At 72.9% G+C, this 115,343-nt stretch carries 86 protein-coding genes and 5 pseudogenes (2 of these 91 cut by a window edge); 37 read left to right on the top strand and 54 right to left on the bottom strand.

From position 1 onward, the window contains the following. The 5 genes from STTU_RS21885 to ctaD all read right to left on the bottom strand — a co-directional run. A protein-coding gene (locus tag STTU_RS21885; RefSeq protein ID WP_007826915.1) for an RNA polymerase sigma factor crosses the window boundary here: on the bottom strand, positions 1-240 show its 5' portion. It extends 465 nt beyond the left edge of the window; the window shows 240 of its 705 coding nt (coding positions 1-240); the start codon lies at positions 238-240; its stop codon lies beyond the left edge, outside the window. Between the two features lie 82 nt (positions 241-322). Beyond that, a complete protein-coding gene (locus STTU_RS21880; RefSeq protein WP_234019293.1) occupies positions 323-1,048 on the bottom strand; it encodes a TetR/AcrR family transcriptional regulator in 726 nt (241 codons plus the stop codon). Positions 1,049-1,192: 144 nt separating this feature from the next. After that, positions 1,193-3,364 carry an ABC transporter permease gene (locus STTU_RS21875; protein ID WP_007826905.1) on the bottom strand — a complete coding sequence of 724 codons (2,172 nt, stop codon included), beginning with the start codon at positions 3,362-3,364 and terminating at the stop codon, positions 1,193-1,195. Between the two features lie 734 nt (positions 3,365-4,098). Continuing rightward, on the bottom strand, positions 4,099-4,665 hold the full coding sequence (locus STTU_RS21870; RefSeq protein WP_234019292.1) for a hypothetical protein: 567 nt from the start codon (positions 4,663-4,665) through the stop codon (positions 4,099-4,101). Beyond that, entirely contained in the window at positions 4,662-6,308 is a 1,647-nt protein-coding gene (ctaD, locus tag STTU_RS21865) for a cytochrome c oxidase subunit I (protein ID WP_052862399.1), read from the bottom strand. The genes STTU_RS21870 and ctaD overlap by 4 nt, the downstream gene beginning before the upstream one ends. A gap of 985 nt (positions 6,309-7,293) precedes the next feature. Between ctaD and STTU_RS21860 the strand changes: the two genes are divergently transcribed. Further along, on the top strand, positions 7,294-8,904 hold the full coding sequence (locus STTU_RS21860) for a GAF domain-containing sensor histidine kinase (RefSeq protein ID WP_043255965.1): 1,611 nt from the start codon (positions 7,294-7,296) through the stop codon (positions 8,902-8,904). A gap of 134 nt (positions 8,905-9,038) precedes the next feature. Here STTU_RS21860 and STTU_RS21855 read toward each other — a convergent pair whose 3' ends face one another. Continuing rightward, positions 9,039-9,530 carry a winged helix-turn-helix transcriptional regulator gene (locus STTU_RS21855; RefSeq protein WP_007826886.1) on the bottom strand — a complete coding sequence of 164 codons (492 nt, stop codon included), beginning with the start codon at positions 9,528-9,530 and terminating at the stop codon, positions 9,039-9,041. Between the two features lie 100 nt (positions 9,531-9,630). Between STTU_RS21855 and STTU_RS21850 the strand changes: the two genes are divergently transcribed. Further along, positions 9,631-10,386, top strand: coding sequence for an SDR family NAD(P)-dependent oxidoreductase (locus STTU_RS21850; protein WP_007826884.1), 756 nt, complete (start codon positions 9,631-9,633; stop codon positions 10,384-10,386). Positions 10,387-10,648: 262 nt separating this feature from the next. Here the strand turns inward: STTU_RS21850 and STTU_RS21845 are convergent, their stop codons facing one another. From STTU_RS21845 to STTU_RS21835, 3 genes are all read right to left on the bottom strand, one after another. Then, positions 10,649-11,356 carry a response regulator gene (locus STTU_RS21845; RefSeq protein WP_052862536.1) on the bottom strand — a complete coding sequence of 236 codons (708 nt, stop codon included), beginning with the start codon at positions 11,354-11,356 and terminating at the stop codon, positions 10,649-10,651. 305 nt (positions 11,357-11,661) lie between these two features. After that, a complete protein-coding gene (locus tag STTU_RS21840) occupies positions 11,662-12,159 on the bottom strand; it encodes a hypothetical protein (protein WP_052862398.1) in 498 nt (165 codons plus the stop codon). After that, positions 12,156-12,383: a hypothetical protein gene (locus STTU_RS21835; RefSeq protein WP_043255960.1), complete on the bottom strand. Its 228-nt coding sequence runs from the start codon at positions 12,381-12,383 to the stop codon at positions 12,156-12,158. Before STTU_RS21835 ends, STTU_RS21840 begins: the two co-directional genes overlap by 4 nt. Positions 12,384-12,577: 194 nt before the next feature. Here STTU_RS21835 and STTU_RS21830 point away from each other — a divergent pair, with 194 nt between their 5' ends. Both STTU_RS21830 and STTU_RS21825 read left to right on the top strand, forming a co-directional pair. Beyond that, positions 12,578-13,420 (top strand): helix-turn-helix domain-containing protein, encoded by an 843-nt coding sequence (locus tag STTU_RS21830; RefSeq protein WP_043255958.1) that lies wholly within the window; start codon positions 12,578-12,580, stop codon positions 13,418-13,420. Further along, a complete protein-coding gene (locus tag STTU_RS21825) occupies positions 13,402-13,602 on the top strand; it encodes a DUF397 domain-containing protein (RefSeq protein ID WP_043255956.1) in 201 nt (66 codons plus the stop codon). Before STTU_RS21830 ends, STTU_RS21825 begins: the two co-directional genes overlap by 19 nt. A gap of 149 nt (positions 13,603-13,751) precedes the next feature. On the opposite strand, the gene STTU_RS21820 is transcribed toward STTU_RS21825, so the two are convergent. After that, positions 13,752-14,291, bottom strand: a complete 540-nt coding sequence (locus STTU_RS21820) for a hypothetical protein (RefSeq protein ID WP_007826874.1) — start codon at positions 14,289-14,291, stop codon at positions 13,752-13,754. A 2-nt stretch (positions 14,292-14,293) separates the two neighbouring features. Next, positions 14,294-14,968 (bottom strand): DUF6313 family protein, encoded by a 675-nt coding sequence (locus tag STTU_RS21815; protein WP_234019291.1) that lies wholly within the window; start codon positions 14,966-14,968, stop codon positions 14,294-14,296. A gap of 148 nt (positions 14,969-15,116) precedes the next feature. On the opposite strand from STTU_RS21815, the gene STTU_RS21810 reads away from it, so the two are divergent. The 3 genes from STTU_RS21810 to STTU_RS35935 all read left to right on the top strand — a co-directional run bounded on the left by STTU_RS21810 (position 15,117) and on the right by STTU_RS35935 (position 17,962). Beyond that, positions 15,117-15,362: a hypothetical protein gene (locus tag STTU_RS21810; RefSeq protein ID WP_009065470.1), complete on the top strand. Its 246-nt coding sequence runs from the start codon at positions 15,117-15,119 to the stop codon at positions 15,360-15,362. 284 nt (positions 15,363-15,646) lie between these two features. After that, complete coding sequence (locus STTU_RS21805) at positions 15,647-15,994, top strand: hypothetical protein (protein ID WP_043255954.1); 348 nt, start codon at positions 15,647-15,649, stop codon at positions 15,992-15,994. A 177-nt stretch (positions 15,995-16,171) separates the two neighbouring features. Further along, positions 16,172-17,962, top strand: a complete 1,791-nt coding sequence (locus STTU_RS35935; RefSeq protein WP_007826868.1) for a helix-turn-helix domain-containing protein — start codon at positions 16,172-16,174, stop codon at positions 17,960-17,962. A gap of 103 nt (positions 17,963-18,065) precedes the next feature. Here STTU_RS35935 and STTU_RS21795 read toward each other — a convergent pair whose 3' ends face one another. After that, entirely contained in the window at positions 18,066-18,737 is a 672-nt protein-coding gene (locus STTU_RS21795) for a peroxiredoxin-like family protein (protein WP_043255950.1), read from the bottom strand. A 133-nt stretch (positions 18,738-18,870) separates the two neighbouring features. Here STTU_RS21795 and STTU_RS21790 point away from each other — a divergent pair, with 133 nt between their 5' ends. From STTU_RS21790 to STTU_RS21780, 3 genes are all read left to right on the top strand, one after another. Further along, positions 18,871-19,500, top strand: coding sequence for a TetR/AcrR family transcriptional regulator (locus STTU_RS21790; RefSeq protein ID WP_010267563.1), 630 nt, complete (start codon positions 18,871-18,873; stop codon positions 19,498-19,500). A 365-nt stretch (positions 19,501-19,865) separates the two neighbouring features. Next, positions 19,866-21,212 carry a diaminopimelate decarboxylase gene (locus tag STTU_RS21785; RefSeq protein WP_043255946.1) on the top strand — a complete coding sequence of 449 codons (1,347 nt, stop codon included), beginning with the start codon at positions 19,866-19,868 and terminating at the stop codon, positions 21,210-21,212. A gap of 391 nt (positions 21,213-21,603) precedes the next feature. Beyond that, positions 21,604-23,103: an amino acid permease gene (locus STTU_RS21780; RefSeq protein WP_007826862.1), complete on the top strand. Its 1,500-nt coding sequence runs from the start codon at positions 21,604-21,606 to the stop codon at positions 23,101-23,103. 163 nt (positions 23,104-23,266) lie between these two features. On the opposite strand, the gene STTU_RS33355 is transcribed toward STTU_RS21780, so the two are convergent. Next, positions 23,267-23,710, bottom strand: a complete 444-nt coding sequence (locus tag STTU_RS33355; RefSeq protein ID WP_078519022.1) for an SMI1/KNR4 family protein — start codon at positions 23,708-23,710, stop codon at positions 23,267-23,269. Next, complete coding sequence (locus STTU_RS36220) at positions 23,710-23,931, bottom strand: deaminase domain-containing protein (RefSeq protein ID WP_078519021.1); 222 nt, start codon at positions 23,929-23,931, stop codon at positions 23,710-23,712. Before STTU_RS36220 ends, STTU_RS33355 begins: the two co-directional genes overlap by 1 nt. Before the next feature lie 142 nt (positions 23,932-24,073). On the opposite strand from STTU_RS36220, the pseudogene STTU_RS36215 reads away from it, so the two are divergent. Further along, positions 24,074-24,250, top strand: a pseudogene (locus tag STTU_RS36215) (tyrosine-type recombinase/integrase); the annotation flags it as partial. A 1,062-nt stretch (positions 24,251-25,312) separates the two neighbouring features. Here the strand turns inward: STTU_RS36215 and STTU_RS21770 are convergent. Both STTU_RS21770 and STTU_RS21765 read right to left on the bottom strand, forming a co-directional pair. Beyond that, positions 25,313-25,760 (bottom strand): annotated as a pseudogene (locus tag STTU_RS21770) (NUDIX hydrolase). Between the two features lie 2 nt (positions 25,761-25,762). Beyond that, positions 25,763-26,507: pseudogene (locus STTU_RS21765) on the bottom strand (XRE family transcriptional regulator). 246 nt (positions 26,508-26,753) lie between these two features. Here STTU_RS21765 and STTU_RS21760 point away from each other — a divergent pair. Continuing rightward, positions 26,754-27,005, top strand: a complete 252-nt coding sequence (locus tag STTU_RS21760) for a hypothetical protein (RefSeq protein WP_043257627.1) — start codon at positions 26,754-26,756, stop codon at positions 27,003-27,005. Next, positions 26,993-27,238 carry a hypothetical protein gene (locus tag STTU_RS21755; RefSeq protein ID WP_043255944.1) on the top strand — a complete coding sequence of 82 codons (246 nt, stop codon included), beginning with the start codon at positions 26,993-26,995 and terminating at the stop codon, positions 27,236-27,238. The genes STTU_RS21760 and STTU_RS21755 overlap by 13 nt, the downstream gene beginning before the upstream one ends. A 558-nt stretch (positions 27,239-27,796) precedes the next feature. Here the strand turns inward: STTU_RS21755 and STTU_RS21750 are convergent. Then, positions 27,797-28,279, bottom strand: a complete 483-nt coding sequence (locus STTU_RS21750; RefSeq protein ID WP_052862397.1) for a GntR family transcriptional regulator — start codon at positions 28,277-28,279, stop codon at positions 27,797-27,799. On the opposite strand from STTU_RS21750, the pseudogene STTU_RS21745 reads away from it, so the two are divergent. Next, a pseudogene (locus STTU_RS21745) lies at positions 28,258-29,085 on the top strand (tyrosine-type recombinase/integrase); the annotation flags it as partial. The gene STTU_RS21750 and the pseudogene STTU_RS21745 overlap by 22 nt on opposite strands. 115 nt (positions 29,086-29,200) lie before the next feature. Here STTU_RS21745 and STTU_RS34715 read toward each other — a convergent pair. From STTU_RS34715 to STTU_RS21730, 5 genes and pseudogenes are all read right to left on the bottom strand, one after another. Further along, positions 29,201-29,563, bottom strand: a complete 363-nt coding sequence (locus STTU_RS34715) for a hypothetical protein (RefSeq protein ID WP_007826846.1) — start codon at positions 29,561-29,563, stop codon at positions 29,201-29,203. A gap of 86 nt (positions 29,564-29,649) precedes the next feature. Beyond that, positions 29,650-36,507 carry a polymorphic toxin-type HINT domain-containing protein gene (locus STTU_RS21740; RefSeq protein WP_007826840.1) on the bottom strand — a complete coding sequence of 2,286 codons (6,858 nt, stop codon included), beginning with the start codon at positions 36,505-36,507 and terminating at the stop codon, positions 29,650-29,652. Between the two features lie 266 nt (positions 36,508-36,773). After that, a complete protein-coding gene (locus STTU_RS21735) occupies positions 36,774-40,820 on the bottom strand; it encodes a LamG-like jellyroll fold domain-containing protein (protein WP_043255942.1) in 4,047 nt (1,348 codons plus the stop codon). A gap of 745 nt (positions 40,821-41,565) precedes the next feature. Continuing rightward, positions 41,566-41,673 (bottom strand): annotated as a pseudogene (locus STTU_RS36210) (Uma2 family endonuclease); the annotation flags it as partial. Positions 41,674-42,219: 546 nt separating this feature from the next. Beyond that, on the bottom strand, positions 42,220-43,023 hold the full coding sequence (locus STTU_RS21730; RefSeq protein ID WP_043255940.1) for an SAM-dependent methyltransferase: 804 nt from the start codon (positions 43,021-43,023) through the stop codon (positions 42,220-42,222). Between the two features lie 403 nt (positions 43,024-43,426). Between STTU_RS21730 and STTU_RS21725 the strand changes: the two genes are divergently transcribed. Genes STTU_RS21725 through STTU_RS21715 form a run of 3 tightly spaced genes read left to right on the top strand, consistent with a single transcriptional unit; the run spans position 43,427 to position 46,122 of the window. Then, on the top strand, positions 43,427-44,032 hold the full coding sequence (locus STTU_RS21725) for a sigma factor-like helix-turn-helix DNA-binding protein (protein WP_043255939.1): 606 nt from the start codon (positions 43,427-43,429) through the stop codon (positions 44,030-44,032). Further along, entirely contained in the window at positions 44,029-44,622 is a 594-nt protein-coding gene (locus STTU_RS21720) for a hypothetical protein (protein WP_043255937.1), read from the top strand. Before STTU_RS21725 ends, STTU_RS21720 begins: the two co-directional genes overlap by 4 nt. A 48-nt stretch (positions 44,623-44,670) precedes the next feature. Continuing rightward, entirely contained in the window at positions 44,671-46,122 is a 1,452-nt protein-coding gene (locus STTU_RS21715; RefSeq protein ID WP_007826834.1) for an FAD-dependent oxidoreductase, read from the top strand. 298 nt (positions 46,123-46,420) lie between these two features. Here STTU_RS21715 and STTU_RS21710 read toward each other — a convergent pair whose 3' ends face one another. Next, positions 46,421-46,657 carry a hypothetical protein gene (locus STTU_RS21710; RefSeq protein ID WP_007826832.1) on the bottom strand — a complete coding sequence of 79 codons (237 nt, stop codon included), beginning with the start codon at positions 46,655-46,657 and terminating at the stop codon, positions 46,421-46,423. A 241-nt stretch (positions 46,658-46,898) separates the two neighbouring features. Between STTU_RS21710 and STTU_RS21705 the strand changes: the two genes are divergently transcribed. Next, complete coding sequence (locus tag STTU_RS21705) at positions 46,899-47,315, top strand: NUDIX domain-containing protein (RefSeq protein ID WP_007826830.1); 417 nt, start codon at positions 46,899-46,901, stop codon at positions 47,313-47,315. Positions 47,316-47,521: 206 nt separating this feature from the next. Here STTU_RS21705 and STTU_RS21700 read toward each other — a convergent pair whose 3' ends face one another. The 7 genes from STTU_RS21700 to iolC form a co-directional block, all read right to left on the bottom strand. After that, positions 47,522-48,142 (bottom strand): histidine phosphatase family protein, encoded by a 621-nt coding sequence (locus STTU_RS21700; protein WP_043255935.1) that lies wholly within the window; start codon positions 48,140-48,142, stop codon positions 47,522-47,524. A gap of 117 nt (positions 48,143-48,259) precedes the next feature. Then, positions 48,260-49,144, bottom strand: coding sequence for an ABC transporter permease (locus tag STTU_RS21695; protein WP_043257620.1), 885 nt, complete (start codon positions 49,142-49,144; stop codon positions 48,260-48,262). A 196-nt stretch (positions 49,145-49,340) separates the two neighbouring features. Further along, positions 49,341-52,169, bottom strand: coding sequence for an alpha/beta fold hydrolase (locus tag STTU_RS21690; RefSeq protein ID WP_234019286.1), 2,829 nt, complete (start codon positions 52,167-52,169; stop codon positions 49,341-49,343). A gap of 359 nt (positions 52,170-52,528) precedes the next feature. Next, complete coding sequence (gene mmsA / locus STTU_RS21685; RefSeq protein WP_007826817.1) at positions 52,529-54,028, bottom strand: CoA-acylating methylmalonate-semialdehyde dehydrogenase; 1,500 nt, start codon at positions 54,026-54,028, stop codon at positions 52,529-52,531. 276 nt (positions 54,029-54,304) lie between these two features. Beyond that, a complete protein-coding gene (iolD, locus tag STTU_RS21680; protein ID WP_043255933.1) occupies positions 54,305-56,281 on the bottom strand; it encodes a 3D-(3,5/4)-trihydroxycyclohexane-1,2-dione acylhydrolase (decyclizing) in 1,977 nt (658 codons plus the stop codon). Then, positions 56,278-57,252 (bottom strand): 5-deoxy-glucuronate isomerase, encoded by a 975-nt coding sequence (iolB, locus tag STTU_RS21675; protein ID WP_007826813.1) that lies wholly within the window; start codon positions 57,250-57,252, stop codon positions 56,278-56,280. The genes iolD and iolB overlap by 4 nt, the downstream gene beginning before the upstream one ends. 162 nt (positions 57,253-57,414) lie before the next feature. Next, positions 57,415-58,470, bottom strand: a complete 1,056-nt coding sequence (iolC, locus tag STTU_RS21670; protein ID WP_007826811.1) for a 5-dehydro-2-deoxygluconokinase — start codon at positions 58,468-58,470, stop codon at positions 57,415-57,417. Positions 58,471-58,598: 128 nt separating this feature from the next. Here iolC and STTU_RS21665 point away from each other — a divergent pair, with 128 nt between their 5' ends. The 5 genes from STTU_RS21665 (at position 58,599) to STTU_RS21645 (ending at position 64,502) form a co-directional block, all read left to right on the top strand. Then, complete coding sequence (locus tag STTU_RS21665; protein WP_043255931.1) at positions 58,599-59,522, top strand: sugar phosphate isomerase/epimerase family protein; 924 nt, start codon at positions 58,599-58,601, stop codon at positions 59,520-59,522. A gap of 3 nt (positions 59,523-59,525) precedes the next feature. Continuing rightward, on the top strand, positions 59,526-60,401 hold the full coding sequence (locus tag STTU_RS21660; protein ID WP_007826804.1) for a helix-turn-helix domain-containing protein: 876 nt from the start codon (positions 59,526-59,528) through the stop codon (positions 60,399-60,401). Between the two features lie 443 nt (positions 60,402-60,844). Beyond that, a complete protein-coding gene (locus STTU_RS21655) occupies positions 60,845-61,738 on the top strand; it encodes a PrsW family intramembrane metalloprotease (RefSeq protein WP_043255929.1) in 894 nt (297 codons plus the stop codon). A 125-nt stretch (positions 61,739-61,863) separates the two neighbouring features. Next, positions 61,864-62,091 carry a heavy-metal-associated domain-containing protein gene (locus STTU_RS21650; RefSeq protein WP_007826800.1) on the top strand — a complete coding sequence of 76 codons (228 nt, stop codon included), beginning with the start codon at positions 61,864-61,866 and terminating at the stop codon, positions 62,089-62,091. Between the two features lie 101 nt (positions 62,092-62,192). After that, the gene (locus STTU_RS21645) at positions 62,193-64,502 is read left to right on the top strand and encodes a heavy metal translocating P-type ATPase (protein ID WP_007826799.1); all 2,310 of its coding nucleotides are present in this window, start codon (positions 62,193-62,195) and stop codon (positions 64,500-64,502) included. Between the two features lie 577 nt (positions 64,503-65,079). On the opposite strand, the gene STTU_RS21640 is transcribed toward STTU_RS21645, so the two are convergent. Next, positions 65,080-66,378 (bottom strand): citrate synthase, encoded by a 1,299-nt coding sequence (locus STTU_RS21640; protein WP_007826798.1) that lies wholly within the window; start codon positions 66,376-66,378, stop codon positions 65,080-65,082. A 339-nt stretch (positions 66,379-66,717) separates the two neighbouring features. Next, positions 66,718-69,051: an ATP-dependent RecD-like DNA helicase gene (locus STTU_RS21635; RefSeq protein WP_007826794.1), complete on the bottom strand. Its 2,334-nt coding sequence runs from the start codon at positions 69,049-69,051 to the stop codon at positions 66,718-66,720. Positions 69,052-69,250: 199 nt separating this feature from the next. Here STTU_RS21635 and STTU_RS21630 point away from each other — a divergent pair, with 199 nt between their 5' ends. Beyond that, complete coding sequence (locus STTU_RS21630; protein WP_007826790.1) at positions 69,251-69,709, top strand: hypothetical protein; 459 nt, start codon at positions 69,251-69,253, stop codon at positions 69,707-69,709. A 267-nt stretch (positions 69,710-69,976) separates the two neighbouring features. Here STTU_RS21630 and STTU_RS21625 read toward each other — a convergent pair whose 3' ends face one another. From STTU_RS21625 to STTU_RS21615, 3 genes are read right to left on the bottom strand one after another with little or no spacing between them, the layout of a single operon-like run. Next, positions 69,977-70,804, bottom strand: coding sequence for a sugar phosphate isomerase/epimerase family protein (locus STTU_RS21625; protein WP_043255927.1), 828 nt, complete (start codon positions 70,802-70,804; stop codon positions 69,977-69,979). Further along, positions 70,801-71,955, bottom strand: a complete 1,155-nt coding sequence (locus STTU_RS21620; RefSeq protein WP_043255925.1) for a dihydrodipicolinate synthase family protein — start codon at positions 71,953-71,955, stop codon at positions 70,801-70,803. Before STTU_RS21620 ends, STTU_RS21625 begins: the two co-directional genes overlap by 4 nt. After that, a complete protein-coding gene (locus STTU_RS21615; protein WP_007826777.1) occupies positions 71,952-73,103 on the bottom strand; it encodes a Gfo/Idh/MocA family protein in 1,152 nt (383 codons plus the stop codon). Before STTU_RS21615 ends, STTU_RS21620 begins: the two co-directional genes overlap by 4 nt. A gap of 141 nt (positions 73,104-73,244) precedes the next feature. Here STTU_RS21615 and STTU_RS21610 point away from each other — a divergent pair, with 141 nt between their 5' ends. Both STTU_RS21610 and STTU_RS21605 read left to right on the top strand, forming a co-directional pair. After that, positions 73,245-74,294 carry a LacI family DNA-binding transcriptional regulator gene (locus STTU_RS21610; RefSeq protein ID WP_043255923.1) on the top strand — a complete coding sequence of 350 codons (1,050 nt, stop codon included), beginning with the start codon at positions 73,245-73,247 and terminating at the stop codon, positions 74,292-74,294. 290 nt (positions 74,295-74,584) lie between these two features. Next, positions 74,585-75,385, top strand: coding sequence for a sugar phosphate isomerase/epimerase family protein (locus STTU_RS21605; RefSeq protein WP_007826774.1), 801 nt, complete (start codon positions 74,585-74,587; stop codon positions 75,383-75,385). A gap of 173 nt (positions 75,386-75,558) precedes the next feature. Here the strand turns inward: STTU_RS21605 and STTU_RS21600 are convergent, their stop codons facing one another. Beyond that, positions 75,559-76,101 carry a hypothetical protein gene (locus tag STTU_RS21600; RefSeq protein ID WP_007826772.1) on the bottom strand — a complete coding sequence of 181 codons (543 nt, stop codon included), beginning with the start codon at positions 76,099-76,101 and terminating at the stop codon, positions 75,559-75,561. 342 nt (positions 76,102-76,443) lie between these two features. Between STTU_RS21600 and STTU_RS21595 the strand changes: the two genes are divergently transcribed. Beyond that, the gene (locus STTU_RS21595; protein WP_007826770.1) at positions 76,444-78,324 is read left to right on the top strand and encodes a glycoside hydrolase family 3 protein; all 1,881 of its coding nucleotides are present in this window, start codon (positions 76,444-76,446) and stop codon (positions 78,322-78,324) included. Between the two features lie 227 nt (positions 78,325-78,551). Here STTU_RS21595 and STTU_RS21590 read toward each other — a convergent pair whose 3' ends face one another. Then, the gene (locus STTU_RS21590; protein ID WP_420713575.1) at positions 78,552-80,006 is read right to left on the bottom strand and encodes an aminopeptidase; all 1,455 of its coding nucleotides are present in this window, start codon (positions 80,004-80,006) and stop codon (positions 78,552-78,554) included. Positions 80,007-80,227: 221 nt separating this feature from the next. Here STTU_RS21590 and STTU_RS21585 point away from each other — a divergent pair, with 221 nt between their 5' ends. Beyond that, positions 80,228-81,718 carry a hypothetical protein gene (locus tag STTU_RS21585; protein ID WP_043255921.1) on the top strand — a complete coding sequence of 497 codons (1,491 nt, stop codon included), beginning with the start codon at positions 80,228-80,230 and terminating at the stop codon, positions 81,716-81,718. Between the two features lie 132 nt (positions 81,719-81,850). On the opposite strand, the gene STTU_RS21580 is transcribed toward STTU_RS21585, so the two are convergent. Next, on the bottom strand, positions 81,851-82,378 hold the full coding sequence (locus STTU_RS21580) for a TetR/AcrR family transcriptional regulator (protein WP_007826765.1): 528 nt from the start codon (positions 82,376-82,378) through the stop codon (positions 81,851-81,853). A gap of 107 nt (positions 82,379-82,485) precedes the next feature. On the opposite strand from STTU_RS21580, the gene STTU_RS21575 reads away from it, so the two are divergent. Then, positions 82,486-83,193 (top strand): MBL fold metallo-hydrolase, encoded by a 708-nt coding sequence (locus tag STTU_RS21575; protein WP_007826763.1) that lies wholly within the window; start codon positions 82,486-82,488, stop codon positions 83,191-83,193. Positions 83,194-83,260: 67 nt separating this feature from the next. On the opposite strand, the gene STTU_RS21570 is transcribed toward STTU_RS21575, so the two are convergent. Next, positions 83,261-87,142 carry an ABC transporter ATP-binding protein gene (locus tag STTU_RS21570; RefSeq protein ID WP_043255919.1) on the bottom strand — a complete coding sequence of 1,294 codons (3,882 nt, stop codon included), beginning with the start codon at positions 87,140-87,142 and terminating at the stop codon, positions 83,261-83,263. A 114-nt stretch (positions 87,143-87,256) separates the two neighbouring features. Then, positions 87,257-88,660, bottom strand: a complete 1,404-nt coding sequence (locus STTU_RS21565) for a S53 family peptidase (protein WP_007826759.1) — start codon at positions 88,658-88,660, stop codon at positions 87,257-87,259. Between the two features lie 276 nt (positions 88,661-88,936). Between STTU_RS21565 and STTU_RS21560 the strand changes: the two genes are divergently transcribed. Then, complete coding sequence (locus STTU_RS21560; RefSeq protein WP_007826757.1) at positions 88,937-89,944, top strand: NAD-dependent epimerase/dehydratase family protein; 1,008 nt, start codon at positions 88,937-88,939, stop codon at positions 89,942-89,944. A gap of 193 nt (positions 89,945-90,137) precedes the next feature. Here STTU_RS21560 and STTU_RS21555 read toward each other — a convergent pair whose 3' ends face one another. Then, entirely contained in the window at positions 90,138-91,247 is a 1,110-nt protein-coding gene (locus tag STTU_RS21555) for a sensor histidine kinase (RefSeq protein WP_043257612.1), read from the bottom strand. Continuing rightward, positions 91,240-92,070 (bottom strand): response regulator transcription factor, encoded by an 831-nt coding sequence (locus STTU_RS21550; RefSeq protein ID WP_007826755.1) that lies wholly within the window; start codon positions 92,068-92,070, stop codon positions 91,240-91,242. Before STTU_RS21550 ends, STTU_RS21555 begins: the two co-directional genes overlap by 8 nt. A gap of 122 nt (positions 92,071-92,192) precedes the next feature. Here STTU_RS21550 and STTU_RS21545 point away from each other — a divergent pair, with 122 nt between their 5' ends. Genes STTU_RS21545 through STTU_RS34710 form a run of 3 tightly spaced genes read left to right on the top strand, consistent with a single transcriptional unit; the run spans position 92,193 to position 94,254 of the window. Then, positions 92,193-92,882, top strand: a complete 690-nt coding sequence (locus STTU_RS21545; protein WP_007826754.1) for a glycosyltransferase family 2 protein — start codon at positions 92,193-92,195, stop codon at positions 92,880-92,882. Next, entirely contained in the window at positions 92,879-93,496 is a 618-nt protein-coding gene (locus tag STTU_RS35585) for a TIGR04282 family arsenosugar biosynthesis glycosyltransferase (protein WP_043255917.1), read from the top strand. The genes STTU_RS21545 and STTU_RS35585 overlap by 4 nt, the downstream gene beginning before the upstream one ends. Next, entirely contained in the window at positions 93,493-94,254 is a 762-nt protein-coding gene (locus STTU_RS34710; RefSeq protein WP_043255916.1) for a class I SAM-dependent methyltransferase, read from the top strand. Before STTU_RS35585 ends, STTU_RS34710 begins: the two co-directional genes overlap by 4 nt. Here the strand turns inward: STTU_RS34710 and STTU_RS21530 are convergent. Then, entirely contained in the window at positions 94,143-94,607 is a 465-nt protein-coding gene (locus STTU_RS21530; protein WP_043255915.1) for a hypothetical protein, read from the bottom strand. The two genes, STTU_RS34710 and STTU_RS21530, sit on opposite strands and share 112 nt — an antisense overlap. A gap of 2 nt (positions 94,608-94,609) precedes the next feature. Further along, positions 94,610-95,956 (bottom strand): molybdopterin-dependent oxidoreductase, encoded by a 1,347-nt coding sequence (locus tag STTU_RS21525; protein ID WP_007826751.1) that lies wholly within the window; start codon positions 95,954-95,956, stop codon positions 94,610-94,612. Between the two features lie 113 nt (positions 95,957-96,069). On the opposite strand from STTU_RS21525, the gene STTU_RS21520 reads away from it, so the two are divergent. Next, entirely contained in the window at positions 96,070-97,620 is a 1,551-nt protein-coding gene (locus STTU_RS21520; RefSeq protein ID WP_007826750.1) for a hypothetical protein, read from the top strand. A 30-nt stretch (positions 97,621-97,650) separates the two neighbouring features. Here the strand turns inward: STTU_RS21520 and STTU_RS21515 are convergent, their stop codons facing one another. The 3 genes from STTU_RS21515 to speB form a co-directional block, all read right to left on the bottom strand. Further along, a complete protein-coding gene (locus STTU_RS21515) occupies positions 97,651-98,403 on the bottom strand; it encodes a VOC family protein (protein WP_043257610.1) in 753 nt (250 codons plus the stop codon). A 53-nt stretch (positions 98,404-98,456) separates the two neighbouring features. Then, positions 98,457-100,133: a thiamine pyrophosphate-binding protein gene (locus STTU_RS21510; RefSeq protein WP_007826748.1), complete on the bottom strand. Its 1,677-nt coding sequence runs from the start codon at positions 100,131-100,133 to the stop codon at positions 98,457-98,459. 82 nt (positions 100,134-100,215) lie between these two features. Continuing rightward, entirely contained in the window at positions 100,216-101,202 is a 987-nt protein-coding gene (gene speB, locus STTU_RS21505) for an agmatinase (protein WP_010275591.1), read from the bottom strand. 132 nt (positions 101,203-101,334) lie between these two features. Here speB and STTU_RS32265 point away from each other — a divergent pair, with 132 nt between their 5' ends. Then, entirely contained in the window at positions 101,335-104,535 is a 3,201-nt protein-coding gene (locus tag STTU_RS32265; RefSeq protein ID WP_007826744.1) for a VWA domain-containing protein, read from the top strand. 106 nt (positions 104,536-104,641) lie between these two features. Here the strand turns inward: STTU_RS32265 and STTU_RS21495 are convergent, their stop codons facing one another. The 4 genes from STTU_RS21495 to STTU_RS21480 form a co-directional block, all read right to left on the bottom strand. After that, entirely contained in the window at positions 104,642-105,535 is an 894-nt protein-coding gene (locus STTU_RS21495) for an NAD-dependent epimerase/dehydratase family protein (protein ID WP_043255914.1), read from the bottom strand. Positions 105,536-105,666: 131 nt separating this feature from the next. Next, entirely contained in the window at positions 105,667-106,569 is a 903-nt protein-coding gene (locus tag STTU_RS21490) for a carbohydrate ABC transporter permease (RefSeq protein ID WP_043255913.1), read from the bottom strand. After that, a complete protein-coding gene (locus STTU_RS21485; protein ID WP_007826732.1) occupies positions 106,566-107,549 on the bottom strand; it encodes a carbohydrate ABC transporter permease in 984 nt (327 codons plus the stop codon). The genes STTU_RS21490 and STTU_RS21485 overlap by 4 nt, the downstream gene beginning before the upstream one ends. Beyond that, a complete protein-coding gene (locus tag STTU_RS21480) occupies positions 107,549-108,931 on the bottom strand; it encodes an ABC transporter substrate-binding protein (RefSeq protein WP_007826730.1) in 1,383 nt (460 codons plus the stop codon). The genes STTU_RS21485 and STTU_RS21480 overlap by 1 nt, the downstream gene beginning before the upstream one ends. Positions 108,932-109,102: 171 nt before the next feature. On the opposite strand from STTU_RS21480, the gene STTU_RS21475 reads away from it, so the two are divergent. After that, positions 109,103-110,431, top strand: coding sequence for a D-galactonate dehydratase (locus STTU_RS21475; RefSeq protein ID WP_007826727.1), 1,329 nt, complete (start codon positions 109,103-109,105; stop codon positions 110,429-110,431). A 109-nt stretch (positions 110,432-110,540) separates the two neighbouring features. Here STTU_RS21475 and STTU_RS21470 read toward each other — a convergent pair whose 3' ends face one another. After that, positions 110,541-111,752 carry an ROK family transcriptional regulator gene (locus STTU_RS21470; protein ID WP_007826724.1) on the bottom strand — a complete coding sequence of 404 codons (1,212 nt, stop codon included), beginning with the start codon at positions 111,750-111,752 and terminating at the stop codon, positions 110,541-110,543. Between the two features lie 237 nt (positions 111,753-111,989). Continuing rightward, positions 111,990-113,576: a GH39 family glycosyl hydrolase gene (locus STTU_RS21465; protein ID WP_007826723.1), complete on the bottom strand. Its 1,587-nt coding sequence runs from the start codon at positions 113,574-113,576 to the stop codon at positions 111,990-111,992. A gap of 176 nt (positions 113,577-113,752) precedes the next feature. On the opposite strand from STTU_RS21465, the gene STTU_RS21460 reads away from it, so the two are divergent. Then, positions 113,753-114,550, top strand: a complete 798-nt coding sequence (locus STTU_RS21460; RefSeq protein WP_007826721.1) for a phosphatase — start codon at positions 113,753-113,755, stop codon at positions 114,548-114,550. A gap of 551 nt (positions 114,551-115,101) precedes the next feature. Here the strand turns inward: STTU_RS21460 and STTU_RS21455 are convergent. Next, positions 115,102-115,343 carry the 3' end of a hypothetical protein gene (locus STTU_RS21455; protein ID WP_043255910.1) on the bottom strand. 991 nt of this gene lie beyond the right edge of the window, so only the last 242 of its 1,233 coding nucleotides appear in the window; its start codon lies off the right edge, out of view; the stop codon is at positions 115,102-115,104.

The following is a 115,343-nucleotide window of genomic DNA, read 5'->3' as shown; positions in this document are numbered from 1 at the left end:
CGCGATGACGAGGAGCCAGGGTCTGAGCGAGCCGCCGTCCGGCTCGACGCGTTCGCGGGTGCGCCACGCCGTCAGGAAGGTCTCGGCGGTGACGTCGTCGGCCGCCGACCAGTCGCCGGTGAGGCGCAGGGCGTGGTTGTAGACGGCGCGCGCGTGGTCCTCGTACAGCTCGGTGAATGCCCGGCGGTCTCCGGCCCGTACGCCACGGCGCAGAGCGCCCGCCTCTTCTGTGTCCCTCACATCAGGTTCTCTCCGCGCCCCGCGCCGGGTTCCCGTGACGTGCGCCACGTACGGGGCGGCGGCGGGCGGGAGCCCGGGACTGTCAGAGCGGCAGGCCCTCCGAGGCCGCGCGGAGTCCCCGGCGGAGCAGGTCACGGCGGCGGGGGTCGTCGGACGGCTCGCACCACGCCGCCTCCTGCTCGACGACCGCGAGGGTCGCGAGGAGCATCGCGGCGTGCACCTTGTCCTCCAGGCCCGCGCCGTCCCGGCCCTCGCGCGCGGCGAAGGCGGCGGCGATGCCGGACTGGAAGGTGAAGGCGGCCTGGTGGGCGACCTTGCGGAGCGCGGGCTCGTCGCGGGTCAGGCGGGTCGCCTCCCTGACGAGCCGCCCGACCTCGGGCGTCATCTGGTCCTGCCACGGCTCGCCGAGGAGCAGCGCGCTCACCGGCTCGCCCGGCGGCAGTGCGCGCAGGCGGTGCGCGAGCCCTTCGGCGGCGAGTGTGAAGAGGACGGTGACGGCCTCCTCCTTGGAGGGCACGTACCGCCACAGGGTGCGCAGCGAGATGCCGACCTCGGCGGCGATGTCGGCGGCGGAGGTCTGCTCGACGCCTCTGTCACGGAAGAGGTGCACGGCCGCGCGGGCGATCTCCAGCCGCACCTCGCGCCGCTTCACCTCGGAGAGCGAGGGCCGTCCGGGCTTGCGGGCGGCGGGGGCGTGCTCGGCTTCCGGGGACGCGGGTACGGCGGAGGGCCGGGGCGCGGCGGGGGGCTCGGCCGCGGTGGGGGCGGTTCGCCCCGTACGCCCTGTTGTCCCTGGGCTCTCGGGCATGGTGGCGGCCCCTTCGCTGTCCTGCGGGTTCCCGTCCTCGGTACGGGACACCCTAGCTTCCGGCGTACGGGGCGGCCCTCCGGCCGGGACCGCCCCGTACGTCCCGTCACCCCGCGCGCACCGGACGGGCCCGTGCGGCGCCGCTCACCGGAGCGCCTCCGCGTTCGCCCCGGGGGCGGGTTCCGCCGCGACGAGGGCCGCCGGGTCCGTGAGGTCCTTGTCGCGGTCGCGGCGGTGCTGGAAGAGGTCGAGCGCGACGTTGAGCACGAGGGCCGCGCCGCCCCAGAGCGCGAGCGTGCCGAGGTGGCCGCCGATGCCGTCGGCGCCGAAGTAGAGGACCGAGCGGATCGACTCGACGACGGCGGGCAGCGGCAGCACTCCGTGCAGGGCCTGGAAGAAGCCCGGGACCATGTGGAGGGCGACGCCGCCGTTCGAGGCGGGCACGCCGAGGAACATCATGAGCGTCACGACGGGGATCACGGCGAGCGGGCCGAGGAAGCGCGCGAAGACCGCCGTGACGAGCGAGACCGTGAAGACCATGAGCGCGCCGAGGCCGAGGATCTGCCACGCGTGCCCGTGCACGGCCCCGATGGCAGGCCCCGCGAGCAGCCACACCGCCGTGGCCATGAGCACGGCCCACCCCGCGAGCACGGGGAGCAGCCTGCGTATCCGCAGGAGTTCGCGCGCGGCGGCGGACATGATCGTGACGACGATGAAGCCGGACATCGTGAAGCCGATGGCGAGGTAGAGCGTGACCGTGCCCATGCCGTCGTGCGCGGGCAGCGGCGCGAGGTCGATGTTCTCCGTCCGGACGCCCTGCTGGGCCGCGATCTGCCCGAAGGTGCGCTGGACGACCTGTTGCTGGCTCATCCCGGCGCCCCCGGCGGAGAGGATCTGCGCCTTCTCCCCGGGAGCGGGGAGCACGTACGCGCCCGCTATCCCCCGGTCACGGATCTGCCGCTTCGCCTCGTCGGCGCTGGTCAACGGGCGGATGTCGAAGGAGGAGCCGAGCGACTTCTCCAGCCCCTGAGCGGTCTGCTCGGCGGCCTGCGCGCTGTCGGCGACGACGGCGACGGGGAGGTCGCGCGGCAGCGGCTTGTGCATGCCGCTGAGCATGAGACCGACCATCAGCACGACCATGAGGAAGGGGAAGGCGCCGAGCATGACGTACTGGACGGCGGGGTGGGGGGCCTTGCGGGCGGCGGGGGCTCCCGGGGTACCGGCGGCGTCCTCCCCCGTGCTTGTGGCCGCGTCCGTGCCCGTACCGTCCGTCCTCCCCTCGGCTTTGCGCCGCTTGAGCAGGTCGACGCCCGCCGTGAGGAGGAGGGCGGCGAGCGCCCAGATGCCGAGCGTCAGGAGGTGCACGCCCGCGCCGTCGCCGTCGAAGTAGACGATCGCGCGCAGCGCCTCTCCTACGGCGGGGAGCGGCAGGACGTGGTGCAGGAAGCCGAAGAAGCTGGGCATGGTGTGGATCGAGAGGGCGAGGTTCGAGGCCGGTACGCCCAGGAACATGAAGAGGGTGATGCCGGGGATCACGGCGATCGGCCCGAAGAGACGGGTGAGGAACGCCTGCGTGAGGCCGACGGCGAAGATCCCGAGGAAGGCGGTGCCGAGGACTTCGGGGGCGTGCCCGCTCACCGCCCCGATGACCGGCCCGGCGAGGGTCCAGATGACGACGCTCATGAGCGCGCTCCATCCGGCGAGCACGGGCACGAGCTTCTTCAGCCGCATGAGCCGGGGCATGCCGGAGCTGGCGACGGTGACGGCCATGTACCCGGCGAGCATCGCGCCGACCGACAGGTAGAGCACGCCCATGCCGCTCTGGTCGTCCTGAGGGAGCGGGGCGACGTCGTGCGCCTCGACCGTGAGGTGGCTCGCGGCGGCGACGGGGGTGAGGAGCTGGCTGACGGTCATGGTCTGCGAGGCCCCGGCGGCCTGCGCGGTCCAGAGCTGGGCGGTCGTGCCGCCGTTGCCGTCGCTGTCGGGGGTGCCGGAGTTGTCGGAGGTGTCGGAGTTGCTGGGCAGGACGAGGGCGCCCGCGATCTCGCGGTCGTGGAGTTGCCGCTTCGCTTCGTCGACCGAGCGGAGCAGGCGCGCGTCGGCGGGGGAACCGTCGGCGGCGTCGAGCGCGGCGACGCTCCGTTCTGCCTGTGCCCCGCTGCCGACGACGGCGACGGGGAGGTCATGGGGCTGGGGCGCGTGCATCGCCGAGACGTAGATGCCGACGAGCAGCATCACCATCACGAACGGGAACGCGAAGACGAAGCCGTACCGGGCCGCCTTCGCGGCGCGCGGCGTGGCGCCGGCCTCTGACATGAGCTCTCCTAGCGCTTGCCCGGCGGCGCACGACTGAGCGAATCGCGGCGCGGACCGGTGAGCAGGGGGTGGGTACCGGCGAGCGGGGACGGAACCCGCCCGCAGCCCGTGCGGGGCCTGCCACGGAGAGACCTCCGCAGGGGAACGCGGGACCCGGCGTGCCTCAGTTTATGGCACGCCGCGCCACAGTCGACACCAAGCGCCAGCAAATTCATCCCGGGGGTCGGCCGGGGGTGAGGCGATGGGGCGCCCTTGGGGGATACCTCGGGAGTGAGTGAGCACTCACCCATCCGCAGAACTTCACGCACAATTAGCCACTCATTGGAGTGAGGGCTGTAACGAATTTCCCGAAGTTATCCACAGATTCGCCGTTCTGGTCGGGAGCGGCGAGGCGGAGCCGGAAGAATTGATGGCAGCGGGTGGCCCACCTCCCCTTTGGGAGGGTGGGGTCTGTCGCGTTCGGGAAACGACCGCCCGACGCGAGGCCCCCCGAGAAGACCACCCCCACCACAAGCCCCGCTCCCCGCAAACCCCACCTCAAGCCAGCCCCTTCCCCTCCTCCTCACCCGCCCCCGCCCCGCTCACCCCCAAGCGAACCCCGAGTCCCCAGCACCCTCACGCGCGCACCCCAGCCCCCTAACACTCCACGCCCAGAACCCCGCCGACATCGTCCGGACGCCGAGCGCCTGAACCAACGAGCCCGGCAGGCCCGGTACGGGCAGAACGGCCCGCCCTCACCGCCTTAGCCACCCTCGCCACCCCCGTCCGTCCACCGCAACCACACCCCCCACACCCCCTCGCCCCCTCACCGTCACGACCGCCCCAGCAAGGGTGCAAGCCGCGAGGGCTACGGGGGCCGCCACGACGGGCGCCGCCCCGAGCGCTCCCCGCGCGTGAATCCACGTCAGCGCCATGCCTGTCGCCGTCGCCAGTGTCAGTCCGACGGCGATGATCGCGCCGACCGCGCGGTGCGGCGCGTGCCGTACGTCCGGGCGTGCGTCGAGGGCCGCCCAGCATGCCGCGTCCTCGCGCGCCTCGCCCCTGGCCCGTACCCACGCCGCGAGCCGCAGCGCGACGCAGGCGAGCGTCCCGGCGCCCGCCACCGCGAGCGGCGCCCCCGTCAGGAGCAGTGCCGCAGCGAGTCCCGCCGTGCCCCAGCCGCTCAGGCAGGCCAGCGCGGCGAGGCGCCGGGACACCGGGCGGTCTGCGCCTGCCCGCAGGTCGACGAGCGCCGGTACATACCAGACGCAGCCCGACGCCGTGAGAGCGCCCAGCGCCAGGCCGGGCACGACCGCGCTCACCGAACCGCCCCCGCTTCCTTCGCTTCCGCCGCCGCTCCCGCCCCCACCAGGGCGTTCTCGCGCTGGTCCCGCGCCGCGATGTCCGGGTGGTGCAGGTCGAAGGCCGGGGACTCGCTGCGGATACGGGGCAGCTTCACGAAGTTGTGGCGTGGCGGCGGGCAGGACGTGGCCCACTCCAGCGAACGCCCGAAGCCCCACGGGTCGTCGGTCTCGACCCGCTTTCCGTACTTCGCTGTCTTCCAGATGTTGTAAAAGAACGGAAGGAACGACAGACCGAGCAAGAACGATCCGATCGTGGACACGGTGTTGAGGGCCGTGAAGCCGTCCGCCGCGAGGTAGTCCGCGTACCGTCTCGGCATGCCCTCCGCGCCGAGCCAGTGCTGGACGAGGAACGTCGCGTGGAAGCCAGCCGTCAGCGTCCAGAAGGTCAGTTTCCCGAGGCGTTCGTGGAGCATCTTCCCCGTGAACTTCGGCCACCAGAAGTGGAATCCGGCGAACATCGCGTACACCACCGTGCCGAACAGCGTGTAGTGGAAGTGCGCGACGACGAAGTACGAGTCCGAGACGTGGAAGTCGAGCGGTGGCGCGGCCAGGATGACACCGGTCAGGCCCCCGAAGACGAAGGTCACGAGGAAGCCGACCGCCCACAGCATGGGGGTTTCGAAGGAGAGCGATCCCTTCCACATCGTGCCGATCCAGTTGAAGAACTTGACGCCCGTCGGCACGGCGATGAGGAAGGTCATGAAGGAGAAGAACGGCAGCAGCACCCCGCCCGTCACATACATGTGGTGCGCCCACACGGTCACCGAGAGACCGGCGATGGCGATCGTGGCACCGATCAGGCCCACGTAACCGAACATCGGCTTACGGGAGAAGACCGGAATCACCTCGGAAATGATCCCGAAGAACGGCAGCGCGAGGATGTACACCTCGGGATGGCCGAAGAACCAGAACAGGTGCTGCCACAGCAGCGCCCCGCCGTTCGCCGCGTCGAAGACGTGCGAGCCGAACTTGCGGTCGCATTCGAGCGCGAAGAGCGCGGCGGCGAGCACCGGGAACACGATGAGCACGAGTACGGCCGTGAGCAGCACGTTCCACGTGAAGATCGGCATCCGGAACATCGTCAGCCCCGGCGCACGCATGCACACGATCGTGGTGATGAAGTTGACCGCGCCCGCGATCGAGCCGAAGCCCGAGAGCGCCACGCCCATGATCCACAGGTCCGCGCCGAGACCGGGCGAGTGCACGGCGTCCGAGAGCGGCGCGTAGAGGAACCAGCCGAAGTCGGCAGCGCCACCAGGCGTCAGGAAACCACCGGCCGCGATCAGCGAACCGCACAGGAAGAGCCAGAAGGCAAGCATGTTCAGTCGCGGGAAGGCGACATCAGGCGCGCCGATCTGGAGCGGCATGATCCAGTTCGCGAAGCCGGTGAAGAGCGGCATCGCGAAGAGCAGCAACATGATCGAACCGTGCATCGTGAACGCCTGGTTGAACTGCTCGTTCGACAGGATCTGCATCCCCGGGCGGGCGAGTTCGGCGCGCATCACGAGGGCGAGCACCCCGCCGACGACGAAGAAGACGAACGCGGAGACCAGGTAGAGCGTGCCGATCTGCTTGTGATCGGTCGTGGTGAGCCAGCCCACCCAGCCGGGCCGAACCGGCTTCGACGCGACGGCCCCCGGGGCGACGGCCCCCGGGGCGACAACCGCTGCTCCACCAGACCCCGCTCCACCAGACCCCGCACCACCCGCCGCCTCCCGCGCGGGAGGCGGCGCTCCCGCCGTACCCGCGCCCCCGGCGGTCCGCTCCCGCCGCTCCTCCGTCCGCCGCCGCGAATCCCGCCGCGCGTCCCGCCCCGCATTCCGTCGCGAGTCCCGCTGCCGCATCTCAAGTGCCTCGTCCACCGGACGGCGACCTTCCTTCCGCAAAGCTGATACGGCCGGAGGGCTCACACGCAGGGAGAGAGTGCGGTGCTCCTCCGGCCGCCCCACATGATCAGCGGCGGCGGAAGCCCGGCGGCAGGGCCGAGCGGACCCCGCCGCGCGGAAGGTTCCGGGCCGGTCGGCGAAGGGCCAGGGGGCCGGTCGGCCTCCCGCCCGAGGGCCGGTCGGCGGACGGTACGGGCCGGTCCACCCCCACCCGTACGGGCCGGTCCACCCCCACGCATACGGGCCGGTCCACCCCCACCCGTACGGGCCCATCCGCCCCCGCCCATACGGACGGTCGCCCCCCGCCGTACAGGAACGGTCGCCCCCGCCGTACAGTGCCGCCCGCCCGTCCCCGCCCATCCCCGCCATCCCCGCTCGGGGCCACTCGGCCTCTGGTCGCGGGCCCGGGGGTGCCACGTACGGTACGAGCATGAGCGAGCCGCACGAGACCAGCCCCGCCGCCGCCGGGGGCACCCCGGGGACCGAGCCGGCCGCCCGCTGCCCGTTCCCGCACGCCGAGCCGCCCCGTACCGGCGACGCGGCAGAACGACCCCGCGTCACGGCAATCGCTGCCCCACCCCGCACCACCCCAACCGCCACCCGGCCCTGCACCACCGGAGACCGCACCCCACCCCGCACCACTACCCCCTCCCCCTTCCCCTCCCGCCCCGCCACCCCCACCCTCGACGTCCCCGACCGCATGCACGCCCTCCTCACCGCTGTGATGGATCTCGGCCGGGACCTCGATCTGCCGCAGGTGCTGCGGAGCATCGTGGAGGCGGCCGTGACGCTCACCGAGGCGCGGTACGGGGCGCTCGGTGTCATCGGTGACGACGGCGCGGGGCTCTCGCAGTTCGTGACGGTCGGGATGGACGCGGAGGTGGAGACGCGGATCGGCCCGGCGCCGTGCGGGCAGGGCATCCTCGGCGAACTGATCAGCCACCCCTCGCCGCTGCGCCTGGACAACCTGACCGCGCACCCGAGCAGTTACGGCTTCCCCGCGCACCACCCGCCGATGCGGACGTTCCTCGGCGCCCCCGTCCGCATCCGCGACGAGGTCTTCGGGAACATCTACCTCACCGAGAAGCGCGGCGGGGGCTCCTTCGACGCCGACGACGAGGCCGTCCTCACGACGCTCTCGATCGCGGCGGGCGTCGCGATCGACAACGCGCGCCTGTACGAGGAGAGCCGCCGCCGCGAGCACCGTCTCGAAGCTCTCGGCGAGATCACCCGCGCGCTCCTCGCGGGCATCGGTACGGACGAGGTGCTGCGGATCGTCGCGCGCCGCGCGATGGAGGTCGCCGACGCCGACCTCGCCACCGTCCTGCTCCCCACCGGCTCCGGTGATCTGGTCGTACGGGTCGCGCACGGCGAGGGCGCGGAGGCGGTACGCGGCGCGGTGCTCCCGGTCGCGGGCTCGCTGTCGGGGCTCGCGGCGGCGGAGCGGGCGCCCGTCGTGACGACGGATGTACGGGTGGACGCGCGCGCCCGGCCGCTGGGCGGCGCGGAGCACGGGCCGGTCGTCGCGGTGCCGTTGCGGGTGGACGCGGCGGTGTGCGGGGCGCTGCGGCTGAGCCGCCGCACCGGCAGGCAGGGCTTCGCGGCGGCCGAGACGGCGCTCATCGACGGTTTCGCCGACCAGGCGGCGATCGCGCTCGAACTCGCGCGCAGGCGTGAGGAGTCGGAGGAGCTGGCGATGCTCCAGGACCGCGACCGCATCGCGCGCGACCTGCACGACGTCGCGATACAGCGCCTCTTCGCGACCGGCATGACGCTCCAGAGCGCGACGCGTTCGATCGCGGACCCGACGGCGTCCGAGCGGGTCGGGCGCGCGGTCGACGACCTGGACGCGACGATCCAGATCATCCGCTCGACGATCCATCAGCTCCGTACGAGCGACGACGACCGGGGCGGCCCCGCCCTGCGCCGCCGCCTCGCGGAGACGGTGCAGCTCGCGGCCCAACACCTCGGCTTCCAGCCGTCGTTGCGGATAGCGGGGCCCGTGGACAGTACGGTGCCGGAGGAGTTGCGGGAGCACGTGCTCGCGGTGACGGCGGAGGCGCTGAGCAACACGGCGCGGCACGCGCGGGCGCACCACGTGGACATCGAGCTGTCCGTCCCGGACGGCGCCGACCGCGTGGTCCTCACGGTCACGGACGACGGCGCGGGCCTCGGCTCGGCCCGCCCGACCGGGGGCTTGCTCAACATGGGTTCGCGCGCGGAGCAGTGCGGGGGAAGCTTCCGCATCGGCACGGGACCCGACGGCCGGGGCACGCGGATCACGTGGACGGCCCCGATGGCGGGCGCGTGAGCGCGCCGTGAGCGCGCCCCCACAGACCGAGCCCGTCCGGGGCAGGGCCCGCTCTCGACCAACCCCCTTCGGATCGCACCCCTTTCGGCCGACCCTCTACCGAGCAGCCGCCTCCCGAATCGGCCCCCTCCCCCTCACCCCTCCGCGCGCTCCGCGTCGTACCGCTCCTGGGCCGCCAGGAGTTCGGCCCCGTGCGCTCCGTACCACCCGATGAGGTCCGTGAGCGGACCGGCCAGACTGAGGCCCAACTCCGTCAGGGTGTAGGTGACTTGCGGCGGGTTGGTCGGGGCGACCTCACGGTGGACGAGTCCGGCCCTGGCGAGTGCCTTGAGGTTCTGGGACAGCATCTTCTGGCTGATCCCGCCGACGCGCGCGTGCAGTTGGGTGAAGCGGTGCGGCCCCGAGACGAGTGCCGAGATGATCAGTGTCGCCCAGCGACTCGTCGTCTGGTCCATGATCGGCCGGAACGCGCACTTCTGGTCGAAGGTGTCGTGAGCGAGGAGTCTTCCGGCGGTCGCGAGTCGCACCGGCTCCGTCATGGCACCCGGCACAGCTCCCCCGCCCGCGTCGCGCCCTCCCTCTTCGGCCGCTTCCTGCGTCGTGTTCTCCGCCAGGGTTTCCGTCATGGCAGGAGCTTACAAAAAAGTACCTCCTTCCGTCAGGTAACCACCTTCCCTACGGTGATCTCACAGGCCCCGACCTCCGGGGCCGAGCGGAGGAGCGACTGTGAGCAGCGACAACACCGGACGTACGGCGGTGGTGACGGGCGCGTCGAAGGGGATCGGCGCGGGGATCGCGAAGGCGCTCGCCGAGAGCGGCGCGGCCGTCGTGGTCAATTACCGGACGGACGCGGAGGGGGCGGAGCGGGTCGTCGCGGAGATCACCGCGAAGGGCGGCAGGGCGCTCGCGGTGCGGGCGGACGTGGCGCAGGGCGAGGAGGAGGTACGGGAGTTGTTCGCGCGGACCCGCGCGGCGTACGGCCCGGTCGACATCCTCGTGAACAACGCGGGCGTCGTCGCCTTCGGCCCGCTGACGGAGCTGACCGAGGAGGAGTTCCACCGCGAGACGACGACGAACATGCTGGCCCCGATGCTGACGACGAAGGCGCTGGCCGCGCAGGAGGACGTCACCGAGGCCTCCGTCGTCAACGTCTCGACGGGCGGCACTCTCAGCCACCCCACGTACGCCTCCCTGTACGTCGCGACGAAGAGCGCCCTGGAGGCGTACACGATCATCGCGGCGAAGGAACTGGGCCCGCGCGGCATCCGCGTCAACGCGGTCCAGCCGGGCGCCTCCGACACCGAGGGCACCCGCGCCGCCGGGTACGTCGGCTCGGAGCTGGAGGCCCGCGCGATCGCGGCGACGCCGCTGGGCCGCAGCGGCACGCCGGGCGACTACGGCCCGCTCGTGGCCTTCCTCGCCTCCGAGGACGCGCGATGGATCACGGGAGCGCTGGTGCTGGCCTCGGGCGGCAGCCGCTGAGCGCCCACCGGGGACGGGTGGGCCGTACGGGAGCGGGAGCCGTACGGCGACGGGCGGACAGCGCGGGAACGGGAGCCGGAGGGGGACCGGCCGACCACCGCGCAACGACAGCCATACGACGACGGGCGGACAGCGCGGGAAGGGGGGCCAGCGAACCATCCGGCAACGGCAGCCGTACGGGGACTGGCGGACCACCCGGCAACGACGGCCCTCCTGAGCCCGGCGGACCACCCGGCAACGGCAGCCCTCCCGAGCCCGGCGGTCACGCCGTCGGGCGCCCCGCGTCCGTCCCCCGCAGCCGCTCCGCGATCATCGCCGCCTGGATGCGCCGGCCGACCCCGAGCTTCCCGAGGATCGACGAGACCCGGTTCTTGACGGTCTTCTCGGCGAGGTAGAGGCGTTCGGCGATCTGCCGGTTGGTGAGGCCGAGGCCGATGAGGTCGAGGATCTCCAGCTCACGCGGCGAGAGCCGGTCGAGTTCGCCGGGCAGGGCGCGGCTCGGCGCGGGCTTCTCGGGCTCGGGCTCGCGGATACGGGCCATGACGCGGCTCGTCATCCGGGGGTCGAGGAGCGAGGTGCCGGTGGCGACGGTCCGTACCGCGTTGAGAAGGTCGGAACCGTTGATCTGCTTGAGCACGTAGCCCGCGGCGCCCGCCATGATGGCGTCGAAGAGCGCCTCGTCGTCGTCGAAGGACGTGAGCATGAGGCACGCCAGCTCGGGCAGTTCGGCGCGCAACTCCCGGCACACCTCGACGCCTTCGTGGTCCCCGCCGGTCGCGCTGCCGAGCCGTACGTCGAGCACGGCGACGTCGGGCCGCGTCGCGGGCACGCGCGCGAGCGCCTCCCGCGCGTCGGCGGCCTCGCCGACCACGACGATGTCCGGCTCCGCCTCCAGGAGATCGCGCAGCCCCCGCCGTACGACCTCGTGGTCGTCGAGCAGGAACACGCGGACGGGCGCGGCGGGCGGCACGGCGCTCACGAGAGGGTCCGGGGGGCGGGTGCGGGGATCATGGCGGGACTCCGGTACGAGGCGGGACGGCCGCCCCGACCGGCGCACCCCAGGGGCGCGCGCCCTCAAGCGGCACGCCCCCAGTATCCCCCGCCCCACCCCCGCCGTCCGGCCCCCGCCCCAGGGCCGAACGGCCCTCGCGCCCCCTCCGCACCCCTGATGGACTTCCCCCACACCCCACACGGGCCACTCCGGAAGAGGCCCGTCACCCCCGACCCCCGGAGCCCCCGTGGGGGCGTCCAACGCGGCGCGGGGCCAGGTCGCGCTCAGGAGGCCGCCTCGCACCTCGCGACCTCGCTCCTCGCGGCCTCGCACCTCGCGGTGGAGGCTTCGCCCTCCCGGCGCAGGTGGTGGCGGAGCAGTCGGGCCAGGTCCTGCATGTGCGCGTACGCGGCGAAGGCGGGCTCCTCGCGCGAGGGCGGCGAATCGAGCAGGGCACGGGCCATGTCGGCGGTCTCCTCCGGCACCCCGGCCCCGAGCAACGCCTCGGCCTGCTCCCGCAGGAGCCGCGTGTAGTGCGCGATGTCCTCGCGGGTGGTCGTGCCGAGGCGGCAGGCGAGGGCGTCCTCGGCGACGGGGAGCGCGGGGGCGGTGGCCGGTTCCTTCGCGTACGTTCCGGGGTCGGGGAGGCTCCGCACCTCGTCGGGTCCCGCGTTCCACTCGCGCCCGCCGCCGAGCGGTCGCAGCCACCAGTACCGCCCGAGCCGTCCCGTGACGATGGCGAGCACTTCGCGCCGCGCGTCCCACACGAGCTCCCCGATCACCGCGCGGCTCCCCGGCAGAGCGCCTCGGCGAGGGCGTGCGCGACGGGTGCGGAGCAGACCCCCAAGTGCACGAGCGCGTACGGCGCTTCCCCGGCCCACGCCCGCCGCACGTCCATGGCGGGCAACTGAATCCCGGCGGCCGTCAGGGCGGACGCGAGGGCGTCCCGGGCGGCCATCGCTTCGCCGAGGCGGTCGGCGTGTTCCTTCTGGGTCTCTTCCCTCATGGCACGTGCTCCTTCGGACGTCGCTCGATATCGGTCATCGACCGTTGCCCGCACACATCGTGGATTACTGTGCGTGGCCCCGGCATTACGAGGTTGCCGCAGGGGAAGTCAGTGAGAGGCGTCACACGGACAGGGCTTCCACCTCCGAAGGCGCAAATTCCACAACCTCCACGCACTCAGGGAAGGAGCCGCCCGTGCCCAACAGGCGCGCGGTCACTGGACGCAGCAGGGAGCCGAGACGCCGTTTCGCGCAGGAGCTGCGTCAGTTGCGCTCCAGTCACAAGGTGACCCTTCGCCAGCTCTCGGACCGGTTGGGCTGGGATTACTCGCTGTTCGCCAAGATGGAGAAGGGCGAGACGCTGGGCGGCCCGGAGGTGGTCGAGGCGCTCGATGCCTTCTACGGGACGCCGGGGCTACTGCTCGCGCTCTGGGAGCTGGCGCTCTCCGACAAGACGCAGTTCAAGGAGCAGTACCGGCGGTACATGCAGTTGGAGGCGGAGGCGGTGAGCCTGTGGCACTACGCGGTGAGCGTGCTGCCGGGGCTGCTGCAGACGAGGGAGTACGCGCGGGAGACGCTCTCTCTAGGAGGCTTGACCGGCGCAGACCTCGAAGGGCAGATAGAGGCGCGTCTTAGTCGGCGCGCGGTCTTGGCCGAGCCGGACGCGCCCCCGTTCAGGGCGATCCTCTCGGAGTCCGTTCTCCGGACCCGCATGACGGATGCCAACGGCTGGCGCGCACAGTTGCAGCACCTGCTGGAGGGAGCGCCGCAGGGGAATGTGACCATCCAGGTGCTGCCTTTCAACGCCGGTCTTTACCGTCTGATGAGCACGGACATCTGGTTCCTGCGACTCCTGGAGGGGGGCACAGTCGCCTACGTGGAAAGTGCTGCGCGTGGGGAGTTGATCGAGCACTCCGAAGCAGTCGAGGCACTTCAACGGCGCTACGATTCCGTGCGGGACCAGGCACTTTCGCCCGGGGAATCGCGGAAGTTCATTCAGTGCCTCTTGGAGGAGACACCGTGCACCACATCGACCTGACCGGGCTCTCCTGGCACAAGAGCTCATACAGCAATGACACCGGTGGAGCCTGCGTCGAGGTCAGCGACGATCTTCCCGCCCTCGTCCCCGTTCGCGACAGCAAGCGCCCCTCCGCCGCCCACCTGGTCTTCCCCGCAGCGCGCTGGGCCGCCTTCGTCGCCATGGTGCGGCAGCAGATCTGATCGCCTGCCTGCCCGAGGGAGCGGGCAGGCCCCGGGCGTGAACACGTCCTGGCCTCCGCCCGAGAGCCCACCTTCCGCGCGCCCCGCGTACACGGGGAATGCCCCGCTCCCCCTTCACGCGCTCCGGAGCCGGTCGTAGACCCCTCGGGTCAGCCCTCCCGGCCACTCTCCCGGCCACCGTCCCGGTTCCGGCGGAAGGGCCAGCGGCGGCCCTGGGGGCGTCCCTCCTCGGCGCCGGGGCCGGGCTCGCGTTCGCGCTCGTACGCGCGCGCGGCGGCGGCCTCCGCCTCCCGCTCGTTCTCGTACTCCCGCTCGTTCTCGTACGCCGCCCGCTCCCCGCGCTCCGCCTCCTCGCCGCGCCGCGTGCGCCGGGGGCGGTCCGGGGGCCTCGGGAGGTAGGGGAGGTCGGGCATCTCGTCCGTGTGGGACCAGACGCGGTACTCCGACTCCCACTCCATCGCCGTACCCGCGGGCTCTGCGGGGCGGTAGTCCTGCTCGGGGACGCCCGCGACCCTGAGCAGGTCGGTGATCATGCGGAGCGTAAGCGGGTCGTCCAGGTACTGGGCCGCGTCCTCCGCGCCCCAGCGCGCGACCGCCTCGGCGGCGCGGGTGAGGCCCTGGGTGCTCGCCGTGGGGAAGGCGAGGGCGAGAGTGGCCTCGATGAGGCCGACGACATCCTCGGAGCGCACGGTCACGACCTCCTGTCGCACACGATGCAGTGGCCGTTGCCGGAGAGCGCGGCGACCCGCAGCGCGATGAGCGCCACGTTCCGCGCCTGGCGCAGACACTCGTGCCGGTCGAGGTCCGCGTACTGCTGCGTCGACATCGTGTCGCGCAGGTAGACCTCCCAGTGGTCCTGTGCCCGCTGCCAGTCGTTGCGATGCGCGACGCGCACGAAGGCGTCCACGAACGCCTGCTGGGAGCCGGTCCCGTAGCGGTAGGGGCGCAGGTCGTCGATCACGCCCGGCGGGGTGAGGCGCTGCTTGAGGCCGCGGCGGCGGAAGAGGCGGTTGCTGGGCTGCTTCTTGACCCGGTCGATCCGCTGCGTGATGACGTGTCCGGCCGCGCCACCGATGATCGCGGGGACGGCGACCCAGCCGATGGCCGAGGCGATCCACAGCAGAGGGTGGCCCACGGGTTCGTCGAGCAGCGTGAACACGCGGTAGACCTCACCGCCCCCGCCGTCGTACCGCGCGGCGAAGAACCACAGCGCGGCGAGCAGCAGCGCCATCGGTATCGCCCGGTCCACGACCCACTGCGTGAGCCCGCGCAGCGCCTTGCGCGAACGGAACACCCTGCGCAGCCGCACCTTCCGGCCACCCGTCTTGGACGGCAGGTCGAGATGCGGCGGGATGGGAATGGGCATGGGCTCCCCCTGGCTCACGCACCCCCGGGACGGCGGGGAAGGAGATTGTGGCCCGTGCGTGGGGAAGGCGTCAAAGCGAGCGGATGTACGAGAGGAAACGGGCGCCCGAGGCGGAATGCCCGCTCGTGGACGGGGCAGACCCCCACCCATGACCACGGACCCGATGGCTCGCCTCGAACTCGCCGCCCACCGACACGCGGAGGCGGCCCAGGCCCTCACCGCCGCGCGCGACGACCTCGTCGTCGAGATCGTCGCCGCGCTCCGCGCCGTCCGCGAGGACCACGCGCTCACCGTCCAGACCGAGACCGACATCGCCCGCCTGACGGGCTGGGAGGTCGCGGAACTCAGGCGCCTCGCACAGGAGGCGGACCTGGTGGGGATGGACCCGGCGTAGGCGGGGACCGGGGTGGGGACGGGCGCGGCCCGTACGGGGACGGGCGCGCGCGCGGGCCGTACGGGGAACGGGCGCGAGCGCGGACCGTACCGGACGAGGCCGGGGCCCGGACCGCCTGCCCCGCCGGACCGCCTGCCCCGCCAGGCCACCGCCCCGCCAGGCCACCGCCCCGATCGGCACCGCGTCCCGCGCGCACCCCGCGCCCCGTAAACCCTTCGCCCCAGCCCCCTCGCCCCCGCTACTTTCGCGTGAAAGGCCCCCTCCCCCGTCACAAGGACCCCGCCATGCGCACCACCACCCTCTGGCGTCCCACCGGCCCCGCCGAGCTGGCCCTGGTGCGCGCGAGCGGGATGCGGGCCTGGCCGCCGCGCCTGCCCGAGCAGCCGATCTTCTACCCGGTGCTCAACGAGGACTACGCGATCCGCATCGCGCGCGACTGGAACGTCAAGCACGACGGCGCGGGCTATGTCACGCGCTTCGCGGTCGCGGCCGACTTCCTCGCGCGCTACCCCGTCCGGCAGGCGGGCGGCGAGACGATCCTCGAACTGTGGGTCCCGGCCGAGGACCTGCCGGAGTTCAACGCGCACCTCGTCGGCCCGATCGAGGTCGTACGGGAGTTCCACGCCACCTGAGCCGGGCCCCGCCGCGTCACCACCCGGCGGGATCACGCCGCGCCACCCGCACGGGGTTCCGGCCACGCCATCCAGCGGGGTCCCGCCCGTGGCCCCGACAGGTCCACCCACGGCCCGCCCTGTGCCGCCCCCCACATCCACCCCCACCAGGCCCCCCGCGTGCGCCACCATGGACGGATGCCGCCCACCCCCGACGACGCACGCGAGCCCGAAGACGCACGTCAGGCGGAAGACGCCCGCGAGCCCGGCGACTCCCCCGGCCCGGAGGACGCCCCCACCCTCGCCACTGTCCTCGCCGCCGGGGCCGGGGAGGCCGTCGAGGTCGTGACCGTGCCGGGCGGGCACGCCGTCCCCGTACGCGGCATCGGCGTCTACGACCCCGGCGAGACCTTCTCGGCGCGCGGCCACGTCCTCGTCGCGACCGGCGTCGACGCCTCCTCGCCCGCCGCCGCCGACGTGCTCCGGGCCGCCGCCCGCGCGAAGGCCGCCGCGCTCGTCCTGCGGCGCGGCGCGGCCGGCCCCGCGCCGCGCCTCCTCGACGTGGCCCGCACCGTGCCCACCGCGCTCCTCACCCGCGCCCCCTGGGTCGAGTGGACCGAGCTGATCGCCCTGCTGCGGGCCGGGCTCGCGCAGAGCGGCGGCGCCGAAGGCCCGCACGCGGAGGTGCCGCTCGGCGACCTCCCCGCGCTCGCGAACGCCTTCGCGACGCTCGTCGGCGGCGCCGTCACGATCGAGGACCCCGAGTCCCGCGTCCTCGCCTACTCCCGCACCGAGAACGGCGCCGACCCGCTGCGCCGCCTCACGATCCTCGGCCAGCGGGTCCCCCGCTGGCGGCTCGCGGAGCTGGGCGCGAGCGGCTTCCTGCGCACGCTGTGGACGAGCGACGACGTCGTGCACCGCCCCGCCGAGGAACGCTTCCCCGAGCGCCTCGCGATCGCGGTGCGGGCGGGCGAGGAAGTGCTCGGCTCGCTGTGGGTCGCGGCGGACGGCACGCCGCTCGGCCCCGGCGCGCGCCGGGCGCTGCGCGAGGCGGCGCGCACCGCGGCCCCGCACCTGCTCCACCACCGCCTGCGCACCCGTACGGGCTCGACGCGCCGCACCCAGGCGGTACGGGCCCTCATCGACGGCACCGCCGACGTCCCCTCCGCCGCCGCGACCCTCGGCCTCGCCCCGCACACCCCCTGCGTGGTCCTCAGCGTCCTGGTCCTGCCCGGGACCGGGCAGTCCGACCCGGCCCGCGCCCTCCACCTCGCCGCTCTCCAGGCCACCGCGCACCACCCCGCCGGGCTCACGGTGCGCGAGGACGACCGCCACCGCCTGGACGTCCTGCTCCCGCTCACCCCGCACCCCGCGGAACAAAGCCGCGCCTCGCAGCAGGGCCGCGCCACGGAGCAGCCACGCCCCTCCGGGCAGCCCCGACCCTCCGGGCAGCCCCGCCCCGAGGACCCCGGGCGGGACGCGAAGCGCCTCGGCAGGGAGCTGGCGGCGGCGGTACGGGGCGCGGGCGCGCGGCCCCTCGTCGCGATCGGCTCCGTACGCGAGGAACTGGCCGGGGCGGCCGCGTCCCGCCGCGCCGCGCACCTGGTGCTGCGGGTCCTGGGCGCGCGCGAGGGCCTGCCCGAGGTCGCGGGCGAGGAGGACATACGGGCCGCGCTCGACGCCCTCCGCGTCACGGACGCGGTCGCCGCACTGACCCCGCCGCCCGACGGCCCCGTCCGTGCGCTCCTCACGTACGACGAGGAGCACCGCACGGACCTCGCCCGCACCCTCGCCGCGTACCTCGACCGCTTCGGCGACGTCCCGGCGACGGCGAAGCTCCTCGCCGTGCACCCCAACACCCTGCGCTACCGCCTCCGCCGCCTCCACGACCTCTTCGGCGTCGACCTCGCGGACCCCGACACGCGCCTCGTCGCGGAACTGGGCCTGCGCGCGGCGGGCTTGCTGCCGTGGGCGGCGGCGCCGCACTGAGCCATAGGGTGTGGGCGTCCCGCCTCGTGGACGCGCGCCGCGGGGACGCCCCGCGCGCTCCGGGCCCCGCCTCGTCGGCGCCCGACGCGGGAGCCCCGCCACGTCAGCCCGACACGCCCCCGAGGTGCCGGTCCACCGCCTCCACCAGCGCCTCCGGCTCCGTGCGCGTCGTGTAGTCGGGGTGCACGTCGATCCACCGCACGACCCCTTCGGCATCGAGGACGACGGTCGTCGGCATGGGGATCGCCCCCGTGCCGTCCGCGTTCGCCGCCGCGACGTCGATGCCGAGCGCGCGCTGCGCCTCGCTCGCCGCCGGGGCGGACTCCGTGAGGATGCCGAGCGCCGCCGCGAGCTTGTTGCCGGGGTCGGAGAGCACGGTGAACGTGAGCGCGTTGGTCTCGGCCGTCGTGAGCGAGCCGTCCGGGCGCTGCGGGCTCACCGCGAGGAGCCGCACGCCGCGCGCGTCGAGCGCGGGCCGCACTCGCTCCTCGTACGTGCGCAGCGTGAGGTTGCAGTACGGGCACCAGGCGCCCCGGTAGAAGACGAGGACGGCGGGTGCGCCACCGCGCGCGGCGGCGAGTGTCGTCGGCTCGCCGTGGCCGTCGAGGAGGTCCGCGTCGGGGAGCGGGGTGCCGGGGGCGGGAACGGCTGCGGGGACCGGCGTCACGGCGAGCGCGGCCTGTTCCTCGGCGAAGGGGCGCAGCGCCTCGGCGGGCGCATGGGCGGCCAACTGGTCTTGCAGGGCGGCTACTTGGGCGGCGATGGACTCGGGCACGACAGACCTCCGGCACAGGGTTCGGGCTGGTCACCGGACGACCGGCCCTTGTGCTGCCATGGTTCGTCGCGGAAAATGGGTTGTCCATACCAGAAAATTTCTCCCCGGCGGAGATCGTGGAGGCGAGCCCGTGATGCCGAACCACCCGCGCGGCGCGAAGTCCCCGCGCCTGACCCCGAAGGGCCGCGCCACGCGGGAGCGGATCGTCGCGGCGGCGGCCCGGCTCATGACGCGGCAGGGCGTCGGCGGGACGACCCTGGAGCAGGTGCGCGAGGCGGCCGAGGTGAGCGGTTCGCAGGTGTACCACTACTTCGCGGGCAAGCAGGACCTCGTCCGCGCGGTCGTCGCGTACACGCGCGGCGACGTCCTGGAGATGCAGCAGCCCCTCCTCTCGCACCTCGACTCGCTCGCGGGCCTGCGCGCCTGGCGCGACGGGATCGTGGCGCACCAGGTGTCGCTGGGCTGCCGGGGCGGCTGTCCGCTCGGGGCGCTCGGTGCGGAGGTCGCCGAGCACGACGCGTTCGCGCGCGGGCTCGTCGCGGAGGCGTTCGACCGCTGGGAGGACGAGATCAGGGCGGGCCTGCGCGCGATGCACGAGCGCGGCGAGTTCACGCCGGGCACCGACCCCGACGCCCTCGCCCTCGCGCTCCTCTCGGCACTCCAGGGCGGCCTCCTCCTCACCCAGATCCAGCGCGCGACCCTGCCCCTGGAAACGGCGCTCGACACGACGCTGGCGTACATCGGGACGCGGGTACGGGGCTGAGGACGGCCGCCGGGCGGGGGTCCTGCGCCCACAGGGGCCGGGCCCGCAGGGTCCGCGCCCGCAGGGGTCCCGCGCCCTCAGGCGCCTCGCCCGCAGGGGCCTCGCGTTCGCGGACGAGGCGGAGCCGCGCGCAAGGCGGGACCTCGCGCCCGCCTTGTGCTCCTGTACGAGACAGACCCCGCCCCTTCTCACTTCCGCACAACCCCCCGTCCCCTCCCCCGCCGCTCTTGTCCGCCCGTACGAGGGGCATGGGCGCGACGTGGGCCGATGCGCCGCAGACGGGGCGCGCGCGGGTGCCGGAGAGTGGTGCCCGTACCGCTGGAAGGACCGCGGCACTGACCGGCTCTTGGCGAGGAGACCCGACGATGGAACACGACTCCCTGGCCCGCAGGCACGCGGCGCTGCGCGAGGCCGCGCGCGCCGGGCTCGTCGGCCCGGACGCCCCGGTGGCGGGCTTCGTGGACGTGACGGGGGTGCGCGAGGCGGCGCGCGAGCTGCGCGCCGCCTTCGCCGGGCCCGCGCCCGTCCTGCACACGTTCGCCGTGAAGGCGGCCTCGCTCGTGCCGGTCCTGGAGCTGCTGAACGAGGAGGGCGTGGGCTGCGAGGTGGCGAGTCCGGGCGAGCTGGAACTCGCCCGCGCGGCCGGGGTCCCCGCCTCCCGCATCGTCCTCGACTCGCCCGCCAAGACGGTCGCCGAGCTGCGCGACGCGCTCGCGCACGGCATCGCGGTGAACGCGGACAACCCGCAGGAGCTGGCCCGTATCGACGCGCTCCTCGCCGAGGGCCCGACCGACTCGCCACTCGGCGTGCGCGTCAACCCGCAGGTCGGTACGGGCTCGATCGGGGCCATGTCGACGGCCACGGCGACGTCGAAGTTCGGCGTGGCGCTGCGCGACCCGGGCGCGGAGGACTGGCTCGTACGGCAGTACGTGGAGCGCCCCTGGCTCACGCGCCTGCACACGCACACGGGCTCGCAGGGCGTCGCCCTGGAGCTGATGGCCGAGTCGGTGCGGATCGTGTACGGGCTCGCCGAGCGCATCAACCGCGAGGTGGGCAGGCAGCAGGTCGACACGATCGACATCGGCGGCGGCCTCCCCGTCAACTTCGAGGGCGAGGAGATCACCCCGCGCTTCGCCGCCTACGCGAAGCTCCTGCGCGAGACGGTCCCCGGCCTCTTCGACGGCCGCTACACGATCGTCACGGAGTTCGGCCGCTCGCTGCTCGCGAAACAGGGCTTCGTCGCGGCGCTCGTCGAGTACACGAAGACGTCGGGCGGGCGCCGCATCGCGGTGACGCACGCGGGCGCGCAGGTCGCGACCCGTACCGTCTTCGTCCCGGACTCCTGGCCGCTGCGCGTCGCGGCCTTCGCCTCCGACGGCACGCTGAAGGAGTCCCCCGACCTGGTCCAGGACGTCGCGGGCCCCTGCTGCTTCGCGGGCGACCTCGTGGCCCGCGCCCGCACCCTCCCCGAGCTGTCCCCCGGCGACCTGATCGCCCTGTGGGACACGGGCGCCTACTACTTCTCCACGCACTTCGCCTACAACAGCCTCCCGCGCCCGGCGGTCCACGGCTTCTGGACCGACGACGAGGGCCGCACGCGCTTCGCGACGATCCGCCGGGGCCAGTCCCTGGCGGAGCTGCTCGCGGAGAGCGGCGCGGCGGAGTCGGGAGCGCTGAAGGGCGCGGGCGAACCGCCGCTCGTACGCCGCTGAAAGGCGTGGCCGCTCGTACGGGGCTGAAAGGCGCCGCTGCCCGTTCGGGGCTGAAAGGCGCCGCTCCCGTACGGGGCTGAGAGCGTGGCCGCTCGTACGCCGCCGAAAGGTGTGGCCGCCCGTTCGGCGCGAGCCGCCTTCGCCCACCCCCCTGACCTGCGCCGACCCCCACAAGTGCATTCCACACCTACCAATCGGTAGGGTGCTGCGGGTCCGGTGCGTCCGGTGCGCACCCCCGTGCGTCCCTGACCCGCCCCCCACCCGGAGAACGACCGGCACCTCGCCGCCGTCCCCCGCCCCCTGCCACCGGTGCGCCGCCGTCCCCCACGGCGCCGCGCGGTGCGGGCGGGCGCGCGGCAGTGCCTCTTGGCAGTACGGAGCGAAACCCCCCATGCAACAAGGAAGCCCCCGAGCGACCGCGTCCCCCGGCACCACCCCGCCCTCCCCGTCCGCCCCGTCCTCCGTCGTCGCCGAGGACGGCTACGCGCCGGGGCTGCGCCGCCGCCAGGTGCAGATGATCGCCGTGGGCGGCGCGATCGGCACGGGACTCTTCCTCGGCGCGGGCGAACGCCTGCACAAGGCCGGCCCGTCCCTCGTCGTCGTCTTCGCCGTGACCGGCCTCTTCGCGTTCTTCATCGCGCGGGCGATGGGCGAGCTGGTCATGCACCGGCCCAGCTCGGGGTCCTTCGTCTCGTACTCGCGCGAACTGCTCGGCGGCGAGAAGGCGGCGTACCTGGCGGGCTGGATCTACTTCCTGCACTGGATCTGCTCGGGCATCGCGGAGATCACGGCGGTCGCCGTCTACCTCCACTACTGGAGCGCCTTCCGCGACATCCCGCAGTGGACGCTCGCCCTGGTCGCGCTCCTGGTCGTCCTGGGCGCGAACATGATCTCGGTGCGGTGGTTCGGGGAGTTCGAGTTCTGGTTCTCGGTGATCAAGGTCGCGGCGATCGTCGCGTTCCTCGCGATCGGCTGCTGGCTGCTCGCGAGCCGCCACCCGATCCAGGGCGAGGCCGGGGGCCCGCGACTCATCACGGACCACGGCGGGATGCTGCCGCACGGTTTCGTCGCGGCGATCGTCATCACGCAGGGCGTCGTCTTCTCGTACGCGGCGATCGAGATGGTCGGGATCACGGCGGGCGAGACGCACGACCCGCGCAAGGTCATCCCGAAGGCGATCAACTCCGTGTCCTGGCGGATCGTGGTCTTCTACGTGTGCTCGGTGCTCCTCCTGGTCCTGCTCCTGCCGTGGACGGCGTACAGCGGCGCGGAGTCGCCGTTCGTGACGCTCATGAGCAAGGTGGGCATCCCGGGAGCGGACGGCATCATGAACTTCGTCGTCCTGACGGCGGCGCTGTCCTCGTGCAACTCGGGCCTGTACTCGACGGGCCGCACCCTGCGCTCGATGGGCCTCGCGGGCTCGGCCCCGCGCTTCACGACGAAGATGAACCGCCGCCACGTCCCCTTCGGCGGCATCCTCCTCACGGCCTCGTGCTACCTGGCGGGAATCGTCCTCAACTACCTGGTCCCCGACCGCGCCTTCTCGATCGTCCTGAACTTCTCGGCGATCACGATGATCGGCACGTGGGCCATGATCATGCTCTGCCAACTGGCCCTCCGCCACCGCGTCCGCACCGGCCGCGCCCCGGACCCCGGCTTCCGCCTCCCCGGCGCCCCCTTCACCTCCTACCTGACCCTGGCCTTCCTCCTCCTGGTGGTCGTCCTGATGGCCTGCGACGGAGACATAGGCACCTGGACAGTGGCCTGCACCCCACTGATCGCCCTGGCCCTGTGCGCCGGCTGGTACGCGGTCCGCAGCCGGGTCAACACATTGGCGGGGAACCGGAAGTCAGCGGGAATCCCGGACCAGCGGGACGCCACCGAGGGCTGAACCCCAGACGGAACACCCGACCTCACGACGAGGACGTCAAGAGCACGCCTCCGGTTTCGCATCGTCCACCGCCAGCGCCCCCACCTACCGGCGGCACACACGGAGGCCCTGCCGAAGCCCGCACGGCAGGACCTCCTCCAGACGACGGCGCCAATCGAGCGCATCAAAAACCTGGATAGGCGTTCGAGTATTCAGCGTTCAGGAACTCCGTGAAAGAGCTCCACCGCATCATTGGAGCAGGCTCACCTTCCATATAGAGGGAGACAGGAGGATCCTGCGACCCCATCACCTCCATCCAATAGACCTGATACCCCTGACGGATGGCGAACACAACAGCACCTTGAGGCAGATCCATTCCTCCGACATTACTGGCGAAGAATTCATCAGAAGCCCGCCGCATATCAAGGACCCTGGGGAAGAAAGCGTCAGTCCCACGCAATATCCGACCAGCACTGCGCCCCATCAGGGACAGAAACTGCTCGTATCGCTCCGGAAGCCTCTGAACGCCCCACAGCTCACGAAGACTTTCAATTTCCGTGCCGGTCAGCCCCACAACGGAATCAGGAGCCTTTCCGGCGACCGAAGCGATCTCAGAGATGGTGAGCACTAGCCCTCTCCCGTCGAAATATTGATCCGAACGCCAGGAAACTTCTGCCTAAACTGATCGATCAGCCCACTACAACTATCGCAGACCGGGCGCTCCGAATACATATCTATCTTCCCTTTAGCGCCAGGAGCAAGGCGCTGCGTCAAAGTTTCAAAGATATGAGTCTCCGAGTCATAAGGGCGAGTTTCCCTCCGAAGGCTGCATCGCCGTCCCCGCCTAATGCATCAATTTCCCAAGATCCACCAGTAGCTATAGCTACAGCAGGAACGCCAGGCGACCGGAACGGGCTGGACAGCCAGCAGGCTCGCCTTCGCCACGCCGAACGGCAGGCCGCTCGAGTCAAACAACCTCACCCGCCGTTTCCGCTACCTCCTCCGCAAGGCCGGACTCCGGAGGATCCGCTTCCGCGACCCCCGCCACTCGACCGCCAACCTGCTCTTGGAACAGGGCGTCGACCTCGTCGGCATCAAGGAATTCCTCGACCACACCCACATCGGCCTGCCCGCAAGCGTCTACGCTCACGTACGCTTCCGCCTCTAGCGCCAGGCCATCGACACTCTCAGCAACGCACTCTGCCCAAACAGCCCCCATGACGGCACGGTTGCCGCGCCGTAACTCTGCACCGCCTCCAGCAGCGTCGACGTCCCGCAACATGCCTTACGGGGCGTCGACGTTCGCCTGCGTTGCCGTCAAACACCGATATCTACTGCTCGAAAAAGACGGGCGCGCTGATCTCGCATTCATCGACAATAGGTTCCGCATGGGATTGCAATCTCCGTCTAGACGCAACTGCATTTCCCATTTTTTGCGACATTCGCGACATTCGCGAGCCAGCCTGAGCACGCTTTCCAGGAACTCCTTCACAGCAGGATCTTCGACCTGTAAGAATTCGATCTCGATTTCTGAGATGAACTAATCCATCTCGCTCGAGCTCAAGATCAGAGTCCCGCAGGGATCCACTCGACCAAGCATGGGGAGCACACTCGATCCGCAGAGGCGAGCGAATTTGTCGTGAAGATCGAGAACAGCGTCCACCTGACTCGTGCGCCGCCGCCTCGGACCGCCCCCTCGTTGCTCTACGCGCACAAGGGCCACATCTACGCCCACAACACCTCCTTGAGTGAGAGCCTGATGTCACAACCACGCATCACTCGGGCTCCTCTGACGGGAAGGCTGTAATTAGTTTTCGATCACGAACCACAACCCGAATATAGTACTGATCATCTCCAGCCCCGTTCCGTCCGATCGGATTCGGGAACTCGTAGTAGTACCCCCAGTCGGCGGTCTGGCCATCGAGTGCGCGATTGATCATTTTCTGGATCTTCGCTTTGCTCGTCGTCGAGAACTTGCTCTTGTTGGGGAACTCGCCGCCACGAACAACATGCCGATCCCATATGGTCCCAGAGACGCTTCGAAATTGGCACAGGGCAGCTGGAGTTGTGAACGAGTACCGGCGTGGCCCCCGCCAGCATGTAGTACGTGTGCTACGCGAAGCCTTCGACCTGCTTTTTCGCAGGTCAAGTGCGGTTTGCTGGTCCGGTGAGGTGCGTGGGCGTCCGTGGTTGTGCGGGGTTGTTGCCGTCGCTACTGCCGTCAGACGGTTCAGCCCAGGTACGGCTTCTCGCGCTGTTCCCGGAAGTGCTGGAGCCTGAGTCGTTGGGTGTGGTGCATCGGCAACTGCTCGATCTCTTCCGGCGGTACATACCGGAGTTCGGTGGACTCGTCGGAGATCTCCAGTTGGCCGCTGGTAATGCGGGCGGTGAAGCAGACGTTGAACTGGCGGCGGACCTCGCCGTCGGTGTAGGCGATGATGTGTTTCGAGTCGGTGTAGGTGCCGACCAGGCCTGTGATCTCGACATCAAGGCCGGTCTCCTCTTTGACCTCGCGGACGGCTGCGCCTGGCAGGGTCGGGCAGGGCCCATAGGTCGTTGTCGCGGCTGCGCTGGAGGAGGATGCGCCCGTGGTCGTCGGTGACGACGGCGGAAGCGGCGACGACCATGCTGTTCGGCTTGGGCGCGTTCGGGTCGTCGTAGTACTCGGTGCGGGCCACGGTCAGCCTTCCTCTCGTACGGGGGTTGCGGTCGTCCATACGGCGTCGAAGCTGTCGGCGTAGGTGTCGAACATGCCGCCTGTCTCGTGACGGCGAAGGTGCCCTACGGCGGCGGCGTAGGCGTTGACGCAACAGATGTATGCGTTGACGAGTTGCTGGTCGTCGGCCCGGTAGGGGGAGTTGTAGAGCGTGGTGCCGTGGGTGCGGACTTCGATGCCGGGGGTGTCGGCGAGCGGCTTGTAGTGCATGAGTGCGAGGCGGCAGCGGGATTCGATGCCGTGGCCGAACCGCTTCTCCTGGCCGCGGGCTTGGACGTTGTCGCTGTCGGGTCCCCGATCGCGATGCGGGCGGTGCAGCCTTCGGCGGCGCGTTCGGTGAGGAGTTCGTTCAGCTGCGGGTACGCCTCGTGGAGGGAGACTGCCGCATAGACGAGGATGTCGATCCGTTTCCGGGCTTGGGCCATCAGGTCGGTGAACGTCGAGACGGGGATGTCGGCCCGCTGTTCGTAGAGCGCGACCAGTTCGGGGCTGATGGCGCGGACGGGGCGGGCCTGGCGGAGCGCCGGTCAGAGTGCGTGCACGTCTTCTCCCAGGGCCTTGGCCTCCTAGAGGGCTGTGCCACGGCGTGGGATACGCCCGAGGTTCATCCACCGCTCGACCGACCCTTGGGGTCGACCTCGACCTCCTAGGCAAGAGTCGCGTACGTCCAGCCTTCGGCCATGACGGCTCGTAGTCTCTGGTTCGGCACGAGTCTCCCCCTTCGTCTCAGGACGGCACCAGGGACGTTCTACAGGGTGCGGGACGTCCCGGAGTGGGGTTTGGTGGAGGTTCCTTCGTCCCGGTGACCGGCGTGAGGATCGGTGCCGACCCTGCGGCACCAACAGGCCCAGGGGCACGCATCCACGCCGCCGAGGAGCGTCACCGTGCGAAAGAGCGCCACCCCATGTGTTCCCGCCCTGCGACTGGACGCCCGGTCGCGCGCCGCCTCGCCGGGGTGGTCACGATGACGGCCTCCATCCATGATGGCGACGGGCAGACCGTCTCGCTCGATGTCGGCGCCCTGGTGGTCGACCGGCGGAGCGGCAAGTTGGGTGTGGGGATGGGGCATGTGGGGCCGTACGTGCAGCTTCGGCCGCCGTGCGGTGGCCGGGAGTGGGACGTGCCGCCAGAGGACGTACGTACGCTGACTCCGACGGAGGAGTTGAGCGCGAAGGTGGCCGTGGCCGACCGGAGGTGGGGACGGTGACCCCGCGCTCGGTCCTGCGCTGCGAGACCTGGACGCTCCAGCCCGACCGCGAGCCGGACGCGGAGCCGGTCCATTACGCGATGCAGTGCGCCGTGGACGGAGCGACCTCGCCGACAAGCGAGGACTTCGCCGAACCGCAGGACTGGGTACTCCGGCACTGCGGCCAGAACCCGTCCCACCACACCTACCGGGAGATCATCACCCGCCCCTGGCGGACCTGGCGCCAGACGTGACCCGCCTCGCTCGCCCAGGCGCCGCACTGCGCTGACCCACCCGACTCCCGTCCCTGCCGGGCGCAGCCGATCGAGGCTCCCCCGCACTCGTCAGCCCCGGCAGGGAGGGGCCTCACGTACGTGCCGTGCCCATGGCTGTGGGGTTCTGGCCTCTGCCACAGAAAGTCAGCCACGACGACGGGCTCGCCGACCGACCACCCGCCACGTGTGTCTCGCTCAACCCCGCACCGGCATCAGCCCCGTTATCTCCATCGTCACGGCCCCCAGCCAGGAAGCAAGCGAGGGCGTCCGAGACGGCGCGAGCCCGCCGGGCGGCCTCTCAGGTGCCCGGCCAGCCTGCTGCTGAGGGGTCGGACCGGGGCTTCCGATTGGTGGTCCGGCTACGCTCCCGGGCTCTGCGCGCCGACTGGTCGGCGGCCGTCGCCAGCGGGGCGGCAGACAGGAGCGGGCGGCGGTCGCCGACCGCCGGCGCGCGGCGGCCCGCGTCAGCGGGACGCCCTTGATCAAGTAAAGAAACTCTGAACAGCTCACCCACGGGCCGAGCTGTCAGCCTGTCCGTCAGGGGCCCTGCTGGCGGCGCTTCTTCGCGTCGGCGAGTCTCTCTTCGAGTTCCTTGCGGGCGGCTGCGGGACCGTCGTGGAGTGGTGGCGCGAGTTGGCCACGGCGGGCCAGTTCGCGGGTGATCTTCCGACCCTTCTCGACCGCTGCTTGGTAGGCCGTGCGGGTCTGGTTGAGCTCGTCATGGATTTGGTCGGCAAGCGCTTCGAGCTCGGCGTCGGCGAGATGTGCGAATTCGCCGGCAGCCCTGTGGGCCTGGCGTTCGACCTCCTCGCGCTGGAGGTGCTGGACGACCTTGGAGCTGTAGTTCTTGCCGGGTGTCGGGGCGGTGCGGACGAAGACACCGCGCCCCTTGACGGCGTAGATCAGCCCCTCGCTCTTGAGGAGGCGAAGGGCGTTCTGCGCGGTGGAGTTGGCGATGGTGAACCGCTCTTGCAGCTCACGCGCGGAGGACAGCTTGGTGCTGCTCCAAGCAGCTCTCACCCCTGACCCTGGCCTACGTGCACTCCGTCCTCAAGTCCGCCCTGGAGCACGCGGTACGTGAGGAGGAGATCCCACGCAACGTCGCTCGCAATGTCCGCACCGGCACACCCCGCCCCCGCCGCTTCGAACCCCTCACCGCCGACGAAGCGCGCACGTTCCTGGCCGCCACCAGTGGGCACCGGTTGCAGCCGCTGTTCGAACTCGCCCTGCGCACCGGACTCCGCAAAGGCGAACTCCTCGGCCTGCGCTGGGAAGACCTCGACCTGGCCGGCGGAACCGCCAGCATCCGACGCACCCTCCAGCGCACCAACTCCGGCGGCCTGACCGCCCTCCCGACCAAGACACAGAGTTCCGAACGGCGCATCGCCCTGCCGACACCATGCCTGCGCTCCCTCGAACAGCACCGCGACCGACAACGCCAGGAACGCAAAGCGGCAGGCAAGGACTGGCAGGACAGCGGCTACGTCTTCACCCGACCCAACGGTGCCCCGATTGAAGGGGCCACCCTCACCCGGCGCTTCACCGCTCTGCTCCACCGGGCGAGGCTTCACCGGATCCGCTTCCACGACCTCCGCCACTCGACCGCGACCCTCCTCCTGGAACAGGGCGTCGAACTCGTCGTCATCAAGGAACTGTTGGGACACGCCCACATCGGCGTCACCGCCACCGTGTACGCCCACGTCCGGCTCCGCCTCCAGCGCGACGCCATCGACCTCCTCAGCCACGCCCTCCGTGGCCCCGCCGGGGCCGTCAACCGGCTCGATGAAGGCGGCGAACCGCCCCTCAGCGCCGCACCCGTCCGCTGACGTTGCCGTCAACTACTGCCGCCAGATACCCCAGAGGCCCCACCGGAAGAAATCTCCGGTGGGGCCTCTGCACTATTTCCAAAGGGTCGCCTCGGAAGTTCTCAGCCGCACAGAATTATTCCGAATCCGCCGGATCAGAATCCGTCACTGAGGGTCGGACCCCAAGGCATGAAATTACCTTCTCGAAGCTCGCCGTCAGGAAGATCTGGAAGTAGTACCCGCCCGTCGGGCGATCATCGACATATCCGATGAGGAGTTCCGTATCTGCCCACGCTTTGAGATCGGCAACTGCCTCAGCTACACCGATTGAAGGTTGCCCGGTTCGATTCATGGTCCGCATCCGACGGGAATAGATGGACGCGATCTCCCGCGTCGATGTCGGCTCGATCCATACTTCAAAATCGGCACCGCCAGTCAATGCGGACCTACAAAGGCGGAAGATCTCCCTATCACCTACGAGGAGTTCGGCGAGTTCCATCCGCTCCAAGTCACTTACCTCCAGGTCATAGCCTGCTGGGGCCAAGTTGTCGTGCTCGACCCCAGCAGGCTGTCTCATGCAGGACCCTACCCCCCTGGCAGAGTCCACGGCCCTCTGCTGATGCTGATCTCCGCGCCTCCTACCGGGCCTCGGAGCGCGTGCTCCATCTCCTCGTACGATTCCAAGTCCGTGCCGTGAATCTGAGTGTCGATTCCCTTCGGAACACTGGATCTTGGAATCCTCAGAACGATTCCACCCGGACCAAGCTCCTCTGCGGCATCAAGGGCCACGCCTTCATAGTCGTGGGTCCACGAGGTGAACTCGCTTTCGGTATTGCCTCCTGCATGGCGCCCAGGGTCGGAATGGCCACCTCTGGGCACCGCATGTCCCTGAAGGGCATCGTCATACGCGGGATGCCCCTTGGGAATTCCGCGATAGAGATAGTCGCCCGCTTCATTGCAGTTGTGCACCAAGACCGGGGTAGTTCCAGCGAGTACATAGTACGTGTGGACGTCATCGATGGTCAGGTCGTGAGTCCGCTGCCGCTTGGTGTAGTGGCTGACGTTAGTGATCTGGACGTGGGTACCGGAGCTGGTGCGGAGCCACTGGCCGGGGTGGAGGTCGCCGGCCTTGACCCACTTCTTCAGGTTGGGGACCCAGAAGGGGTGGGTGTCGGTCGCGATGATTCCGGAATGCCCCTTGCCGGTGGCGATGGTGAGGTCCGTGAAGTCCTTGTCGTCCTCCGTGGTGATGGTGGAGACGATCTTCTTCTTCACGGTCTCGCCGGTTTCAGGGTCGGTGGCGAGAACCTCTTCTCCCAGCTTGAGTTTCTCGATCGCCTTATGCGTGCCGTCCGCCAGTAGAACGCCAGTGCCGGGGAGGAAGCTGTGGCAGGCCTTTCCCACGCCCCCGCCTGCTCCCTTGACCTTCGCCGTCCGCGTCAGCATGCGCGAGATCTGGCCGAGAGCTCCTCCGGCCGCACCGCTCGCCCCGCCCAGGACGCCGCCCGCGAGTTCGTCCTTGAGAACTCCTGTCGTGCTGTGATCGGCGTTTTCGTCCGTTGCGTTGCCGACGAATCCCCCAGCCATGCCGCCGAGTGCACCGCAGCCGGCAGCTCCCAGGAGACCTACTCCGCCCGTAACAATCCCGAGGGCGAATCCGCAACCAACATCGACCCCCACTGTGACAAGCGTCGCTTTGTTGTCGTCGACCCAGTTCCAGGTAGCGACGGCAGCCTTCTTCGCCGTCTTCGCAACCCACTTGCCGGCGCTCTCGGCCTTGCCCACGGCTGCCTTGGTGACGTTAGCAACGCCGCCCCAGAAGCCTCCGCCGCCAGACGACTTCGTCGCTTGTGGGGGCGATGCCTTCTTCGGGGCGGGTCCCATCGCCGGGCCGTGTGCGTAGTCCGGCGTGTAGTGCGAGGCGTCGCGGGGTTGGCTGTGCCCAGTGCCGTCGTCGAGCCACTGCCCGCTCGCGTCCGCATACGTGACCGGGCTGTTGTTGCTGTAGGCGTAGCCGTTGATTTGTTGAGGGTCGGTGAGGTCCATGATCGGGTCGACGCTGATGAAGCGGCCCGTCTGGGGGTCGTACTCGCGGGCTCCGAGGTGCTGGAGCCCGGTGCTCTCGGTGTCGTCGGTGCCGCCGACGAAGCCCTTGGTCCCCGGCCAGTTGTCGGGTGTGGTGCCGCGTGGCTGGCCGAAGGGGGTGGTACGACGCTGCTGGATGGCCAGGGTGTCGGCATCGACGGCGAGCTGACCGGTGCCCTGGTGGTCGGGGATGGTGTAGCGGTACTTGCCGTTGTCCGCCAGGACGGCGGTGATGCCGCTGCCGAGATCGGTGTAGCGGGTGGCCTCGGCCTTGGTCGCGCCCTTCTTCAGCGTGACTTCGGTGCCGCCGAGGTAGAGCGTGGTCTCGGTCGGGGTGCGGGCGATGAGACGGTTGCCGTCCGCGTCGTAGAGGTACGACGTCTTGTCGCCGTTGTCCTCCGTGACGGAGGCGAGGTGGCCTTCCGCGTCCCAGCTCAGGGTCTGGCCGGGGCGTTTGTCGGTGTTGCCGAGTTCGTCGTAGTGGTACTCGTCGAGCCGCTGGCCCGTCGGGCCGGTCGTCATCGCCTGGCTGAGGGCGTGGGGGTGCGCGCCGCCGGCCGCGGGATAGGTGTACGTGGTCTTGGTGTTGTTCTTGCCGGTCAGGTCGTGCTGGATCTGTGTGGTCCGGTTGCCGGTCACGTCGTACGTGAAGGTCTGCCAGTACGGGGCGGGGCCACCGAGGGCCGCGGTCACCGGACTGCCGGAGCAGGTCGTCGTGCCCTGCGCCCACGCCTCGGTGATGCGGCCGAGATAGTCGTAGATGTAGCACTGGTTGTCGGTACCGGTACGCGAGGTGTCCGCGACTGAGGTGATGTTGCCGGCCTCGTCGTAGTGATAGGCCGCATCGCGGTCGATGCCGGGCTGGTCCTGCCGGGAGACGACCTGCTCGGACAGGCGCTGCGTGCCCCACTCGTAGCTGTTCTTGACCTGCGTGGTCTTGGAACTGCCTTCCGGGGCCACAGTGATGACGTCAGGCTTGCCGTCGTTGGTGTACGTGGTGAGTCCGGCGATCTGGCCGTCCGCGCTCACCCGGGTCGGCCACAGGGTGTCGTCGTCGTAGCTGTAGGAAACGCTGCCGCCCGTGAGACCCCCGGCCGCGCTCGTGCTCGCACCGGAGACGAGGCCGGAACGCAGGTACGTCGTCGAGGAGTTGTACGTCTTGCCGAGCGCGCCCTCGGTCGAGGGGATCGTGACGGACGACTTCATGGCCCGGCCCAGGTCGTCGTAGTAGCTGACCTGGGACTTGTACGCCTGCCCATTGTCGTAACGGGTGCTGGAGGCGGGCAGCGCCTTGCCACCGATTGCGGAGTCGTATGTCCATTCGGCCCGGAGTGTGCCGCTGGTGCTGCCCTCACGAAGCTGGGTCTTGCGGCCCATGCCGTCGTAGACGCTGTAGAGGCTCACCCCCTTGGCGTCGGTCGTGTGGTCGACCTGGTCCCGGTCGTCGTACGCGGTGACCGTCTTCCCCTTGTCGGGGTCGGTCGTCTCGACCTGCCGACCCATCTGGTCGTAGGTGTACGTCCACTTGTTGCCGGCCGGGTCCGCCGCCGTCGCGAGCTGTCCCCGTGCGTCGTAGGTGTAGCGCGTCACGTCGGCGGCGGCGTCGGTGTCGTGCGAGTGCAACTGCCGCAGCTCGGTCGTGCGTCCCCGCGCGTCCGTCACCGTGGTGGTGGCCGTGGCGCCCTGGGGCGGGATCACGGTGGTGCGGTCCCCGCCGTAGATCGTCTTCGTGGTGTTGAGGACGGCACCTCCGTCGCCGTTACCCGCGATCTGCTGTGCCTGCGTGGCCCGGCCGAGGCCGTCGTAGACGGTACGCGTCTGGGACTGCACACTCAGCGCGTCGTCCGGCAGGAACAGACTCGTCGAGGGCCCACCAGTGGTGTAGTACGGAGCGAACGTCTTCTCCACCAGGCCGCGGGCGTCGTAGAACGTGTCCGCGACGAGCGTGCCGCCCTTCGGGCCGGGCGTCTGCGTCTGCCGTGCGCGCAGCATGCCGTCGTAGAGCGTGTAGCTGTAGCGGGTCTGTGCGTCGTTGTTCCCGATCGTGCGGGTGCCGACCGCCGAGGGCGCCCCCTCCTTGATGAAGTACGTGTACTCGTAGCTCGGCAGGTCGGTGGTCTGCCGGTCGGCCAGCCACACCTTGCTCGCCCGGCCCAGCGCGTCGTAGGACGTGACCGTGTCGTTCCCGTTCGCGTCCGTCGCCTTCACCGGGAGGCCGCGAAGGGTTTCCAGCGTCTGGCTCGTGGTCAGGCTCGACGTAGCTGTTCCCGCCTTGGCCGGCGGCGTGGTCGTCTTCACCTGCGTCGGGAAGCCGGTCGCGGGGGTGTAAGCGGTCGTCGTCGTCCGCCCGTCGGTCCGCGTCGAACGGGCCGGCGCCGCGTCACCGTCCACGGTGACGTTCGCGGACAGGTCCGTCGTGGTGAGCGTCCGGCCGTAGCCGTCGTAGGTCGTTTCGCCCTCGAGATAGGTCGCCTTCGTCCCGGCGTACGACTTCAGCGCCGCCGCCCGGGTCGCGTCACCCTTCGTCGGCGCGGCCCCGTAGGCGCCGCCGTCATAGGCGGTGCGTACGTCCGAGACCACGTCCTTCGCGCGGTCGACGGACGCCCCGCACGCCTTCGACAGGGTCTCCACCCGGGACGGGAGGCTGAGGATGTTGTCGGTCTTGTTGTCGGCGTACGTCGTCAGCGTGCAAGCGTCGTCGTCGGCCGTACCGGTGTCACCGAGGTCGTTGACCTTGATGGCGCGCCCGGCGACGGTGTCATAGATGGTCTCGGTCTTCGTCGTGCGCCACTTTGCACCCGCACCGTCGTCCAGAGACGTCCAGCTCATGCTCTGTGCCGCGCCGCTGAAGTTCGAGGTGACGGCCCCCCAGTCGCGCACCTTCTTCGCCGTCTCGTACTGCCACGGCAGGCTGACCGTCTTGGCAAGGATCTTCCCGCCGGGCTGGTCGTACGTCACCGTCTTGTAGGTGTAACCCGCGTACGGCGCGAGGTCGGTGATCGGGTCGCCCTCGCCACTGCCGAGCGAGACGCTGACGCTCTTGGTGCCGCCGGTGGTGTCCTTGCGGTCACCGTCCATGCCCCGCAGGAAGTACGTGTCCTGCTGGGACTTCATGCCGTCGCTGCCACCGGTGAGGACGCGGGTCTGGCCGTAGCCCCGCCACTGGTCCCAGGTGCGGTACTTCTTCCGGGTCAGCCCGTCGGAGTCGTTGTAGTGCCAGGCCGCGGGCCCCATGTACTCGTAGCGCGTGATCATGTCCGCCGCGCCACCGGTGCGGTCGGAGGCGGTCACCTGGGTGGTGACGTACTTGTTGAACCACTGCACCTCGGTGGTCGTCGCGTCCGGGTCCTGGTTCAGGTAGACCGGGTAACAGCGCGTGGTGTTCGACTCCGGCTTCGGCAGCGCCGAAGCATCGCAGGCCGGCTCGGAGTAGGCGACGTCCACCTGGCTCCCGGTCTCTCCGTCGATCGTGGAGAGGCGGGACTTGATGAAGGGCGCGTAGCCGTCGCCCGTCTTGTCGAGCCGGTTGGCCAGCTGCGTGTACGCGAAGGTGGTCTTCGGCAGGGTGATGGCAGGGCTCGCGGCCTGGCCGGTGTGCTGGATGCTGTCGAGCAGGAGCTGGTAGTCGGTGTCGGCCATGCCCCACTTGTGGTTCAGCGCCCAGCTGTCCACCTTGCCGTACGTGCCATCGGCCTTGAGGACCTGGGTGGTGATGCCGGTCAGCCGTTTACGGGTCCAGAACGACGGGGACAGCCGGCCCTCGTCGCACTTGCTGCCCGCGTCGCAGTTGAGGTCCCACGGGGTGTCGTACCAGTACGTGGACTTGTCCTTGATCGTGGACGCCTCGCAGGTCACACCGGACTCGGGCAGGCAGCGCTCCGCATTCGAGAGGACGACCTGCGCGAGGGGCTTGGCGCCGTAGATCTTGTCGGACTTCAGCCCGTAGTCGATCCGGTCGAGGTAACCGCCCCGCGTGTACGTGGTGTCGTCCTCGGCCTTGAGGTTGCGGCCGTAGCTGTTGCTCTCCTTCGTGTAGTGGTACGTCATCGCGTTGCCGTGCGTGTCGACGACGTAGTCGAGGTTCCAGCGCCAGCCCTGCTCGCAGTACGAGGAGGCGAAGTCGTCCTTGTGGCAGGGCTCGCCGGTGTTGTTGCCGAAGACCGGCACGGTCCACACGGAATTCGTGGCCTCGTTGCCCGAGGCGTAACCGGGGAGACGGTTGTAGCCGTAGTAGTAGCGCGTGCCGTCCGGGGTCGTCACCCGCCAGTACTCGCCGTCCGCGTCGCCGTTCCCGCGCGCCGTGTCCCGCAGGCGGTCGATACGGGTGCCGTCGTCCTGCTGGAGCTTGAAGGAGTCCGTACCCGTCGGGACGAGTTCGCCGCCCTTGCCGTTGAACGACAGGAAGGCGTTGTCGTAGTCCCAGCAGAGGTCTCCGGGACGATTGCCGTCCGCGTTCTTCTTCTCGCCGTCGTCAGCGCAGGGCTTGTAGCGACGCTCGATCGAACCGGTGGTGAGGTCGAAGCCGTCACCGACCCAGGAGCTCTGGTTGTTGGTGTTCGAGGTCCGGCCGTCGATCGAGCCGGAGGAGTAGCCCAGGTTCAGGCTCGGCGCCAGGCCGCCCGGCACGTCGGGCGTGGTGAAGTCGTAGGACCAGCTGAAGTCACCGGAGTTGAGGTTGGTGTTCCACGAGGCGGCGTCCGAGAGCGAGGTCGCCTTGTAGTCGCCCTTCTCGCCCTTGTCGTCGGCCTCCGCCGCCAGCACGGTCGGTGCCGCCGCCGAGAGTGCCACCGCTGAGGCGGTCAGGGACTTTGTCGTGGTGTCGTTCCGCGTCTCGACGGGCGTCGCCCTGCGGCAGGCGTCCTTCTCCGGGCTGGTCAGGACACAGGCCGGGTACGAGACGAGGTGAAGACGGGAGGCGTAGGAGCCGCCGTAGGCGCCGGCGAAGGAGGAGTAGTCCACGCCGACGGAGACCGCCCCGGCCTTGTCCGTCGACTCAGTCTGCGCCTGCTGCGGGACCAGAGTGAAGAGCAGTCCCTTGACCCCGGCCTTCTCGGTACGGGCCTGGCTGACGACCTCCGTCTCCACCGCGCCCTCGGCCGCGGTGGTCGTCGTGTCGGCCTTGGCCGCCTTACGCGTCGCCGTCTTGGCCGTGGCGACGGGTGCGAGGCTGATGGGACTCGTCCCCGCCCGCTTCAGATGCTTGGTTCCGGTTCCACCGGTCGCGTCCACCTTCACCGTGTGCCGCCCGGCCTTCGGCCATGTGTGCCGGGGTGCCTTCGGGTGCGCGGGGATCTTGTCCTTGGCACGGGGTTCGGCCGCGCTTCCGCGCTCGCCCTTGACGGGGTGGTCGGTGGACACCTGCTGGGGAACGGAGTCTGCGGCCGCCTGTACCGGGGAGGCGGCCGCCTGTATCAGGCCTGCCGCGAGCGCACCGCTCACCAGCAGGGACAGGCGGCGCCTCAAGACGCGCGCGTGCCGGACCTTTCGGGGTTTCATGAGGGCATCTCTCAGTGCCGGGCGTCCCCGGGCGGGGGACACGGTTGGGGGGTCATGAGTGACCGCTCCCCTCTCCCCACCCGCGCCGCTGCGTGGGTGGGGAGAGGGACGGCCGTTGCCGGAGGTCTTTACACCGAGCCGGGGACCTGGGTGGGGACGTCGTAGAGGTTGTTGTTGAGGTACTGGACCTGGTTCTCGTCCAGCGCGCCCTGGAAGGCCCACACGTCGTCGATCATGCCGGGGAAGAAGTTGCTCGCCTTCCCTCCGGTGACCGCCGCGCCCACGTCGAAGCCCTTGGCAGCCTTGTGCGAGAGGACGTTCTCGCCCCAGGCGATGACGTCCTGGCACGTGCTGTCATCAGCCTTGTCGTCACCGTCGTCGTCACCGCAGACCGACTCCTGCAACTGGCCGTTGACGTAGAGACGGACCTCCTTGGCGAAGCCGTCGTAGACGACCGCCAGGTGGTTGGGACCGGTGATGTCGTCGAAGGACGTACTGGAGACCTTCTCCACCGTCGCGTCCGCGCCGTCCTTGCTCGCCACGCTCAGCTCGAACGAGCCCTGCGCGTTGTTCTCCGTACCCGGCACCCAGTCCACGCGCACCGCGCTGCTGGTACTTGCCTCGGCGTTCAGCACCGTGACCTCCTTGTCCGGCTGGGCCGCCGCCAGCGTCCACGCGCTGAGCGAGAAGCTCGTACTCGTGTCCACCGGCATCGCGGAGGTGGAGGCGTAGGCGTCGGTGCCGTTCAGGTCCAGTCCCTGGTTGTCGACCCAGCCGAAACCGAGGTCCGCGCCACCCTGGAGCGTCATCGCACGGCCCTGGGCCGACAGGTCCGGGCTCGTCGCAGGGGCCGACGCCGACTTCTCCTCGAAGTTCCAGCGACCCTTCAGCAGCGGGTGCTGCTTGAACATCTGCGCGACCTCCTCCGGGGAGACGACACGGTCGTACAGGCGGACGTCGTCGATCGTGCCGGGGAAGTAACTACTGGGTGCCGTACTGCCGTTGTATACGCCCGCCCCCAGGTACATGGACTGGTCCGCGTACCACGCCTCCGGCAGGTCCGTCGTCCCCGCCTTCGCCCCGTTCACATACAGCGTGAGAGTGTTTGCGACCGTGTCGTGCACGCCGACCAGGTGGACCCACTCGCCGACCTGTGCGTGCGCGCCGTCCGGCTGCATCGCGCGGATCACCTTCGCGCCGACCGCGTCCTCGGAGTACTGGTTGAACGCCCAGCGGTCGTATGCCGAGGAGTAGTACAGCTCCAGGCCAGGGGCGAAGTTGCCGGCCTGCAAAACGATGTCCGCCGCGGCGTCCGGCTTCTTGTCCAGCTTTGCCCAAGCGGAGACCGCGAAGCTGCGCTGCGTATTCATATGTGGGCCACGCTCTTGGGCGATACGCCCGTACCCCGTCGTGCCGTCGAAGTGCGCGGCCTTGCCCGTCACGCCCTCGACCCCGGTGGTCACCCCGCCCGAGTACTTCGCCGGGAACACCTGGCCGTGGCCCTCGATCTTCGTCGCACCCGCGGCCTCGTCGAGCGGGAACTGAGCGATCGCGGGACGGCCCGGGTCACCCACGTCCTTCTTGTCCTTCAGGACCGCGACCTCGTTGACCGTCAGCGGCTTGTCGAAGACCTGCACCTCATCGATCAGGCCGGGGAAGAAGGCACTCCGCGCATCGCCCGTGTACGAGCCCGCGCCGATCTGGAAGCCGCGACGCGCCTCCCACGGAGTGCTGTACGCCGTCTCCCCGGCAAGCTTGCCGTCCACATAAAGAGCCAGCTTGTCATCGGTCGAGCTGTACGAGCCGACCAGATGAGTCCACGATCCCGCCTTCGCGTCCCCCGGCTGGGCGGACATGGCCCGGATGATCGGGACCGTTCCCGACTTGTCCTCGGCATACTGGTTGAACACCCAACGGTCATAGCTGGACGAGTAGTACAGCTCGAAACCGGGCCTGTTGTTACCGGTCTGGCTCGCCACGACCGCCGCCTGCTCGGGCATCTTGTCGAGCTTGACCCACGCCGACACCGCGAATCCACCACTCGTGTTCACCACCGGCAGGTCGCTGTGCGCGTACCCGTCGGTGCCATTGAAGTGGGCGGCCGTGCCGATCGCGCCTTCCTCGCCGAGCGTGACACCGCCGTGCATGTCCATGGTCCGCGCCGGGGTCGAGCCCTTCGCCTCCGTCTCCCCGGCCGCCTCGTCGAGCTGCCAGGTCGCACGGTCCGGCTGCCCGGCACGTACGCGGTAGATGTACGTACGGATCTCACTGCCGTTTCCGGCCGCGTCGAACGCCTGAGCCGTGACGTAGTTGAGGCCCGGCTTGGCCGGCAGCGTCTGAAACGTCTTCGCCGCACCCGCGCTCGTCGTGATCTTGTGCGCCGAGGACGGGTCGCTGTTGATCCCGTACCAGTACGTCGTCACATCGGCGTCGGCCGCCTTCAGACCGAATGTGCCGTATTTGCCCACGCCGTCGTACCACGGGTCGTCCGGGTCGTCGGAATTCATCTCCGGGTACTCCGCCGACGTCACCGAAGGCGCCTTCGGCACGGAGGTGTCGTACGTGAAATAGCATGCCTGCGGATCACCCGCGTACGACCACGGCGAGTACTGCGCCCCGTCCCACACCCGCACATACCAGTTGATCTTCGTGTTCTTCGGGATCGACGACGGCAATGCCATGACGAAGTTCGAACCGGACGCCTTCATCGAAGTGCGCGCGGGCTTCCACTGCGGCTTGTTGTCCGCACCCCACGACGCCTGGAACTGCACCGCCACCGAATCCCCATCCGGGTCGGTCACGTTGTTCGCGTACAGCTTGCCCAGCGTCCGCACCCGGGCCGCCGACGCCGAGTTCTTGCACGAACCGCCGTACTCCATGGACAACTGCGACGTGCGCACCTGCGCCGGAGGGCGGTTGTACTGGACCCGCAGATACGCCTTGTCCGAGAACCGCTTCCACGCGTTCTTGTCGGACTCGTCGCTCGCCTGGAGGCCGAACGTCATCGTCGACGCCTTGCTGTTCGCGGCCGACTGCACCGCCGACTTCACATCGAACTCGGCATCCTTCTGATCCTTGCCGTTGAACCCGTACGCGAATGACCGCGTGTCGAGCTTCTTGACCCAGAACCCCGAGGCGTTCTGCGAGTTCCACGTCGTCGACGACGAAATCCCCTTCGTCTGCCACAGCTCGACACTGTGATTCGACGACGTCGCCGACCACGTGTTCCGCACCACGAACTCCGCCGAAAGAATCGACTTCCCCGCGAACTTCGACACCGGAATCTGGTAAAGGACCCGCTTCGTGTCCTGCGGCGCACAGTAATCCCACCCGCAGAAACCCACTCCCGCGTCGTGGTCACCGTTGAACTTCCACTGCGGCGACGACGCCCAGTACTTCGACGCCATCGTCCACGACGAGGCTTTCGGCGAGTACCACTGCGGGTCGATGAACACCGGGTAGCGCGTGTCCTTGCCCGACAGCACGTCCTGATCCGGCGTCAGCACGAGCTCTTTGCCACCCGCCGGCACGTCCACACCCACCGGGGCCAGCTTGCCCGACTCGGCCGCTCCCGGCTCGTCGGCGCCCTCTGCCACCGCATTGACCGAACCGCCCGAGCGAGCCGCCTTCGAGGCGCCCCCCGCACCCGAACCCGCACCCGGCCCCGTCGAGGAGTCCCACATCTGCGGCGTCGGCGCCTCGAAGACAGCACTGCCCGCACCATCGTCGACGGCTTCCAGACCACCTTGCGCGGTCTCCTTGACCGCCATCCCCCCCGCCGCGAGCTTCAGCCGCAACGACTTCAGCTCCGGATTCGCCGCCGCCTCCGCACTCTTCACCACCAGCAACTGCGTGAAGCCGTCCACCTGCGCACCCATCCGCAGGTCAACACCCGGCAACACCTCTGGGTACGTCGCGGTGTCCCCCGACACCACCGGCTGCGGCAACGCCGAGGGCCAGGACAACGCCAGCTCGCGCCCCGCCCGCTCCATTCGCACCAGCGGTTGATCGCCGCCCGCCGAGAAGGTCACATCCGTCACCGCCGCCTTCGGCCGCACCCCGGCCGAAGACACCGCCAGGTCGGTGTCGACATCGACCCACTTGCCGTCCTTACGGGTTCGCACCGGGCGCAGGTACTCCCGCGCCTCCAAGTGCCCCTCCGGCGTCGCGAACACGTCCCGCGACTCCCCACGCAAGGAGACGACTTCGACCGGCTTCCCCGACGCCTTCGCCTCGGCAAGGGCCTGATCCGTTGCGGAGGCCCCCTGCTCCCCTTGCGTACCCGCGCCCGGTCCCCCCGTGGCCTGCTGCGACGTCCCCCCGGCGGCAGGATCGTCAGCGGCGGATGCGGGAGCCGTGGCGAGCGGCAGCAGCCCCAGCGTCAGGGCCGCACCCAGCAGCGCGCCGACCCAGCGCCCGCTACGTCGAGAACCGCGCCCCCCTACAGGCACGTTCTGCCCATCTCTCCTACACCCGCCACCCACAACCCCACCCCTGACACACGAAAAACACACAAGTGGAGTGAGTCAACGCTGCGCCACGGAAAGACGTCAAGGGGTTACAAGTTGAGCCCACACAACCCGACAGGGCCGATAAAAGGTGATATTCACGCAACAGGCGAAAGAGGATGCGTGTAACTGACAGCTATGGTTTGGCCGATAGTTCGGCGCACCCAGAACGTCACATCAGGGACACTCGGAACGTCACGCTCCGCCCAAGCCGTGACCGCAAAAGTGGCAAGAAAATTCCTCGAAAGAGTCACCGCGCGCGGTCGCCATCCCGGCCGCATGAACCGACGAAAGAATTGATACCTCCACAACACGGACTCCAGGACGGTGGAAGCCGGGATCAGCGGCAAGGTCCCGTAAGAGCGGCCCGAGCCGGCAGGCGCGACCTCGACGCGACCAGGAGGACGCGGACCGGGCGCCGGTGAGTGAGCGGTACGTCGCCGAGTCGGATATCGAGGTCCGTATCGGTGTCCGCGTCGAGCCCAGGCGCCTCGTCCAGCACGCTTGTCAGGATGCGGTCGACGGTTGCGACACGTAGGCGTGAACCTGGTCCCACCCGTCGCCGTCCAGCTGGTTCCAGCCCGCGAGCTCCCCCGTCGGGGCCGTCACCGGGTCGCGGGCGTCCGGCGGCGACCATGGCACTTTCACCACTCCGCGCCGCCAGCCAGCCCGCCCCTCGTGGCAGTGGGTGTACGGGGGCGTGGCGCGGGAGCGAGGGGCGTGGTGCGGTGGTCCTTTGCCCCGTACGGCCCCGAAGCGGACGCGGTCGCGCGGCCTTTTCCGTACGGAGCTCAGGCTCCGCCCGTGCGGGAGAGCGCCGCTCCCGCGGTTCTGCGCGGGGTCGGTGCCGCTTCTCGCAGCGGGAACCAGATCATCCCCGGGCGAGACCCGCGCCAGCAAATCGCTGTGCGTCCGGATGAGGTACGTCTCCAGTGTCCGGGGCCGTCCTCTCCCAGTGCTCGGCGGTGCGGGCTCGCTCTGGTGCGTCAAGCCGTACGTCGCCTCGTTCACCCCAGGCGGGGCCGTGGGGTGGCGGGTTGACCGGCCCCCGGCGATCACGGTCACGTCAGGGGGCGGGTTTGCGGGCCACCGCCGCGTAGCACGCGGATTCCGCCGCCGTCGTCCGGTCCGCGGCTTCGGGACGCCATGCGTGGCTCGGGACGAGGCCCGGGTCCAGGAGGTCCCAGCCCGTGAAGAAGCGGGCGATCTCCTCGCGCGTGCGGGCCTTGCCGGGCGTGCCCGAGGACTCGTACGCCTGGGTGAGGCGCGCTATGCCCGCCGGGTCGAACTCCGGTGTGACGTGGCTGATCGCGAGCGTACTGCCGGGCGCCAGGGCCGACTTGAGGGCGGCGACGAGCCCGTACGCCTCCTCGTCGTCGGGGACGAAGTGGAGGAGGGCGTTGAGGGAGAGCGCGACCGGGCGGGAGAGGTCGAGCGTCGCGCGGAGGTCGGGGGCGGCGAGGAGTGCGGCCGGGTCGCGGGCCTCGGCCTGCACGTACGCCGTGCGGCCCTGCGGGCTGCTGTGCAGGAGCGCGCGGGCGTGGGCGAGGACGATCGGGTCGTGGTCGGCGTAGACGACGCGCGCAGCGGGGCGGACGGACTGGGCGACCTCGTGGAGGTTGGGGCTGGTCGGAATGCCCGTACCGATGTCGAGGAACTGGTTGAGTCCCGCGCCGGCCAGGAGGCGGACGGAGCGGTGCATGAAGGCGCGGTTGACGCGGGCCGTCGTGAGGATGACCGGGAAGGCCGTCAGGGCCGCTGCGGCGGCTTCGCGGTCGGCGGGGAAGTTCGTCGTGCCGCCGAGGAACCAGTCGTACATGCGGGCGGAGTGCGCGCGATCGAGTTCGAGGTCCACCGCGTACTCGTCCATCACCCATCAGTCCCTTCCTCGCGGGGTCTCCTGCCCCCGGGCCCCGGGGTCGTACACGTCCTGGATCTGATGTGCGAACAGAATTCCGAGGCATCCTCCGTTCGCAGACAAAGGGGTTATGGAGGAGCAGGTGGGCGCGAGACAAAGGGGGGCCAGGGTTGCGGGGTTGCCGGGGGTTGCGCGGGGACGCGCGCGGTGGCTCCCGGCGATGCGGGCAGATCGGGGCTAAGGAGCGGCGCCTGTGCGGTGCGAGCGAGGGGCGGGGGACGAGGGGGGTCGGGGTGCGGGGGACGGGGTGGATACCGGTGTGGGCGCGGATGTAGGTACGGGTGTGGGTACGGGACTTGGTGCGCGTTCAGGGGCGGGCGTGGGTGCGGTCGGGGGTGCTGGTGCGGTCGGGGGCGTGCGGGTCGTGCTCGATCCCGCGTTGATCGCGCCCCGGCGGCCGGATCTCACCTTCGACGCCTTCGCGGATTCGCACATGGGGCTGTGGACGCGGTACGCGGAGTCGCAGGTGGGCGCGGCGCACAGCGACGAGGTCGTGGCGCGGGCGTGCGGGTGGCTGCGCGGGAACTGGAGGCGGGTGCTGGGCTCGGACTCGGTGGCGCGGTACGCGTGGCGGGTGCTGAAGGCGGAGGTGCACGCGTGCGCGACGGAGCGGGGGGTGCGCCCCGTTGGCGAGGTGTCCGGGGCCGCGCTCGCCGAACTCCCGGAGCGGCTGTACGACTTGGTGGTACTGCGGTACGAGCTGGGGGTGGGGGACGCGGAGATCGCGGACTACCTGGGGATCGAGCAGGCGGCGGTGGGGGCGCAGGCGCGGTACGCGCGGGGGCGGGTGGAGGGGCTTTCCGTCGTGGCGGGCTCGTCGGCGACGGAGGGGCGCGCAGGGGCGGAGGGGCCACCCGGGGAGGAGAAGCTTTCCGGGGCGGAGGGGCCACCCGGGCCGGAGCACCTTCCCGGGGCGGAGGGGCTTTCCGGCCCGGAGGGGCTTTCCGGGGTGGGCGAGTGAGGCACGTACCGGCGGCGCACGCGCCCGCGCCGCACGAGCAGGCCGCGCGGGATCTGGATCTGGCCGTGGCGCTCGTCGTGGACGCGCCGCCCGCCGCCGCGAGTCTCGCGCGGCTCGTCGCCGAGCCCGTCGACGAGGGCGGCGGCGACCCCCACGGGGCCCTCGTCTTCGGGGCGTTGCTGCACCTGACGCGCGCCGAGGAGGCGGCCGGGTGGTGGTGGCGGCACGCGGCGGAGGGCGGGAACCGCACGGCGGCGTTCCTGCTGTACCTGCTGCACAGCGCGCGCGGGGAGTTCAGGGACGCGGAGCGGTGGCGGGCGCGCGGGCGGCGGACGCCGAAGCCCGGGGCCGGTGGCGGGCCGGGGACCGGGCCGCCGTCGCTGTCGGCCGCCGTGCGGCACCGGCTGCTCGCACAGTGCCACGCGCGCCGTACGCCCTCCCTGCCGGCCGCGCTGGAGAGCCTCGTGAACCGGCTGCCGCAGGTCCCGGCCGTCGATCCCGAGTACGGCGCCCCCGCCGGCGTACCGCATCCCGATGCGTCGCTGCGGTGCCTGCTGGAAGTCAACTCCGGTCGTATACATGACAATTAGACTCGCCGCGAGTTTCGGGGACGAGACCGAGCACCACGGAGGAACCTCATGACCGCTACCGGTGAACGCCACGCCGTCGTCGTCGGCGGCAGTCTCGCGGGGATGCTCACGGCGCGGGTACTGAGCGCGCACGCGCGGGTGACGGTCGTGGAGCGCGACCGGCTCGACGACGCGGCCGGGAGCGGGCCCCGGCCCGGTATTCCGCAGGCGCGGCACACCCATGTCTTCGTCGAGGGCGGCCAGTTGGCGCTGGAATCGCTGCTTCCGGGCATCCTCGGCGAGCTGTCCGCGCGCGGCGCGCTGCCGGTGGGGATGCCGTACGACCTCGTGCAGCACCAGTCGGGGCGCTGGTACGAGCGCTTCGCCGCGAGCACCCGATTCCTGTCCTGCACACGGGGGTTGCTCGACACGGTCGTACGGGAACGGGTGCTCGCCGAAGGCGGCGTGGACCTGCTCGCGGGAACCGGGGTGACGGGGCTCGTGGGGGACGCGGAGCGCGTGCGCGGGGTGCGCGTGCGCAAGCGGGGGGCGGCCGATGACCCGTACGAGATCGAGGCGGACCTCGTCGTGGACGCCTCGGGGCGGACCTCGCGGGTGCCCACGTGGCTCGGGGAGATCGGCGGGGAGGCGCCCGACGAGGAGACGATCGACACGGGCCAGGGGTACGCGACCCAGCGCTACCGGCTTCGGCCGGGCGCCGAGGACCCGGGTTACCACTGCCTGTACTTCCTCCCGGACACCGAACAGCCGCTCACGGGCGTGGTGTTGCGCGTGGAGGACGGCCTGTGGGTCGCGAGCCTGTCGGGACCGCGCGGCAGCGAACCGCCCACCGACCCGGCCGGTTTCCTGGACTACGCGAGCCAGTACCCGCACCCGTACCTGCGCGAATGGCTCAGCACGATGGAGCCGGTCGGCCCCGTGCACAGCAACCGCAGCACGGCAAACATCCGCCGCTACTACGAGCGTCCGGGGCGCCGCCCGGCCGGGCTGCTGGTCGTCGGCGACGCGCTGTGCGCCTTCAACCCGATCTACGGGCAGGGGATGACGGTGGCGGCGCAGCAGGTGGTGGCGCTGCGGAAGGTGTTGGGGGCCGGAGGCGGAGTCGCGGGCGGAGCGCGCGAGGGCGCTGCTTCGGGGGGCCGGTTTCTCGGGCGGGGTGGCAGGCGTACGCGGGATGTGCAGCGGGCGCTGGCCGGGGTCGCGGAGACCGCGTGGGCGATCTCGGCGGGGGCCGACCGCGCGCTTCCCGGCGTCGAGTCCACGGGGCCCGGACCGAACGCCCTCGACCGCCTCACCGGGCGCTACCTGCGCCGCGTCGCCGCGATCGTCCCCGGCGACCCGGGCGCGGGCCGCCACTACCGCTCCGTCCTCGCCCTCACCGCACCACCGGCCCGGCTCTTCCACCCGAGAATCGCCCTCCCGGCCCTCTTCCGCGCGCCGCGAGCGACGCCGGGGGAGCCGCCGTTGGTGGTGGAGGGCTGGCCGGCTGGGGAGGGGTGAGTCGGCCTGCGGGGGCTTGGGGGGCGGGAGTTGTGTACGGAGGTCCTGCCGGCGTGGGGGCTTGGCGCGGAGCTCGCGGCGGGGCGGGGCGAGTGCCGTCAGCGGAGCGGCGGGGCGAGGGCGACGCCGTGAGGGAGGCGGCGGGGCGAGGGGCGACGCCGTGGGGGGCGGCAGGGCGAGGTGAGACGCCGCGAAGGAAGCCGCGGGGCGAGGGGCGACGCCGTGAGAGAGACGGCGGGGCGGCGAGTCCCGTGGATGCTCGCCGCCCCGCCGCCCCGTCTCACTCAGCCTGTGCCGGTCAGTACAGGACCCAGAGGGAGACCTGGCCGTTGACCTCGACGCAGGTGGCGTCCTGGTAGTACTCCTTGGCCTTCGGTATCTCCGCCTGGCACGAGGCCAGGTTCGGGTACATCTCCGGGCCTCCGGCGACGTCGTGCCACTGGGCGGCGGAGGCGGTGCCGGCGGTCAGCGGGATCGCGACCGCAGCGGCGACGGTGGCGAGGCCGAGGGTCGTACGGGTGCGCCAGGACTTCATGGTTGTTCCTCCTCCGGAACGGGACCGGCCGGTGCGGGTGGGTGGGGTGACTCCGTCGAAGCCTCGCCTGCCCGATGATCATCAGCCCACACCACCTGTTGTGGATCACTCGCCTGTGGTCCCCTTCGGCCGACGCGACGGCCGGGGGCCGCGCGGGGCGGGCGACAATGGGGGCATGATCCGTCCCCACGCGCTGATTGCCCGTGTGTGGCGGCTGCTTCGGCCCTTTCAGTGGCGGCTGTTGTGGTGCGCGCACGCCAAGTACAACGTCGGTGTCACCGGGGTCGTACGCGACGACGAGGGACGCGTGCTGCTGCTGCGGCACCGGCTGTGGTCGCCGCAGCGGCCCTGGGGCCTGCCGACCGGCTTCGCCGCGAAGGGCGAGGAGTTCGGACAGACCGTCGTCCGCGAGGTCAAAGAGGAGACGGGGCTCGACGTCGTCCCCGGCCCCCTCGTCCGTCTCCGCAGCGGCTACCGCCTGCGCCTCGAAGTCGCCTACGAGGCCCGCCTCACCGGCGGCACCCTCCGCCTCGACCCCCTGGAGATCCTGGAGGCCCGCTGGTGCGAACCCGACGACCTGCCGGAGGGGCTGTCGGATCTGCACCGGCGGCTGATCAAGGGGGAGACGGATGCCGATTCGGTGCGGGGGGTGGGGTGAGCGGGAGTCGGGTGCGGGTGCGGGTGCAGGTGAGCGGTGGTGCGGGGCTGGTTGGCAGGTGAGCCGTGACGCGGGTCGAGCGCGCGGGTGAGCAGCGGTGCCGGGGCCGGTGAAGTGAGCGGGTGAGGTGGCGTTGGCGGTGGGCGAGGGGCACCCGTCGCAGCACACCGGCCCGTGCCGTGTCGGTGGAGGCGTGGCCCCGGTCGTCAGCGGGTGTTCCAGGCGGAGATGACCCGTTGGCCGTCCTCCTCGGCCAGGACGGTGAGGCTGCCGGGGTGCGGGTGGCCGAGGAAGCGGCTCGCCGAGGCGTCGAGGCCGAGGAAGCGGCTCGCCGAGGCGTCGAGGCCGAGCCAGCGGACGGCCAGCACGCGGGTGAGGTGACCGTGCGCCACCACGGCGACGTCTCCCGCGTCCAGCAGCGGGCGGACCCGTTCCAGTACGGCATCGACCCGCGCCGCCACCCGCTCCAGCCCCTCCCCCGGGTGCTCCGCGTCGCCGGGAACGAGCCCGTCCCGCCACAGCTCCCAGCCCGGCCGACCCGCGCGGATACGCGCGGCCGTCAGCCCCTCGTACCCGCCGTAGTCCCACTCCAGCAGGTCGGGATCGGGCCGGGCTCCGGCCAGACCCGCGAGCCGGGCCGTGCGCATCGCGCGGCCGAGCGGGCTGCTGAACACCGCGACGGGTCGCGGGCGGTCCGCCAGCCTGGCCCCGAGAGCGCGCGCCGCCGCCTCCCCCGCCTCCGTCAACGGCACGTCCGTACGGCCCGCATACCGTCCGGAGCGGCTCCACTCCGTCTGCCCGTGCCGGACCACGATCAGTTCCCCCATGCGGGGAGAAGGTAGCCGGTGACGCGTGCGGCGGGCGTCAGGAGCGGCGGCCCGCTCGCGCCGGGGTGGTCCGGGGGCGAGGGAGCGGGCGAGGTGGGCCCGGGTGTCTGCTCCCGTTCAGGACACGACGTCCTTCCGTGCGAAGCCCCGGAAGGCCAGGGCGAAGAGGACCAGGGCGTACGTCAGCGAGATCGCCGCTCCCTTCGCCGCGCCCTGCCAGGCGAGGTCGGGGGTGAGGAGGTCGGTCCAGGCGAACTGCCAGTGGGCGGGCAGGAAGTCGCGCCAGTGCCCGAGGGCGGTGACGGCGTCCAGGACGTTGCCGATGATCGTGAGGCCGACCGCGCCGCCGACCGCGCCGAGGGGGGCGTCCGTACGCGTCGAGAGCCAGAAGGCCAGCGCCGCCGTGACGAGTTGGGAGACGAAGAGGTACGCGACGGCGAGCGCGAGGCGCGGCACCGCCGCCCCTGCGGAAACGGAGTCTCCCGTGGGGAGTTCGAGCGGGCCCCAGCCGTAGAGCGCCGTACCGAGGAGGAGCCCGACGAGCGGTAGCAGGATCATCGCCGCGAGCGAGCAGGCCAGGGCCACGGCGAGCTTGCTCGCCAGGAGCCGCTGGCGCGCCACCGGCGCGGCGAGGAGGTAGCGCAGCGTCGACCAGTTCGCCTCGGCCGCCACCGTGTCCCCGCAGAAGAGGGCGACCGGGACGACGAGCAGGAAGCCCGCCGATACGAAGAGGCACACCGCCGCGAAGTCGGCCCCCGAGCGCGTCGCCGCGTCCATGAGCGTGCCCCGCTGCCCGTTCGCCCCGTCCCCGCCGGGCGTCCCGCCCACGGCGAAGGCCACGGCGAGCACGAACGGCAACAGGAACAGCACCGCTCCCATCACCGCCGTCCGCCGCCGCGTCAACTGCCGCCGCAACTCCACCCGCACGGGCAAGGTCCGACCGGGCCGGTAGCCGTCCGCACGCGCGGAGGCCGGCGCGGCTTCGGCACCGTTCGCGGGCAGGGGCGGCGGCCAGCTACTACCGAGGTGCGTCACGCGGAACCTCCGGTCGGGCTCGGGATGGGGGTGGTCGCGGGGAGCAGGAGAGAAACCCGGTTCGGGACACGGGCCGCGCTCGCGCTCGGCCCAGCGCCCGGGAAGGGGACATCCCAGCGGCACGCGGCAGGGGCCGTGTCCACGTGGTGCGGCGGTGTCCTCGTCATGACGGGCCCCCGATCAGGTGGAGGAAGGCGTCTTCCAGGCGGCGTTGCGGGGTCAGTGTCGTGATCGGGAGGTCCAGGGAGAGGAGCGGGCCGAGGAGGGCCGTCGTGGTGGTGCCTTCCTTCAGGTGGAGGAGGAGGGTGCGGTCGTCGTCGCGGGTCAGTTCCGCCACTCCCGGGAGCGCCGCCGCCTTGGCGAGGACGGGGTCGGGGACCGGGTGGGCCAGGCCGATCGTCACCGCGCCCGTGCCTCCGGTGATCTCCTCGACCGGGCCCGCCGCGACCAGGCGGCCCCGGTCCATCACCACCAGGTGGGTGCAGGACTGCTCGACCTCCGAGAGGAGATGGCTGGAGACGACGACCGTGCGGCCCGAGGCCGCGTACGCGATCATCACCTCGCGCATCTCGCGGATCTGCGGCGGGTCGAGGCCGTTGGTCGGTTCGTCGAGCAGGAGGAGGTCCGGGAGGCCGAGCATCGCCTGCGCGAGGGCGAGGCGTTGGCGCATCCCTTGCGAGTAGGTGCGCACCGCGCGGTCGAGCGCTTCGCCCAGACCCGCGATCTCCAGGGCCTCCTCGATGTGCGCGTCCCCCTCGGGGCGGCCCGTCGCCTTCCAGTACAGGTCGAGGTTGCGGCGACCGCTGAGGTGGGGCAGGAAGCCCGGACCCTCCACGAAGGCGCCCACCCGCGACAGGACCGGCGCCCCGGGGCGGATCGCGTGGCCGAAGACGCGGATTCCGCCCTCGTCCGGGGTCACGAGGCCGAGCAGCATCCGCAGCGTCGTCGTCTTGCCCGCGCCGTTGGGGCCGAGCAGGCCGAGGACCTGGCCGCGTCCCACGGTGAACGACAGGTCCCGTACGGCCCAGCGGTCGGCGCCTCGCGCGTACTTCTTGCCCAGGCCCGTGATGCGCAGGGGGACGTCCGCGAGGTCCGGGTCGGGCGGGGGTGTCGCGTCGGTGCGGCGGCGGACGAGGAGGAGCAGCAGGGCCAGGACCGCTCCCGCGGCGGGGAGCGCCCATACCCAGACCGGGAGCGGGGCCGGGCTGCTCGCGGCCTGCGGGAGGCTCGGGACGGTCAGCGCGCCGGCCGGGGTGACGGAGTACGTGGCGGGGGCCGCAGGGGACGCGTAACCGAGGTCGGTCGCGGAGAGGACGAGACGCAGGCGGTGGCCCTTGGCCACCTGGTGGTCGACGGCGGGGAGCGTCACGGCGACCCTGCGGCCCTCGCGCGCGCCCGTGACCCGTACCGGGCTGACCAGTTGGGCGGGCAGCACCTGCTTCTCGCCGTCCGCGCTCACGTCGTAGACCTTCGCGAAGAGGACCGCCGTGCCGGTCGAGGAGCGCACGTCGACGGAGACGGTGGGGCTGCCCGTGATGCGGACGGGCTTGGTGAGCGGCTTCGTGTCGAAGCGGGCGAACTGGCCGGGGAAGTCGACCGCAAAGCCCTGGCCCGTGCGTTCCGCGAGCTGGGCGAGGCCGTCGCCGAGGCCCGGGACGGCCGAGAGCGAGGGCGGCGAGCCGCCGGGCGGGTTGGCGAAGACCTGGCGGTCGCGGGGGAGGGCGTAGCGGTGCTCCGTGTAGCGGACGCGGGACTCGTCGCGGCCCGCCGGGGCCGGGTCGCGGTCCGGGTCCGCCGTACGTCCCGGGACGCCGCCGGTCAGGCCCGGGTACGCGGAGAGGTCGGCGCCCGTGAGGCGGGCCGTGTCGTCCGTGGCGCCGACCGAGCCGCTGCGCGAGATGCGGAAGGCCGGGCCGGTGTCCACCGAGCGGTCCTTCTTCAGGTAGCGGTCGAACCACTTCGTGATGCGGCCGGTCAGGCGGGGGATCTCCATGTCACCGCCGTCGTGGCCGCCGGCGATCCAGTCGACCGAGACGGGGGCGCCGTTGGCGCGGATGTGCCGGGCCGTCTCGTCGGCCTGCGAGAGCGGGAAGAGCGAGTCGGACTGGCCCTGGATGACGAGGGCCGGGACCTTGATCCTGTCGCCCACGGCGGCGGGGCTGCGGTCGTGGAGGAGCTTCGTCGCCGCCGCGTCCGGGGCGCCGCGCTCGGCGACCCTGCGGTACATCGCGCACAGCTCGGGCGTGAAGCGCCCGCAGCCGACGCCCACGCCCGCCACGCGCGAGCCGATGTTCGCGCTGCCGGAGGTGAAGAAGATCCCGGCCCACAGCTTCTTGAAGACGCCGTCGGGGAACAGCGCCCGGGACAGGTCCCAGTACGTGATCTCCGGGGCGATCGCGTCGATGCGCGGGTCGTGGCCTGCCGCGAGCAGGGAGATCGCGCCGCCGTAGGAGGCGCCTGTCGCGCCGACGCGCGGGTCGCCCTTCTTGTCGAGCTGGACCTCGGGGCGGCGGGCGAGCCAGTCGACGAGGCGGGAGACGTCCTCGACCTCGTGCTCCGGGTCGTTGAGGCCGATCTCGCCGCCGGAGCGGCCGAAGCCGCGGGCGGACCAGGTGAGGACGGCGTAGCCCCGGCGGGCGTAGGACTCGGCCTGGGAGCGCAGCTCGGCCTTGCTGCCGCCGAAGCCGTGGGCGAGGAGGACGGCGGGGCGCTTCCTGTCCGGGTCGCCCGCCGTGAAGTAGCTCGTGTCGATGCGGGTGCCGTCCGGCATGCGGCGAAAGGCGTCCGCACGGTGGACGCCGCCACCGTCCGACGCGGCGGCCGCCGGGGGCGCGATGCCGGGCAGCAGGCTGCTCGCGAGGAGGAGCAGGACCGTCGCGAGGACGGCCGGGAGGCGGTACGGGGCGCGCGCGGCGGCCCGCCCGGCGCCGGGTCCTCGTGGGAGGCCGCCGGACCGCCGTGACGTGCGTCGGAGTGACGTGCGGAGATCCATGACGCACACCGTACGGGCTTCCGCGAGGCGGGCCGCAAAAGTTATCCACAGGGGCGGGTGATCGTCGTACGAGATGCGCAGCGCGCCGCTGGAGGATCGTTTCTGCACGCCCTCCCGTACCCGGAGGCAAGGGCTCCACACAGCGGACCGCCCCGCCCCACCGAGCGCCCGTGCCACCGACCGCCCGCCTCGCCGACCGTCCGCCCCACCGAGCGCCTACCGGCGCCGACGGGGCCAAGGGTCCGGGCCCGTCGGACCAAGGGCCCGGACCCGGCGCCAGGCGGCGACCGCCACCCCCGCCCAGCCCCGACCCCAGCCCCAGCCCCGACCCGGACCGCGAAGTCCCCGACCGCCTCCCCTCACCCGTTGCTCGGGAACCCCAGGTCCACCCCCGCCGCCGCCTCCGACGGGTCCGGCCACCTCGTCGTGACGACCTTGCCGCGCGTGTAGAAGTGGACTCCGTCGTTGCCGTACATGTGGTGGTCGCCGAAGAGGGAGTCCTTCCAGCCGCCGAAGGAGTGGTAGCCGACCGGCACCGGGATCGGGACGTTGACGCCGACCATGCCGGCCTGGACCTCCAGCTGGAAGCGGCGGGCCGCGCCGCCGTCGCGGGTGAAGATCGCGGTGCCGTTGCCGAAGGGCGAGGCGTTGATGAGGGCCAGGCCCTCCTCGTACGTCCCGGCGCGCAGCACGCACAGGACGGGGCCGAAGATCTCGTCGCGGTAGGCGTCGGCCTCCACGGGGACGCGGTCCAGGAGGGAGAGGCCGATCCAGTGGCCCTCCTCGTAGCCCTTCACCGTGAAGTCGGTGCCGTCGAGGACGACGTCGCAGCCCTGCGCCGCCGCACCCCGTACGTAGGCGGCGACCTTGTCGCGGTGCGCCTTCGTGATGAGCGGGCCCATCTCGGAGGCCGGGTCCTCGCCGGGGCCGATGACGATCTTCTCCGCGCGCTCCTTGATGCGCTCCACGAGCGCGTCGCCCGTCGCGCCGACCGCGACGACCGCCGAGACCGCCATGCAGCGTTCCCCCGCCGAGCCGTACGCGGCCGAGACCGCCGCGTCCGCCGCCGCGTCGAGGTCCGCGTCGGGCAGGACCAGCATGTGGTTCTTCGCGCCGCCGAGTGCCTGCACCCGCTTGCCGTTGGCGCCGGCCGTCGCGTGGATGTGGCGGGCGACCGGCGTCGAGCCGACGAAGGAGACGGCCGCCACGTCGGGGTGTTCGAGGAGGCGGTCGACCGCGACCTTGTCGCCGTGCACGATGTTCAGAACGCCCTCGGGGAGCCCGGCCTCGGCGAAGAGCTCCGCGAGGCGCACGGCGGCGGACGGGTCCTTCTCGGAGGGCTTGAGCACGAAGGTGTTGCCGCAGGCGATGGCGACGGGGAACATCCACATCGGCACCATCGCGGGGAAGTTGAACGGTGTGATGCCCGCGACGACGCCGAGCGGCTGCCGGATCGCCGAGACGTCCACCCGGTGCGAGACCTGCGTGGACAGCTCGCCCTTGAGCTGGGTCGTGATGCCGCAGGCCAGGTCGACGATCTCCAGGCCGCGCGCGACCTCGCCGAGCGCGTCGTCGTGGACCTTGCCGTGCTCGGCGGTGACGAGGCGCGCGATCTCCTCGCGGTGCGCGTCGAGCAGGGCGCGGTAGCGGAAGAGGATGCCGGTGCGCTGCGCGAGCGAGGACGTGCCCCACGTCGCCCAGGCGGTGCGCGCGGCGGCGACGGCCGCGTCCACCTCGGCGACCGAGGCGAAGTCGACGCGCGTGGTGACGGCCCCGGTCGCGGGGTCGGTGACGGGCCCGCTCTCGCCCGATGTGCCCTCGACGCTCTTCCCGTCGATCCAGTGGTGGACGGTCTTCATTGCGGTCACCCTTCTACGCGTACGCGGTCGGTCCGTGGCCGTGCCCGGGGGAACGCTCCCCGTCCCGGGACCCCCGCACACCCGCGCGGCGCCCGCCCCGTACCCGGCACCCGCCGCGCGTGCACGACCGGCCCCGCACACGGAACGCCCCCGCACGCCGAGCCGGGCCCCGCAGGAACCGCTACGGGCACCCGCATCGCTCACGGGCACCCGCGTCGCTCACCGGCACCCGCATCGCTCAAGGGCACCCGCATCGCTCCCAGGCCCCCGCGTCGCTCACAGGTGCCTGCGCCGCTCCGCGCTGTGCCGCTCGTACTCCTTGCGGGCCCGCACCGTGGACGGGTGGGTCGTCGTCTCGGCCACGGGCACATCCCACCACGCCTGCGCGGGGGGCGCGCCGGACACTGTGTCGGTCGTTTCGGTCTCGACGTAGACACATGTGGGACGGTCCGCCTCGCGCGCCTCGGCGAGCGCCTCGCGCACCTCGCGGACCGTGCGGGCGCGCAGGACGCGCAGCCCGAGGCTCGCGGCGTTCGCGGCGAGGTCGACGGGGAGCGGGGCGCCGTTGTAGGCGCCGTCGGCGGTGCGGTAGCGGTACGCGGTCGCGAAACCGTCGGCGCCGACGGCGCGCGAGAGGCCGCCGATCGAGGCGTAGCCGTGGTTCTGGAGGATCACGAGCGTGAGCGGCAGGTTCTCCTGCACCGCCGTGACGAGTTCCCCGGGCAGCATGAGGTACGTGCCGTCGCCGACGAGCGCCCACACGGGCACTCCCGGCTGGGCGAGGCACACGCCGAGCGCGGCGGGGATCTCGTATCCCATGCAGGAGTAGCCGTACTCGACGTGGTACTGGAGCGGGCCCCGCGTGCGCCAGAGTTTGTGCAGGTCGCCGGGGAGCGAACCGGCCGCGTTGATGACCACGTCCTCGTCGCCGACCACGGCCTGCAGCGCGCCGACGACGTGCGCCTGATTGGGGCGTACGAGGTCCGCGACGCCGTCATCGGGCTGCGTGTAGCCCTCGACGCGCTCCTCCCACAGCGCCTTGTCGAGCGTGTACTGCGCGACCTCGGCCTCGTCGACGCGCCAGCCCGCCAGCCGCTCCGTGAGCGCTTCGAGTCCCGCGCGCGCGTCGGCGACGAGCGGGATCGCGCCCTGCTTGTGGCCGTCGAACGACGTGATGTTGAGGTTGACGAAGCGCACCCCGTCGCCGCCCGTGCGCGCGCCGCCCTCGAAGAGCGTCGCGGAGGCCGTCGTGAAGTCGCTCCAGCGGGTGCCGACGCCGAGGACGAGGTCGGCGGCGCGGGCGAGTTCGTCGGCTGTCGCGGTGCCCGTGTGGCCGATGCCGCCGACGTCGGCGGGGTGGTCGTGGCGGAGCGCGCCCTTGCCCGCCTGCGTGGAGGCGACGGGGATGCCGGTCGCGTCGGCGAGCGCGCGCAGCGCGTCCTCGGCGGCGCTGTAGCGGACGCCGCCGCCCGCGACGAGCAGGGGGCGGCGCGCGGCGCGGATCGCCGCCACCGCCTCGTCGAGCGCGGCGGGGTCCGGCGGGGGCCTGCGGATGTGCCACGTGCGCTCGGCGAGGAACTCCTCGGGCCAGTCGTACGCCTCCGCCTGGACGTCCTGCGGCAGCGCGAGCGTCACCGCGCCGGTCTCGGCCGGGTCGGTCAGGACGCGCAGCGCCTCCAGGGCGGCCGGGATGAGGGCCTCGGGGCGGTGGACGCGGGCGAAGTAGCGGGAGACGGGCCGGAGCGCGTCGTTGACGGTGATGTCGGACGAGACCGGGTGTTCGAGCTGCTGGAGGACCGGGTCGGCGGGGTGCGTCGCGAAGTAGTCGCCCGGGAGGAGGAGGACGGGCAGCCGGTTGACGGTCGCGAGCGCGGCGCCCGTGACGAGGTTGGTCGCGCCGGGGCCGATCGACGTCGTGACGGCGTGCGTCGCGAGGCGCCTGCGGTGGCGCGCGAAGCCGCTCGCGGCATGCACCATGGCCTGCTCGTTGCGGCCCTGGTGGAACGGCATCGCGTACGGGCCGTCCACCGCGCCGTACTCGACGACCGCCTGCCCGAAGCCGGCCACGTTCCCGTGCCCGAAGATGCCCCACAGCCCCTGCACGAAGCGCTGCCGCTCGCCGTCGCGCTCGGTGTACTGGCGGCTGAGGAAGACGAGGAGGGCCTGTGCGACGGTGAGGCGGCGGGTCCGCTGGGGCGGTTGCGGGGGGAGCGGGGAAGCGGTCGCGGGCGCGGGCCCCTGCTCGTCGCTCATGCGCGCTCCTCGGTGGAGGTCAGGGGCAGGCGGGGGTCCTGCGCGAGGCCGGCCCACGTGTCCCGTACGCCCTCGTGCGCCGGGTGGTCCGTGATCAGCCACTCGCGAGACGGGCCGGGGCCCGCCATGACGTTGAGGTAGTACAGGTGGCGCTCGGGCGGGGCGACCGAGGGGCCGTGCCAGCCGTCGGGGATGAGCACGACGTCCCCCGGGCGCACCTCGGCGAAGACCTCGGTGCCGCCCGCGCGCGAGGCGCTGACGCGCTGGAGGCCGTAGGCGTCGCCGGGGCCGTGCGGGTCCGACAGCTCGAAGTAGTAGATCTCCTCCACCTCGCTCTCCCGGCCGGGGACCGCCTCGTCGTGCTTGTGCGGCGGGTACGAGGACCAGTTGCCCGCCGGGGTCAGGACCTCCACGACCATGAGCCGGTCGCACGCGAAGCCCCCGGCCTGCGCCAGGTTGTTGACCTGCCGTCCGGCCCGCCCGGCCCCGCGCAGCTCGACGGGGACCTCCGGCGCGGGGCCGTAGCGGGCGGGGAGTCTGCGCCCGCAGGTCGCTCCTGCCAAAGCGAAACGGCCTCCCGCGCCGGAGGAGATCTCGGCGCGCGCGTCCCTCGGGAGGTACGCGAAGTCACTCACCGCGCCGAAGACGGAGGATCGCCCGCGCAGCGCGAACTCCTCCCCGTCCACGCGCACCGTACCGCCGCCCGCGAGCGGCACGACGAGCCATTCGTACGCCCCCGTGACCAGGACGTGCCGCGCCCCGGGCGGCAACTCCAGCACGCGGAGCGCCGTGTGCCGCAGCAGAGGGGTGCGGGCGGGCGAGACGTCGAGGGCGAAGGGGATGGTCACGGCCGTGCCCGCGCGGATGTGCGGGGAGGTCAGGAGGGGGCGCGGCGGGGGCGGGGGCGCGGGTACGCGTGCTTCTCCGCCGGAACGCCGGGGTGCCCCCGTACGGCTGTCACTGCCATCCATCGCGCTCGCTCCCTCTCACCGCTGCGTCGGCCGTCCCGCTGCTCCCACTCTGCTCCCCTACCCCGTGGCGCGCATCGGTGAGCGGTGCGCCGGGGTGTCCCCCTGTACGAAGCGTCACCCGGTACGAGGCGTCAGCCGGTGCGCCGCGCCGGGGCCGTGCCCTCACCCCGCCGCCGCGAGCGCCTCCCGCACCTCGTGCGGGAACGGCATCGCCGTCGAGCACTCCAGGCGGCCCGCCACGATCGCGCCCGCCGCGTTCGCGAAGCGGATCGTCTCGGCGAGGGGGCGGCCCGCGAGGAGCCCTTCGCACAGCGCCCCGCCGAAGGCGTCGCCCGCGCCGAGTCCGTTGACGACCTTCACGGGGAGCGGGGCGACCTCGACGACCGTGCCGTCGCGGTGCGCGGCGAGGACGCCGTCGGGGCCCTGCTTGACGACGGCGAGCGTGACGCCCGCTTCGAGGAGCGCGTCCGCGCACGCGCGCGGCGTCGTCGCGCCCGTCGCGACCTCGCACTCCGTCAGGTTCCCGACCGCGACGCTCGCGTGCCGCAACGCCCGCGCGTAGGCGGGGCGGGCCTCCGCGCGGCTCTCCCAGAACATCGGCCGCCAGTCGAGGTCGAAGACGGTGAGCGCGCCGGGCGCCGCCGTGTGCCGCTCGGCGAGCGCCCCGAGCGTCGCCGTGCGGCTCGGTTCCGCGCACAGCCCCGTCCCCGTCGTCCAGAAGACCCGCGCGCCCCGGATCGCCGCCCCGTCCAGTTCACCGGCGCGGATCTCCAGGTCGGGGGCCTTGGGGCGGCGGTAGAAGAGCAGCGGGAAGTCGTCGGGCGGGTGCAGTTCGCAGAAGGTGACGGGTGTGAGGAGTCCGGGGACCTCGGAGACGTACGAGGTCTCGACGCCGAGGGCGCGCAGTTCGTCCCGTACGAAGGTCCCGAAGGGGTCGGCGCCGGTACGGGTGACGACGGCGGCCCGCAGCCCGAGCCGGGCCGCCGCGACGGCGACGTTGGTCGCCGAGCCGCCGAGGAACTTCCCGAACCGTTCGACGCGCGCGAGCGGCACGCCCGATTCGAGCGGGTAGAGGTCGACGCCGGTACGGCCGATGGTGAGGACGTCGAGGGGCCGGGGCGGGGCGGCGGGGGTCTCGTGCGGGTGCGGACCGGCGGAGGAGGCGGACGCGGGCGAGGGCTCGGACGGGGGCTCGTACGGGTGCTGTCCTGCGGCCATGCGCGCCTCCGGGCGGTACGGGATCTCAGCCTGAAAGCCCGTCCGACCTGTGTCAACCGGGCCTTCGCCCCTCTCCTGGCCGGTCACCGCCGGTTGACACCCTGTCCGGCCTTCCTGATCGTGGGGTGATGTCCCCGGTTCCGCAGCCCCCGGTGTCCCCGCTCTCCCGCATCCGCGTCGGTTCGGCGCCCGATTCCTGGGGGGTCTGGTTCCCCGAGGACCCGCTCCAGGTGCCCTGGCGGCGCTTCCTCGACGAGGTGGCGCGGGCCGGGTACGAGTGGATCGAGCTGGGTCCGTACGGGTATCTGCCGACGGATCCGCGCCGGCTCTCCGAGGAGACCGCGCGGCGCGGGCTCAAGGTCTCGGCAGGAACCGTCTTCACGGGGCTGCACCGGGGGCCTGCCGTGTGGGAGGACACGTGGCGGCAGGTCGCGCGCGTCGCCTCGCTCGCGCAGGCGAGCGGCGCGGGGCACCTCGTCGTGATCCCGGCGTTCTGGCGCGACGACAAGACGGGCGAGGTCCTGGAGGACCGCGAGCTGACGGCGGCGCAGTGGCACGACCTGGCGCGGCAGACGGAGCGGCTCGCGCACGAGGTGCGGGAGCGGTACGGGCTCCGCGTCGTCGTCCACCCGCACGCGGACACCCATGTCGCGGGGGAGGCCGACGTCGCGCGGCTCCTGGACGCGACCGATCCCGACCTCGTCTCGCTGTGCCTGGACACGGGGCACTACGCGTACTGCGGCGGCGACAGCGTCAAGCTCATCGAGACGTACGGGGACCGGGTCGGCTACCTGCATCTCAAGCAGGTCGACCCGGCGGTGCTCGCGCGGGTGCGGGCGGACGACCTGCCGTTCGGGCCCGCCGTCGCACGCGGGGTCATGTGCGAGCCGCCGACCGGCGTCCCGGCGCTCGAACCGGTGCTCGCCGCCGCGCAGGACCTCGGCGTGGACCTCTTCGCGATCGTCGAGCAGGACATGTACCCGTGCCCGCCGGAGCGCCCGCTCCCCGTCGCCGCGCGCACGCGGTCCTTCCTGCGCTCCTGCGGGGCCTGAGCCGTGCCGGCCGGGGCGGTGGCGCTCCCCCACCCGCGCCTGCGCCCGGGGGTCCTGCGCTACCACGGCTACCGGCTGACCGCGGCGCGCCCGCGCCTGGAGGTGCCGGTGGGCGCGGTGACGCTGGTGCTCGGTTTCGGGGCGCCGGTCCGGGTCAGCGGCCCCGGACAGGAGACGACGACGCTCGTCTCGCTGATCGGCGGGCTCACGACGCTGCCCGCCGTGGGCGAGCACCTGGGCGCGGGCGCGGGGATCGAGGTCCTGGTGACGCCGTGGGCGGCGTTCCGGCTGCTCGGCGTCCCGCAGCACACGCTCGCGGGGCGCTGCACGAACCCGGGGGCGCTGCCGGGCGGGGAGCGGTGGCTGCGGCTCGCGGACGCGCTGGAGGAACTGCCCCACTGGCGGGCGCGGTTCGCGCTGCTCGACCGGGCCCTCACGGCGTGGCTCGACGCGGGTCCCGCGTGGTCGCCGCGCGTCGAGTACGCGTGGCGGCTGCTGGAGCGGAGCGGAGGCCGGGTGCCGGTGCGGCGGCTCGCGCGGGAGGTGGGGTGGAGCGAGCGGCAGGTGCAGAGCCGCTTCCGCGAGCAGATCGGGCTCACGCCGAAGGCGGCGGCGCGGGTCGTGCGGCTCCAGCGCGCGGTGCGGCTGCTGACGTCGGGGCTGAGCCAGGCGGAGACGGCGGCGCTGTGCGGCTTCTACGACCAGGCCCACCTGAGCGGCGAGTTCCGGGCGATGACCGGCCGGACCCCGGGTGCCTTCACGGCGGCGCGGGCGGCGGTGGCCGCGTCGGGCAGCGCGGGAAGCGGGACGGGCGGGGCGGCGGACGGGGAGCACGTGAGCGACCGGCTGGGCGGGGCGGTGACGAGCCTGCTGCTGTGACGGGGGCGTCCTCCGTACGGGGCGAGCGGGGCGGGGCCTCGCGCGGGAACCGAGCGCTGCGGCGCCTCCCCCACGGGCCCGCCCCCACCGCCTCTCCGTACGCGCCGGGGGCGCGGCGGGCGCATCGGGAGCGCGCTGCGGGTTTTTCCAAGACCGCCCCCGGCCTGGCATGACAGCGTCGTGCCCCGCGAGCGATCCGCTCCCCGGCCGGGGGAACTCCGGGGAGGATCACGCCGGGCCCGGACCGCTGGGGGGCGGTCCGGGCCGGGTCATGCCGCGGAGGGGACGGGCCCTGCCCCGTCGGGGACCACGGCGCGGCGTCCGCTTTGGTGGCGTACGGGCGGTTTTAAGGTGAACGGCCGCATGACTCCCGCACCCCGCCCGGAGCCCCCACCGTGTCCAGCCCGTCCACGCCGCCGCCCCCGCCGCCCGTCCCGGATCACGTGGAGGGGCCCGAGACGGGCATCCGGCCGGGGCTGTGGCGGCACTGGCTGTGGATCGGGGCCGTGCTGTGGGCGCTGACGGCCGGGGTCTCGTACCTCACGAAGAACACGACGCTGCTGCCGACGCTGATCCTGCTCGGCAGCTTCCTCATCCCGGTGACCTTCGCGCTGTGGGCGTACGAGCGGCACGGCGAGGGGCTCGGGTTCCACCCGCTGCTGAGCTGCTTCGTCTCCGGCGGGGTGCTCGGCGTGCTCGGCTCCTCGCTCGCCGAGTACTTCCTGCTCCACCCCTCGGTGCGGGTGTACGCGGCGGTCGGGCTCATCGAGGAGGCCGTGAAGCTCCTGCTGCTCGCGTGGCTCGTGCGGAAGTCGCACTGGCTGCACGGGGCGCGCGCGGGCGCGGTGCTCGGCGGCGCCGTCGGTTTCGGCTTCGCGGCCTTCGAGACCTCGGGGTACGCGTTCAACGCCGCGCTCTCCTTCGACGGCATCGACCTGCGCGCGCTGCTCCAGACGGAGATCCTGCGCGCGGTGCTCGCCCCCTTCGGGCACGGCCTGTGGACGGCGCTCGCGGGCGCCGTGCTGCTCGCGCACCGGGGCCCCGACGGCCGCTACCGGCTGACCGCCGCCGTGCCCGTCGCGTACCTCGGCGTCTCGGCGCTGCACGCGCTGTGGGACTCGATGCACGACATCGCGCTGTGGCTCACCGAGAAGGCGACGGGTGAGCCGGTACGGGGCTCGGCGTCCACGCGCGACTTCCTCGTGGACGCGACGAGCGAGCAGCGCCACTACTACACGCTCTTCACCGTCCTGGGACTCGCCCTGATCACGGTGCTCGCACTCGCCTGGGGGCGGGCGATGACCCGCCGCGACCCCACTTGGAATCATACCCCCTAGGGGTATACAGTGGTGATCCTGCCGGGAATCCCTCGGGACCCTCCCGTCACGGTACGCCCGGCGTACCGCACACCCCAGCCGCCCCCGCGCACCCCAGGAACGCGGCCCACGAAGAGGAGAACGCCATGGCGACCGACACAGCCGTCACCACCACGTACAAGGTCAGCGGCATGTCCTGCGGCCACTGCGAGGGCGCGGTGAGCGCCGAGCTGACCGAGCTTCCCGAGGTCACCGAGGTGCGCGCCTCGGCGGCGAACGGCGAGGTCACCGTCGTCTCGACGGCCCCGCTCGACGAGGCCGCCGTCCGCGCCGCCGTGGACGAGGCGGGGTACGAGCTGGCCGGCACCGTCTGAGCCGGCGGCGCCGTACGCCGCGGCGCGGGGACGGCCCCGCGCCGCGTCCCGCGCCGACCACATACCCCTACCCCGTACCCGTACGACCGGAGGCCCCCGACATGAGCACGCCGCTCCAGGACAAGCAGGAGGCGGGCATAGCGAGGACCGGGACCGATTCCGCGTCCGCCGCCGAGCCCGCCCAGGTCGAGCTGGCCGTGGGCGGGATGACGTGCGCCGCCTGCGCGGCGAGGATCGAGAAGAAGCTCAACCGGATGGAGGGCGTGTCCGCCTCCGTCAACTACGCGACCGAGAAGGCGAAGGTCAGCTACCCCGAGGGTGTGGGCATCGACGACCTCGTCGCGACGGTGGTGAAAACCGGGTACACGGCGGAGCCGATCCTGCCGCCGGAGCCCGAGCCGGGCCCGGAGCCGGAACCGGTCGCCGCGTCCCCGGAGCCCCCCGCGGACTCCCGTCTCGCCGACCTCCGCCACCGCCTCCTCGTCTCCGTCGTCCTCGCGCTCCCCGTCGTCGTGCTCGCGATGGTCCCGCCGCTCCAGTTCGACAACTGGCAGTGGCTCTCGCTGACGCTCGCCGCGCCCGTCGTGGTGTGGGGCGGCTGGCCCTTCCACCGCGCCACCTGGACGAACCTGCGGCACGGCGCGGCGACGATGGACACGCTCGTCTCGATCGGCACGCTCGCCGCCTTCGGCTGGTCGCTGTGGGCGCTCTTCCTCGGCGACGCGGGCATGCCGCACATGCGGCACGGCTTCGACCTGACGGTCGACCCGGACCAGGGCACGTCCACGATCTACCTGGAGGTGGCCGCGGGCGTCATCGGCTTCCTCCTGCTCGGGCGCTACCTGGAGGCGCGCTCGAAGCGCAGCGCGGGGGCGGCCCTGCGGGCGCTGCTCGAACTGGGCGCGAAGGACGTGGGCGTCCTGCGGGGCGGTCGCGAGGTGCGGGTCCCGGTGGGCTCGCTGCGCGTCGGCGACCGCTTCGTCGTACGGCCCGGCGAGAAGGTCGCGACGGACGGCACGGTGGCCGAGGGGACCTCGGCGCTGGACGCCTCGATGCTCACGGGCGAGTCGCTGCCCGTGGACGTCGGTCCGGGTGACGCGGTCACCGGGGCGACGGTCAACGTCTCGGGCCGGCTCGTCGTCGAGGCGACGCGCGTCGGCGCGGACACCCAGCTCGCGCGCATGGCGCGGCTCGTGGAGGACGCGCAGAACGGCAAGGCCCAAGTCCAGCGGCTCGCGGACCGCATCTCGGGGATCTTCGTGCCCGTCGTGCTCGTGATCGCGCTCGGGACGCTGGTGGGCTGGCTGCTCGCGACGGACGACGTGACGGCGGCGTTCACGGCGGCCGTGGCGGTCCTGATCATCGCGTGCCCGTGCGCACTCGGCCTCGCGACCCCGACGGCCCTCCTGGTCGGCACGGGCCGCGGCGCCCAGCTCGGCATCCTCATCAAGGGCCCCGAGGTCCTGGAGTCCACGCGACGCGTGGACACGGTCGTGCTCGACAAGACGGGCACGGTGACGACGGGCCGCATGGCACTGCGCACGGTCGTCGCGGCCGGGGACACGGACGAGAAGGACGTCCTGCGCCTCGCGGGCGCGGTCGAGCACGCCTCGGAGCACCCGGTGGCCCGCGCGCTCGCCGAGGGCGCCGAGGAGCGCCTCGGGACGCTCCCGGCGGTGAGCGCCTTCGCGAACGAGGCGGGGCTCGGGGTGCGGGGCACGGTGGAGGGCCTGGAGGTACGGGTCGGACGCGGCGCGCTGCTCGACGGGCTCCCCGTACCGGAGGAGCTGACGCGCGCGAAGGCGGCGGCCGAGGCGGACGGCGCGACCGCGGTGCTCGTCGCGTGGGACGGCCGGGTGCGGGGGCTGCTCGCCGTCGCCGACGCCGTGAAGGAGTCGAGCGCCGAGGCGGTACGGGAGCTGCGCGCCCTGGGCCTGCGGCCCGTACTGCTCACCGGGGACAACCGGGCGGTCGCCGAGGCCGTGGCCCGCGAGGTCGGCATCGACGAGGTCGTCGCCGAGGTCCTGCCGCAGGACAAGGCGGCCGAGGTGCGCAGGCTCCAGGAGGGCGGGCGCACGGTCGCGATGGTCGGCGACGGCGTCAACGACGCGGCGGCGCTCGCGACCGCCGACCTGGGGCTCGCGATGGGGACGGGGACGGACGCCGCCATCGAGGCGGGGGACCTCACACTCGTGCGGGGCGACCTGCGGGTGGCCGCCGACGCGATCCGGCTCTCGCGGCGCACGCTCGGGATCATCAAGGGCAATCTGTTCTGGGCGTTCGGCTACAACGTGGCGGCGATCCCGCTCGCGGCGGCCGGGCTCCTCAACCCGATGATCGCGGGTGCGGCCATGGCGTTCTCGTCGGTCTTCGTCGTCTCGAACAGTCTTCGCCTCAGGACCTTCACATAGCCCCCGCAAGCCCCTTACGCTGAGCCCGGACACTCCGTCCGGGCTCAGCGCGGTTCAGGACGCGCAGGTCAGGACGTCGTGACGCAGATCACATCGTTTCATGGGTAACCATGTGCCTGGTTCGGAGGTCTCACACCATGCCGGGAGACGTCTTGGGGGGCGTCGGCCGGCAGCGGGGAACGTCTTGGGGGATGTTTTCCGCAGCGAAGGCCGGGACGACGTGCGGCCGGGGAGCTTGAGCGGCCCTCCCGCGCGTACGCGTCCCGGCGAACCGCGGCACCACCTGAACGCCCGGCCGGATCCCGTGGGGGGAATCCGATCCCGGGGCACAGGAAGGCGCCCCGACCGTCAGCCCGTGGGGGGACTGGCGGGGGGGCGCCTTTCGCTTTGCGCGGGTCGCTTGGCGCGGGCGGCTGGAGGGGGTGCGCCTGGCCGCGCGGGCCTTTCCGCGCTTCGCGCGGTGTCCTCAACCTCCCCCAGCCTTCGGCCGGGGGGACCCCCGGACGGGCTGGTTTTTTCGGGCTGAGCAGGGCCCCGCCCTTCCGGACGGGGCCCTGGCATCACGACGACGGGAGGGTCAGCGGCCCTCGACCGGGACGAAGTCGCGGTTCACGTAGCCCGTGTAGATCTGGCGGGGACGGCCGATGCGGGAGCCGGGCTCCTTGATCATCTCGGTCCACTGGGCGATCCAGCCGGGGAGGCGGCCGAGCGCGAAGAGGACCGTGAACATCTCGGTGGGGAAGCCCATCGCCCGGTAGATCAGACCGGTGTAGAAGTCCACGTTGGGGTAGAGCTTCCGCTCGACGAAGTAGTCGTCGGCGAGCGCGTGCTCTTCGAGCTTGAGCGCGATGTCGAGCAGCTCGTCGCTCTTGCCGAGCGCCGAGAGGACGTCGTGCGCCGCCGCCTTGATGATCTTCGCCCGGGGGTCGAAGTTCTTGTAGACGCGGTGCCCGAAGCCCATGAGCTTCACGCCGTCTTCCTTGTTCTTCACCTTGCGGATGAAGGTGTCGACGTCGGAGCCGTCGGCCTGGATGCCTTCCAGCATCTCCAGGACGCTCTGGTTGGCGCCGCCGTGCAGCGGGCCCCACAGCGCGTTGATGCCCGCCGAGATCGAGGCGAACATGTTGGCCTGCGAGGAGCCGACGAGGCGGACCGTCGAGGTCGAACAGTTCTGCTCGTGGTCGGCGTGCAGGATGAGGAGCTTGTCGAGCGCCGAGACGACGACCGGGTCCAGCTCGTAGTCCTGCGCGGGGACCGAGAAGGTCATGCGCAGGAAGTTCTCGACGTAGCCGAGGTCGTTGCGCGGGTAGACGAAGGGCTGGCCCACGGACTTCTTGTACGCGTAGGCGGCGATCGTCGGGAGCTTGGCGAGGAGGCGGATTGTGGAGAGGTTCCGCTGCTCCTCGTCGAACGGGTTGTGGCTGTCCTGGTAGAACGTGGACAGCGCGCTGACGACCGAGGACAGCATGGCCATCGGGTGGGCGTCGCGCGGGAAGCCGTCGAAGAACCGCTTGACGTCCTCGTGCAGCAGGGTGTGCTGCGTGACGTCGTTCTTGAAGGTCGAGAGCTCGTCGACCTTGGGCAGCTCGCCGTTGATGAGGAGGTACGCGACCTCCAGGAAGCTGCTGCTCTCGGCGAGCTGCTCGATGGGGTACCCGCGATAGCGGAGAATCCCCTGCTCGCCGTCGAGGTAGGTGACGGCGGACTTGTACGCGGCGGTGTTCCCGTACCCGCTGTCCAGGGTCACCAGACCGGTCTGGGCGCGCAGCTTCCCGATGTCGAAGCCGTTGTCCCCGACGGTGCTGTCGACCACCGGGTAGGTGTACTCGCCATCGCCGTACCGAAGTACTACCGCGTTGTCGCGTTTCTCGCTCACGTCATCCCTCACCGACGTAGTGCCTCTTCTTCGAGGTGCCCTGACTGTGTCTACCTTCCCCCATTCGGACGAGGAAAGTGCACTCGGGGCCGACCATTGGCCCTATTGGCGGCACTGAGTGCCGTCGAGAGCCTTGCCATCCTGCCGCCTCCCATCCGGTTGCGGAAGGGCAGGGTGACGTTTCCCACCGTTTTGATCGATCATTTTTCCCTACGTCATCCGCCGGAGACACACCGGGGGTACCGGCGAGTACGGCGCGTGCGCGGACGACGCCACCGGGTGAGGACCCGGCGGGTTCGGGGGTACGTGCGGTGGGCGGGGGCCCGCTCCGTAAGAACTTCACCGGGAAGAGTGAGACGCGGGAGATTCGGCACCCGCTCCCCCGCCCGCCCCGCGCTGCCCGGGGCCCGCCGCGCGCTGCCCGGGGACCTCCGGGGCGCGGAGGCGGCCCGCGAGGCCCGTGTGGCGGCGGCCGGCCGAGACCGTGCGGATCGCTTGGCCGAGGGCGCGGCGGGAGCCGACGAGGACCACGAGACGTTTCGCGCGCGTGACGGCCGTATACAGCAGGTTGCGTTGCAGCATCGTCCACGCGCTCGTCGTGACCGGGACGACGACGGCGGGGTACTCGCTGCCCTGCGAGCGGTGGATCGTCATCGCGTAGGCGTGCGCGAGTTCGTCCAGCTCGTCGAACTCGTAGACCACGTCCTCGTCCTCGTCCGTACGGACCGTCAGCCGCTGCTCCACGGTGTCGAGACCGGTCACGACGCCGACCGTGCCGTTGAAGACGCCGTTCTCGCCCTTCTCGTAGTTGTTGCGGATCTGCGTGACCTTGTCGCCCACGCGGAAGACCCGCCCGCCGAAGCGCTTCTCCTCCGTGCGCGGCCCCGGCGGCGTCAGCGCCTGCTGGAGCAGCGCGTTGAGCGTGCCCGCGCCCGCCGGGCCCCGGTGCATCGGCGCGAGGACCTGCACGTCGGTACGGGGATCGAGGCCGAAGCGCGCGGGGATGCGGCGCGCCACGACGTCCACCGTCAGGCGCCCCGCCGCCTCCGTGTCCTCCTCGACGAAGAGGAAGAAGTCCTTCAGCCCCTGCGTCACCGGGTGCTGCCCCTCGTTGATGCGGTGCGCGTTCGTCACGACGCCCGACTCCCGCGCCTGCCGGAAGATCCGCGTCAGGCGGACGGCGGGGACGGGGCCGCCCTCGCTCAGCAGGTCCCGCAGCACCTCGCCCGCGCCGACCGAGGGGAGCTGGTCCACGTCCCCCACGAGCAGCAGGTGCGCGCCCGGCGCGACCGCCTTGACCAGCTTGTTCGCGAGCAGCAGGTCCAGCATCGACGCCTCGTCCACGACGACGAGGTCCGCGTCGAGCGGCCGGTCCCTGTCGTACGCCGCGTCCCCGCCCGGCTTGAGTTCGAGCAGCCGGTGCACCGTGGACGCCTCCGCGCCCGTCAGCTCCGCGAGCCGCTTCGCCGCGCGTCCCGTCGGCGCCGCGAGCACGACCTTCGCCCGCCGCGCGCGGGCCAGTTCGACCACGGAGCGCACCGTGAACGACTTCCCGCAGCCGGGGCCTCCGGTGAGGACCGCGACCTTGCGGGTCAGCGCGAGCCGCACGGCGGCCTCCTGCTCCGGGGCGAGCGTGGTGCCGGTCTTCCGCGCGAGCCACCCGAGCGCCGGCCCCCAGTCCACGTCCTGGAAGCCCGCGAGCCGGTCCTCCGGCGCGGTGAGCAGGCGGCGGACCTGGCCCGCGAGGGAGAGTTCGGCGCGGTGGAAGGGGACGAGGTACACGCCGGTCACCGGCTGCCCGTCCGGGTCCGTCAGCCGCTCCCGCACGACCCCTTCCGGGTCCTCCGCCAGCTCGCCCAGACACTCGATCACAAGCCCCGTGTCGACGCCGAGGAGCTTCACCGCGTCGCTGATGAGACGTTCCTCGGGAAGGTAGCAGTGGCCCTGGTCCGTCGCCTGCGACAGCGCGTACTGGAGCCCCGCCTTGACGCGCTCCGGGCTGTCCTCCGGGATGCCGACCGCGCGGGCGATGCGGTCGGCCGTGAGGAAGCCGATGCCCCAGACGTCGGCGGCGAGCCGGTACGGCTCCGCCTTCACGACCTCGATCGAGTCGTCCCCGTACTTCTTGTAGATGCGGACGGCGATCGACGTGGACACCTCGACGCTCTGGAGGAAGACCATGACCTCCTTGATCGCCTTCTGCTCCTCCCACGCCGCGATGATCTTCGCGACGCGCTTGGGCCCGAGCCCCTTCACCTCGATGAGCCGCTTCGGCTCGTGCTCGATGACGTCGAGCGTGTCCGTGCCGAAGTGGCGCGTGACCCGGTCGGCGAAGACGGGCCCGATGCCCTTCACGAGCCCGGAGCCGAGATACCGCCGGATGCCCTGGATCGTGGCGGGCAGGACGGTCGTGTAGTTCTCGACGACGAACTGCTTCCCGTGCCTCGGGTGCGAGCCCCACCGCCCCCGCATCCGCAACGCCTCCCCCGGCTGCGCGCCGAGCAGGGCCCCGACGACGGTGAGCAGATCACCGCCACCGCGGCCCGTGTCGACGCGGGCGACGGTGAAGCCGTTCTCCTCGCTGGCGAAGGTGATGCGTTCGAGCGTCGCTTCGAGGACGGCGAGCGGCGATGCGGTGGCGCGGGCCTGGTCACCGGGAGTGCTGGGGGCCATGGGGGGACGGTATCGCCGGGGGCCGGGCGGCGGGTGGCGTCCCCCGAACCCGGCGGGGGGACGCGGCGTCCGCGCTCCGGTCGCACGCGCGGTGCGCGCCGCCGGTGTTCACCGGGCGTTCCCGGGCAGGCTAGGGCGTGTCCGCGCCCACCCGGCCGCGGACCGCGGTTCAGTCCACGAGTCGGCCGAGGAGCGCACCATGCTGGAGATCAAGCCGGAGAGCACCTTCGGGCGCGGCTACGAAGTACTGGTGAACGGGATGTCCGTCGGGACCTGGTCCTCCCGCGTCTGGAGGTCCGGCGGGCAGCTCGACATGGCGGGCGAGACCTTCGAGTTCCGCTCCGGGAGCTGGGGACGCTCCTTCGAGATGCTCGCGGGTGGCACGGTGCGCGCCGAGGCGCACCGCTCAGGCGGGCACTGGCTCGTCACCGGCGAGGGCGGCCCGTACGAGCTGAAGCGCCCCTCGTTCCTGCGCGGAAAGCGGCAACTCGTCGCGGACGGCCGCGTCCTGGGCGAGTTCCGCAGCAGCGGCATCCGCGGCGGCCTGACCGCCGACCTCGGCGACGTGCCCCTGCCCGTCCAGGTCTTCGTGGGCCTGGTGGTGCTCACCCTCCAACGGCGCCAGCGGACCACGGTGGCGGCGTCGGCGGGCAGCTGAGCGCGGGAAACGCGCCCCGGAACCCTCCGTGAGAGACCGGAAGGGCCCGTCCGCCTCGGCGGTCGGGCCCTTCCGGTTTCCCCCCGTCGCACAGGGCTTCCCCCCTCGGGAATCCCCCCCGGGTTTCCCCCCCATCCCTGGCGACACCACGTATGACCTGGCACGGGGGTGGAGGGTTGTACGACCTCTGGAAGTTTTTTCGGCGGCCCCCGGCGGGGCGGCCGAGAGGCCCCCGGGCGCGGTGGCCGAGGGGCCCCGGCTCCGCCCTCACACGTAGCGCGCGAAGCGTTCCGCCGTCGTCGCGAGGAGCTTCCTGCCGTCCCCCGCCCACAGCTCGTCGTTGAACAGCTCGACCTCGATCGGGCCGTCGTAGCCGTTCGCGTCGGCGCGCTCGCGCCACCACGCCAGGTCGATTGCGCCGTCCCCGAGCTGGCCCCTGCCGTTGAGGACCCCGGCGGGGAGGGGGGTGATCCAGTCGGCGAGCTGGAAGGTCGCGATGCGGCCTCCCGCGCCCGCGCGGTCCAGGGCGGCGGGGGCCTGGTCGTCCCACCAGACGTGGTACGTGTCGACGCAGACGCCGACCTGCTCGGCCGGGAAGCGCTCGGCGAGGTCGAGTGCCTGCGCGAGCGTCGAGACGACGCAGCGGTCCGAGGCGAACATCGGGTGCAGCGGCTCGATCGCGAGCCGGACGCCCGACCGGCCCGCGTACGGCGCCAGTTCGGCGAGCGCGTCGGCCACGCGTTCGCGGGCCGCCCGCAAGTCGCGCTCGCCGTCCGGGAGTCCGCCCGAGACGAGGACGAGGACCCGCGTGCCGAGGGCCGCCGCCTCGTCGATCGCCCTGCGGTTGTCGGCCAACGCGGCCTTCCGGGCCCCCGGTTCACTTGCCGTGAGGAATCCGCCCCGGCACAAGGTCGTGACCGTGAGGCCCGCGTCGCGCACGAGCGCCGCGCTCGCCTCCAGGCCGTACGCCTGTACGGGCTCCCGCCACAGGCCGACGTTCCGCACCCCCAGATCGGCGCAGGCACCGACGAGTTCGGGGAGGGGGAGCTGCTTCACCGTCTGCTGGTTGATGCTGAACCGCGCGTGCGCTGTCACCGGGGCACTCCGTACACGTCGAGGAGCGCGCGCATCCGCCGCGCGGCGCGCTCCGGGTCGGGGAACAGGCCGAGCCCGTCCGCGAGTTCGTAGGCGCGGGCGAGGTGCGGCAGCGAGCGCGAGGACTGGTGGCCCCCGACCATCGCGAAGTGCTCCTGATGGCCCGCGAGCCACGCGAGGAACACGACGCCCGTCTTGTAGAAGCGCGTCGGCCGCTGGAAGAGATGGCGGGACAACTCCACCGTCGGGTCCAGGACTTCACGGAAGCCGCGCACGTCTCCCGTGTCCAGGGCGCGGACCGCGCGCGAGGCGAGCGGGGCGAGGGGGTCGAAGATGCCCAGCAGGGCGTGGCTGAAGCCCTGCGCGTCGCCCGCGATGAGCTCCGGGTAGTTGAAGTCGTCGCCCGTGTAGCAGCGGACCCCGGCCGGGAGGCGACGGCGCACGGCGATCTCGCGGTCCGCGTCGAGCAGCGAGATCTTGATGCCGTCGACCTTGTCCGGGTGCGCCGCGATGACCTGGAGGAACGTCTCCGTCGCCGCGTCCAGGTCCGCCGAGCCCCAGTAGCCCGCGAGCGCCGGGTCGAACATGGGGCCGAGCCAGTGCAGGATCACCGGCTCGCGGGCCTGGCGCAGCAGGTGCCCGTACAACGTGAGGTAGTCCTCGGGGCCCCGCGCCGCCGCCGCGAGGGCGCGCGAGGCCATGAGGATCGCCTGCGCGCCCGCGTCCTCGACGAGCGCCAACTGCTCCTCGTACGCCGCGCGGATCTCGTCGAGCGTGCCCGAAGCGAGCTGGTCCGTGCCCGCCCCGGCGGCGATCCGCCCGCCGACGGCGCGCGCCTCGGCGGCCGAACGGCGGATCAGCTCGGCCGCGTTGGGCCAGTCCAGGCCCATCCCGCGCTGCGCCGTGTCCATCGCCTCGGCGACACCGAGGCCCTGCTGCCACAGGTGGCGGCGGAAGGCGAGCGTCGCGTCCCAGTCGACGGCCGCCGGGTCGTCGGCGCTGACGTCCGCGTACGGGTCCGCGACGACGTGCGCGGCGGAGAAGACCGTGCGGGAGGTGAGCGGGCCGCCCGCGTGCACGCCCGGCGCGGGCGCGGGTCCGGGCTCGTACGGCCGCAAGGAGCCGTCCGGGGAGGGGAGTCGGAGCGTCACAGCGTGATCTCCGGTACGTCGACGCGGCGGCCCTCGGCCGAGGACCTGAGGCCCAGCTCGGCGAGCTGGACGCCGCGCGCGCCCGCGAGGAGATCCCAGTGGTAGGGGGCGTCCGCGTAGACGTGGCGCAGGAACAGCTCCCACTGCGCCTTGAAGCCGTTGTCGAACTCGCCGTTGTCCGGGACCTCCTGCCACTGCTCGCGGAAGACCTCCGTCGCGGGCAGGTCCGGGTTCCACACCGGCTTCGGGGTCGAGGAGCGGTGCTGGACACGGCACTTGCGCAGCCCCGCGACCGCCGAGCCCTCGGTCCCGTCGACCTGGAACTCGACGAGTTCGTCGCGGTTGACGCGCACCGCCCACGAGGAGTTGATCTGCGCGACGGCGCCGCCTTCGAGCTGGAAGATCCCGTACGCGGCGTCGTCGGCCGTCGCCTCGTACGGCTTGCCGTGCTCGTCCCAGCGCTCGGGCAGGTGGGTCGCGGTGAGCGCCTGGACGCTGCGGACGCGGCCGAACAGCTCGTGGAGCACGTACTCCCAGTGGGGGAACATGTCGGTGACGATGCCGCCGCCGTCCTCCGTGCGGTAGTTCCAGCTCGGGCGCTGCGCCTCCTGCCAGTCGCCCTCGAAGACCCAGTAGCCGAACTCGCCGCGCACGGACAGGATGCGGCCGAAGAAGCCGCCGTCGATGAGGCGCTTGAGCTTGAGCAGGCCCGGCAGGAAGAGCTTGTCCTGCACGACGCCGTGCCTGATGCCGGCCGCCTCGGCGCGGCGGGCGAGGTCGAGCGCGCCGTCGAGACCGGTCGCCGTGGGCTTCTCGGTGTAGATGTGCTTGCCCGCCGCGATGGCCTTCTTGAGGGCCTCCTCGCGCGCCGAGGTGACCTGCGCGTCGAAGTAGATGTCGATCGCCGGATCGGCGAGCACCGCGTCGAGGTCGGTCGACCAGCGGGTCAGTCCGTGCTGCTCGGCGAGGGCGCGCAGGGCGTGCTCGCGGCGGCCGAGGAGGACGGGTTCGGGCCACAGGACCGTCCCGTCGCCGAGGTCGAGCCCGCCCTGCTCGCGCAGCGCGAGGATCGAGCGGACGAGGTGCTGGCGGTGGCCCATCCGCCCCGTCACACCGTTCATGGCGATGTGCACCGTCTTGCGTTCCACGGGGGTCCCTTCTCGCGGCGATCGGCAAGCTCACTTGGTAAGCGCTTTCTACGAGGGGAGACGCTAGCCTCTGCGCAACGGGGACGACAAGACCCCCGCCCGCTGGCTTCCTTGCCGGCCCGACCGGTCCCGGAGGACGAGATGACCGTGACGCTCTCGGATGTGGCTTCCCGCGCGGGGGTGTCGCCCGCGACCGTCTCCCGGGTGCTCAACGGCAACTACCCCGTCGCCGAGGGCACCCGGGAGCGGGTGCTGCGGGCCGTGGACGAACTGGACTACGTGCTCAACGGGCCCGCGAGTTCGCTCGCCGCCGCGACCTCGGACCTCGTCGGGGTGCTCGTCAACGACATCGCCGACCCCTTCTTCGGCATCATCGCGAGCGCGGTGCAGTCCCAGATCGGCGGGCCCGGGGGGCGCGCGGGCGGGGAACGGCTCGCGGTCGTGTGCGGGACGGGGGGTGCCCCGGAGCGCGAACTCACGTACCTGACGCTGCTCCAGCGCCAGCGCGCCGCCGCCGTCGTGCTCACCGGGGGCGCGGTCGAGGATCCCGCGCACAGCGCGGCCGTCGCCGACAAGCTGCGCAAGCTCGGGGCCGCGGGGACGCGCGTGATCCTCCTGGGACGCCCTCCGCTGCCCGAGGCGGGGCCCGGGGTCACCGCGCTGACCTTCGACAACCGTTCGGGAGCGCGGGAGTTGACCGCGCACCTCCTCGCGCTCGGGCACCGCCGCATCGGCTGCGTCGCGGGCCCGCCCGAGCGCACGACGACGCGGCACCGCCTCGAAGGCCACCGGGCGGTGCTCGCCGAGGCGGGGATCGAGGACCTGCCGGGCGCGACCGTGCACGGGGCGTACGACAGAGCGTCCGGCTACCGCGCGGTGGGGGAACTCCTGGACCGCGTACCTGACTTGACGGCGATCGTCGCGGCGAACGACACCGTGGCGCTCGGCGCGTGCGCGGCGCTGCGCGAGCGGGGGCTGCGGGTGCCCGAGGACGTGTCCGTGACGGGCTTCGACGACCTGCCCTTCAGCGCGGACGCGCTCCCGGCGCTCACGACGGTGCGGTTGCCGCTCCAGGCGACGGGGGCGCGGGCCGGACGCATCGCGACGGGCCGCGACGCGGCGCCCGCGGGCGGCGAGGAACTGGTGGGCGGCGAGCTGGTGGTACGGGGGTCGACGGGGGCGGCGAAGTAGGGAGCGGGTGGGAGCGGGGCGGGACAGGGGCGGGCGGGACAGGGGCGGGGCGGCCCCGTACCCCTGGCGGAACCTCCCGCCTGTCGCGGACCCGTGCCCCGTACCGGCGACCCGCGCCCGTGCCTGAGGCCGTACCCGCACCGGACCCCGCGCCCGCAGCGGACCCGTACCCGTGCCGGAGCCGCGCCGGGTCCCGGCGCGCCAGCAGGAATACGTGTGCCGCCTGCGGTCAGGCTGTGCGACAGACGGCCCGCCGGGGCCACGACAGAAGCGACGAAGGAGCACAAGGCATGAAACTGGCGTTCTCCACCCTCGGTGTCCCCGGAATGCCCGTCCCCGAGATCGTGCGGCTCGCCGCCACGCACGGCTACCACGGCGTGGAGCTGCGCGCCCACCCCGAGGAGCCGCTCAACCTCACCAGTACCGCCGCCGAACGCGCCGCCGCGCGCGAGGCGTTCGCCGCCGGGGGGATCGAGGTGCTCGGCGTCGCCGGGTACGTGAAGGTCGCCGAGCCCGGCGAGGACGAGCCGCACGTCACCGAGATGCGCGCCCTCGTCGAACTCGCCCACGACCTCGGCGCGGGCTTCGTCCGGGTCTTCCCCGGCGGGGGTACGGAGCAGAGCGGGGCGGAGGCCGACGCGACCGCCGAGCGGCGGCTCGGGCTCGCCGCCGAGCACGCGGCCGGGCTCGGCGTCCGCATCCTCCTGGAGACCCACGACTCGCACCGCACGGGCGCGGCGGCGACCCGCGTCCTGGGCACGGTCGGGCACAAGTCGACGGGCGCCCTGTGGGACACCATGCACACGTGGCTCGGCGGCGAGCAGCCCGAGGAGTCCTACCTCGCGCTCGCCCCGTACCTCGGATACGTGCAGGTCAAGGACATCGCCTCGCGCGAGGACACGACGCCGCTGCCGCTCGGCGCCGGGGTGCTGCCGCTCGGCGAGGTCGTGGAGGTCCTCACGCGCGAGGGCTGGGACGGGTGGCTGTGCTGGGAGTACGAGAAGCGGTGGTACGCGGACGCCGCCGACCTCGCCCCGCTGCTCGGACCGGGCGCGGAGTACCTGCGGAGGCTGCTGAACGAGGCGGCGTGAGACAAGGCGCGCGGGGAGGGAGCGGGCGCGGTACGGGGCTGGGCGTCGGGTGCGGTGCCGGGCTGAGCGTCGGGTGCGGTGCCGGGCGCGGCGTCTGGCCCCGTACCGGTCCCGGGGGCAGCCACGCGCAGCCGCCCGCGCGCTCAGAGGCCGGGCGCTCAGAGGCCGGGCGCTCAGGGCCCGGGGGCTGAGGTGCCGGGAGCCGGGGGCTCCCCGCGCGGGGGCGGGGCGTTCGGGCGCAGGTGGGCCGTCAGTCCCTCGCCCCCGTAGACCGACTCGTAGTGCACGACCATGTCGAGGCGCTCGTCGACGATCCGCCAGTACTCCGCGTCGGCCTCCCGGTCGAAGGGCACGAGCCGGCTGGGGAAGACGCGCTCCCCGGCGAGCAGCACGGTGCCCGGGTGGAGCGAGTAGAGCAGGGGCGCGCGTCCCGACAGCTCCGACACCCGGGCGCCCGCGCGCCGGCTCCAGCCGCCGAAGTCCTCGCCGTCGATCCGCACCTCGCAGCGCGTGATGACGGCGGGCCCGAGGCCCGCGTTGCTGAGACGTATCCCGGCGTGGTCCTCGCCGCTGTCGCGGAAGCGCCGGAACTGGAGCACCGGCCGCACCGAGAGCCGGTTGTGCTCGCGGGTCGCGGCGGTCTGGGTCCAGCTCACCCACAGGGAGCCGACCGCGACGACGGTGGCGGCGACGGCGATGACGGTCTCGGCCTCCACGGCGCCTCCCCTTCCCGTACGGCTGTGCGAAGCCGTACGGAGGGAGAGGTTGCCCGGCCGGGGGCGCGGTCATGCGGGCGCGGGCCCCGGCCCACGGACCGGCGTACGCGGGTGCCCCCTCCCCGCGCCCCGCACGCCCTGGCCACCGGCCCCACTCCTCCGCCCCCCCTGCCCCCGCTCAGGGTGCGTCCCCTCCCCCGTCCGGCCCCATGCCCGCCCGGCGCCTTGCCCCCTCCCCCCGCCGCTCGCTATGCCCGAGGGAGCACGGCGCTCTTCGGATCATCTGACGGGCGCCCCGAGGACCGCCCGCCCCGGGCCGGTCCCGAGGACGGGAGTGGCGGTATGGCGCAGGAGACGACGAGCGGGGGGCTGCCCCGGCGGCGGGCCGTGCTCGCGGCCGGGGTGTTCGGGACGGCCGCGGGGGCGCTCGGGACCCGTACGGCGTGGGCGGCGCGGCCCGCGCCCGCCGGTCCGGCCCGTACCGCCTTCTTCCCGCCCGATCCCCTCGCCGACCGGCGTCTCCTCTCCCGGATGACCCCCGAGGAGAAGGTCGGGCAGCTCTTCGTCATGCGCTTCCACGGGGCGTCGGCGACCGCGCCCTCGGCCGCCGACGCGAAGGCGAACCGCGAGGACCTCGGGCTCGCGACGGCCGCCGAGATGATCGCCCGTTACCACCTCGGCGGCGTCATCTACTTCGGCTGGGCGGGCAACATCCGTTCGCCCCGGCAGGTCGCCGCGCTCTCCAACGAGGTCCAGCGTGCCGGGCTCGGGCTGCGCGTCCCCGTACCGCTGCTCGTCTCGATCGACCAGGAGCACGGCGCCGTCCAGCGGATCGGCCCCCCGGCGACGCAACTGCCCGGCGCGATGGGGCTCGGCGCCGCGTCGCTCGGCGCGGGCGGCGACAGCGCGGGCGCGCGCGAGGCAGCCGCGCTCGCGGGGCGGGAACTGGCGGCGCTCGGGGTGCGGCAGGACTGGGCGCCCGACGCGGACGTCAACGTCAATCCCGCGAATCCCGTCATCGGTGTGCGCTCCTTCGGCGCGGACCCGGACGCCGTCGCGCGCCTCGTCGTGGCGCAGGTGCGCGGCTACCAGGAGGACGCCGGGATCTCCGCCGCCGTGAAGCACTTCCCGGGCCACGGCGACACCGCGACCGACTCGCACGTGGGCTTCCCGACCATCTCGCACACGCGCGAGCAGTGGGACACGCTCGACGCGCCCCCGTTCCGCGCCGCGATCGCGGCGGGCGCGGACGTCGTGATGACGGGTCACCTCGCCTTCCCCGCGCTCGACCCGACCGGCGACCCGGCCACGCTCTCGCACCCGGTCGTGACGGGTGTCCTGCGCGGCGAACTCGGCTACGAGGGCGTCGTGACGACCGACTCGCTGCGCATGGAGGGCGTACGGACCAAGTACGGCGACGACCGCGTGCCCGTGCTCGCGCTCCGCGCGGGTGTCGACCTCCTCCTCGACCCGCCCGACCTCGGTCTCGCGCACCGCTCCGTGCTCGCCGCGCTGCGCTCGGGCGAGCTGACCGAGGAGCGGATCGACGCCTCGGTCCTGCGCGTCCTCGCGCTGAAGCGGCGGCGCGGGCTGCTCGCGGAGCCGTACGTGGACGAGGCGGCCGTCGAGCGGCGCGTCGGCACCCGCGCGCACCGCGCCCTCGCCGACCGGCTCGCGGAGCGGGGCACGACCCTCGTCGTCAACGACGGCACGCTGCCGCTGCGCGCCGACGCGGGCCACCTGCTCGTCCTCGGCGTCGATCCGGCCTCGGCCTCGGGCAGCGACGGGCCCGCGACGCGCGTCCTCGCGCGCGCCCTCCAGGCGGAGGGCTTCCGCGTCACGCGCCGCACGACGGGCACCGCGCCCGACGCCGCGGCACGTGACGCGGCCGTCGCCGCCGCGCGCCGCGCGCACACCGTCGTCGTCGCGACGTACGGCCTCGACACCGACCCCGCGCAGCGCGCCCTGCTCGCCGCGCTCGTCGCGACGGGCGTCCCCGTCGTCGCGGTCGCGCTGCGCAACCCGTACGACGCGGCGCACCTGCCCGACGGCGTGCGCGCGCTGCTCGCGGCGTACGGGTGGAGCGACGTGGAGGTGAGCGCGGCGGCACGGGTCCTGACAGGGCGCGCACGGCCGCACGGGCGGCTGCCGGTGCCGGTGACCCGCGCCGACGCGCCGGAGCGGACGCTGTACGCCGTGGGGCGGGGCCTCTCGTACGAGTGAGGGGGCGGCGGGCACGGTGCGGGCGGTGCGCCGGGAGCGCGTGCCCGCCCCGCGTCCGCTCCGCGCGCACTGCCCCGGCGTGCGCGCGCTACGCGGTGCCCCGGTTCCGGTGAGGTGCGCGGTGCCGGTACGGGGCCCGGGGGGGGGCTGTCACGCCCGGCCCCGGGCCCCTTTCCCCGGGCGGCTGACGCCCCGCCGGAACCCCGTACCGCTCCGCCGCGAACTGCCTACGGCCGGAGCCTCGGCTCCTCCGCCGGGGCCTTGTCGAGCCGCGCGAGCGGGGCCGCGGCCTGCGTGCCCGCGTCCACGCCCGCCCAGTCGAGCACGCGTGCCGTGGCGAGTTCACGCGCGCCGGTGGCGAGGCCCGCGATGTTCGCGCCGTGGTTGGCGCCGGGCGCGGTCAGGACGTACGCGTCCTTCGCCCCCGGGCCGACCCGGAAGCGCTCCGCGCCCCAGGGGTCGTTCTCGCCGTAGACGAAGAGCATGTGCCGCGCGTGGTGGCGCACCCAGTGGTCGACGTCCGGGATCGCGCGGCGGTCGAAGCGCATCGGGATCGCCCGGGGCACGAAGTTGCGCGGCGGCTGGTAGCCGTAGCGCGTCAGGCCCTTGAGGTGCGGGAGGGAGATGCTGGGGGCGCCGAGCTGCGTACCGGCCTGGTAGTAGTACGGCGTGTACGGGTCGAGCCCCTGGTCGGTGTAGAAGGACCAGCCGGAGATCGCGTCGACGTACGCGTAGAGGTCGTCGTCGCTCACCGTCCTGGCGTCGGGCACGTCGGCGCAGTCGGCCTCGCCCGAGTACTGCCAGAAGCCCCACACGAGGTCGAGGACCACGGCCTCGTACGCCTTGTCGAGCGTGCCGACGGTGCCGAAGGACCAGCCCTCGGCCTTCGCCTGGTCCGCGTACTTCTTCTCCAGCGGCTCGCGGCGGATCAGGGCCTCGCGCTGGACGGCGTCGAGCGCGTCGCGGCACTCCTTGGTGCCGACCCGCTCGAAGAAGCGGTCGTACGCGGAGTCCTCGGCGTTGTCGACGTCGTTGGGCGCGACGTAGGCGACGACTCCGTCCATGTCGTGCGGGTAGTAGCGCTCGTAGTACGTGGCGGTCATGCCGCCCTTCGAGCCGCCCGTGGCGAGCCAGTTCCGGCCGTAGACCTTCTTGAGCGCCCGGTAGAGGCGGTGCTGGTCGCTCGCGGCCTGCCAGATGTCGAGCTTGGACCAGTCGGCGGGCTGCGGGCGGGACGGCGAGAAGTACCGGTACTCGACGGAGACCTGGTTGCCGTCGACGAGGCGGGTCGGCTCGGCGCGGCTCGCGCTCGTCGAGACGTTGTAGCCGCTCGTGTACATGACGGTGGGGCGGCTCGTGTCCTTGTGCAGGACGGTGAGGCGCTGCGTGAAGCTGCCGCGCGAAGGGTGGCGGTGGTCGACCGGCTGACGGTAGGCGAGCACGAAGTAGCGGTAGCCGCTGACGGGTTTCTCCTCGATCAGGCTCATGCCGGGGATCGAGAGGAGACGTTCCTTGATGTCGCGCGTGTCGGGCGCGGCGGGGCTCCCGCCCGGCGAGGTCGCGGGGGCGGCGCTCGCGCTCCCGGGGCTCGCGAGGGCGGTGGGCGGGGGTGCCGCAGTGGCCGTACTTGCTATGCCGGCGGTGAGGGTGCCTGCCACGAGGGTCGCGAGGAGGGCTCTCAGCGTCTGTGCGCGCACGGGGCTCCTTTGTCCGGGTGGGGCCGGGGGCTTCCGGGGGATGGCCGGGGGCTCCCGGGGGCCGGGTGACGGGTTGTCGGCTCGTGTGCTGGAACGTAGCGGATGAGGTGACGGGCGGCCAGATGGTCGCGGCCGGGCGGGGGCGAGATGATATGCCCGGCGCGTCATGTTTCGTACGATTACCACTGTGGGTCAAGGTGTCGGCGATGAGCACCCCCACCGCCCTCACCCCGCCGTCCGGTGCGCCCACCCGCGTTCCCGCGCGCACGCACCGCCGTCCCTCCCCGCTCGCGCTCGTGTCGCTGGCCTACGGCCTCGTCCAACTGGCCGCCGTCGTCCCGTGGCTGGGCCTCGGCTGGGACGAGTCCGTCTACGTGTCCCAGACGGACCCGCACCACCCCGCGGCCTACTTCTCCGCCCCGCGCTCGCGCGGCGTGACGTACCTGACGGCCCCGCTGACCTGGCTGACGAACGAGCCGCACGCGGTGCACCTCTGGCTGGCGCTGCTCTCGACGGCCTGCCTGTACGGGGCCTTCGCGGTGTGGCGCCCCCTGCTCGGCGCGGGGCGCTCCGCCCTCGCGGCGGGCCTGTTCGCCTCCCTGTGGACGGCGCTGCTGTACGGGCCGCAGGCGATGCCGAACCTGTGGGTGGCGCTGGGGGCGGTGGCGGCGACGGGGTGGCTGCTGCGGGGCGCGGCGGGAACGGCCGGGGGCGCGGGGGCACGGGGCCGGGCCTGGTGGGGGGTCGCTCTCGCGGTCGCCGGGGTGACGCTGCTCCGCTTCCCGGACGGGTGCTGGCTCGCCCTGCCGCTCGGGCTCGCGTGCCTGGCGCACCGGCCCCTGCGGCGGCTCGCGCCGATGGCGGCGGTGGCGGGCGGGGTCGTGGCGGGCGCGGTGCCGTGGGTCGTGGAGGCGTACGGGCGCTGGGGCGGGATCGGGGAGCGGTTGCGGGTCTCCAGCGACGTGCAGGGCGAGATGGGGCTGCGCTGGGCGGGCGGCGACGCCTGGCTCAGCGTCAACGGGCCGCTGCTGTGCCGCCCGTGCGACATCGAGCCGTACCAGCCGTGGCTCACCTGGTGGTGGCTGCTCCTGCCGGTACTGGGGCTGGTGTGCGCGGTGCGGGGGCGGCACGGGGCCGGGCGGGCGGCGCGGGGGGTCACGGTGTGGCTCCCGCTCGCGGGCGCGCTCGCGCTGAGCCTCCCGTACCTCCTGACCCTCGGCTACTCGGCCCCCCGCTTCTTCCTCCCCGCCTACGCGCTCCTCGCGCTCCCCCTCGCGACGACCGCGCTCGACGCGGCACGCGGTCGCCGCCCGTACGTCGTGGCGCTGTGCGCGGTGCTCGCGCTGTACGGGGTCTCGCAGACCACCGGCCTCTGGCGCAACCTCATGGGCGCTCGCCACACGACCCACCGCTACGAGACGGTGGCGGCCCACCTGCACCGGGCGGGCGTCCGCCCCCCGTGCCTGATCACGGGCGCCCAGACCCCGCCCGTCTCCTACGCGGCCGGCTGCGCCTCGGGCAACGTCGCGGGCAACAACAAGAACCTCACCCGCGCCGCCCTCCGCGCCCTGACCACCCGCATCCCGGTGGCGGCCCTCACCGCCGCACACGCCGCCCCTCCGGCATACGCCCGCACCTGGCACCCCCTGCCGCTCCTGGGGACGGGGTTGCGGGCGTGGGTGGCGGGGCGGGGGTGAGGGGGCACCAGTGAGGGCGGGCGGGGGTTCCCCGCGCCCGGGACCGGAGCGCGCCGCGTCGGCACCGCGCGGGCGGCGCACCGCGAATTCCCCGGCCTCGGCGCCACGCGGGGCGGGCCGCGCCGGCGCCGTTCACCGCTCCAGCCCCCGGTGCAGTGTGTCCAGGCCGTACGTGAAGGCCCTGTCGACGTCGCCGCCCAGGCGGAAGGAGCCGCTGAGTTCCATGCCGATGAAGCCGGTGAGCCAGGCGGTGACGAAGCGGGCGGCGTCCAGGGACTCGTCCTCGCCCACGAGGGCGCGGGTCGCGTCGATGAGGGGCTGGGCGGCGCGGGCGAGGGCGGGGCGGGGGGCGTGGGTCGAGTGCATCACGAGGCGGAACGCTTCCGGGTGGGCGGTGGAGAAGGCGCGGTAGCAGCGGGCGATGGCGGGGACGGTGCCGTCGGTGCGGGCGATGCGGTCGGCCAGGTCCTCGACCGTCGCCTCGGCCACGGCGTCGAGGAGCGCCGCGCGGTTGGCCACGTGCTTGTAGAGGGACGGGGCCCGGACGCCCACGCGGGTCGCGACCTTCTGCATCGTGAGGCCCTCGGGGCCCTCCGATTCCAGGAGTTCGCGGCCCGCCGCGACGATGACGGCGAGGGAGGTCTTCTCGGGGCTCGGCATGGTCCACCTCTCGGAAGCGGCTCGAAGGCTATTGACTGTAGCCATCATAGCTATGTACCTTAGCCGCGAAAGCTAAACCGCTTAGCCATCAGTACGGGAGTCCGTCCATGAAGCTCGCCCCGCACCTCCACCGCCTCGGCAACGACATCGTCGCCTCGTACCTCATCGACGCCCCCGAGGGCATCACGCTCGTGGACGCCGGGCTCCCCGGGCACTGGAACGACCTCCAGCGCGAGCTGCGCGAGATCGGCAGGACCGCCGACGACATCAAGGGCCTCGTCCTCACGCACGGCGACTCGGACCACATCGGTTTCGCCGAGCGGCTCCGCGTCGAGCACGGCGTCCCGGTCTTCGTGCACGAGGCGGACGCCCACCGCACCCGTACCGGGGAGAAGCCGAAGACCCCGGCGGGCCCGATGCGGCCCGGCGCCGCGCTCGGCTTCCTCGGCTACTCGCTCCGCAAGAACGCCCTGCGCGCGAAGTACGTCTCCGAGGTCACCGAGATCCACGACGGCGACGTCCTCGACCTCCCGGGCAGCCCCGTGATCATCGGCATGCCGGGCCACTCCCCCGGCAGCGTCGCGGTGCACGTTCCCGTCGCGGACGCGGTGTTCGTCGGCGACGCGCTCACCACCCGACACGTCCTCACCGGCCGCACGGGCCCCCAGCCGGCCCCCTTCACCGACGACCCCGCCGAGGCCCACGCCTCGCTCTCCCGCCTCGCCCCCGTCCCCGCCTCCTGGGTCCTTCCAGGCCACGGCACCCCCTGGCACGCGAGCCCGGCGGAGCTGGTGGAACGCATCGAGAAGGCGTGAGGCCCCGGGAGGTACGCGGCACCCGGGGCGAGCGCCGGGCCGCCCCGTCGCCCCACCCGCGCCGCGCTCACACGACCCGCGCCCCGACCGCCTCCGGCCCGCCGTCCCGCGCGTCGGTCCCGGCGTCCTCCGGCAGCGTCTCGCCCAGGAACGTCCGCCAGAGCCGCGCGTACTTGCCGTTGAGGGCCAGGAGGTCCGTGTGGGTGCCGTCCTCGGCGACGCGGCCCTGGTCCATCACCACGACGCGGTCCGCGCGCGCGGCCGTCGTCAGGCGGTGGGCGACCACCAGCGTCGTGCGGCGGCCCGCGAGGCGTTCCGTGGCATGGGTGACCTGGGCCTCGCTCGCGAGGTCGAGAGCCGCCGTGGCCTCGTCCAGGAGCAGGATGTCCGGGTCCACCAGCTCCGCGCGGGCCAGGGCGATGAGCTGGCGCTGACCCGCCGAGAGGTTGCGGCCCCGCTCCGCGACCTCGTGCAGGTAGCCGCCGTCCAGGCTCGCGATCATGTCGTGCGCGCCGACCGCGCGCGCCGCCGCCTCCACCTCGGCGTCGCTCGCCTCCGGCCGCCCGTAGGCGATCGCGTCGCGGATCGTGCCCGCGAAGAGGTACGCCTCCTGCGGGACGACGCCGAGCCGGTGCCGGTACTGGGCGAGGTCCAGCTCGCGCAGGTCGGTGCCGTCGACCGTGACGCGGCCCGAGGTCGGGTCGTAGAAGCGCGCGACGAGCTTGACGAGCGTCGACTTGCCCGCGCCGGTCTCGCCGACGAAGGCCACGGTCTGCCCCGCCCGCAGGGTGAGGTCCACGTCGTGGAGCGCCGTCTCGTCCCCGTACGCGAAGTCCACGTTCCGGAAGGAGATCTCGCCCCGCAGCCGCTCGCCGACCGGGAGCGGGCGCGCGGCCTGCCCCGTCGAGGTGGGCTCGACGAGGAGTTCCTGCACGCGGCCGAGTGAGACGCTCGCCTGCTGGTAGCCGTCGAAGACCTGCGAGAGCTGCTGGATCGGCGAGAAGAACAGGTCGATGTAGAGGAGGTAGGCGACGAGCGCGCCGGTCGTGAGGGTGCCCGCGTCGACGCGGTGCGCGCCGACGGAGAGGACGAGGACCGTCGCGGCCGTCGAGAGCAGTTGCACGAAGGGGAAGTAGACGGAGATGAGCCACTGGCCCCGCACCCGCGCCTGCCGGTACGCCCGCGCGTCGCGCGAGAACTTCTCGTAGCCCGACTCCTCGCGCCGGAACGCCTGCACGATGCGCAGCCCCGCGACCATCTCCTGGAGCTCGGAGTTGACGGTCGAGATCCGCTCGCGGGCGAGCTTGTAGGCGCGCACGCTGCGCTTGCGGAAGAAGTACGTCGAGACGATCAGCACGGGCAGCGTCGCGAAGACGAGCAGGGCGAGTTCGACGTCGATGACGAGGAGCGCCGCCATGATCCCGAAGAAGGTGACGACGGAGACGAAAGCGGTGACGAGCCCTGTCTGGAGGAAGGACGACAGGGCGTCGACGTCCGTCGTCATACGCGTCATGATGCGGCCGGTCAGCTCGCGCTCGTAGTAGTCGAGACCGAGCCGCTGGAGGTGCGCGAAGATCTTCAGGCGCAGCGCGTAGAGCATCCGCTCGCCGGTGCGGCCCGTCATGCGGTTCTCGCCGAACTGCGCGCCCCACTGGAGGAGCACGGCGCCGAGGCCGAGGAGGGCGGAGAGCCACACGGCGCCGAGCGCCATGCGGTTGACGCCGTCGTCGATGCCGTGCCGGATGAGGACGGGCAGCGCGAGGCCGAGGCCCGCGTCGACGGCGACGAGCAGGAGGCTGAGGGTCAGCGGGCGGCCGAAGCCGCGCAGGAGGCGGCGCAGCCCGTAGGCGTCCTCGGGGGCGACGGCGCGCGCCTCGTCGATGTCGGGGATGTCCTTCGCGGCGGGCAGCGCGTCGACCTGCGCGAGGAGTTCGGGCGTCGCGGGCATCCCGTCGAGCGCGGTGTCGCGCGGGGTGCGGTCGCCGGTCCACAGCTGGGGGGTGATGCCGCGCTCGGCGTCGTACTCGGCGTCGAGTTCGGCGCGTACGGACTCGTCCTCGGGCCGGTCGTCCGGGAGGACGTGGCCGGGCGAGACCCCGCCGAGTTCGTCGGGGTCGGTGAGGAGACGGCGGAAGAGCGCCGATTCGCGCTCCAGCTCCTCGTACGTGCCGACCGCCGCTATCCGCCCGCCGTCCAGGACCGCGATGCGGTCGGCGAGGGCGAGGGTGGAGCGGCGGTGGGCGATGAGGAGGGTCGTACGGCCCGCCATGACGCCGCGCAGGGCCTCGAAGATCTCGTGCTCGACGCGCACGTCGATCGCCGAGGTGGCGTCGTCGAGGACGAGGAGGCGGGGGTCGGCGAGGATCGCGCGGGCGAGCGCGACGCGCTGCCGCTGTCCACCCGAGAGAGTGAGCCCCTGTTCACCGACGACGGTCTCGTAGCCGTCCGGGAGGTCCGTGATGAAGCCGTGCGCCCGCGCGGCGCGCGCGGCGGTCTCGATCTGCTCGCGGCTCGCGTCGGGGTGCCCGTAGGCGATGTTCGCGGCGATCGAGTCGGAGAAGAGGAAGGAGTCCTCGGGGACGAGCCCGATCGCGGCCCGCAGCGAGGACATGCGCAGTTCGCGCACGTCGTGACCGCCGACGAGGACGGCGCCGTGGCTCACGTCGTAGAAGCGCGGGAGGAGGAGCGAGACCGTGGACTTGCCGGAGCCGGAGGAGCCGACGAGGGCGACGGTCTCGCCGGGCGCGACGGTGAGCGAGAAGCCGTCGAGGACGGGCCGCTCGTCGTCGTACCCGAAGCGCACGTCGTCGAACTCGACGGTCGCGGGGGCGTCCGCCGCCAGCTCGCGGCTGCCGTCCTGGAGCGTCGGCTCGGTGTCGATGAGCTGGAGGACGCGCTCGACGCCCGCGCGGGCCTGCTGGCCGACGGTCAGGACGACGGCGAGCATGCGGACGGGCCCGACGAGCTGGGCGAGGTAGGAGGAGAAGGCGACGAACGTGCCGAGCGTGATGTGGCCGCGCACGGCGAGCCAGCCGCCGAGCGCGAGCATCGCGACCTGCCCGAGCGCGGGCACCGCCTGGAGCGCGGGCGTGTACTTCGCGTTGAGGCGGATCGTGCGCAGGCGCCCGGCGAAGAGGCGGCGGCCGACCTCGCGCAGCTTGCCGGTCTCCTGCTCCTCCTGCCCGAAGCCCTTGACGACGCGGACCCCGGAGACGGCCCCGTCCACGACGCCCGCGACGGCGGCGGCCTGCGCCTGCGCGTACCAGGTCGCGGGGTGGAGACGGCTGCGGGAGCGGCGGGCGATGAGGTAGAGCGCGGGGGCGACGGCGAGGGCGACGAGGGTGAGGGGGATGGAGAGCGTCGCCATGATGATCAGCGACATGACGAAGAGCAGGACGTTGCCGATCGTCATGGGCAGCATGAAGAGCAGGCCCTGGATCAGCTGGAGGTCGCTCGTGGCGCGCCCGACGACCTGACCTGTGGACAGCTCGTCCTGACGGCGCCCGTCGAGCCGGGTCAGCGTGCGGTACATGTCGCGGCGCAGGTCGAACTGCACGTCGAGCGCGAGCCGGCCGCCGTAGTAGCGGCGCAGGTACGCGGTGACGTAGACGGCCACGGCGGCGCCGAGCAGCAGCCCGCCCCACGTGGCCATCGAGCGGGAGCCGCCGATCACGTCGTCGATGATGATCTTGGTGAGCAGCGGGATGAGCGCCATGACGGCCATCCCGGCGAGCGAGGCGCCCAGGGAGAGGATCACGTCCCTGCGGTAGCGCCAGGCGTAACGGGCCAGGCGTCCCGCCCAGCCGGGGGCCCCGGCGGCGGGTTCGGGGATACGGGTCTCCGCGCCCTCCCCGGTACGGGCGTCCCGCTCGTGGTCCCGCTCCCTGTCCGGTTCCCGCTTTCTGTCCGGTTCCCGCTCGGGGTTCCGGGCCTGTGCTCCTGCCGCCACGCATGCCTCCTGGTGATCCGTCTCGCCGCTGGCGCCAACACCCGGAGCTGCGGATTTCATCCCGCTGTTACGTGACGCAATGAAGCAGGGGCGTGCGGCGGGGGCGTACGGGGCTCACTCGGGCGTGGCGAGCGCGGGAACGAGCTTGCCCGCGTCCACCGTCCCGAGGCCGCTCGCGAGGTCGTAGCCGCGCCCCGCCCGGTAGCCGCTCGTGCCCTCCGTGGCGTTGTCGCCCGTCGTGATGTCGCGCACGCCGCCGTCGCGGCCCAGCCGGTAGAGGGCGGGGTTGACCGCGCCGAGGCCGTGGCCCGCGCGCTGCGCGGCGAGCGCGACGATGCCGCCGAAGAGGGGCGCGGCGAGGCTCGTGCCGAGCATGGGCACCCAGGCGCCGCGCCCGGCGTGCGTGAACCAGACCATGGTGGACCCGGCGGCGGAGGCGCTGAGCGAGATGTCGGGGACGCCGCGCTTGGCGCCGGTCACCTCCCGTACCCCGTCCTGGTAGCGCGGCCTGCGCATGAGCACCGAGGTGCCGCCCCCGGGCGCGCCGCCCTTGTCGTTCCACACGGTGTCGGCGCAGCGGCGGTGCCCCGCCTCGTCGAGCGTGACGCGGGTGCCGCCCACGGCGGTCACGGAGGGGTCGGAGGCGGGCCAGGCGACACCGCGCACGGGCTTCGCGCCGAGCTGCGCGGCCTGGGCGGAGCCGGGCGAGGCGCCGTCGTCGCCGCTCGCGGCGACGACAGTGGTCCCGGCGCGCGCGGCCTCGGCGAGCACGGGGCGCAGGCCGCGCGCGAGGGCGGCGACCTGGTCGGCGCTGTCGCCGCGCTCGGACATGACGAAGCTGAGCGAGAGCACGTCGGGGCGCTGCTCGGTGAGCACGGTGCGCATCGCGGCGGCGAGCGCTTCGGCGGCGCGCGCGTCGAGGACGCCGTCCGCGTCGACGCCCGGCAGGTCCACCTGGTGGTAGACGAGGGCGGCGCGCGGGGCCATGGCGTGCAGGGCCTCCATGTCGAGGGTCGCCTCGCGCGCGGTAGCGAGCATCCCGGCGTTGTCCTCGTCGAACGGGGCGGCCTTCGCGCCGTGCGGGGGCTGATGCCGTACGACCTCGAGGCGGGGCGCGGGGAGCCCGAGCGCGTGACTGAAGTGCCGCAGGTCGGCGGCGAGATGCGGGGACCCGACGACGCCGAGCGCGGCGACGGTCGTCCCGGCCCCGTCGTTGCCGCCGTCGTTGAGCGTCTTCGTCCCGTACAGCCCCCGTAGCTGCGTGAACGTGTAGCAGCCGGTGCCCGTCGCGCGCACGCACGCCCTGCGGGCCTCGGCGGTGGCGGTCGCCCCTGGTTCGGGCGTGGTGGCCATCGCGGCGCGGGCCCGCTTCGCGGCCTCGCTCCCGGCGACGGTCTGGCAGCCGGTGAGCGCGAGAACAGACGCGAGGAGGGCGGCGGCGAGACGGAGGGGGGTGCGGGCGCGTCCCGGCTCGCCGTCACGCGTACGGGTGGTGGCGCTGCGAGTCGTACGGGGCACGGGGCGGTCCTCCCTGGCGTACGGCAACCGGCGTCCCCCGTCACGGGGGCGCGCCCGGCCCCGCACCGCCCCCCGGGGGGACGGCACCGAGCGTGAGCGGGGCGCGGAATCACCGTCCCCCGGGCGGGGGCGTTGCGCCACCCGGGGGACTCCGGCGGAGTGACGGCCGCGTCCCGCGCGGTCGTGGCGCGGCGGGTCCGGGGCGAAGTCTTACGAGGTGCTGACGTCCCCGCCGGGGCCGCCCCCGCGCGGGGGCGCGCCGCCTAGCGTGGGCGCATGCGCGTACTGGTCACCGGCGGTGCCGGGTTCATCGGGTCCCACGTCGTCGAAGCGCTCGCCGCGCGCGGGCACGAACCCGTCGTGTTCGACACGCGCGCCGACCCGGCGCACGACGTGCGCGACGCGGACGCCGTCGCCAGGGCGCTCGCCGGGATCGACGCCGTGTGCCACCAGGCGGCCATGGTGGGGCTCGGCGACGGGGTGCGGGACGCGGCCGAGTACGTCGGGCGCAACGACCTCGGCACCGCCGTGCTCGTGGCCGCGATGGCCGGGCGCGGCATCCGCGAGCTCGTGCTCGCCGGGTCGATGGTCGTCTACGGCGAGGGAAGCTACGCGTGCCCGCGCCACGGAACCGTACGACCGGGGCCGCGCACGGTCGCCGCGCTCGACGCGGGCCGGTTCGAGCCGCTGTGCCCCGCGTGCGGCGCCCCGCTGGAGCCGGGGCTCGTCGCCGAGGACGCCCCCGCGGACCCGCGCAACGTCTACGCGGCGACGAAGCTCGCCCAGGAGCACCTCGCGGCGGCCTGGGCCCGCGCCACGGGCGGCACGGCGGTCTCGCTGCGCTACCACAACGTGTACGGCCCCCGGATGCCCCGCGACACCCCGTACGCGGGCGTCGCCTCCTTCTTCCGCTCGGCCCTCGCGGCGGGCCGGGCCCCGCGCGTCTTCGAGGACGGGCGCCAGCGGCGCGACTTCGTGCACGTACGGGACGTGGCGGCGGCCAACGTGGCGGCGCTGGAGGCCGGTACGGAGCCGGGGGCGCTCACCGCGTACAACACGGGCAGCGGGACGCCGCACACGGTGGGCGAGCTGGCGCACGCCCTCGCCGGGGCGTGCGGGGGCCCGGAGCCGGTCGTCACGGGCGAGTACCGCCTCGGGGACGTCCGCCACATCACCGCCGACTCCTCGCGGCTGCGCGCCGACCTCGGCTGGAAGGCGGAGACCGGCTTCGAGGAGGGGATGCGGGAGTTCGCGGAGGACGGCGCCGCGCGCTCGGCGCGGTGACGGGTGGGCAGGTCTCACGGGGCGGGCGGGAGCCGCGTGGCGGGGCTGGGGGCGGGCAGGGCGCGCGCTACAGGCTCGGCAAAGTTACGGGCGCGGCAGAGCTAAGGGCGCGGCAGAGCTACGGGCACGGGCGGCGGGACGGGCGGCGGGAGCCGGGGAGCGGGGTCGGGGGCTGCGGGGCGGGCGGCGGGCGTCACGGCGCCCGCGGCAACGTCACCTCGAAGCGGCAGCCGCCCGGGATGTTGCGCACGGAGGCCCGTCCCTGGTGCGCCTCCACGATCCCGCGCACGATGGCGAGGCCGAGTCCCGCCCCGCCGGGCGGTGTCCGCGCGTGCTCACCGCGCCAGCCGGTGTCGAAGACCCGCCCGATGTCCTGGGCGGGGATGCCCCCGCAGCCGTCCGAGACGGAGAGCACCACACCGTCCTCGTGCCGCGCCGTGGCGACGGCGACCGTGCCGTCGGGCGGCGTGCGGCGGATGGCGTTGACGAGGAGGTTGGCGAGCACCCGGCTCATCTCCTTGCCGTCCACCACCACCGGCACCGCCTCGACCCCTTCGCCGACCAGCCGCACTCCGTGCTCGCGGGCGAGCGGGTCGACGCCCGCGAGGGCGTCGCCGACGAGGTCGTACAGGGACATGCGCGCGGGGTGCAGGGGCAGCGAACCGGCGTGGATGCGGGAGAGTTCGAAGAGGTCCCCGACCATGCCGTCGAGCCGTTCGACCTCCGTCCTGATCCGGGTCAGGTAGCGGGCGGGGTCCGTGGCCACCCCGTCCTCCAGCGCCTCCGCCATGGCGCGCAGTCCCGCGAGCGGGGTGCGCAGGTCGTGCGAGATCCAGGCGACCAGTTCGCGCCGTGACGCCTCCAGGCCGCGTTCCCGCGCGGCCGAGGCGGCGAGCTTCTCGCCGGTGACGGCCAGTTCCCTGCTCAGGGCCTCCAGCTCGGCGGTGGCGGGCGCGTCGGGCGCGCGGAAGCCGTCCCCGTCGCCGAAGGAGCGCGTGGCGCGGGCGAGCGCGTGGCTGCCCGCGACGACCCAGCGGCCGAGGAGCAGCGCGGTGGCGAGCGAGACGACGGCCGCCATCGCCACCACGGTCGTCACGACGCTCAGGTCGTGCGGCGACAGGAACATCGCCCAGGCCACGGTGAGGGTCCCCGCGAGCATCGCGACGACGCTCACACCGGAGACCACGGCGAGCGAGGTGACCAGGGAGCGGCGGCGCAGCAGCCGCAGCACGCACGCGCCCAGGAGTCCCGCCCCGGCGGCGCCCATGAGGGCGTAGAGCGCGATGAGCAGCGTGTCACGCATGGCGGTCCGCACCCCCGTCGCCCTCGCCCGGTCCCGTAGCGCCCGGTCCCGTCACGCCCGCCTCGCCCGGTGCGCTCCCGCCCGTCCCGTCCACCTCGCCCGTCTCCTCCGCCTCGAAGCGGTACCCGACTCCCCACACCGTCCGGATCGCGCGCGGGGCCGCCGGGTCGTCCTCGATCTTGGCGCGCAGGCGGCGGATGTGCACGGTCACGGTGGACAGGTCGCCGAACTCCCAGCCCCACACCTCGCGCATCAGCTCCTCGCGGCTGTACGCGCGTCCCGGGTGGCGCAGGAAGAAGGCGAGGAGGTCGAACTCGCGCAGGGTCAGCGACAGCGGGGTGCCGTCGCGGGTCGCGAGCCGCGCGGTCGGGTCGAGGGCGAGCCGGCCGAGGCGTACGGGGTCCGGCGCCGGGTCCGGGCGGGTGCGGCGCAGCACCGACTCCACGCGCAGGACCAGCTCGCGGGGGCTGAACGGCTTGGTCACGTAGTCGTCGGCGCCGCGCTCCAGGCCGAGGATGCGGTCGTCCTCGTCGCCGCGCGCGGTGAGCATGATGACCGGCACCGGGTGCCGCTCGCGCATCCGGCGGCACACCTCCAGGCCGTCCATGCCGGGCAGCATGAGGTCCAGGACGACGAGATCGGGCCGGTGCGTGTGCGCGCGGGCGAGCGCGCTCGGCCCGTCGCCCGCGCGGTCCACGGTGCACCCGGCGCGGAGCAGGTATCCGGCCACCACCTCGGCCACCGTGGGATCGTCGTCGACGACCAGGACATGGGGCGGTCCGCCCGCGTCGGCCGCTCCGGTGCTCTCGTACGACTGCTGCATGGCCTCAGCGTGTCACCGCGCCGCCCGCGAGGGCCCGTGCCCTCGCCCGCCCGGGGCCGGACGTCCGCGTTTCGTAAGATGAAGCGCCGGTTATGCCCGGTTTACGTTCGTAGGCTGGGGACGTGACCACTGCCACAACAGTTGATGTCGTCCTGCCCTGCCTCGACGAGGCCGAGGCGCTGCCCTGGGTGCTCGGGCGCATCCCGCCCGGCTGGCGCGCGATCGTCGTCGACAACGGCTCGCGCGACGGCTCCGCGCGGATCGCGGAGGACCTGGGGGCGCTCGTGGTGCGGGAGCCGGTCCGCGGCTTCGGTGCCGCGTGCCACGCGGGCCTGCGGGCGGCGAGCGCCGACATCGTGTGCTTCTGCGACTGCGACGCCTCGCTCGATCCCGGGCTCCTCGTCCCCTTCGTCCGCGAAGTCGTCGCCGGGGAGGCCGATCTCGTGCTCGGCCGGCGGCGGCCCACCGCGCGCGGCGCCTGGCCGGCCCACGCGCGCGCGGGGAACGTGGCGCTGTCCCGGCTGCTGCGCCGCAGGACCGGGCTGCGCCTGCACGACCTCGGCCCGCTGCGCGCCGCCCGGCGCGAGGCGCTGCTCGCGCTCGCCCTCACCGACCGGCGCAGCGGCTACCCCTTGCAGATGGTGGTCCGGGCCTCCGACGCGGGGTGGCGGGTGCGCGAGCACGACGTGCCCTACCTGCCGCGCGCGGGGGCGTCGAAGGTGACCGGTACGTGGCGCGGTACGTGGCACGCGGTCCAGGACATGCGCCGCGTCCTCGCCGAGGGCGCGGCGGTGGAAGGGGCCGTACGGTGACGACGCTCCTCGTGATCGCCAAGGAACCGCGCGCGGGCCGGGTCAAGACGCGGCTGACGCCGCCGTTCACGCCCGGGCAGGCCGCCGCGCTCGCCGAGGCGTCCCTCACCGACACGCTGCGCACGGTCGCCGCGACCCCCGCGACCCGGCGGGTCCTCGTGCTCGACGGGACGCCGGGACCCTGGCTGCCGCCCGGCTTCGACGTCGTCCCGCAGTGCGCGGGCGGCCTGGACGAGCGGCTCGCCGCCGCGTTCGCGGGCTGCGCGGGACCGGCGCTCCTGATCGGCATGGACACCCCGCAGGTGACGCCCGCGCTCCTCGACGTGCGGCTCGCGGAGGGCGAGGCCGTCTTCGGGCCCGCCCTCGACGGCGGGTTCTGGGCGCTCGGCCTGGCCTCCCCCGCCCCGGAGCTGCTGCGCGGGGTGCCCATGTCCACGGCGACGACGGGCGCCGTGCTGCGCGCTCGCCTCGTCGCCGCCGGGCTGCGGGTACGGGACCTGCCGCCGTTGCGCGACGTCGACACCGCGGCCGACGCGCACGCCGTCGCCGGGGAGGCGCACGGCAGCCGCTTCGCGGCCCGGCTCGCCTCGTACGCCCCGGCGGTCCCCGCGTGAGCGCCCCGGCCGCGGGCGGCACCGGCGTGAGCGCCCCGGCCGCGCCCGCCGCCTGGGCCTCCTCGGACCCGTACGCCGCCGCACTGCGCGCCGGGCGCGGCCCGCTGTTCCTGCGCCGGGCGGACGGGTGGCTCCTGCCACTGGAGGTGGAGCGCTGGTGCGCGGCGGCCGACCGGGCCGACCGCGCGGCGCTCGACCGCTGCGAGGGGCGGGTGCTCGACGTGGGCTGCGGGCCGGGCCGTCTCGTCGCCGAACTGGCCGGGCGGGGGCGGACGGCGCTCGGCGTGGACGTCAGCGAGGCCGCCGTCGCGCACACCGGGCGGCTCGGCGGCCGGGCGGTGCGCCGCTCCGTCTTCGAGCCGCTGCCGGGCGAGGGCCGGTGGGGCACGGTCCTGCTGATGGACGGCAACATCGGCATCGGGGGGCGGCCGTGCGCGCTCCTGGAGCGGGTGGCCCAGTTGCTCGCCCCGGGCGGCCTGCTCATCGCCGAGACCGCGCCGGGGGACGTGGACGAGCGCGCCGAGGTGCAGGTGGTGGACACCGGGGGCGCCCTGAGCGGCACGCCGGGGCACCCCTTCGCGTGGGCGCGGGTCGGCACCCCCGCGCTCCTGCGGTACGCGGCGCGCGCGGGACTGCGCCCGGACGCTCAGTGGTCGGCGGACGGGCGCCGCTTCGCCGCCCTGCGCACCCGCACCACGAACACCACCGCGGAGACGGCGAACAGGGCGGCCGTGATCAGCAGCCAGTGGCCGAGGTAGGGGTCGGTCGAGCGGCCCGTGAGGGACCGGAACTGCCCGTCCACGCGCCCGCTGATGAGCGGGAACCACACGAGGAGCAGGAGCAGGGAGAGCGCGGCGGGCACGCGTACGTGCCCCGCCCACCTCCGGTGCCCCGTCGCGGCGAAGGGGCGGACGAGGAGCCGGTCGGCGGTGGTGTAGAGCGGGACGAGGACGAGGTCGTGGAGGAGGGCGGCGCCCACGATCCACAGCGCGACGCCGAGCCAGTCCCCGGAGAGGAGCCGCACGGCGGCGTACGCGCTCACCGCGAGCGAGCAGAGGGTCAGCAGGAGGGGCAGCGGACCGCCGAGGGGCGGGAGCGTGAACCGGCGCATCGTCAGGGCCTTCCGAAGGTCATGCGGGTGACCCACTTCGTGTTGAGCACCCCGGGCGCGGCGGGCACGATGACCCGCGCCGGGTAGCCGTGGTCGGGAGTCAGGTCCGCGCCGTTGACCTCCAGGGCCAGCAGGGAGCGCGGGTCGGCGACCTGGTTGGCGCGCAGCCAGGCGTGCCGGAAGGTGCCGTGGGTCTGGAGCGATTCCACGTACACGTCCACCGCCTCCCGCTCCCCCGCGAGCGCGGCGAGGTCGCGCAGCCGTACCCCGCGCCAGTGCTGGTCCGACGTGGACCAGCCCTCGACGCAGGCGATGGGCAGGGCGGCCCCGTACTGCGGCAGCGCGCGCACCTGCGCGCGGCTGAGGCGGACCGTGCGGGTGGGGCCCCTGAGTTCGAGGCGCCAGGTGTCCTCGCGGGTGCCGGCGGTGGTGATCCCGGCGTAGGCGGCGGTCTTGTTGACCTGGAAGGCCCCGGGGCCGCTGCCGGGGTCCTCGCCGCCGTGCGGCGCGAGGAGGGCAGTGCGGCGCCAGGAGCCGCCGATGCTCTGCCCGGCCGTCGTGACCAGCAGGAGGAGCGAGCCGCCCGCGACGGACCACAGCGCCCCGCGCCGCGAGACGGTCGGCGCGTCCGGGTGGGTGGCGACGAGCGCGTCCGCCTCCCGGGCGACGGGCTCCCCCGCCTGCTCCCGGGTCGCGCCCGCCGTCGGCCTGTCCGCCGGTGCGTCCGCCGGTCTGTCCGCCGGTTCGTCCGCCGGTGCGAGCAGGTTGCCCTGGGCGCGGGCCCGGCGGACGGTGCGGACGGCGAGGGGGACCCGCAGCGCGGCGTGCAGGAGGAACGCGGCGAAGAAGAGCCATGCCCCGTAGAAGTGCAGGGGGTAGAAGGAGCCGGGGAAGAGGTAGTCGAGCTGCACGTTCAGGACACCGGTCGTGAACTCGAACAGGCCGCCGCCGACGAGCAGCAGGATCGTGATCCGTTCGAGGGCGTGCGCGAGGGAGCGGACCGGCGGCAGCGCGAAGAGCTTCGGCACGACGGACCACAGCTTGGCGAGCAGCACCGGGATCAGGGTCACGCCGAGCGTGACGTGGACCCCCTGCGTGAGCCGGTAGAGCCAGGAGGGGTCGGTGGGCCAGTCGAAGAGGTAGAAGCCGAGCAGTCCCTTGTCCGGTGTCCTGTCGTTGACGCCGCCGAGCCCCGGGTTGTACGCCGCGTACGACAGCAGGCCCGTCACGAACAGGACGGTGACGCCGACGAGCAGGACGAGGCCCAGGACCGAGGTGAACCGCGGCCCGCGCAGGGGGCTGCGCCAGAAGCCGGGCGAGGAGGGCAGCAGCCGGGAGGGAACGCGCATGGCAGGACCGTAGGCCGCCGGGACCCCGCCACCGGGGCTACGACCCATGACGAAACGCTGACATTCGCCGCGAGGAGCGAGGGGAGAACGTGCAGGCGGCCTAGCGTCGGGACGTGCACCGCAGCCGACATGATCTCCACGCCGTCCTGGGCGCCGCTCTCCTCGTGGTGGCGGCAGCCCTGATCGGGCGCCACCTGAGGGCGCGCCACGACAACCTCTTCGTGGACTGGCCCCCGCTGTACGCGCGGTGGGAGCCCCACGTGGGGCCCGGCACCCCGGCCGCGATCCTCGTGGCCGCGGCCGTGGTCCTCCACGGTCCGCCGCTCGTCGCCCGGCTGCCGTGGCGGGCGCTGCTCCTCGCGGTGTGGGCCGCCGCGACCGCGTGGACCTTCTCGCTCGCCTGGATCGACGGCTGGTACCGGGGCATCGCCGAGCGGCTGACCTCGCGTTACGAGTACCTGCGGGTCATCGACCGCTTCCAGGACATCCCCGCGACGCTCAGGGACTTCACGCACCACATCCTTCTGGACTCCCCGCACCACTGGCCCCCGCACACCGCCGGGCACCCCCCGGCGGCGACGGTGACGTTCGTCCTGCTCGACCGCGTGGGGCTCGGGGGCGGCGGCTGGGCGGGCATGTGGTGCATCGTCGTCGGGGCCTCGGCGGGGGTCGCCGCGCTGATCGCGGTACGGGCGCTCGCGGGCGAGGACCTGGCGCGGCGCGCGGCCCTCTTCCTGGTCCTCGCGCCCGCCGCGGTGTGGGTGGGGGTCTCGGCGGACGGCTACTTCGCCGCCGTCGCCGCCTGGGCCGTCGCCCTTCTCGCCCTCGCCGTGACGGGCCGCTCCCCCGCCTGGGCGGCGGGTTCGGGGCTGCTGTTCGGCCTCGCGCTCTACCTCTCGTACGGGCTGACGCTGTTCGCCGTCATCGGCTGCGCGGTGCTCCTGCTCGGCCGCCACGGGGTCCGCCGGAAACCCGTGCTCCTCCTGTACCTGCTCGCCGGACTCGTGGTCGTGCCCGCCGTGTTCACGGCGCTCGGCTTCAACTGGTGGGAGGCGTACCACATCCTGGTCGAGCGGTACTACCAGGGCGCGGGCGGCAAACGCCCGTACGGCTACTTCGTGTGGGCCAACCTGGCCGGCACCGTCCTCGTCGTGGGCCTCGCCACGGTCGCGGGCCTGCGCCGCTCCGTCGCGGAGCTGATCCGCGGCGCGGGGGAGGCCCTGCGCGCCCGGCGGCGGGGGCCGGAGCCCGGGACGGGTACGGGGCTGCCGGGCGGCTCCGGGGCGGGGACGGTGCCCCCGGCGGGCCCCGGGGCGGAGACGCTGTCCCCGGCGGGCACGGCGGTGGAGACGGTGCCACGGGCCGGGACCGGGGTGGAGACGGTGCCACGGGCCGGGACCGGAGTGGAGACGGTGCCACGGCCGGGTACGGGGGTGGAGGCCGCCCCGCAGGCGCGGCTCGCGTTCCTCGTCTGCGCCGCCCTCGTGGCGCTCCTCGCGGCCGACCTGTCCGGCATGAGCAAGGCCGAGACGGAACGGATCTGGCTGCCCTTCACCGTCTGGCTCCTCCCGGCCGCCGCCCTCCTGCCGAGACCCCGGCTGTGGCTCGCGGCGCAGGCGGTCCTCGCGTTGCTCCTCAACCACCTGCTGCTGACGTCGTGGTGAGCGGGGCGGCGGTGACCGCGTGCGCGCGGCTCACTCCGCCCCGGCCCCGGGGACGAGCAGGCAGAACTCGTTGCCCTCGATGTCGGCCATCGGTCGGCAGGACGCCTCGCCCCGGCCCCCGTCCACCGTGCGGGCGCCGAGGCGTTCGAGGCGGGCGATCTCGGCCTTCAGGTCGTGGGCCGGGAGCGGGAGGGCGTCGAGGTGGAGGCGGTGGCGCAGGGGCGTCGTGCCGGGCGCCCGGCGGAAGAACTCCAGGTACGGGCCCACGTTCCCGGGGCCGCGCAGCCGCACGAGGTCCCCGCGGGTCTCCCGGACCTCCCAGCCCGCCGCCCCGCCCCAGAAGGCCGCGAGCGCGTGCGGGTCCGCGCAGTCCACGACGACGGCGGCGACCGGCCCCGTGTCCCGGTACGTCTCGCGGGGCTCCAGCACGCAGAAGACGTTGCCCTCGGGGTCCGCCATCACCGTCCACGGCACCTCGCCCTGCCCGATGTCCACCCGCTCCGCACCGAGCGCGGTCAGCCGCGCGACCAACTCCTCCTGGTGCTCGGGCGAGTCGCTGGCGAGGTCGAGGTGGGCCCGGTACGCGACGGCCTCCGGTTCCGGTACGCGCACGAGATCGACGCCGAGGGCCGCCGTACCGGCCCGGTCCAAGCCCTGGGGCGCGAGACGGGTGACCCCGGCCCCCTCACCGCCCGCCCGCCACCCGAGCGCCCCCGCCCAGAACCGCCCGAGCGCCACATCGTCGCGCGCCTTCAGACCCACCTTCACCAGTCGCAACGCCATGCGGCGCAGCATAGGGGGCCGCCCCGGCCCTTCGCGCTCCGCGCCCCCGCGCCTCAGCTCTCCTCGAACATCCGCAGCCGCTCCCGCAGCACCACCACCCTCGGCTCCCCGCTCTCCAGCGCCTCCGCCAGGTCCTTGCCCAGGTCCGTCGCCGTCGTGGTCAGGGCGGGGACGCCGAAGGACTCGGCCAGGGCGACGAAGTCCGGGCGGGACAGTTCGGTGCCGACCGCCTCGCCGTACGCGCCCGTCAGGTACTCGCGCAGGATGCCGTAGCCGCCGTCGTCGACCACGAGCCAGGTGACGGGGAGGCCGTGCTGGCGGGCCGTCGCCAGTTCGGCCAGGGAGTACATCGCGCCGCCGTCGCCCGTGACCGCGAGGACCGGGCGGGTCGGGTCGGCGACCGCCGCGCCCAGGGCCGCCGGGAAGGCGAGGCCGAGGCCGCCCGCGCCCTGGGCCGTGTGCATCGTGCCGGGGCCGCGGGGGTCGAAGCCCGCCCAGGCCCAGTAGCCGAGGATCGTCATGTCCCAGAAGCTCGGGGAGTCGTCGGGGAGCGCGGCGCGGATCGTCGTCAGGAGTTCGCGTTCCCGGCTCAGGTCCTGTGCGTCCAGGCGCGCCCGGACCTTCCGCAGCAGCTCCGCCACGCGTGCGGGCGCTTCCGGGTCCTCGCGCGGCGGGGCCGTCTCCAGGAGGGCCTGGAGAGCCAGCCGGGCGTCCGCGTGGATGCCGAGGGCGCGGTGGTTGGCCTCCAGCTTCCCGAGGTCGGCCTCGATCTGGATGATCCGGCCGCCCGGCGCCAGGGAGTGGTAGTGCGAGGAGAGTTCGCCGAGGCCCGAGCCGACGACGAGGAGGACGTCCGCGTCGGCGAGGAAGTCCGTCGTGTGCCGGTCCTCCATCCAGGACTGGCCGGAGAGGGGGTGCTCCCACGGGAAGGCGCCCTTGCCGCCGTACGTCGTCACGACCGGCAGGTTCATGTGCTCGGCGAGCGCGCGCAGTTTGCCCGCCGCGTCGGCCCGTACGACCCCGCCGCCCGCGAGGACCACGGGCCGCTCGGCGTGCGCGAGCCAGTCGGCGGCGAGCGCGGTCAGCTCGGGGCGCGGGACGAGCGGCTCGGGCAGCGCGTCGGGGGCGTTGACCTCGGGGAGGAGGGTCTCGGCGGCGAGGACGTCCTGCGGGATCTCGACCCATACAGGGCCGTGCGGGGCGCTCAGCGCGGACTCCCACGCGGCGGCGATCGCCGAGGGGATCTGCGAGGCGGCGCGCACGACGTGCACGGACTTCACGATGTCCCGTACCGAGCCCTGCTGGTCGCGCAGTTCGTGCAGGTAGCCGTGGCGCCCGCCGCCCAGGCCCGCGGCCGGGACCTGCGAGCAGATCGCAAGGACCGGGGAGCTGGAGGCGGCTGCCTCCTGGAGGGCGGAGAGCGAGGTGAGCGCGCCGGGGCCGGTCGAGAGGAGGAGCGGGGCCGCCTCGCCCGTGACCCGCCCGTAGCCGTCGGCGGCGAAGGCCGCGTTGTTCTCGACGCGCAGCCCGACGTACGCGAGCGAGGAGCGGCGCACCGCGTCGAAGAGCGCGAGCGCGTGCTGCCCGGGGAGCCCGAAGACGGTCGTCGCGCCGAGCCCGTGCAGGGTCTCCACGACGAGGTCCCCGCCCGTCCGCCCGGCGGGCGGGTCGAGCGCCGCGCGCGTCTGGGCCTCGGTGGGGCGCAGTTCGATGTCGTGGTCGTGGCTCAACGCGGGTCCTTCCGGTGGGGGTGCGGTACGGGGGCGGGGGCGGCGGTACGGGTCCCGGGCGGGCCCGTACCGTCGTCGCCGCTCAGCCCGCGTCTCGTTCGGCGGCGATGCGGCGGGTCATGAGGGTGGTGAGTTCGTAGGCGGTGTGGGAGGCGGCGACGGCGGTGATCTCGGCGTGGTCGTAGGCGGGGGCGACCTCGACGAGGTCGGCGGAGACGAGGTGGCAGTCGGCGAGGCCCCGCAGGATTTCGAGGAGTTCGCGGGAGGTGAGGCCACCGGCCTCGGGGGTGCCGGTGCCGGGGGCGTGGGCGGGGTCGAGGACGTCGATGTCGACGGAGACGTAGAGGGGGCGGTCGCCGATGCGCTGGCGGAGCTGGTCGGTGATCTCGTCGGTGCCGCGGCGCATGACGTCGGCGGCGGTGACGATGCCGAAGCCCATCTTGGCGTCGTCGGTGAGGTCCTGCTTGCCGTAGAGGGGGCCGCGGGTGCCGACGTGCGAGAGGGCGGAGGTGTCGAGGATGCCTTCCTCGACGGCGCGGCGGAAGGGGGTGCCGTGGGTGTAGGCGGCGCCGAAGTAGGTGTCCCAGGTGTCGAGGTGGGCGTCGAAGTGAAGGAGGGCGACGGGCCCGTGGCGCTCGGCGACGGCGCGCAGCAGGGGCAGCGCGATCGTGTGGTCGCCGCCGAGGGTCATGAGGCGGGCGCCGGAGTCCAGGAGGCGCCCGGCCTCGTGCTGGACGGTCTCGACGGCCTCGTCGATGTCGAACGGGTTGACCGCTATGTCACCGGCGTCGGCGACCTGCGCGAGGGCGAAGGGCGAGGCGTCCTGGGCGGGGTTGTAGGGCCGCAGGAGGCGGGACGCCTCGCGGATCGCGTTGCCCCCGAAGCGGGCGCCGGGGCGGTAGGAGACACCGGTGTCGAAGGGAACGCCCACGACCGCGACCTCGGTACGGGCGACCTCGTCCACGCGCGGCAGCCGCGCGAACGTCGCGGGACCCGCGTACCGCGGGACGCGGGAGGAGTCGACAGGGCCGCGCGGAGCCTCGGCGGGCGGCGTGATGCGGTCGTTCATGGGTGCCTCTTCGCTGGTCAGATGACCGCCCCGCGTCATCGGGGGGCGTGCCATCGACTGTAACGGGGCGTCTCGGCGACACCCCGTTCCCCTCCCTCACCCACCCGATCCTTTGTGTGACTATCTGACGTTATGTCCCCCTTGAGGCCCTTCCGCCCCATCCCGCGCGGCGCCCCCGCGCGCCGCGCCGCCCCGCTGCGGACCGCCGCCCTCCTCGCCGCCCTCCCCGGCCTCCTCCTCGGCGGCGCGGGCCCGCACGCGGTCGCCACGCCGCCCGCCGTCGCGAAGCCCGCGCCCCGTACCGTTCCCTCGCCCTCCGCCACGACCTCCGTCGTCACCGTCACGACCGGCGGCGACCGCAACGGCGACCAGACCGTGGCCCCGCTCGCCGGGACGCGGCTCGGGCTCTGGACGGCGGCGAGCGGCGGCACCCTGCTCGGGGAGTGCGTCTCGGACGGCGACGGCGACTGCTCCTTCGTCGTGCCGGACACGGACCCCGGCGGGGCCAACGCGGGCGCGCGCTTCTGGGTGCGGCAGATCGCGGCCCCGGCCGGCTGGTACCCGAACCCCCAGCTGCGCACCGGGGGCAGCAACACGACCCCGTACCGCTTCCAGACCCCGGTGCTGCACGCGAACACCACCTACAGCTCCACCGACAACGGCGTCAACGGCTTCATGGTGAGCAGCGGCGCCACCAACCAGTCGGCCTCCGGCGGCACCTGGCAGCAGTCCAGGAACAACCCGCCGCTGCCCGGCAGGTGCGGCCTCAAGGTCGCCCTCGTCATGGACCTGTCGGGCTCGGTGCAGGGCAGCGTGACCGCACTGAAGACGGCGGCGAACACCTTCGTGGACGCCCTCCAGGGCACCCCGTCGAGCATGGCCCGCTTCACCTTCTCCAGCTTCTCGCCCGCCGAGCGCGGCGGGGCCAACGCCCCGCAGCTCGCCTCCGTCTCGACGCGGGCGGACGCCACCGCCTTCAAGAACACCTACGCGAACTGGAACGAGAGCACCGCCCAGGGCTCCACCAACTGGGACCGCGCGCTGTACGTGCCCGCGCTCGCCGCCGAGCGGTACGACCTCGCCGTCGTCATCACGGACGGCATGCCGACCCGGTACGGGACGCCGAGCGGCCCCGGCGGCAACGGCTCGCTCACGCGATTCCGCGAACTGGAGAACGGGATCTTCTCCGCGAACGCCCTCAAGGCCGAGAACACGCGCGTCCTCGCCGTCGGCGTCGGCGCGGGCGTCCAGGGCAACGCGAACCTCAACCTCGCCGCGCTCTCCGGGCAGACCAGGTACAACGGCACGAACATCGAGACCGCCGACTACTTCCAGGAGCAGAACTTCGCGCAGGTGGGCGCGGCACTGCGCAGCCTCGCCCTGGCGAACTGCACCCCCTCGCTCTCCGTCGTCAAGCAGATCCGCCTCCCCGACGGCTCCACCGCCAACGCTCCCGAGGGCTGGACCTTCGGCGCCACGACGACGACCCCCGGCGCCTCGGCCGCCTCGCCGCGGACGACGACCGGTGACGGCACGGGCGCGGTGAACTTCCCGCTCACGTACGCGGACGGCACCGCGAGCGCCGGCTTCGACGTCACCGAGGAACAGCAGCCCGGCTACACCCTCGTCCAGCAGGGCGGGGACAACGCCTCCTGCTACGACAAGGTCGCCGAAAGACCCGTGCCGGTGACCAACGCCTCCGGCGGGCCGGGGTTCCGGGTCACCATCCCCCAGGACTCGTCCGTGAGCTGCGTGATCATCAACAAGGCACCCGAGGCGAGTGTCCCCGCGACGCTCCAGGTGGACAAGGAGTGGTCGGTCGCGTCGACCGGGACCCGGCCCGTGGTCTACCAGGAGGGCGAGCAGCCCTCCGACCTCCAGGCCGCGCTCCGGCTCGGCGACCCCACCGGCTCCGGCACCTCGCCGTGGTCGTGGTCCCAGCCCCGCACCGGGTACGAGCGGGGGCAGCGGGTCGCGATCGGCGAGAAGGTGACCTTCGGCGACGAGATCGACTGCGCCCTGACGGGCGTCGACCTCGACGGCACCCCGCTCCGCGACCCGGCCGACCCCACGGCCTCCGTGACCCTCGACGAGGGCGCCAACCGGCACCGGATCACCAACCGCGTCACGTGCGACACGACCCTCACGCTCGCCAAGGACGTCGTCCCGCCGCCCGGCCCCGCCACCGGCAACTGGGACCTGCTCTCGTACGCGAGGGACGGTGCCCTCCCGGGGCCGCACGGCGTCAGCGGGTCGGCGACCGCGACCCGCGTCCCCGTCACCCCGGGCGCCCGCTACCAGCTCGCCGAGCGGCTCACGTCGGACGACCCCGGGCTGCTCGCGTACAAGCAGGTCGACGACCGCACGGACTACCAGTCCAACCCGCGCTCCACCGGCTCGATGAACTGCGTGGCGACCGGGAGGAGCGGCACCCCCTACCTCGGCTTCAACGACGGCATCAACGGTGGGGTCAACGTCTCGCTCGGCCTGCACGCGACGTGCACGGCGACGAACGAGGCGGTGCCGCTCCACCTCGTCAAGAAGGTCGAGGGCGGTACGGCGCGGCCCGCCGACTGGGACCTGGTCGCGCGGCCCGTGGACGGGCCCGGGGGCCTGCCCGCGCGCACGGTGCCCGGTGACGACGCGGGCACGACCGTCCTCGTCCGGCCCGGCACGGAGTACCGCCTGACCGAGTCCGAGGGCCCGGCGGGGTACGTGCTGAGCGACCTCACGTGCCTCGTCGACGGCGTGAGCGGGCCGCTGGACCCGGCCGCCTTCGCGGTCCCCTCCGGTCACCGGGGCACCTGCACGTACACCAACACCCACCGCCCGGCCACGCTCACGCTGGTCAAGAAGGTCGTCAACGCGCACGGCGGCGTCGCCGGCCCGCGCGACTGGCTGCTGAGCGCCACGGGGCCGACCGCCGGACTCAGCGGGCGCGACGGGGACCCGGAGATCACCGGGGCCGAGGCCGCCCCCGGCACGTACCGGCTGCGCGAGAGCGGGGGCCCGGAGGGCTACCGGGCCTCCGCCTGGGACTGCCGGGACGGGGCGGGCGGCGCGGTGCCGGTGCGCGAGGGCTCGGTACGGCTCGCGCGCGGCGCCGAGGTGCGCTGCGCGCTCACCAACCACGACCTGCCCCCGCGGCCGACCCCCACCCCGGAGCCGACCCCGGAGCCGAGCAGCCACAGCCCGGCCCCCGGTCCGCACCACGGCGGCAGCCTCCCCCGCACCGGCAACCCGGTCCTGTGGGCCGCGGCGGCCGGCACGGTGGCCCTCCTCCTCGGCACGTACGCCGCCCTGCGGGCCCGCTTGAGGCGCCGCAACGGCTGACACCGACGCGCACGGCACGCGAGGGGCCCCGCACCGAGGTGGTGCGGGGCCCCTCGGGGTGCGGGGCGGACTCCCCGGTGCGGGCCGTGCCCGTGCGGGAGATTGCTCAGCGCCAGGTGTGCTTCGGCGCGAAGCCCAGGACGTCCCGCATCCGCCCTGTGGCGAAGAAGGAGTCGTGGCCGCCGAACTCCCCGCGGACCTCCGTGCCGGGGTGGTACGCCGCGAGCAGGTCGCGGCTCGGCTCCAGGGCCTCGGTGTCGGGCGCGGCGACGTTGACGACGTGGTGCCCCGTGAGCGGCGCGGTGAGCGCCGCGCGCACCGAGGCCGCCGCGTCCTCGGTGTGGAGCCAGCCCCACAGCTCGCGGCGCATGGGCCCGGGGTCCCGGTGGGTCCCGGCGAGGCGCTTCTCCAGGCGCTCGCCCATGCCGACGAAGGGGAAGCGGAGCATGACGGTCGCGGTGCCGAAGCGGCGCGTCGTGAAGGCGGCGGCCTCCTCGGACATGATCTTCGAGAGGCCGTAGGAGTCGACCGTGAGGTTCGGGTGCTCCTCGTCGACCGGCACGTACGCCGGGTGCAGATCGCGGTCCGCCCACGCGAGCCCGACCGCCGAGAGGCTGGAGGCGGCGACGACCCGGCCGATGCCGCGCCGCCCGGCCTCCTGGAGGACGAGGTAGGCGGCGAGGACGTTGCTGCGCAGCGTCTCGTCCTCGGAGACGATGCCGGGCGCCGGGTACGCGGCGAGGTGGACGACACCGGCGACGCCCTCCTCGCCCGCGGTGGCGTCGAGCGTGTCGTAGACCCCGCTCACCGTCTCCGCGTCCGCGAGGTCGCCCGCGACGAAGGCCGCGCAGCCGGTCTTCGCCTCGGGGGCGCGCAGGTCGGCGCCGACGACGCGGTACCCGTGGGCGAGCAGATCGGCGACGACGGCGCGGCCGATGTCCCCGGTGGCACCGGTCACCAGCACCGTACGGCCGTGCGGGGCCTCGTGTTCTTCGGTCACCTTGGTACTCCTGAGTTGTGCGCGATGGTGCTTCACCGGCGGCTTCTCACGGCCGGCTGCCGCGGGGCGCCACGAGGCCCGGCGGGGCTGACCGCCGGGCCTCGTGGATTCCCGCAGGGGAACGGCGGGGCTTAGCCCTTGACCGCTCCCACGAGCCCGTTGACGAAGTATCGCTGGGCGCAGAGGAAGAGGATGATCACAGGTATCACCATGATCAGCGCCGCCGCCATGAGCGAGTTGTACTGCACGACGTTCGAGGACTGGAGCTGCTGGAGCGCGATCGGCAGCGTGTACCTGCTCGGGTCGTTGAGGGAGATCCGGGCGAGCTGGTACTCGTTCCACGTCGGGATCGCGGTGAGCAGGGCGATCGTGATGAGCGCCGGGCGGGTCAGCGGCAGGTAGATCCGCGTGAAGATCCGCAGCTCGCCGGCCCCGTCCATGCGGGCCGCCTCGCGCAGCTCACCGGGGACCGCGTTGAAGCTGTTGGTGAGCATGAGGATCGCGAGCGGGGCGCTGCCGTTGACGCCGGGGAGGATGAGGCCCCAGTGCGTGCCGAGGATGTCCATCTTGGACTCCAGGAGCACGACGGGCAGCAGGGTCACGACGCCGGGCACGAAGAGCAGCACGAGGAAGAGGCGGTAGAGCCACTTCTTGCCCGGGAAGTTCAGCGTGGCGAAGGCGTAGGACGCGGCCGAGTAGATGACGACGACGAGCACCGTGGTGAGCACGGTGACCTTGACGCTGTTGAGGAAGTAGTCGAAGAAGTCGAGCCGGTTCCACGTGTCGGTCAGGGTGTGCAGCGTCGGGTGGTGCGGGATGAGGTGCCCGCCCTCCTGCACCTCGGAGTTGGTCTTGAAGGCGGCCGAGACCATCCACAGGAAGGGGTAGAGGCTCACGGCCGCGTAGGCGGCGAGGAGCAGCCCGATGACCGTGCGGACGACGATCTTCGTGACCGGCGTGCCCTTCTTGGTGGTACGTGTGCCGTTGGCGACGCCCGGCGCGGTGGCGCGGGGGGCGCTGAGCGTGGTGCTCATCCGATCCTCCTCATGGCCCGCTGGTTGATGAAGGCGACGACGAGGGCCGCGAGGAAGAGGAGCCAGCCCAGGGCGCTCGCGAGGCCGAGGGTCGGGGACATCTCGTTGAGGAAGGCGAGCCGGTACGTCTCCAGGCCGAGGACGCTCGTGGAGTCGCCGGGGCCGCCGTTGGTCATGATCAGGAAGGACTGGAAGCCCTGGAGCGAGTCGCGGACGTTGAGCAGGATCACGACGACGGTGATGGGCTTCATGAGCGGCCAGATCACGGAGGTCGTGGTGCGCAGCCAGCCCGCGCCGTCGATCTGGGCGGCCTCGATGAGCGAGGAGTCCAGGGACTGGAGCGAGGTCAGGTAGAGCAGCATCGCGACGGGGACCGCCGACCACACCATGACGACGATCATGGTGGGCAGCGCGGTGTCCGGGTTGCCGAGCCAGCCCTGCGGTTCCTGGAGGCTGCCGAGACCGACCGCCTTGAGGAGCAGGTTGATCGCGCCGCCGGGTTCGAGAATGTAGTTCCAGGCGAAATAGACGGCGATGCCGGTCGTGACGTAGGGCACGAAATATATGGACCGCAGAATTCCCTGGAACCGCTTCACCGAATTCAGCACGATGGCGAGCGGGAAGGCGATGAGCACCGTGAGAACCGGGACGCCGATGACCACCCACAGGGTGTTGGTGGCGGCCTTCCGCACGATCGGCCAGTATGTCGGGGAACCACCGAGCAGATCCGAGTAGTTCTTGAATCCGCGCCAGTGCCACTCCGGCCAGAAGCCGTTCCACTGCGCGAAACTCAGACCGAATCCGTAGATCACGGTGTAGGCGCCCATGATCAGGAAGAGGATCACGGCGGGCGCGACGAAGAGGTATCCCCAGGCGGCTTCGTTCCGCCGCTCCCTGAACCGGGCGCGCGGCTTCTTCACGGCCTGGACTCTCGGCTGAGGGGGCACGGCCGCCGGGGCCGCGTCGATGTCGGTGGCCATTAGCCCTGCTCCGCCCAGTAGGACTTCATCATGGAACTCATCCGGGACCCCGTGCTCTTCGGCGAGAGCGTCTTGAGCGGGGTCATTTGAGCGAGGACGGCGCCGACCTTGCCGGCGTCGTAGATAGCGGGACGGTACGTGGTGACAGTGGGGTTGTAGCCGTCGGGGTCGGTGCCGAAGCTCGCCTGCATGGAGTTCAGCGTCGGCCCGAGCTTCTTCGCCTGGGCGTCGGTGAACTTGTTGGGCGGGACGTCATTGGCCTTCTTGCCGAAGAGGGCCGCGATGTCGGGCCTGGAGAGGAACTTCATCCACTCCAGGGCCTCCTTCTTGTTCCGCGTCTTCTTCGTCATCGAGAGACCGGTCAGCGAGAAGGGCGCCATCTGGAGGTCGGGCGTCTTCGCCGCCGCGGGGGGCGGCACCGGGAACGTCATGAGGTTGCCGACGTCGTAGCCGTTGTCGGCGAGGAAGGCGAGGGTGTACGTACCGCCGACGTCGACGCTCGCCTTGCCCTGCGCGAAGGCGAGGTCGGCCTCGTCGATCGTCTTCGTCTGGCTGCCGGGCATCCAGTACGGCTGGACCCGCATGTAGGTGTCGAGGACTTTCTGGCCCTCGGCGCTCGACCAGTCCTTGGAGGCGTCCTTGCCGAACAGCTCCTGGAAGCGCTCCTTGCCGAGCAGCCCGTAGGCCATCGGCTGCATGATCCACTCCAGCGCGGTGGAGGGGGACTTGAGGCCGATCGTGAGGCCGCCCTTGCCGCCGAACTCCTTCTTCAGCTTGCCGAGGTCGGCGATGAAGTCCTCCCAGGTGGCGGGGGCCTCGGTGATGCCCGCTTTCGCGGCGCGGTCCTTGTTGAGGTAGACCATGCCCTGCGTACCGACCGTGATCGGGACGCTGTAGCGGTCACCCTCCTCGACCCCGAGCGTCTTCGAGCCCTCCGCCAGGGAGTTCTCGTAGTCCGCCTTCATGATCGTGCCGTCCTCCCGGACCTGCGGGATGAAGCGGTCGAGCCACTCCTTGTCGATGTCGTCCGAGAGGTCCGCGATGAGCCCCGCGCCGCCGAGCCCGAAGTCCTCGCCCTTGGCGTGGACCTCCATGACGTCGGGCAGGTCGTTCGTCCGCGCCGCGGCCTGGATCTTGGTCGAGAAGGCGTCGTCGGGCGTGTACGCCTGGATGTTCACCTTGGTCCCGGTCTCAGCGGTGAACTTCTCCGCCGCCGCCTGAAAAGCGGCCACGTGGGACTGTTTGAACGTCCACATCGACAGTTCACCCTGCTTGGAACCCGTCCCGCCGCCGCTCGCACCGCACCCCGCGACCAGGACGCTCAGCGCGGCGACCGTGGCCAGGAGGGAAGTACGGCGCGCGACTGGGAGAAGTCTTTTCACGTTCCCAGCGCCTTTCTTCAGAGCTGTCCGTTCAGCCCCATCGGCTTCTCTCGAAGCAGCTCCTGGAATCTAAATCGACTTGATGTACGGTGTCAACAGTCGTAACCGCACGGAAAAACAGCGGAAAAACCTTCCGCCACCGAACCGACACAGCCTTCCCGGAGGGCTTCCATGGCTTCGTCCGCCCACTCCGACTCCGCCTCCGCCGACGCCTCCGCCGAGATCCCCGCCGAGATTCTCGCCCCGGCCCCGTGGAGCGCCCCCGCCGACGACTCCGAGCACCTGCGCATCACGGCGGTGCGCACCTTCCTCACCGCGCCGCAGGGCTGCCCGTACGTCATCGTGCGCGTCGAGACCAACCAGCCGGGCCTCTACGGGCTCGGCTGCGCCTCCGACCCGCAGCGCACCCTCGCGATCCGCTCCGTCGTCGACGACTACTACGCGCCGATGCTCCTGGGCCGCGACCCCGCCGACATCGAGGACCTGCACCGCCTCCTCTTCAACAGCGGCTACTGGCGCGGCGGCTCGATCGGCCAGAACGCGCTCGCGGGCGTCGACGTCGCGCTGTGGGACATCAAGGGCAAGGTCGCGGGCCTCCCGCTGCACCAGCTCCTCGGCGGGCGCGCGCGCGAGGCCGCCGACGCCTATACGCACGTGGACGGGGACGACGCCGGGGAGATCGCCGAGAAGGTCCTCGCCGCGCACGAACGCGGCTACCGGCACGTCCGCGTGCAGGTCTCCGTGCCCGGCACGGACACGTACGGGACCGCGCCGCGCGACGCCGCCGAGGCCCGCCGCCGCGAACTGCGCGCCGGGAGCTGGGACTCCCTCGCCTACCTGCGGCACGTGCCCCCGGTGCTGCGCGAGATCCGCGAGCGGGTCGGGACGGGCGTCGAGCTGCTGCACGACGCGCACGAGCGGCTGACCCCCTCGCAGGCCCGCGAGCTGGTCCACGAGGTCGAGGACGCGCGGCTCTTCTTCCTGGAGGACGCGCTCGCGCCCGAGGACGCGGCCCACTTCGACCAGCTCCGGGCGGCCGGCTCGGTGCCGCTCGCGGTCGGCGAGCTGTACCACGACGTGATGATGTACCTGCCGCTCCTGCAGCGGCAGGTCATCGACTTCGCCCGTATCCGCATCCCCACCCTGGGCGGCCTCACCCCGACCCGCAAGCTCGTCGCGGCGGTCGAGCTCTTCGGCGCCCGCACCGCCCCGCACGGCCCCGGCGACGTGAGCCCGGTCGGCATGGCGGCGAACCTGGGCCTCGACCTCAGCTCCCCGGCCTTCGGCGTGCAGGAGGCGGCGACCTTCAGGGAGGCGACGCGCGAGGTCTTCCCCGGCACCCCGGTCCCCGAGCGCGGGCGCTTCCACGGCACCGGTCTTCCGGGCCTGGGCGTCGACTTCGACGAGGCGGCGGCCCGGAAGTACCCGGTCCCGGAGCCCCTGCGCCACGACCGCTGGGCGCTGCTGAGGAACGGGGACGGGAGCGTGCAGCGGCCGTAGCGGGGACGGCACGGGGCCCGGTGGGCGACGGTCGCCTGCCGGGCCTCGGCACGGCCTGCGTGAAGTCCCCCCGGCGATGGGGGTGGAGTCCCGGAAGCCGCACGGCCGGTCAGGCCAGCAGCAGCGACCTCGGCTGCGCCGACAGCGTACGGTCCAGGACCAGGCACGCCGCCCCCACCGCCGCCACGTCCTCCCCTATCGCCGTCGTCGTCACGGTCGTCGCGTGGACCGGCTTCACGAAGGGCGACTCGGCGACCATCGGCTCGATGAGCGGCAGCAGTCGCGGGGCGAGCAACGGCCAGAGGGGGCCGCCGAAGACGATCGTGTCCGAGTCGAGGAGCGTCGCCGCGGCCGTGACCCCGCGTCCGATCCGTACGCCCCAGCGGTCGATGATCCCGGCCGCGCGCGGCTCCCCCTCGGCGGCGATGCGCGCCAGGTGCTCCAGGCTCCGCTGCGCGTCCTGCGGGTCGGTCGGCGTGAACTCGTGGCCGAGCGCGCCCAGTTCGATGGCCTCCTCGACGAGCGCCCGGCTGGAGCAGGCCGCGCCGAGGCCGCCCACCTCGCCGACGTTCCCGGAGGAACCGCGCAGGACGGTGTCGTCCACGACGAGGCCCATGCCCGAGCCCGTACCGAGGTAGAAGAAGAGGAAGTTGCGGCTGTCGGTCGCCGCGCCGGACCAGCGCTCCGCGACGGCGGCGGCGACGACGTCCTTGTCGAGCAGCGCGGGGAAACCGGTGTCGGCCTCCAGGCGCTCGCGCAGCGGAACGCTGCCCCAGCCCGGGAGTTCGGGCGGATCGATGACGAGCCCGGCGACCGGGTCGACGGGCCCCGGCGCCGCGATGCCGAGCCCGAGCACGCGTTCCTGGTCGACGCCCGAGTCCTCGATGAGCGCGCCGACCGAGGCGGCCATCCCGGCGAGCAGCGCCTCGGTGTGCACGCCGCGCGGGGTCGGCTCGCTGCGCCGGGCGACGACGGTGCCGAGGAGGTCGAGCAGGACGTACGTGATGACGGCCGGGTCGAGGTGCACCCCGATCGCGTACCGCGCCCCGGGCGTGACCTGCAGCAGGGTGCGCGGCTTGCCGCTGCCCGTGGACTGCTTGCCCGACTCGCGGGCGACGCCCTGGTCGAGCAGACGGCGGGTGATGTTGGAGACGGTCTGCGCCGACAGGCCCGTGGCCTCGGCGAGTTCGACGCGGCTGAGCCCGGCCTTGTGGCGGCGGATCGCGTCGAGCACGACGGACTCGTTGAAGTCCCCCATGCGGGGCAGATTGGTCCCGCGCCGGATCGACGTCTTCGTGGCACTCGCCCTTTTTGTCGTCACGCTCGGGTCTCTCCTGGACGGTTACCGGCCCCGGAGGGGAGCGGCGCGGGCGCCGGACCCTGAGGGGGTGTGTCCCGCCCCTCCAGTGCGTCGATTTGAAGAAATGCTACCGGCTCGGGCGGTGCTCGGCTCAAGCACCGCCCGGCGGCAAACACCGCGGCGCGGGGGTGGCGTCACGAGCCGGTGCCGCCGTCCCGTTACGTACCACCACCCCCGCGCCAGTCTGTGGGCCCCCGCTCAGAGCTGCTGGACCAGCGCCAGCGACCAGGGGGCGAGTGTGACCTCGTACCGCAGCACGCCGTCCGCGCCGGCCCGCACCGTGCGCACGTCGGTGGCGCGCGCGAGGCGGTCGATGTGGGCGAGTTGCTCGCGTGTCGGGGCCTCGGGGGAGCCGAGGGCGCGCCAGGCGCCGATGGCGTTGCCGTGCGCGCTGTCGAGGATCTCGACCTGGAAGGGGGCGCCGGGCGCCACGCCCTCCAGCTCGACCGCGAGGGTGCGCGGCGTGCCCTTCGCCTCGGTGGCCTCGGCGAGGTCGCGGCTGTCGAAGGAGGCGGGGACCGAGCGCGGTTCCTCCACCGGGTAGTGGTAGGCGAGCGCGGTGAGCCTGCCGCTCGCGGCCTCGCGGGTGAGGACGTGGTCCTCGCCGCTGCCGAGCAGCTCGTCGCCGAGGCGGTGGAGCATGCGGTAGGCGTGGAAGGTCGGCTTGGGGATGCCGGGCAGCGTGATCATGCCGAAGCCGCCGTGGAACAGCTCGTCGCCCGCGCCGCCCTCCTCGAAGACGTCCGTGAACGTCCAGTACGAGAGGGAGTGGACGGTGTCCAGCGAATGGAGGATCGAGCGGGTCACGTAGGTCGCGGCCGGGAGCGTGTCGTGCGTGTGGTCGCGCGGCGAGGAGGACGAGGACCACTCGGTGAGGTGGATCTCGGCGTCCGGGTACGCGCTCTTGGCGACGAGGTCGCGCAGGAGGGCGAGGTCGACCGGGGTCGCGTCCTTGCCGCGGGTGAGCTTCTGGCCCTGGCCGTGCTCGTCGAGCGCCCAGTCCGTGGGGTACGGGTGGGTCGAGACGAAGTCGACGGGCAGGCCCTCCTCGGCGCAGTAGGCGAGGAAGGAGTCGAACCAGACCGGGCGCCAGTCGTAGGTGTCGATGTCCTCGTCGCCCACGACGACGCGCGCGTCGACGTTCTCGCTCTCGCCGTCGAAGCGGGCGTCGGGGACGAAGTTCGAGGTCGCGGGGCCGCCGACGCGCAGCGCGGGGTCCACGGCCTTCACGGCGCGGGCCGTCGTCCGGTACAGCTCGAAGTACTCGGAGCGGGTGCCGTGGAAGAAGCCCCAGAGGTTGGCCTCGTTCCACACCTCGAAGTACCAGGTGCGGACCTCTTCGGCGCCGTAGCGGGCGATCCAGTGCTCCGTGACGCGCGTGATCAGCTCGCCCCACTTGCCCTGGTCGACCGGCGGGGCGCCGTTGGCGCGCCACCAGAAGACGGTGTTCGTCTCGCGGGCGAGGGCGCTCGGGCTGAAGCCGAACTCCACGAAGGGGCGGACGCCGAGGTCGAGGAGGAAGTCGAAGAGCGCGTCCACGTACTGGAAGTTGTAGACGGGCGTGCCGTCCTCGCGCTCCGTGTAGACGAACATGTCGTCGTGGAAGAGCCCGTGGAAGCGGATGTACTCGAACCCCGCCTCGCGCTTGGCCTCGGTGAGCTGGCGCTGCCAGTCGGCCCGCAGCCCCTCGTTGGCACGTCCCGCACCGACGACACGGCTCCAGTAGTGGGGCAGCGGAGTCGCGGCGGCGCTCGCGTGACCGCTGACGGAGATGTCGCCCGGCATGGTGTCCCTTCCCTCGTGGTGCCCGCTGAGGGCCCGGCGGGGTTCATTAAATCAAAATGATAGACATAAACCAAGCCCTCGGATCGAGGTCGGATCGAGGCCCGGTCACGCCCGGATCGCGGGGGCCGCGACCCGTACTCCGGCCGAGGACCGGCGGTCACGGCAGAATGGGGCCCATGCCCATACCGAGCCGCGCCGCCCTGCGCCAGCACCTCGTAGAGACCCGTATCAGCGGGGACGTCGCCACGCCCCGCGAGAACAACCTCGCCCACTACCGCCACCTCGCCAACGGCAAGCGCAACTGGTGGCTCGGCCTGGAGCTGGGCGACCGCTGGACCGACGAGCAGGACGTCCTCGCCGTAATGGCGGAGCGCTGCGGCGTGAACGACGATCCCGAGCACCGCCAGGGCCAGGACACGATCGACCCCGACCTGACCCTCGCGGGCCTGGACCGCATGGCGGCCCGGCTGCGCGAGGCCGCCGAGGCCGGCGCACGCGTCCTTGTCGCGACCGGGCACCCCGGCGCCCTCCTCGACCTGCACCGCCGCACCGCGCAGGCGCTGCGCGAGGCGGGCTGCGACGTCGTCCGCATCCCGGACGGCCTGCGCGCGGACGACGGCTTCGTCGTGCAGTTCGCGGACGTCGCGGTGTACGAGGCCGGAGCGAGCCTGTGGCACACCCACTCCCCCGCCCCGATGGACGCGATCCTCGACGGCCTGGAGCGCGGCGGCGAGCCCCTCCCCGACCTCGTCGTCGCCGACCACGGCTGGGCGGGCCGCGCGGGCCAGCGCGGGATCGACTCGATCGGCTACGCGGACTGCAACGACCCGGCGCTCTTCATCGGCGAGCTGGAAGGCACGATGCGGGTCACGGTCCCCCTCGACGACCACGTGACCGACCCGCGCTTCTACGAGCCGATGACGGCGTACCTCCTGGACACGGCGGGGCTGCCGGGGGCGGACCGGGGGTACTGAGCTTCCGGTGTGCGGGGGGGGCGCCGAGGGGGCGGGAGGCCGCCGAGGAGGCTTGAGGTCGCTGCCACGGTGGAGGGGGCGTGCCGCACCGAAGGCGGTCGGCCGCCGGAACGGGCACACCGGGCCCGGCGCGGCGGACCGACCCCGGCGCGGCGGACCGGGGGTACGGGACCGGGCGCGCCGGGGTCGGTTCGGGACACCGGGCGTGCTGGGCCCGGCGCGCGCGGGGCCGTCACGCGCGACCGGGCTCACCGAACGTCGCCGGCCGTCCTGAGCGCCGCCCGGGACGGGGCCCGCCCCCATGGGGCATAACGGCCAACCGCGCTCGACCCACCCGCTCCGCCAGGACACGCCTCGCCGCGCCGGGCCCAGCCCCCCGGACCCAGCCCCCGGAACCCCGCGCCCGGAGCGCCCGTCCCGGCCCCCGGGGTCGTCCCGTCAGCCCTGCGTTCCCCTGCCCGTACCAAGTCCCGTCACCGCACGCGGTCGCGTCACCGCGCCCGTACCCGTTCGCATCACCGCGCCCGGTCGCATCACCGTGCCCCTTCGCGTCACCGTGCGCGGTCGCGGCGCCTTGCCCGGCGGCCACGCCACCACGTCACCGCCCACAGCACGTTGATCCCGCCCAGCACCGTCAGCACGAGCGCCGCGTCCGCGATCCGCGCGGCGCCGCCGCCCCGGACCAGGTCGCGTGCCGCGTGGGCGAGGAGCGTGAGGTCGGCGGGGAGCGTGACCGCGGCCAGGAAGCACAGGCAGAGGGCCGTGCCGAGGACGAGGACGACGCTGTAGACGC

This window comes from Streptomyces sp. Tu6071 (assembly GCF_000213055.1).
Classification (GTDB): domain Bacteria; phylum Actinomycetota; class Actinomycetes; order Streptomycetales; family Streptomycetaceae; genus Streptomyces; species Streptomyces evansiae.
The sequence above is the reverse complement of the archived record's forward strand: the minus strand, read 5'-3'. Positions and strand labels throughout refer to the sequence as shown.

Bases quoted from the DNA above. Each gene is read 5' to 3' on its own strand.
- STTU_RS21880 (WP_234019293.1), bottom strand. From the start codon at position 1,048: ATGCCCGAGAGCCCAGGGACAACAGGGCGTACGGGGCGAACCGCCCCC.
- STTU_RS21875 (WP_007826905.1), bottom strand. From the start codon at position 3,364: ATGTCAGAGGCCGGCGCCACGCCGCGCGCCGCGAAGGCGGCCCGGTAC.
- STTU_RS21860 (WP_043255965.1), top strand. From the start codon at position 7,294: ATGCACGCCCTCCTCACCGCTGTGATGGATCTCGGCCGGGACCTCGAT.
- STTU_RS21855 (WP_007826886.1), bottom strand. From the start codon at position 9,530: ATGACGGAAACCCTGGCGGAGAACACGACGCAGGAAGCGGCCGAAGAG.
- STTU_RS21835 (WP_043255960.1), bottom strand. From the start codon at position 12,383: ATGAGGGAAGAGACCCAGAAGGAACACGCCGACCGCCTCGGCGAAGCG.
- STTU_RS21815 (WP_234019291.1), bottom strand. From the start codon at position 14,968: ATGCCCATTCCCATCCCGCCGCATCTCGACCTGCCGTCCAAGACGGGT.
- STTU_RS21810 (WP_009065470.1), top strand. From the start codon at position 15,117: ATGACCACGGACCCGATGGCTCGCCTCGAACTCGCCGCCCACCGACAC.
- STTU_RS21805 (WP_043255954.1), top strand. From the start codon at position 15,647: ATGCGCACCACCACCCTCTGGCGTCCCACCGGCCCCGCCGAGCTGGCC.
- STTU_RS35935 (WP_007826868.1), top strand. From the start codon at position 16,172: ATGCCGCCCACCCCCGACGACGCACGCGAGCCCGAAGACGCACGTCAG.
- STTU_RS21790 (WP_010267563.1), top strand. From the start codon at position 18,871: ATGCCGAACCACCCGCGCGGCGCGAAGTCCCCGCGCCTGACCCCGAAG.
- STTU_RS21785 (WP_043255946.1), top strand. From the start codon at position 19,866: ATGGAACACGACTCCCTGGCCCGCAGGCACGCGGCGCTGCGCGAGGCC.
- STTU_RS21780 (WP_007826862.1), top strand. From the start codon at position 21,604: ATGCAACAAGGAAGCCCCCGAGCGACCGCGTCCCCCGGCACCACCCCG.
- STTU_RS34715 (WP_007826846.1), bottom strand. From the start codon at position 29,563: ATGGAACTCGCCGAACTCCTCGTAGGTGATAGGGAGATCTTCCGCCTT.
- STTU_RS21730 (WP_043255940.1), bottom strand. From the start codon at position 43,023: ATGGACGAGTACGCGGTGGACCTCGAACTCGATCGCGCGCACTCCGCC.
- STTU_RS21715 (WP_007826834.1), top strand. From the start codon at position 44,671: ATGACCGCTACCGGTGAACGCCACGCCGTCGTCGTCGGCGGCAGTCTC.
- STTU_RS21710 (WP_007826832.1), bottom strand. From the start codon at position 46,657: ATGAAGTCCTGGCGCACCCGTACGACCCTCGGCCTCGCCACCGTCGCC.
- STTU_RS21700 (WP_043255935.1), bottom strand. From the start codon at position 48,142: ATGGGGGAACTGATCGTGGTCCGGCACGGGCAGACGGAGTGGAGCCGC.
- STTU_RS21690 (WP_234019286.1), bottom strand. From the start codon at position 52,169: ATGGATCTCCGCACGTCACTCCGACGCACGTCACGGCGGTCCGGCGGC.
- mmsA (WP_007826817.1), bottom strand. From the start codon at position 54,028: ATGAAGACCGTCCACCACTGGATCGACGGGAAGAGCGTCGAGGGCACA.
- iolD (WP_043255933.1), bottom strand. From the start codon at position 56,281: ATGAGCGACGAGCAGGGGCCCGCGCCCGCGACCGCTTCCCCGCTCCCC.
- iolB (WP_007826813.1), bottom strand. From the start codon at position 57,252: ATGGATGGCAGTGACAGCCGTACGGGGGCACCCCGGCGTTCCGGCGGA.
- iolC (WP_007826811.1), bottom strand. From the start codon at position 58,470: ATGGCCGCAGGACAGCACCCGTACGAGCCCCCGTCCGAGCCCTCGCCC.
- STTU_RS21665 (WP_043255931.1), top strand. From the start codon at position 58,599: ATGTCCCCGGTTCCGCAGCCCCCGGTGTCCCCGCTCTCCCGCATCCGC.
- STTU_RS21650 (WP_007826800.1), top strand. From the start codon at position 61,864: ATGGCGACCGACACAGCCGTCACCACCACGTACAAGGTCAGCGGCATG.
- STTU_RS21645 (WP_007826799.1), top strand. From the start codon at position 62,193: ATGAGCACGCCGCTCCAGGACAAGCAGGAGGCGGGCATAGCGAGGACC.
- STTU_RS21635 (WP_007826794.1), bottom strand. From the start codon at position 69,051: ATGGCCCCCAGCACTCCCGGTGACCAGGCCCGCGCCACCGCATCGCCG.
- STTU_RS21630 (WP_007826790.1), top strand. From the start codon at position 69,251: ATGCTGGAGATCAAGCCGGAGAGCACCTTCGGGCGCGGCTACGAAGTA.
- STTU_RS21610 (WP_043255923.1), top strand. From the start codon at position 73,245: ATGACCGTGACGCTCTCGGATGTGGCTTCCCGCGCGGGGGTGTCGCCC.
- STTU_RS21605 (WP_007826774.1), top strand. From the start codon at position 74,585: ATGAAACTGGCGTTCTCCACCCTCGGTGTCCCCGGAATGCCCGTCCCC.
- STTU_RS21595 (WP_007826770.1), top strand. From the start codon at position 76,444: ATGGCGCAGGAGACGACGAGCGGGGGGCTGCCCCGGCGGCGGGCCGTG.
- STTU_RS21585 (WP_043255921.1), top strand. From the start codon at position 80,228: ATGAGCACCCCCACCGCCCTCACCCCGCCGTCCGGTGCGCCCACCCGC.
- STTU_RS21580 (WP_007826765.1), bottom strand. From the start codon at position 82,378: ATGCCGAGCCCCGAGAAGACCTCCCTCGCCGTCATCGTCGCGGCGGGC.
- STTU_RS21575 (WP_007826763.1), top strand. From the start codon at position 82,486: ATGAAGCTCGCCCCGCACCTCCACCGCCTCGGCAACGACATCGTCGCC.
- STTU_RS21560 (WP_007826757.1), top strand. From the start codon at position 88,937: ATGCGCGTACTGGTCACCGGCGGTGCCGGGTTCATCGGGTCCCACGTC.
- STTU_RS21555 (WP_043257612.1), bottom strand. From the start codon at position 91,247: ATGCGTGACACGCTGCTCATCGCGCTCTACGCCCTCATGGGCGCCGCC.
- STTU_RS21550 (WP_007826755.1), bottom strand. From the start codon at position 92,070: ATGCAGCAGTCGTACGAGAGCACCGGAGCGGCCGACGCGGGCGGACCG.
- STTU_RS21530 (WP_043255915.1), bottom strand. From the start codon at position 94,607: ATGCGCCGGTTCACGCTCCCGCCCCTCGGCGGTCCGCTGCCCCTCCTG.
- STTU_RS21525 (WP_007826751.1), bottom strand. From the start codon at position 95,956: ATGCGCGTTCCCTCCCGGCTGCTGCCCTCCTCGCCCGGCTTCTGGCGC.
- STTU_RS21515 (WP_043257610.1), bottom strand. From the start codon at position 98,403: ATGGCGTTGCGACTGGTGAAGGTGGGTCTGAAGGCGCGCGACGATGTG.
- speB (WP_010275591.1), bottom strand. From the start codon at position 101,202: ATGAACGACCGCATCACGCCGCCCGCCGAGGCTCCGCGCGGCCCTGTC.
- STTU_RS32265 (WP_007826744.1), top strand. From the start codon at position 101,335: ATGTCCCCCTTGAGGCCCTTCCGCCCCATCCCGCGCGGCGCCCCCGCG.
- STTU_RS21490 (WP_043255913.1), bottom strand. From the start codon at position 106,569: ATGAGCACCACGCTCAGCGCCCCCCGCGCCACCGCGCCGGGCGTCGCC.
- STTU_RS21485 (WP_007826732.1), bottom strand. From the start codon at position 107,549: ATGGCCACCGACATCGACGCGGCCCCGGCGGCCGTGCCCCCTCAGCCG.
- STTU_RS21475 (WP_007826727.1), top strand. From the start codon at position 109,103: ATGGCTTCGTCCGCCCACTCCGACTCCGCCTCCGCCGACGCCTCCGCC.
- STTU_RS21465 (WP_007826723.1), bottom strand. From the start codon at position 113,576: ATGCCGGGCGACATCTCCGTCAGCGGTCACGCGAGCGCCGCCGCGACT.
- STTU_RS21460 (WP_007826721.1), top strand. From the start codon at position 113,753: ATGCCCATACCGAGCCGCGCCGCCCTGCGCCAGCACCTCGTAGAGACC.